The organism is Roseivivax sp. GX 12232, assembly GCF_021272185.1.
GTDB lineage: Bacteria > Pseudomonadota > Alphaproteobacteria > Rhodobacterales > Rhodobacteraceae > Roseivivax.
On the sequence record NZ_JAJSEC010000010.1, the window covers coordinates 1 to 107,902 of the forward strand.

Below are 107,902 nucleotides of genomic sequence, written 5' to 3' on the forward strand. Positions count from 1 at the left end.
CGACGGGGTCTTCCCGGGGCTGACAGGCCCCGGGACCTCTCAGGGCCGCGCGACCTCTGTCGGGTGGCCCGCCAGGAATTGGGCACTCAGCCGAGAGGCCCCGGGCAGGATCCGGGGCGCATCGGCCGGAGGCCAGACGCGGTTCGACGAGGGGGCAGGGTGGTCCTGCCTCCTCCTCTCAACTCTCACTAGCCGATGAAGGCGAGATGAAAATGCAAAGCCAGAACATTCGCATTCGGCTGAAGGCGTTCGATTACCGCGTGCTGGACGCCAGCACGCAGGAGATCGTGAACACCGCCAAGCGGACGGGCGCCGACGTGCGCGGCCCGATCCCGCTGCCGAACAAGATCGAGCGCTTCACCGTTCTGCGTGGCCCCCACGTGAACAAGAAGTCCCGCGACCAGTTCGAGATCCGCACCCACAAGCGGCTTCTCGACATCGTCGATCCCACCCCGCAGACCGTGGACGCGCTGATGAAGCTCGACCTCGCCGCGGGCGTGGACGTCGAGATCAAGGTTTAAGGAGGGCACGTAGCATGTTGCGCTCTGGAGTGATCGCAAAGAAGGTCGGCATGACCCGGCTCTTCCTCGAAGATGGCAAGCAGGTGCCCGTCACCGTTCTGCAGCTGGACAAGCTGCAGGTCGTGGCGCAGCGCACCCAGGATCAGCACGGCTACACCGCCGTTCAGCTGGGCTGCGGCACCGTGCGGGCCAAGAATGTCACCAAGCCGATGCGCGGCCATTTCGCCGCCGCCAAGGTGGAACCGAAGCGCAAGGTCGCCGAGTTCCGCGTGGCGCCCGAGAACATGATCGACGTGGGCGAGGAGATCACCGCTGACCACTATTTCGCGGGTCAGTTCGTGGACATCTCCGGCACCTCGATCGGTAAGGGCTTCGCCGGTGCCATGAAGCGGCACAACTTCGGCGGTCTGCGCGCCTCGCACGGCGTGTCGATCAGCCACCGCTCGCATGGTTCGACCGGTCAGTGTCAGGACCCCGGCAAGGTGTTCAAGGGCAAGAAGATGGCCGGCCACATGGGCGCCGTGCGCGTCACCACGCAGAACCTGCAGATCGTCAAGACCGATGCAGAGCGTGGCCTGATCATGGTCAAGGGTGCCGTCCCCGGCGCCAAGGGCGGCTGGGTCACCGTGAAGGACGCGGTGAAGAAGGCACAGCCCGAAGGCATCATCCTGCCCGCCGCGCTGAAGTCGGCTGCCGACGAAGCCAAGCGTCAGGCCGAGGAAGCCGCCAAGCAGGCCGAGGAAGAGGCACGGGCCGCCGAAGAGGCACGCCTGGCCGAAGAGGCCGCGCAGCAGGAAGAGGCTCTCAAGGAAGCCGAGGCCGAGATCGCTGCCGATGAAGACGGCGCCGCGGGCTCGGACGACGAGAAGAAGGAAGGCGAGGAATGAAACTCGACGTGATCAAACTGGACGGCGCCAGCGCCGGATCGGTCGAGCTCGGCGACGAGATCTTCAATCTCGAGCCGCGCGCCGACCTCCTGCACCGCGTCGTGCGCTGGCAGCGCAACAAGGCCATGCAGGGCACCCATGCCACGCTCGGCCGTTCCGATGTCAGCTACTCGACCAAGAAGATCTACCGTCAGAAGGGCACCGGCGGCGCACGCCACGGCTCCCGCAAGGCGCCGATCTTCCGCAAGGGCGGCATCTACAAGGGCCCGACCCCGCGCAGCCACGCCCACGACCTTCCCAAGAAGGTCCGCAAGCTTGGCCTGATGCACGCGCTGTCGGCCAAGGCCCGCGAGGGCCAGCTGGTCGTCATCGACACCGCAGAGTGCGACGGCAAGACCGGCACCCTGGCCAAGCAGGTCCGGGATCTGGGCTGGAAGCGCGCGCTGGTGATCGACGGGACCGAGGTCAACGACGGCTTCGCCCGCGCGGCGGCCAACATCGACGGTCTCGACGTGCTGCCCTCGGTCGGCGCAAACGTCTATGACATCCTCAAGCGCGACACGCTCGTGCTGACCAAGGCGGGTGTCGAAGCACTGGAGGCTCGACTGAAATGAGCGCGAAAGAGACACATTACGACGTGATCCGGAAGCCAGTGATCACCGAGAAGTCCACCATGGCCTCCGAACAGAACGCCGTGGTCTTCGAGGTGGCTCTCGAGGCGAACAAGCCGCAGATCAAGGAAGCGGTCGAGGCGCTCTTCGGCGTCAAGGTGAAGGCGGTCAACACCACCATCACCAAAGGCAAGACCAAGCGCTTCCGCGGCCGCCCCGGTCGCCGGTCGGACTTCAAGAAGGCCTATGTGACCCTCGAAGAGGGAAACACCATCGACGTGACCACCGGTCTCTGATAACAGGCCGCGAATCCTTCGTCGTGGCCCCGGCAGGTCCGGGGCCACGTCGTTTTTCACCGGGCGGGGTGCCTAGCGCGCGCCACCCGGATCCCGCGATAGGGCCTTCGGCCTGACGCGATACCACCGGGCACCTACGGGGGCCTACATCCGAGGGACGGGCAACCGTCCCGCAACATAGGCAGGGCCAGGACAGAGGGTCCGATCCCTGCCGTCTGACATACGGAAGACAGAAAGCATGGCACTCAAGTCGTACAAGCCGACGACGCCGGGCCAGCGCGGGCTGGTGCTGATCGACCGTTCGGAGCTGTATAAGGGACGCCCCGTCAAGGCCCTCACCGAGGGTCTGACCAAGTCGGGCGGTCGCAACAACACCGGACGGATCACGGCACGTCGCCGCGGCGGCGGGGCGAAACGCCTCTACCGGATCGTCGATTTCAAGCGTGGCAAGGCCGATGTGACCGCCACCGTCGTTCGCATCGAATACGACCCGAACCGCACCGCATTCATCGCGCTCCTGCAGTACGATGACGGCGAGCAGGCCTACATCCTCGCGCCCCAGCGCCTCGCCATCGGCGACCGCGTGGTCTCGAGCGCGAAGGCCGACATCAAGCCGGGCAACGCGATGCCCTTCTCGGGCATGCCGATCGGCACGATCGTCCACAACATCGAGCTGAAGCCGGGCAAGGGCGGCCAGATCGCACGCGCCGCGGGCACCTACGCCCAGTTCGTCGGCCGTGACGGCGGCTACGCGCAGATCCGCCTGTCCTCGGGCGAGCTTCGCATGGTCCGCCAGGAATGCTACGCCACCGTCGGCGCGGTTTCCAACCCGGACAACTCGAACCAGAACATCGGCAAGGCCGGCCGCACCCGCCACATGGGCAAGCGTCCGTCCGTCCGCGGTGTCGTGATGAACCCGATCGACCACCCGCACGGCGGTGGTGAGGGTCGCACCTCCGGTGGCCGCCACCCGGTCACGCCCTGGGGCAAGCCCACCAAGGGGGCCCGGACCCGCAACACCAACAAGGCGTCGCAGAAGCTCATCCTTCGCTCGCGCCACGCACGGAAGAAGAGGCGCTAAGATATGGCACGTTCTGTTTGGAAAGGCCCCTTCGTGGACGCCTACGTCCTGAAGAAGGCCGAGGCCGCCCGCGAATCCGGGCGCAACGAAGTCATCAAGATCTGGTCGCGCCGTTCGACGATCCTGCCCCAGTTCGTGGGCCTGACGTTCGGCGTCTACAACGGCCACAAGCACGTTCCGGTGAACGTGTCCGAAGACATGATCGGCCAGAAGTTCGGTGAATACTCGCCGACCCGTACCTACTACGGGCATGCTGCCGACAAGAAAGCGAAGCGGAAGTAAGTCATGGGCCAGGAAAAGAACCCCCGCCGCGTGGCTGACAACGAGGCAATGGCGAAGCTGCGCATGCTTCGCACCAGCCCGCAGAAGCTGAACCTCGTCGCAGCGATGATCCGCGGCAAGAAGGTCGAGAAGGCGCTGACCGATCTCACCTTCTCCAAGAAGCGCGTGGCTCTCGACGTGAAGAAATGCCTTCAGTCGGCGATCGCCAACGCCGAGAACAACCACGGTCTCGACGTCGACGAACTGGTCGTCGCCGAAGCCTGGGTCGGCAAGAACCTCGTGATGAAGCGCGGCCGTCCGCGGGCGCGTGGCCGGTTCGGCCGCATCATGAAGCCGTTCTCGGAAATCACCATCAAGGTGCGTCAGGTCGAGGAGCAAGCCTAATGGGTAACAAGACCAATCCGATCGGCATGCGGCTCCAGGTCAACCGCACCTGGGACAGCCGCTGGTATGCCGACACCAAGGACTACGGCGACCTGCTGCTCGAGGATATCGCGATCCGCGAGTTCATCCACGACGAGTGCAAGCAGGCCGGTGTCGCCCGCATCATCATCGAGCGTCCGCACAAGAAGTGCCGCGTGACCATTCACGCCGCGCGTCCCGGTGTCATCATCGGCAAGAAGGGCGCGGACATCGAGGCGCTTCGCAAGAAGCTCTCGTCGATGACCGACAGCGAGCTGCACCTGAACATCGTCGAGGTGCGCAAGCCCGAGCTCGACGCCCGTCTGGTCGGCGAGTCGATCGCCCAGCAGCTCGAGCGTCGTGTGTCCTTCCGCCGCGCCATGAAGCGCTCGGTGCAGAACGCCATGCGCATGGGTGCCCTCGGCATCCGGGTCAACGTGTCGGGCCGCCTCGGCGGCGCCGAGATCGCCCGGACCGAATGGTACCGCGAAGGCCGGGTGCCGCTGCACACGCTGCGTGCCGACATCGACCACGCGTCGGTCGAGGCCGAGACGCCCTACGGCATCATCGGGATCAAGATCTGGATCTTCAAAGGCGAGATCATGGAGCACGATCCCCAGGCGCGTGACCGCAAGGCGCAGGAACTCCAGGACGGACCCGCCCCGCGCGGTCCCCGTCGCTGAGGAGGTTTGAGACATGCTTCAACCGAAACGTACGAAGTACCGCAAGCAGCAGAAGGGCCGGATCAAGGGCGTCGCCAAGGGCGGCTCTGACCTGAACTTCGGCACCTACGGCCTGAAGGCCCTGCAGCCCGAGCGCGTCACCGCGCGCCAGATCGAGGCGGCACGCCGCGCCATGACGCGTCACATGAAGCGTCAGGGCCGTGTCTGGATCCGCATCTTCCCCGACACCCCGGTCACCTCGAAGCCGACCGAGGTCCGCATGGGTAAGGGCAAGGGCTCGGTCGATTTCTGGGCCTGCAAGGTCAAGCCCGGCCGGGTGATGTTCGAGATCGACGGCGTGGGTGACGAGATCGCGCGCGAAGCGCTGCGTCTGGCCTCCATGAAGCTGCCGATCAAGACCCGCGTGGTGGTCCGCGAGGACTGGTAAGCCACGTCGCTTGCAGAGTGATCGAGGCCCCCGCCGGGAAACCGGCGGGGGTCTTTTGTTTTGGGGGATAGGGCAGGGGGCCCGTCTGGGATCGGGCTGCCCCATCGTCCGCTCTGACGCGAAGCTGGGTGGATCAACGCCGAACCGCCCATCTCCCGTGCCGCCCGCATGGCTAATCGCGTCCCTGCGCGCTGGGTCGCCAGCCGCCCCGCCTCCACCACCAGGCCAGGGCGCCCCACCGCTCCGCACCACCCCCCCCGGAAGAGAACTCCACGTGGAGTTCTCCCGCTGATTTCCACGTGGAAATCACCCCTCGCCAGCCCTGCCTGGCTGCGCTACACCGCCGCCATGACCGAGATCCGTTCGCTCTTCGCGACCCGCCTCTACCGCGCGCCCCTGGCGCCTGCCGACGAGATCGACCGGGCCGAGCTCGAGGCCTCCTGCTATTCCATCGCCGCCGACGACGAGGCCGGGCAGGAATGGTGCGAGGAAAACGGCTACCCGGGCTATACCTCCTACGCCTCGTTGACCGATCTCCCCTGGCGCTTCCCGATCTTCGCCGAGGTGGTCCGCGCGCTTGACGCCCATGTCACCGCCTTCGCCGCCGACCTCGAGTTCGACCTCGCCGAGCGCGCGCTGGTGCTCGAGGACATCTGGATCAACATCCTGCCCGAGGGCGGCAGCCACGGCAGCCACATCCACCCGCATTCGGTGATCTCGGGCACGACCTATGTCGCCATGCCCGGCGGCACTTCGGCGCTGAAGCTGGAGGACCCGCGCCTGCCGATGATGATGGCCGCGCCCACCCGCAAGCCCGACTGCCGCGAGGAGCTCAAGAGCTTCGTCTACGTCACGCCCGAGCCCGGCGAGGTGCTCCTCTGGGAGAGCTGGCTGCGCCACGAGGTGCCGATGAACATGGCCGAGGACGACCGCATCTCGGTGAGCTTCAACTACCGCTGGGAGTGAGCGGGGCGGGGCCGGCGGAGAGCCTGCCGGCTGCAGGTCCGGGCAATGCGCGATATGACCGCTGGGCTGCGTGCTAAAGGGCCGATCACAGGCCCCGATCCGGGCCCGCCAAGGCCCTTCAAAACAAAGCTTGCACCCTTGGCCTTTCCCTTCTATACGGCCCCCTCATCCACGGACTCCACCGGAATCAGGGTGACCCTGCGGGCTACGCGGGCAGGGGCCTTCCGGTGATGTTGAAAAGGAAAGGGCGCCATGAACGCCAGCGAACTCCGTGACAAGACCCCGGACGAACTCCGGGACCAGCTTGTCCAGCTCAAGAAAGAGGCCTTCAACCTGCGCTTCCAGCAGGCCACCGGCCAGATCGAGAACACCGCGCGCATGAAGCTCGTGCGCCGGGACGTCGCGCGGATCAAGACCGTGCTGAACGAGAAGGCCGCCGCAGCGGCCTCCGCGGAATAAGGGGAACGGACCATGCCCAAGCGTATCCTTCAAGGCACCGTGACCTCGACGGCGAACGCCCAGACCGTGACGGTCTCGGTCGAGCGCCGCTTCAAGCACCCCGTGCTGAAGAAGACCATCCGGAAATCGAAGAAGTACCGCGCCCACGACGAGGCCGGCTCGATCCAGGTGGGTGATTCCGTGCGCATCATCGAATGCGCGCCGAAGTCGAAGACCAAGCGCTGGGAGGTGATCGCCGAATAAGGCGCATCATCTTCCGGTTTTAGCGAAACCCTGGGGGCGACAACAGAACACCCCTCAAAGGTCGGGAGAAACCACATGATCCAGATGCAGACCAATCTGGATGTCGCTGACAACTCCGGCGCGCGCCGGGTGCAGTGCATCAAGGTCCTGGGTGGTTCCAAGCGCAAGTACGCTTCCGTGGGCGACATCATCGTCGTCTCGGTCAAGGAAGCCATCCCGCGCGGCCGCGTGAAGAAAGGTGACGTCCGCAAGGCCGTCGTCGTGCGCACCGCCAAGGAGGTCCGTCGCGAAGACGGCACCGCCATCCGCTTCGACCGCAACGCCGCCGTCATCCTGAACAACACGGGCGAGCCTGTCGGCACCCGTATCTTCGGGCCGGTCGTGCGCGAGCTGCGGGCGAAGAACTTCATGAAGATCATCTCGCTTGCTCCGGAGGTGCTCTAATGGCCGCGAAACTCCGCAAGGGCGACAAGGTCGTCGTGCTCACCGGCAAGGACAAGGGCAAAGAGGGTGAGATCACCTCTGTCGACCCCAAGGCCGGCAAGGCCGTCGTCGAGGGCGTGAACATGGCCGTGCGCCATCAGCGCCAGACCCAGACCAACCAGGGCGGCCGTCAGCCGAAGGCGCTGCCGATCGACCTGTCGAACCTCGCCATCGTCGACAAGAACGGCAAGGCCACCCGCGTCGGCTTCCGCGAGGAAGACGGCAAGAAGGTGCGTTACGCCAAGACCACGGGGGATGCGATCTGATGCTCGATACCCAGAACTACACCCCGCGTCTCAAGGCGCTCTACCGGGACGAGGTCCGGGCCAAGCTCCGCGAGGAGTTCGGCTACACCAACGACCTGCAGATCCCCTTCCTCGAGAAGATCACCCTGAACATCGGCTGCGGTGCCGAGGCGGTGCGTGACAGCAAGAAGGCGAAATCGGCTCAGGAAGACCTGACCAAGATCGCCGGTCAGCACGCGGTCGTCACGAAGGCGAAGAAGTCCATCGCGGGCTTCCGCGTCCGTGAGGAAATGCCGCTCGGCGCCAAGGTGACCCTGCGCCATGCCCGCATGTACGAGTTTCTCGATCGTCTGATCACCGTCGCGATGCCCCGGATCCGGGACTTCCGCGGTGTGAAGCCGTCCTTCGACGGCCGTGGCAACTTCGCCATGGGCATCAAGGAACACATCGTCTTCCCCGAGATCGACTTCGACAAGGTCGACGAGGTCTGGGGCATGGACATCAACATCACCACGACCGCGAAGACCGACGCGGAAGCCAAGGCGCTGTTGAAGCACTTCAACATGCCGTTCAACGCATAAGGGGATTCTGAACTATGGCGAAGAAATCCATGGTTGAGCGCGAGAAGAAGCGTCAGCGCCTCGTGGCCAAATACGCCGAGAAGCGTGCCGCGCTGAAGGAAATCGCGAACGACGAAGCGAAGCCGATGGAAGAGCGGTTCAAAGCACGGCTGAAGCTCGCAGAGCTGCCGCGCAACTCCTCGCCGACCCGGCTTCACAACCGCTGTCAGCTCACGGGGCGTCCGCACGCCTATTACCGCAAGCTGAAGATCAGCCGCATCATGCTCCGCAACCTCGGTTCGCAGGGCCTGCTGCCCGGCATGGTCAAGTCGAGCTGGTAAGGAGGTCCTGAGATGAACGATCCTATCGGCGATATGCTGACCCGCATCCGCAACGCGCAGCTGCGGGGCAAGTCCACCGTCTCGACGCCGGCGTCCAAGCTTCGCGCCTGGGTGCTCGATGTCCTGGCCGACGAAGGCTACATCCGCGGCTACGAGAAGGGCACCGACGAGCGCGGCCACCCGACGCTCCAGATCGCCCTCAAGTACTACGAGGGTGCGCCCGTCATCCGCGAGCTGACCCGCGTTTCCAAGCCGGGCCGCCGCGTCTACCTGGGCGTGACCGACATTCCGCAGGTCCGCCAGGGCCTGGGCGTGTCGATCGTCTCGACCCCCAAGGGCGTGATGTCGGATGCCAATGCACGCGCGGCCAATGTCGGCGGCGAAGTGCTCTGCACGGTATTCTAAGGAGGTCCTGAGCATGTCTCGTATTGGTAAGAAGCCGGTCGAACTGCCCTCGGGGGTCTCCGCCTCCGTGTCGGGTCAGACGATCGAAGTGAAGGGCCCCAAGGGCACGCAGAGCTTCACCGCCACCGACGACGTCACCATCGTCGTCGAAGGCGACACGGTCTCCGTGTCGCCGCGCGGCAAGTCGAAGCGCGCCCGCCAGCAGTGGGGGATGGCCCGCACCATGGTCGCGAACCTGGTGCATGGCGTCCAGGAGACCTTCAAGAAAGAGCTGGAGATCCAGGGCGTGGGTTACCGGGCGCAGGTTCAGGGCAATGTCCTGAAGCTGAACCTCGGCCTCAGCCACGACGTGGATTTCCCCATTCCGGACGGTGTGACTGTCACCGCGGCGAAGCCGACGGAGCTCGTGGTCGAAGGCCACGACGCCCAGCAGGTCGGCCAGGTCGCGGCGAACATCCGTGATTGGCGGCGTCCCGAGCCCTACAAGGGCAAGGGCATCCGCTACAAGGGTGAGTACATCTTCCAGAAGGAAGGCAAGAAGAAGTAAGGACGCAAGGACATGGCTAACAGCAAACGTGACCTGTTCCGCAAACGCCGCCTGCGCGTCCGGAACAAGCTTCGCAGCGCAAATTCGGGCCGTGCCCGCCTTTCGGTGCATCGCTCGAACAAGAACATCAGCGTTCAGCTGATCGACGACGTCAACGGCCGGACCCTGGCCGCGGCCTCCTCCATGGAGAAGGCGCTTGGCGTGGTCGGCAAGAACGACCTCGAAGCGGCCCAGAAGGTCGGCGCGGCGATTGCCGAGCGGGCCAAGAAGGCCGGTGTCGAGGAAGCCTATTTCGACCGTGGGGGCTTTCTGTTCCACGGCCGTGTGAAGGCGCTGGCAGATGCCGCTCGCGAGGGTGGCCTGAAGCTCTGATATGTGAGGGCCGGGGGTTCCCGGCCTTCGCGTCATGTCCCGGGCCGGATCCTCGCGATCGCGGCCCGGGGTGCATTCTCCCGCAGCCGGCCTGCCGGCACTTGGGAGACCGCAAGGGTAGGCGGGTCCGCCCGCCTCGATGATCGGGGCACCGGAGCGATCCGGGCACTTCGATTGGAACATCGCGCTGCGGCGCAGAGAAGAACAGGAATGCCAGATGGCAGAACGTGAGAACAGAGGGCGTGGCCGTCGCGATCGCGACGAAGCGCCGGAATTCGCAGATCGCCTTGTCGCGATCAACCGCGTGTCGAAGACCGTGAAGGGCGGCAAGCGCTTCGGCTTCGCAGCGCTCGTCGTGGTCGGCGATCAGAAGGGCCGCGTCGGCTTTGGCAAGGGCAAGGCCAAGGAGGTCCCCGAGGCCATCCGCAAGGCCACCGAGCAGGCCAAGCGTGGCATGATGCGCGTGCCGCTGCGCGAGGGCCGCACCCTGCACCACGACGTCGAGGGCCGCCACGGCGCGGGCCGGGTCGTGATGCGGACCGCCCCCCAGGGTACCGGGATCATCGCCGGTGGTCCGATGCGTGCCGTCTTCGAGATGCTGGGCGTTCAGGACGTGGTCGCCAAGTCGGTGGGCTCGCAGAACCCCTACAACATGATCCGCGCGACGCTGAACGGCCTGTCGCGTGAGGCCAGCCCCCGCCAGGTGGCGCAGCGTCGCGGCAAGAAGGTCGCCGACATCCTGCCCAAGCGGGACGAGGCCCCGGATCACGGTGATCCGCAGACCCACCTCGCCGAGGAGGCATGAGCACCATGGCAAAGACCATCGTCGTCAAGCAGATCGGCAGCCCGATCCGCCGCCCCGAGAAGCAGCGCCAGACGCTGATCGGCCTGGGGCTGAACAAGATGCACAAGACCCGCGAGCTCGAGGACACCCCCTCGGTGCGCGGCATGATCGCCAAGATCCCGCATCTGGTGGAGATCGTCGAAGAGCGCGGCTGAGCCCGCCCTTCGCATCTTGCGAATACGCTATGAAAGGCGCGCTCGGAGAGGGGCGCGCCTTTTGCGTTTTGGGCGTTGGGTGGGGAGGGCTGCGCTACCCGGGAGCAGGGAGCAGGGAGCAGGGGCTTGGGTCGGCGTGACTGTTGGCTCGACGGTCGATCAGGGCGTGTCTCCCCGAACGCCACAAGAACGAACGGTTACACCAACGTCCGCCGCTCCCCAGAATCCCCCTCGCCACCATCCCCCACAGAGGGCGCGCGCCGGACCGGGGGCCGGCGCTGCCGACCTCTGAGCTGCGCGCTTTATCCCAGCAAGGTCATTGCTCACTGTGAGCTAGGCACGCCACCCCAAGGAGCGCCGGCCCATCGGGCCGGTCCGGCGCGCGCCCGGCACCTTCGGTGCTATTCGGGCGCATGCTGGTCGCGGTTGAGCAGCGTGTGGAGAGAGGCCAGAGGGAAGGGGGCCGGCGCGCGTCGCTCTGAATGACCCGCATGGCTCCGGCCGACCCGATTGTCGCGCGACCACGTCGCACCAAGCGCCACCCGCGCCCAGCACCACCGCCCCAAACCCCGCGCCCGCACACCCCCGTCACCCCACCCCGCCACAACGTCACCGGGAATTCTGCCGCCCATCCCCGCGCCTGCCCTTGAACCGCCTGCCCACCCCGTCTATACGCCCCCGGTGATCTCTGAGGATCACACCGACCACATCTGAAAACGCCGCGTTTGGCCCATCCGTCGCTGGGGGCCACATCCGGCAAGGAGAAGCGACATGAAACTCAACGAACTGCGCGACAACGAAGGCGCCAACCGCCGCAAGAAGCGTATCGGCCGCGGCCCGGGCTCGGGCGTCGGCAAGATGGGCGGCCGCGGCATCAAGGGCCAGAAGTCTCGTTCGGGCGTGGCCATCAACGGCTACGAGGGCGGCCAGATGCCGCTCTACCAGCGCCTGCCGAAGCGCGGCTTCAACAAGCCCAACCGCAAGACCTTCGCCGTCGTGAACCTCGGCATCATCCAGAAGTTCATCGAGGCCGGCAAGCTCGACGCGGGCAAGCCGATCGACGAGGACGCTCTGGTCGCCTCCGGCGTCGTGCGCCGCAAGCTCGACGGCATCCGCGTGCTCGCCAAGGGCGACATCTCGTCCAAGGTCTCGCTGACCGTCACCGGCGCCTCGAAGTCGGCTGTCGCCGCGGTCGAGAAGGCCGGCGGTTCGATCACCACGGCTCAGGCGGCCGAATAAAGGTTGTGGGCGGCCCGCGCGCCGCTTACATCCGTTAGCAGTTTCCGACGCCGCCTCAGCCCCTCAAGGCTCGGGGCGGCGTTTGACCGAATAGAGAGACCGCTTCATGGCATCTGCTGTCGAACAAATGGCCGCGAATACGAGCTGGTCCGCGCTCGCATCGGCCACCGACCTTCGCAAACGCATCTTCTACACGCTGGCGCTGCTCTGCATCTTCCGCCTCGGCACCTTCATCCCGGTGCCCGGGATCGACGGGCAGGCGCTTCGGGAATTCATGGAAGGCGCGCAGTCGGGCATCGGCGGCATCCTGACCATGTTCACCGGCGGCGCGCTGGGACGCATGGGCATCTTCGCCCTGGGCATCATGCCCTATATCTCGGCCTCGATCATCGTGCAGCTCCTGGCCTCCATGGTGCCGGCGCTCGAGCAGCTCAAGAAAGAGGGCGAGCAGGGCCGCAAGAAGATCAACCAGTACACCCGCTACGGAACGGTGCTCCTGGCGACCTTCCAGGCCTATGGTCTGGCGGTCAGTCTGGAAGCGGGCGACCTGGTGACCGATCCCGGCTGGTATTTCCGCGCCGCGACCGTGATCACCCTGGTCGGCGGCACGATGTTCCTGATGTGGCTCGGTGAGCAGATCACCGCGCGCGGCGTCGGCAACGGCATCTCGCTGATCATCTTCGTCGGCATCATCGCCGAGGTTCCCGCCGCCCTGGCGCAGTTCTTCGCCTCGGGCCGTTCGGGCGCCATCAGCCCCGCCGTGATCATCGGCGTGATCCTCATGGTGGTGGCGGTGATCACCTTCGTGGTGTTCATGGAGCGGGCGCTCCGCAAGATCACCATCCAGTATCCGCGCCGCCAGGTCGGCATGAAGATGACCGAGGCGCAGAACAGCCACCTGCCGGTCAAGGTGAACCCCGCGGGCGTGATCCCGGCGATCTTCGCCTCCTCGCTCCTGCTGCTGCCGGTCACGGTCTCGACCTTCTCGGGCGAGGGCAGCACCGGTCCGGTGATGTCGACGCTCTTGGCCTATTTCGGCCCCGGGCAGCCGCTCTACCTGCTGTTCTTCGCGGCGATGATCGTCTTCTTCGCCTATTTCTATACCTTCAACGTCTCGTTCAAACCCGATGACGTGGCCGACAACCTGAAGAAGCAGAACGGCTTCGTGCCGGGCATCCGTCCGGGCAAGCGGACCTCGGAATACCTCGAATACGTGGTCAACCGCGTGCTGGTGCTGGGCTCGGCCTATCTGGCCTTCGTCTGCCTCCTGCCCGAGATCGTCCGCAGCCAGTTCGCGATCCCCTTCTACTTCGGCGGCACCTCGGTTCTCATCGTGGTGAGCGTGACGATGGACACCATTCAGCAGGTGCAGAGCCACCTCCTCGCGCATCAATACGAAGGTCTTATTCAGAAGTCGCAGCTCCGCGGTAAGGGTAAGACCCGCAAGAGAAAAGGACCGCAGCGCCGATGAACATCATTCTTCTCGGACCGCCGGGTGCCGGCAAAGGCACCCAGGCCCGCCACCTCGTCGATGGCCGTGGCATGACCCAGCTCTCGACCGGCGACATGCTGCGCGAAGCCAAGGACTCGGGCACCGAGATGGGCCAGGTCGTGGCCGATGTGATGGCCAAGGGCGAGCTGGTGACCGACGAGATCGTGATCGGCCTGATCCGCGAGAAGCTGCAGGGCGAGAAGACCGCGGGCTTCATCTTCGACGGCTTCCCGCGCACGCTCGCCCAGGCCGATGCGCTTGGCGCGCTCCTGGCCGAGCAGGGCGAGAGCCTCGATGCGGTGATCGAGATGCGCGTCGACGACGAGGCGCTGGTCGAGCGCATCACCGCGCGGTCGACCTGCGGCAACTGCGGCGAGGTCTACAACGACAAGACCAAGCCGATCCCGGCCGATGGCGTCTGCTCGAACTGCGGCGAGAAGGCCGAGTTCAAGCGCCGCGCCGACGACAACGCCGAGAGCCTCAAGCAGCGGCTGATGGAATACTACAAGAAGACCTCGCCGCTCCTGGGCTACTACTACGCCAAGGGCCAGCTCGAGCGGGTCGACGGTCTGGGCGACATCTCCGAGGTGCAATCGGCAATCGCCGGCGTGCTTGACGCCACGGCATCTTGAACAATTTCTGCGGATGCACAGTTATCGCCTTGGAATGAGCGACCGCGCATTCCCTTCGTAAGGCACAGCCAAAGACGGTTTCTGAAAGGCGTCCGGTCCCCCTCCCGGGCGCCTTTCTCGTAAGCGCCCGCGGGCGCACCGAAGCGCATCGCAGCGGGAGCGGGGCAGGGGCCTTGCCGGCGCAGGCACCGCGCCCCATATCCTTGGCCAAGGCCGCACCCCGCCCGCGATCTTCGCGGGTCGGCGGCGGGGCTCCGCCTGAGGGCTTGACCCCCCGGTCAAATCACACTACCCACCGGCATCTCCGAAAGGGGAATCGCCTTTTGCGGCGTGTTTTCCGACCGCCGCAAGACCACCTGATCGACAATTGGCCCGCGGGCGTCGCCGCCCAAGGGCCTTGTGTTGTGAAAAAAGGTTCTGGAGCTACGGAACCGCAACTAGAGGACATAGAGACTTGGCACGTATTGCCGGCGTCAACATCCCGACGAACAAACGGGTGCCCATCGCACTCACCTACATCCACGGCATCGGCCCGAACTCCGCCCAGGAGATCTGCCAGGCCGTCAACATCGACGCGACCCGTCGCGTGAACGAGCTGAGCGACGCCGAAGTCGTCGCCATGCGCGAGCACATCGACGCGAACTACACCGTCGAGGGCGACCTGCGCCGTGAGGTTCAGATCAACGTCAAGCGCCTGATGGACCTCGGCTGCTACCGCGGCCTGCGCCATCGTCGCAACCTCCCCGTGCGCGGTCAGCGCACCCACACCAATGCCCGCACCCGCAAGGGCCCGGCCAAGCCGATCGCTGGCAAGAAGAAGTAAGGGAGGCTCGCAACAATGGCACGTGATACCCGTCGCGGAGGCAAGAAGAAGGTCTCCAAGAACATTGCAGCTGGCGTCGCCCATGTGAATTCCAGCTTCAACAACACCAAGGTCCTGATCTCGGACGTGCAAGGCAACGCGATCTCCTGGTCGTCCGCCGGCACCATGGGCTTCAAGGGCTCGCGCAAGTCGACGCCCTATGCCGCGCAGCTCGCGGCCGAGGACGCCGGCAAGAAGGCGCAGGAGCACGGCGTCAAGACCCTCGAGGTCGAGGTGCAGGGCCCCGGTTCGGGCCGCGAATCCGCGCTGCGCGCGCTCGCCGCTGTCGGCTTCAACATCACGTCGATCCGCGACGTGACGCCGATCGCGCACAACGGCTGCCGCCCGCCCAAGCGTCGCCGCGTCTGATACGGACGTTTTCTTGTCCGGGGCCCGGCATTTGTCCGGGCCCCGGACCTCGCGTTTCTTAACCTCGGGCGTCTCGAGCCTTCCGGACATGGGGTCGAGACAGGAATGGAGGTCATACATGATCCACAAGAATTGGGCAGAGCTCATCAAGCCGACCCAGCTTGATGTTCGTCCCGGCAACGAACCGGCCAAATCCGCGACCCTGGTCGCCGAACCGCTCGAGCGCGGCTTCGGCCTGACGCTCGGCAACGCGCTGCGCCGGGTTCTCCTGTCGTCGCTGCAGGGCGCGGCGATCACCTCGGTGCAGATCGACAACGTGCTGCACGAGTTTTCCTCGGTCGACGGCGTCCGCGAGGATGTGACCGACATCGTCCTGAACCTCAAGGCCGTCTCGCTGAAGATGGAAGTTGAAGGGCCGAAGCGGCTGTCGATTTCGAAAAAGGGCCCCGGCGTCGTCACCGCCGGCGACATCTCGGAATCGAACGGCATCGAGGTCCTGAACAAGGACCACGTGATCTGCCACCTGGACGAGGGCGCCGAGCTCTACATGGAGCTCACCGTCAACCAGGGCAAAGGTTACGTCTCGGCCGACAAGAACAAGCCCGAGGATGCGCCCATCGGCCTGATGCCGATCGACGCGATCTATTCCCCGGTCAAGAAGGTCGCCTATGACGTGCAGCCCACCCGCGAGGGCCAGGTGCTGGACTACGACAAGCTGACCATGAAGATCGAGACCGACGGTTCCGTCAGCCCCGAGGACGCCATCGCCTTCGCGGCGCGCATCCTGCAGGACCAGCTGTCGATCTTCGTCAACTTCGACGAGCCGGAAAGCGCCCAGCGTCAGGACGACGACGACGGCCTCGAGTTCAACCCGCTTCTGCTGAAGAAGGTCGACGAGCTCGAACTGTCGGTGCGTTCGGCCAACTGCCTGAAGAACGACAACATCGTCTATATCGGCGACCTGATCCAGAAGACCGAAGCCGAGATGCTGCGCACTCCGAACTTCGGCCGCAAGTCGCTGAACGAGATCAAGGAAGTGCTCTCGGGCATGGGCCTGCATCTCGGCATGGACGTCGAGGACTGGCCGCCGGACAACATCGAGGATCTCTCGAAGAAGATGGAAGACCAGTTCTGAGACATGCCCGTCCGGGTGGCCCACCCGCCCGGACGCCGCATCGGGTCCCATGACCCCAAGGAGAGCGGCCTCACCACGCATGGGCCGCCGGACAAAGCAAAACGAACCTAGGAGACACGACAATGCGTCACGCAAAAGGCTACCGCCGCCTCAACCGCACCCATGAGCACCGCAAGGCGCTCTGGGCCAACATGGCCGGCTCGCTGATCGAGCACGAGCAGATCAAGACGACCCTGCCGAAGGCCAAGGAACTGCGCCCGATCGTCGAGAAGCTGATCACGCTCGGCAAGCGCGGCGATCTGCACGCCCGCCGCCAGGCCGCAGCCCAGCTCAAGCAGGATGCCCACGTCGAGAAGCTTTTCGAAGTGCTGGGCCCCCGGTACGCCGAGCGCCAGGGCGGCTACATCCGCGTCCTGAAGGCCGGCTTCCGCTATGGCGACATGGCGCCCATGGCCATCATCGAGCTCGTGGACCGCGATCCCGAGGCGAAAGGCGCGGGCGACAAGGCCCGTCTCGAGGCCGAAGAGGCCTTCGCCGACGAGGAGTGATCCCCGGGGCGCGCGTCCCGCGCCCGACCGATCTTCCTGGCCCCGCCGGTTCCGCCGGCGGGGCCTTTTCTTTTCCGGCCCTTTTCCGCGCCCCGCATGGCCCCTCGCGGGCCTCCGCACTGGCAGCGGCGCGCGGAATGCCTATCTGTCCCCGGCGAGGACGCAACGAAAGGACAGGCCCCCCGTGCAGCGCACGCACAGCATCGAGGATGTCTTCGACCGGATCGAGGCGGCCACCGGCGACGGGCGGCTGACCCTGGGCGAGGCGGTGGACGCGCTTGGCGGGCGCGGCTACGGGCCCTTCCTCTTCCTGCCCGCGCTCCTGGAGATCACGCCTTTCGGCGGCATCCCCGGCGTTCCGACGCTGCTGGCGCTGCTGATCAGCCTTTTCGCGGTGCAGGTCGCCCTTGGCCGCGACCGGATCTGGGCGCCCGCCGTGCTGCGCGCCCGCTCGGTCGAGGGGGAGCGCCTGCACCAGGCCATCGAGATGCTGCGCCCCGCCGGCCAACGCGTCGAGCGCTGGTTCCCCGGCCGCCTGCCGATGCTGGTGCGCGGCCCGGTGCGGCGGCTCGCGGCGCTGGTGGTGGTGACACTCTGCCTGACCGTGCCGGCACTGGAGCTGGTGCCCTTCGCCAGCACCGCGCCGATGGCGGCGATCGCGATGATCGGCCTGGCGCTGACCCTGCGCGACGGGCTCCTCATGGCGCTGGGGTTCGCGCTCTCGGCGGGCGCGGTCGGGGTGATCGTCTGGGCGCTCCTGAGGCTGCCGATCTGAGCCACGCGCCGTGCCCCTTGCCCGCGCGCTTGCAAAGCCCGCGGGCGGGCGACATATCTCGGCCCATGACCTGTTTCCGGCCCTTGCCCAGCGCCGCCGCCGCCCCTCCGCGCCCCCGCGCCGCGCGAGAGGCGCGCCGCTGATGGGCGATCTCTTCGACAGCGACCCCGGGCCCGAGCGCCCCGGCACCGAGACCGCGCCGTCCCGCGCCGCGGGCCCCGACCGCGCGCCACGCCCGCTGGCCGACCGGCTCCGGCCGCAAAGTCTCGACGAGGTGATCGGCCAGGACCAGATCCTCGGGGACGACGGCCCCCTGCGGGTCATGCTCGACGGCGGCGCGCTCGGCTCGATCGTCTTCTGGGGCCCGCCCGGGGTCGGCAAGACCACCATCGCGCGGCTCCTGGCGCATGAGACCGACCTGGAGTTCGTGCAGATCAGCGCGATCTTTTCCGGCGTCGCCGAGCTGCGCAAGGTCTTCGACGCCGCCCGCCAGCGCCGCCGGGCGGGGCAGGGCACGCTGCTTTTCGTCGACGAGATCCACCGCTTCAACAAGGCCCAGCAGGACAGCTTCCTGCCGCATATGGAAGACGGCACCATCCTGCTCGTCGGCGCCACCACCGAGAACCCGAGCTTCGAGCTGAACGCGGCGCTTCTGTCGCGCGCCCAGGTCATGGTGTTGACCCGCCTCGAGGAGCGTGACCTCGCCGACCTCCTGGCGCGCGCCGAGGCGGAACTGGGCGCGCCCCTGCCGCTCGACGAGGGCGCGCGCCGGGCGCTTCTGGAGATGGCCGACGGCGACGGTCGGGCGCTTCTGAACCTGGTCGAACAGATCGCCGCCTGGAGCACCGAGGCGCCGCTTGGCCGCGAGGCGCTGTCGAAGCGGCTGATGCGACGCGCGGCGCAATACGACAAGTCCGGCGACGGGCATTACAACCTGATCTCGGCGCTGCACAAATCGGTGCGCGGCTCGGATCCCGATGCCGCGCTCTACTGGTTCGCGCGGATGCTCGAGGCCGGCGAGGACCCGCGCTACCTGGCGCGGCGGCTGACCCGGATGGCGGTCGAGGACATCTGCCTGGCCGATCCCGAGGCGCAGCGGGTCTGCCTCGAGGCCTGGCAAAGCTACGAACGCCTGGGCTCGCCCGAGGGCGAACTGGCGCTGGCCAACGCGGTGATCTACCTCGCCCTCGCGCCGAAATCCAACGCCGCCTACAGCGCCTACAAGGCCGCCCGCGAGGCGGCGCGGAAGTCCGGCTCGGCGCCGCCGCCGAAACACATCCTGAACGCGCCGACCAAGCTCATGTCGGAACAGGGCTACGGCGCGGGATACGCCTATGACCACGACCAGGACGAGGCCTTCTCGGGCCAGAACTACTTCCCCGAAGGCATGGCGCGCCCGGAGTTCTACCGCCCCGTGGAGCGCGGCTTCGAACGCGAGCTGAAGAAACGCCAGGACTACTTCGCCCGTCTCCGCCGCGAGCGCGGCACCTGACCGCGCGCCGCGCCGCCGCCCACAGCCAGAAACACCCGCCCAACAAAAAGCGCGCCCCGCAAAGCGCGCCTTCCACAGTCACCACCCGCAGCCCACCCGCCGGGCCCAAAGCGCGCCGCCCCCCTGCCTTCAGCATGGCGAAAATACCTCGGGAGCGCGAGGGCAGAGCCCTCGCCGCCCGGGCACCGGGCGCCATCACGCCCGGACACCCGGCCCCAAACCGAAGCCTACTTCCCGATCATCTCCGCCTGCCGCACGATCACCTCGGCCTGCTTGATCGAGGCGATGTCGACCAGCCGCCCCTTGTAGACCGTCGCGCCTTCGCCGCGGGCCTTGGCGGCCTCCATGGCCTCGAGGATCTCGCGGGCCTCGCCGATGGCCTCGGCGGTCGGGGTGAAGACCTCGTTGGACAGCGCCACCTGCTTGGGGTGGATCGCCCATTTCCCGACCATGCCCAGGGTGGCCGAGCGGCGCGCCTGGGCGCGGAAGCCTTCCTCGTCGGAGAAATCGCCGAAGGGCCCGTCGACCGGCAGCACGCCGTGGGTGCGGCAGGCGGCGACGATATTGGCCTGGGCCCAGTGCCAGGGATCGGCCCAGTAGTTCTGCCCCTCGCGGCGCATGTAGTAGCCTTCCTGGGTGCCGCCGATGCCGGTGGTGGCCATGCCCATGGAGGCCGCGAAATCCGCCGCGCCGAGGCTCATGGCCTGCAGACGGGGCGAGCCCGCGGCGATCTCCTCGACATGGGCGATGCCGGCGGCCGATTCGATGATCACCTCGAAGCCGAGCCGCCGCCCGCGTCCCGCGGCGGCCTCGGCGGCGGTCACCAGCGCGTCGACGGCGTAGAGATCGCCGGCCGTGCCGACCTTGGGGATCATGATCAGGTCGAGCCGGTCGGGCGCCTCCTCGACCAGGGCCAGCACGTCGCGATACCAATAGGGCGTGTCGAGCCCGTTGATCCGCACGGAAAGGGTCTTCTCGCCCCAGTCGATGTCGCCGATCGCCTGCACGACGTTCTTCCGGGCCTCGGTCTTGTCGTCGGGGGCGACGGAATCCTCGAGGTCGAGGTTGATGACATCGGCTTCCGAGGCCGCCATCTTCTCGAAGATCGCGGGCCGCGAGCCGGGGCCGAAGAGCTGGCAGCGGTTGAGCCGGGCGACGGGCGCGGGTTGGATGCGGAACGACATGGGGCCTCCACCGTGGTAAGGAAATTACATATGCGTCAGTATTTGCGATATTATCTTGCGAGCACTTCTGCAACCGGATTTTGCAGGCGCAGAAACCGCGCGGCGTCACGCAAGATCGTCCCGGCATCTCTGGACAAGCCGGGACAATCCCCCGATCCCACCGGGGATTTCGCGCAGAATTCCGCAAGACATTCCGCGCCGCTCCGCTAGGTTTGGCGCTAAGAACAGGAGAGAGTGATGATCGAGACACCCTATCTGCTTTTCCTCGGCGATGCGCCCGATCCGCTGGCGGCCAAGGTCGCCCAGGGCATCAAGGACTGGCGGCCCGAGAATTGCGTCGGCCAGCTGCGCCTCGAGGGCTGCCAGGCGGATATGGGGCTCACCGACATGACGCTCGAGGAGGCCCGCGCCGCCGGCGCCAAGACGCTGGTGATCGGCGTGGCCAACCGCGGCGGGGTGATTTCCCAGGCCTGGAAAGAGGTGCTGCTGGCCGCGCTCGATGCTGGCTTCGACATCGCCAGCGGGCTGCACAACCTGCTGCACGACGAGGCGGACCTCGCGGCCCGCGCCGAAGAGCGCGGCCGCGCGCTGCACGACGTGCGGGTGCCCGAGGTGCAATACCCGATCGCCGACGGCAAGAAGCGCCAGGGCAAGCGGGTGCTGGCCGTGGGCACCGATTGCTCGATCGGCAAGATGTACACCGCGCTGGCGCTGGACGCCGAGATGAAGAAGCAGGGCATGAAGTCCTCCTTCCGGGCGACCGGCCAGACCGGCATCCTGATCACCGGCGAGGGCGTGCCGCTCGACGCGGTGGTGGCCGACTTCATGGCCGGGGCGGTGGAATGGCTGACGCCCGACAACGACCCGGACCACTGGGACGTGATCGAAGGGCAGGGCAGCCTCTACCACGTCTCCTACTCGGGCGTGACCATGGCGCTCATTCACGGTGGCCAGCCGGATGCGCTGATCCTCTGCCACGAGCCGACCCGCACCCATATGCGCGGGCTGCCCGACTACAGCCTGCCGAGCCTCGAGGAGCTGCGCGAGCTGTCCCTGACGCTGGCTCGGGTGGCGAACCCGGCCTGCCAGGTGGTGGGCATCTCGGTGAACACCAAGGCGCTCTCGGACGAGGAAGCCGACAGCTACCTGGCCGGCCTCGAAGAGCGGCTGGGCCTGCCGGCGGTCGATCCCTACCGCCACGGCGCGGGCAAGCTGGTCGCGGCGCTGGCCAAGGTCTGAGCCGCGCGCAGCCCGGGCGCCCTGCGCGGCGCCCGGATGCCGCATCGGACAAGGGTATTCAGCCAGGATCGAACAGGGGGTCGAGATGACCATCGAAGTGACGCGCGACGTCTTCCGCCTCGCCGAGGCCTTCACCATCAGCCGGGGCTCGCGCACCGAGGCCAAGGTGCTGACCGTCCGGGTCACCCGCGACGGCGTAACCGGGCAGGGCGAATGCGTGCCCTATGCGCGCTACGGCGAAACGCTCGACAGCGTGACATCCGAGATCGAGGGGCTCGACCCCAGGATCAGCCGCGCCGCGCTGCAGGAGGCGCTGCCCGCGGGTGCCGCGCGCAACGCGGTCGATTGCGCGCTCTGGGACCTCGAGGCCAAGGCTGCCGGCAAACGCGTCTGGGAGCTCGCGGCCCTCGCCGCCCCGGGCCCCGAGATCACCGCCTACACGCTGTCGCTCGACACGCCCGAGAAGATGGAGGCCTCGGCCCGCAAACACGGCCACCGCCCGCTTCTGAAGATCAAGCTCGGCACGCCCGACGACATGGCCCGGCTCGAGGCCGTGCGGCGCGGCGCCCCCGAGGCGCGGATCATCGTCGACGCCAACGAGGGCTGGACCGCCGAGGTCTATTCCGAACTGGCCCCGCATCTGGCCCGGCTGGGCGTCGCGCTGGTCGAACAGCCGCTGCCCGCGGGCGAGGACGAGGCGCTGATCGGGCTCGACCGCCCGGTGCCGCTCTGCGCCGACGAAAGCTGCCACGACCGCGCCTCGCTGCCCGAGCTAGAGGGCAAATACGACGTGGTGAACATCAAGCTCGATAAGACCGGCGGGCTGACCGAGGCCCTGGCCCTGCGCGAGGACGCCCGGGCGCGCGGCTACGGCGTGATGGTCGGCTGCATGGTCGGCTCGAGCCTCGCCATGGCGCCCGCGACGCTGGTCGCCCAGGGCGCGCAGGTGACCGATCTTGACGGCCCCCTGCTTCTGGCCGAAGACCGCGACACGCCGCTGCGCTTCGACGCCGCGGGCGTGCACCCGCCCGAGGCGGCGCTCTGGGGCTGAGCGCGGCCGCCGCATCGATCAAGGAGAGACCCGCATGACCCGCACCGTCTACGTGAACGGCGACTACCTGCCCGAGACCGAGGCCAAGGTCTCGATCTTCGACCGGGCCTTCCTGATGGCCGATGGCGTCTACGAGGTGACCAGCGTGCTCGACGGCAAGCTCATCGACTTCCCGGGCCACGCCAAGCGGCTGGAGCGGTCGCTCTCCGAGCTGGACATGCCGAACCCGGTGACCACCGAGGAGCTGCTGGAGATCCACCGCGAGCTGGTGGCCCGGAACGGCATCGAGGAGGGGCTGGTCTACCTGCAGATCACCCGCGGCGCGCCCGCCGATCGCGACTTCGCCTTCCCCGACCCCGAGACCACGCCGCCGACCATCGTGCTGTTTACCCAGAACAAGCCGGGGCTGGCCGCGAGCCCGGTGGCTGAAAAGGGCATCAAGGTCATCTCCATCGAGGACCAGCGCTGGGGCCGCCGCGACATCAAGACGGTGCAGCTTCTCTACCCCTCGATGGGCAAGATGATGGCCAAGAAGGCCGGGGCGGATGACGCCTGGATGGTCGAGGACGGCTTCGTCACCGAGGGCACCTCGAACAACGCCTATATCGTCAAGGGCAACACCATCGTGACCCGGGCGCTGTCGAACGACATCCTGCACGGGATCACCCGCGCCGCCGTGCTGCGCTTCGCCGAAGAGGCGCAGATGCAGGTCGAGGAGCGGAACTACTCCATCGAGGAGGCCAAGACCGCCGACGAGGCCTTCATCACCTCGGCCTCGACCTTCGTGATGCCGGTGGTCGAGATCGACGGCGCCCCGGTCGGCGCGGGCACGCCGGGCCCCAAGGCCCGCCGCCTGCGCGAGATCTACCTCGAGGAAAGCCGCAAGGCCGCGGTCTGATCTAGCCCGCCCCGAGGTCGACCTGCTGGTAAAGGCAGCCGGTCTCGGGGTCGAAGCTGCCGGCCCGGCCGCTCAGCCGCTCGGGCAGTTCGAACTCCGCGCAGAGCCGGTATTCGCCGGGGTTCAAGACCTCGTAGCGGTAGGGCGCCTCGGTGAAGGGATCGCTGCGGCGGATGTCGTAGTGGCAGCTCTCGCCGGGGGACAGGTCCTCGGGCAGGGTGTCGCCGCCGGTCGCTGCCTTGCAGGCCACCAGGCTCGTCAGCCCCAAAAGGTCCGAGAATCGCGCCTCGTCGCGGGCCTCGGCGCGGCCCTGGCCGGGGCCGCCGACCTGCCAGAAGGCCGAGGCCACCAGGAGCAGCGCCAGTCCACCTATGCCCGCGACCGCCAGCCGGTCCGGGGCCGGGCGGCGCGCCTCGGCCATGAGCCCGCGGATGTAGAGAAAGACCAGCCCCGCCGCGAGCGCCACCAGAAGCGCCTTGGCCAGGAAGCGCGGCGTCAGCTCCCCGGAAAGGAAGGCGTAAAGCACCGCCACCGCATCGCCGATCAGCGCCGCGGCGGCCAGAAGCAGCAGCACATGCCCGAGCCAGGCGCGGCTGCGCGAGCGCGCCCCCGCGGGATCGCCCTGCCGGTTGGTGACCATGCGCCGGTCGAGCAGCAGGAACAGCGGCACGAAGATCACCAGGTTGGCGATGGCCCACCGCATGGTGCCGCTGAAGCCGCCGTAGCGCGGCGCATCGGCGGGGTCGGGAAACCAGCGCCCGATCAGCGAAAAGCCCAGCGTGACGAGATAGCCGATGCTGACGCCCAGCGAGAGGAACATCAGCGCGTAAAGGAACGCCTCGCGCGCGCCGAGCGCCGGGCCCGGACGCGGCACGGGCTGGCCTTCGGGCCCCTCGGCCCAGGCCTCCAGCGCGGCGCGTGTCTCGGCCTCGGACCAGCCGGCGCCGGTCAGCGCGCGGGTGATCTCGGCCCGCGATGTGCCGCGGGCCAGCGCCTCGCGCACGTAGTCGTCGCGCCGGACCTCGGGGCGCATGGCCTAGCCCTTCTTGCCGACGTTCTGGTCGAAGGCGGTTTGGAAGGCCTCTTGTTTCCCGGGCGCGGCCTCGGTCTGGTAGTTGGCCTTCCACTCGGCCATGGTCATGCCGTAGAAAATCTCGCGCGCCTCGTCCTTCTGCATCTCGATGCCGCGTTCATTGGCGGCCTCCTGGTACCAGCGCGACAGGCAGTTCCGGCAGAAGCCCGCGAGGTTCATCATGTCGATGTTCTGGACGTCGGTGCGCTCTTCCATCAGGTGCTGGCGCAACCGGCGGAACGCGGCGGCTTCAAGCTCGGTGCGGGTTGTATCGTCCATCGCGGCCTCCTACTGACGCTTTGGTCATAGGTCGGATGTTTTGGGCATCGGCGCAAGGGGCGGGTCATGCCGCTGTCGCAGTGCCCTGCGAGAGGCAGGGCAGGGCCCCGCCGGGCTTGCATCCGGCGCCCGGCTTCGGTTGGAGTTGAGGCGCGAGACGAGATGCGTCATAAGCGCGGTGACTGATAGCGGTAACGGCGCGAAGCGCGGACAGGAGCAGGACGATATGAGACGGATGCGTAACGTGAAGATCGTGGCCACGCTGGGCCCGGCCTCTTCGACCTACGAGATGATCCGCGCGCTGCACGAGGCGGGGGCGGATGTCTTCCGGCTTAACATGAGCCACGGCACCCACGAGGAAATCGCCGAGCGGCACGCGATCATCCGCCAGGTCGAGGAAGACCTCGGCACCACCATCGGCATTCTGGCCGACCTGCAGGGCCCGAAGCTGCGCGTCGGCGCCTTCGCCAACGGCGAGGAGGAGCTCGAGGAAGGCCAGTCCTTCCGGCTCGACCTCGACAGCGCCAAGGGTGACGCTAAGCGCGTGACCCTGCCGCATCCCGAGATCTTCCAGGCGCTCGAGCCCGGCGCCTCGCTGCTGGTCAACGACGGCAAGATCCGCCTCAAGGTCGAGGCCTGCGGCAAGGATTTCGCCGATTGCACCGTGGTGGTCGGCGGGACCATCTCGAATCGCAAGGGCGTGAATGTGCCCGACGTGGTTCTGCCGCTCGCGGCGCTCTCCGAGAAGGACCGCACCGACCTGGAGTTCGTGGCCGACCTCGGCGTCGAATGGCTGGCGCTCTCCTTCGTGCAGCGCGCCGCCGACGTGGAAGAGGCGCGCCGGCTCGCCAAGGGCCGCGCCGCGATCCTGTCGAAGATCGAGAAGCCCGCGGCCGTGAAGGCCTTCGACGAGATCCTCTATGCCTCCGACGGCATCATGGTCGCGCGCGGCGACCTGGGCGTCGAACTGCCGGTGCAGAACGTGCCGCCGATCCAGAAGCGCCTGATCCGCAAGTGCCGCGCCGCGGCCAAGCCGGTGATCGTCGCGACGCAGATGCTCGAATCGATGATCGAGAGCCCGATGCCGACCCGCGCCGAGGTCTCGGACGTGGCCACCGCGATCTACGAGGGCTCGGACGCGATCATGCTCTCGGCGGAATCGGCGGCGGGCGACTACCCGATCGAAGCGGTGACGACGATGAACAACGTCGCCTGCGAGGTCGAGAGCGACCCGACCTACACCGAGATCATCGAGGCCTCGCGCCTCGCCGACAAGCGCAGCGTGGCCGATGGCATCGTCGCCGCCGCCCGCGAGATCGCGGAGAGCGCCAAGGTCAAGGCGATCTGCTGCTACACCCAGTCGGGCACCACGGCGCTCCTGGTGGCGCGCGAACGCCCGCGGGTGCCGATCCTGGCGCTGTCCTCCTCGAAGTCGACGGCGCGGCGGCTGGCGCTGACCTGGGGCACCAAATGCGTGACCATCGGCCCGCTCGACCGGTTCAAATCGGCGGTGGTCGATGCCGCCAAGGCGGCGCGCGAGCTGGAATATGCCACCACCGAGGATCTGATCGTGGTGACCGCCGGGGTGCCCTTCAACACCACCGGCACCACCAACATCCTGCGCGTGGCGCCCTGCGACGAACGTTTGATCTACGCCACCGACCCGGAATAACCTGTGTCCCGGTAAGCAGGACGGGGGCAGGGCGATGACGCCGGATATCGCGCTGGCGCTGGGGGTCTTTTTCCTGGCGCTGGCGATCACCTCGGGGCTGGCCGCCCTGAGCGAGGGGCGGCGTCCCTACGTGGCGCTCCTCCTGCTGATCGGCGCGGGGGCCGCGGGGGTGCACGCCTGGCAGGCGACCGAGGGCGGGCTGGTCCTGGCCGATGTGCCCATGGCCTTTTACCGCATCATCGCCAGCCTGCGCTGATCGCTCTCACCGAAGACTTGCAATCGCATCGGACCGCTTGTAAGGGGGCGGCTCTGACGTCGCGCGGCCGGCCAGGTGGCATTGCCGAGTTGCGTGGAACGACGCTCAAGCCAAGGAGATGGAAATGCCCAAGATGAAGACCAAGTCGAGCGCCAAGAAGCGCTTCAAGATCTCGGCCCGCGGCAAGGTGATCGCGGCTCAGGCCGGGAAACGCCACGGCATGATCAAACGCACGAACAAGTTCATCCGCGACGCGCGCGGCACGACGACCCTGTCGGAGCCCGACGCAAAGATCATCAAGGGCTATATGCCCTACGATCGCTGATCCCACGGATACGAGAAGGAGCTAGATCATGTCTCGAGTCAAAGGTGGGACCACGACCCACGCCCGTCACAAGAAGATCACCAAGGCAGCCAAGGGTTACTACGGCCGCCGCAAGAACACCTTCAAGGTCGCCACGCAGGCGGTCGACAAGGCGAACCAATACGCCACGCGCGACCGCAAGAACCGCAAGCGCAATTTCCGGGCGCTGTGGATCCAGCGGATCAACGCCGCGGTGCGTGCGCATGACGAATCGCTGACCTACTCGCGCTTCGTGAACGGCCTGTCGAAGGCCGGCATCGAGGTCGACCGCAAGGTGCTCGCCGATCTCGCCGTGCACGAGCCCGAAGCCTTCGGCGCGATCGTCGACAAGGCGAAGGGCGCGCTGGCCGCATAAGCGCCGGACGCTGATCGCAGATCATCGAAAGCCGCTCCCTCCGGGGGGCGGCTTTTTTCTTTGGGGGATGCCGGGCGGTGTCGGCCCGCCGGGCGGCCTCACCGCAGCGCCGGGTCGGCGGCGCGCAGAGCCTCGGCCAGATGCGCGGCGATCCGGGCGGAGCCCTGGGGCGAGGGGTGCAGCCGGTCCGGCGCGAATAGCTCGGCGCGCTCAGGCGGCATGACCGCGCCCATGTCGGCCAGGACCACGCCCGGATCGGCCTCCGCCATGGCGGTGAGCCGCTCGGCGAGAACGTCGTAGGGTCGGCGGCAGATCGTGCCGGCGTAGATCGGCGAGGTGTAATAATCCGCCCAGAGGACGCGCGCGCCCTTGGCCCTCTGCGCCGCGACCAGCTCGGCGATGGCGCCGGAGCGACCGTCGGGCGACAGGAGCCGGTCGAGCACCGCGCCGCAGTCGTTGCAGCCGCAGTCCCCGCGCAGGTCGTTGCCGCCGCCGTCGAGCACCACCCAGGTGGGCGAGACGCCGGTGAGCTGGTTGGGGATGCTGAGCGCCCCGCGCGCGCGGGTGACGCGGGCGAGCGGCAGGGAGACGTCGCCCACCGGCCGGCCGAGCCGGGCTTTGAGGCCATCGGCGACCGAGGCGCCCTCGATCCGGTTCCAGGCCATGATGGAATCGCCCGCGACGACGATCTCGGCGCCGGGCGGCACGCCGCGCCCGCAGGCGCTGGCCAGGCAGAGGAGGGCGGCGATCAGGAGCGGGCGCATGGCATCCTCCGGGAGGGGGCTCGGGTCGGGCTCTGCCTGAGGCACCTAGCGCGATTGCCCGCAAGGGCAGGGGCCGCGCCTCGCGCGTGACCCGGGATTGTCCGCTTGAAGCAGGCCAAGCGGCGCTGTAGCAGGGGCCGCGAGCATGTGAGGGGCCCCGCAATGGAAGATCTGCGTCAGAAATACATCGACCGCATCGCGCAGGCCGGCGACGAGGACAGCCTCGAGTCGCTGCGCGTCGAGGCGCTCGGCAAGAAGGGCGAAATCAGCCTGAAGATGCGCGAGCTGGGCAAGATGTCGCCCGAGGAGCGCAAGACCGCGGGCCCCGCGCTGAACGCGCTCAAGGACGAGATCAACAGCGCGCTGGCCGCCAAGAAGGAGGCCCTGGGCGATGCCGCGCTCGAGGCACGGCTGCAGGAGGAATGGCTCGACGTGACACTGCCGGGGCGCAGCCGGCGGGCGGGTTCGATCCACCCGATCAGCCAGGTCACCGAGGAGGTCACCGCGATTTTCGCCGACATGGGCTTCGCGGTCGCCGAGGGGCCCCAGATCGACACCGACTGGTATAATTTCGACGCGCTGAACATCCCCGGCCACCACCCCGCGCGGGCCGAGATGGACACCTTCTACATGCACCGCGACGAGGGCGACAATCGCCCGCCGCATGTGCTGCGCACCCATACCTCGCCGGTGCAGATCCGGCACATGGAGAAGCACGGCGCGCCCTGCCGGATCATCGCGCCGGGCCGGGTCTACCGCGCCGATTACGACCAGACCCATACGCCGATGTTCCACCAGGTCGAGGGGCTGGCCATCGACCGCGAGATCTCCATGGCCAACCTCAAGTGGGTGCTCGAGGAGTTCTTCGCCGCCTTCTTCGAGGTGAAGGGCATCAAGACCCGCTTCCGGGCCTCGCATTTCCCCTTCACCGAGCCCTCCGCCGAGGTCGACATCCAGTGCTCCTGGGAAGACGGCCAGCTGAAGATCGGCGAGGGCGACGGCTGGCTCGAGGTTCTGGGCTCGGGCATGGTGCACCCCAAGGTGCTGGAAGCCGCGGGCGTCGATCCCAAGGCCTGGCAGGGCTTTGCCTTCGGCATGGGCATCGACCGGATCGCCATGCTGAAATACGGCATCCCGGACCTGCGCGCCTTCTTCGACAGCGACCTGCGCTGGCTGCGCCACTACGGTTTCTCGGGGCTGCAGGTGCCGACGCTGCACGGCGGTCTGTCGCGCTGAGGGCGGGCGCGATCCGCGACGCGGATCGCGGGTCGGTTTTCGACGCGAAAACCCTCCGACCCGCCCCGCTTTCCCCGCGGGAAAGCGCCCCGCTCTTTCCGTGAAAGAGCGCAGCCCCCGCCCCCCGGGCCCGCCGGCCCCGGGCCTTCCACCCCGCTGCCCGATCCGCTAGGAGACCGGCAACACGGCAAGCAGAGAGCGCGCGAGACATGAAGTTCACCCTGTCCTGGCTGAAGCACCACCTCGAGACCGAGGCCTCGGTCGCCACGATCGCCGAGACGCTCACCGACCTCGGGCTCGAGGTCGAGGGCGTCGACGACCCCGCCGAGCGCCTCGGCGCCTTCACCCTGGGCCGCGTGATCGCCGCCGAGAAACACCCCGATGCCGACAAGCTGAAGGTCTGCCGGGTCGAGACCGACGCGGGCGAGACCCAGATCATCTGCGGCGCGCCCAATGCCCGCGAAGGCATCACCGTGGTGATCGCCAAGCCCGGCACCTATGTGCCCGGCATCGACACCACCATCCAGGTCGGCAAGATCCGCGGCGTCGAGAGCCACGGCATGATGTGCTCCGAACGCGAGATGGAGCTCTCGGAGGAACACTCCGGCATCATCGAGCTGCCCTCGGGCGAGGTCGGGCAGCGCTTCACCGACTGGCTGGCCCAGAACGACCCGGACAAGATCGACCCGGTCTTCGAGATCGCCATCACCCCCAACCGGCCCGACGCGCTGGGCGTGCGCGGCGTGGCCCGCGACCTCGCGGCGCGGGGGCTGGGCAGGCTCCTGCCGCGCGACACCGACCCGGTGCCGGGCCAGTTCGCAAGCCCGATTTCCGTCACCATCGACGAGGCGGCCCGCGAGGCCTGCCCGGTCTTCTACGGCCGGCTGATCCGCGGCGTGAAGAACGGCCCCAGCCCCGACTGGCTGCAGCGCCAGCTCAAGGCCATCGGCCTGCGCCCGATCTCCTTCCTCGTGGATGTGACCAACTTCTTCACCTACGACCGCAACCGCCCGCTGCATGTCTTCGACGCCGACAAGGTCTCGGGCGACCTGCGGGTGCATCTCTCCGAGGGCGGCGAGAGCTTCGCGGCCCTCGACGACAAGAGCTACAGGCTGGCCCCGGGCATGACGGTTATCTCGGACGACAGCGGCGTCGAGAGCCTCGGCGGCATCATGGGCGGGCTCGAGACCGGGGTGACCGAGGAGACGGTGAACGTCTTCCTCGAGGCGGCCTTCTTCGACCCGGTGCGCACCGCGCATACCGGTCGGGCGCTGAAGATCAATTCGGACGCGCGCTACCGCTTCGAGCGCGGCATCGACCCGGCCTGGACCCCGCATGGCATCGAACATGCGACCCGGATGATCCTCGATCACGCCGGGGGCGAGGCCTCCGAGGTGGTCATCGCCGGCGCGCTGCCGGATCATTCCCGCGCCTACAAGCTCGACACCGCGCGTTGCCAGAGCCTCGTCGGCATGGAGATCGCCCCCGAGGTGCAGCGCACCACGCTCGAGGCCCTGGGCTTCACGCTGGACGGCGACATGGCCCAGGTGCCCTCCTGGCGGCCCGATGTGCTGGGCGAGGCCGACCTCGTCGAGGAGGTGGCCCGCATGGCCTCGCTCACGCAGCTCGAGGGCAAGCCCCTGCCGCGCCGCGAGCCGGGCGTGCCGAAGCCGATCCTCTCGCCCATGCAGATCCGCGAGCGCACCGGGCGACGCAGCGCCGCGGCGCTCGGCTACAACGAATGCGTGACCTACAGCTTCATCGACAGCCGCGCGGCCGAGCTTTTCGGCGGCGGCGGCGATGCGACCATGCTGGCCAACCCGATCTCCTCGGAGATGAGCCACATGCGGCCCTCGCTTCTGCCGGGGCTCCTGCAGGCGGCGGCGCGCAACCAGGCGCGCGGCATGGCCGACCAGGCGCTCTTCGAGCTGGGCTATGCCTTCTCGGGCGGCGAGCCGGGCGAGGAGCACCAGCTTCTGACCGGCCTCCTGGTCGGGCGCACCGGGCCGAAGGACGTGCATGGCGCCTCGCGGCTGGTCGATCTTTACGACGCCAAGGCCGATGCCGAGGCGCTCCTGGCCGCCATGGGCGCGCCGCGCAAGATGCAGATCCAGCGCGGCGGCTCGGACTGGTGGCACCCCGGGCGCCACGGCGTCCTCTGCCTCGGCCCGAAGAAGGTGCTGGGCGTCTTCGGCGAGCTGCACCCCAAGGTGCTGCGCGCGCTCGACGTGAAGGGCCCGGCGGTGGGCTTCACCCTCTGGCCGGGCGAGATCCCGATGCCGAAGAACAGCGCCACCACCCGTCCGGCACTGGCGCAGAGCGACCTGCAGCCGGTCGAGCGCGACTTCGCCTTCGTGGTCGACACAGAGGTTCAGGCGCTGGACCTCGTGAACGCCGCGGCGGGCGCCGACAAGGCGCTGATCGAGGAGGTCCGGGTCTTCGACGAGTTCATCGGCGGCAGCCTCGGCGAGGGCAAGAAATCCCTCGCCATCACCGTCCGCCTGCAGCCGGTCGAGAAGACGCTGAAGGAAAAGGACATCGAGGCGGTGGCCGCCAAGATCGTCGAAAAGGTCACCCGCGCCACCGGCGGCAGCCTGCGCGGCTGAGCCGAGCCTCTGGGCCGCCCGCCCGGGCGGCCTAGCTCAAGCCCGAGAAGGGCGATCCCGAAGGAGGAAGCGACATGGGCCTGAACGTCTACCTGGCGGGCGAGATTCACACCGACTGGCGCGAGCAGATCATCGACGGCGCGCAGGGTCTGGACGTGACCTTCTCGGGCCCGGTCACCGATCACGCGGCCTCGGACGATTGCGGCGTGGCGATCCTCGGCGCCGAGGAGCAGAAGTTCTGGCACGACCGCAAGGGCGCGCTGGTGAACGGCATCCGCACCCGCAAGGCGCTCGAGGATGCCGATGTGGTGGTTGTGCGCTTCGGCGAGAAATACAAGCAGTGGAACGCTGCCTTCGACGCGGGCATCGCCGCGGCGCTCGGCAAGAGCCTGGTGGTCCTGCAGCCGCCCGAGCACGACCACGCCCTGAAAGAGGTCAATGCCGCCGCCGCCGCCGTGGCCCGCGCGCCCGGGGAAGTGGTGGAGATCCTGCGCTACGTGCTGACCGGGCAGTTGCCGGAATAACACGGAACGGGCCCCGCGGGGCCTGCCTGCCCGCCCCTGAGGCGGGGTCTTGAGGTTTCATCTCGCCCGGCAAGAGGCGAGGCGCTATGCACGTCCCCGCCCCGCGGGTTTTTCGCGGGGGGCCTCTGACACCATTCGGGACGTCGCTTCATGATCAGTGAATTCAAGGACTTCATCGCCAAGGGCAATGTCATGGACATGGCCGTCGGCATCATCGTCGGCGCGGCTTTCACCGCCATCGTGACCTCGCTTGTCGGCGATATCATCAACCCGATCATCGCGCTCTTCACCGGCGGGATCGATTTCTCCGGCTGGTTCTACACGCTCGACGGCTCGGACCAGCCCTCGCTCGAGGCCGCCCGCGAGGCCGGGGTGCCGGTCTTCGCCATCGGCTCCTTCCTCATGGCGGTGATCAACTTCCTGATCGTGGCCTTCGTGGTCTTCCTCTTGGTGAAGACGGTGAACCGGATCAAATCCGCCGCCGAGAAGCCCGACGAAGTGGCGCCCTCGGTGCCGACCGGGCCCTCGCAGGTGGACCTGCTGATCGAGATCCGGGACGCATTGAAGAAGTAGTTTTTTGGGGGCGTTTGGGGCTGGGGGCGCTTGCGGTTCCGGCTTTGGGCGCCTGTTGCGCGGGCGAGGGGGCTGTCTGCCCCCTCGCGCTCCCCCGAGAGGTATTTAAGGCCCGGTCATGCAGGCGAGGCGGGGCGCGGGGTGGTGAGCGTTGTGGGTTGGATTTGGGGGTGTGTGACGGCAGCATCGGAGGGCGGCGCTTTGGGCCTTGCGTGCGTGCGGCACCGAGGGCGGTTCCGCCAGCGTCGACGGTTGATCAGCGCCGAAGGTCGCTCATTTGGCGCTTTCTTGCGCCCGAATAGCATCGAAGATGCCGGGCGCGCGCCGGACCGGCCCCTTGGGCCGGCGCTCCTTGGGATGGCGCGCTTAGCTTACCTCTAGCCCTGACCTTGCCGGGATAAAGCGCGTAGCCCGGCGGTCAGCAGCGCCGGCCCCCGGCCCGGCGCGCGCCCTCTGTGGCACGTAGTGGGCCCGGGAGTAGCGCCAGCCCGGAGCGCCCTCCGCGGAAAGGGGTGGACCGGAGCGCAGCGCCAGCCCGGAGCGCCCTCTGTGGCGAGGGTATGGACCGGGGCGCAGCCTCGGCCCGGAGCACCCTTTGTGGCGAGGCGGTGGACCGGGGACGCAGCCTTGGGCCCCCACGCCCTCAGGCGGACTTCAGCACCAGCTGCGGCGAGGTCACGTCGATGCCGAGCGCCCGGCCGACCGCGAAATAGGTCAGCTTGCCGCCGTGCACGTTCAGCCCCTCGAGCAGGTGCGGATCGTCCAGCATCGCCTGCTTCCAGCCCTTGTCGGCCAGCGCCAGCATATGCGGCAGCGTCGCGTTGCCGAGCGCCAGCGTCGAGGTCCGCGCCACCGCGCCGGGCATGTTGGCCACGCAGTAATGCATGATGCCGTCGACCTCGTAGACCGGGTCCTGGTGGGTCGTGGGCTTCGAGGTCTCGAAGCAGCCGCCCTGGTCGATCGCCACGTCCACCAGCGCCGCGCCGGGCTTCATGTCGGAGAGATCCGCGCGGCTGATCAGCTTCGGCGCGGCGGCGCCGGGGATCAGCACCGCGCCGATCACCATGTCCGAGGCGCGGGCGACCTCGGCGGTGTTGGCCTGGGTCGCGTAGAGCGTCTTGAACTCGCCGCGGAACATGTCGTCGAGCTGCTTGAGCCGCGGCAGCGAGCGGTCGAGCACGGTCACATCCGCGCCCATGCCGGCGGCGATCCGCGCCGCATGGGTGCCGACCACGCCGCCTCCGATGACGGCGACGCGCGCCGGCGAGACGCCGGGCACCCCGCCCATCAGCACGCCGCGCCCGCCGTTGGCCTTCTGCAGGGTGCAGGCGCCCATCTGCGGGGCAAGCTTGCCCGCCACTTCGGACATCGGCGCCAGGAGCGGCAGCCCGCCGCGCGGATCGGTCACCGTCTCGTAGGCGATGCAGGTCGCGCCCGAGGCGATCAGGTCATGGGTCTGTTCGGGGTCGGGGGCGAGATGCAGATAGGTGAAGAGCACCTGGCCCTCGCGCAGCATCTTGCGCTCGGCCTTCTGCGGCTCCTTGACCTTCACCACCATGTCGGCCTCGGCGAAGATCTCCTCGGCGCTGTCGACGATCCGGGCGCCCTGGGCGCTGTAATCGCCGTCGGGGAAGCCCGCGCCCTCGCCGGCGCCGGACTGGATCAGCACCTCGTGGCCGTGCGCGATGGCCTCGGCGGCGGCGCCGGGGGTGAGACCGACGCGGAACTCCTGCGCCTTGATCTCCGTGGGACATCCGATCTTCATGGCTACCTCCCGTATCTCCTTCTCGCGAGCCTGCCAGAGGACGCGCGCAATGTGTGTGACAATTCGCTGGCACCTCGCGGTGATCTGCGCAAGAATCCAGCGGCAACGAGGCTCAACGTCGAAGGATCTTGCGGACCATGACGCTCGACACGATGGATCGTCGACTGCTGGGGCTCCTGCAGAAGCGCGGGCGGATCTCCAACGCCGACCTGGCCGAGGCCGCGGGGCTGTCCTCCTCGGCCTGTCACCGGCGCGTCGCCCGGCTCGAGGCCGAGGGCTACGTCTCGGGCTACGTGGCGCTTCTGGACGCCCGGCGGCTGAGGATGTCGGCCACGATCTTCGTCGAGATCACCCTGACGCATCAGTCCGACGAGACGCTCGACGCCTTCGAGACGGCGGTCCGGCGCATCCCCAACGTGCTGGAATGCCACCTCATGGCCGGCACCGCGGACTACCTGGTGAAGGTGGTCGCCGAGGACACCGAGGACTTCGCCCGCATCCATCGCCAATACCTCACAAGGCTGCCCGGGGTGGCGCAGATGCATTCCTCTTTTTCGCTGCGCGAAGTGCAGAAAACCACCGCGCTGCCGCTCTGAGACCCGCGCCCCGGGGCAAAAAAACCGGAACTCCGGGGCCGCAAGGGGGTTGAATGGCATCGACCCGGGCCCGTAGAGGGCGCGACGCAAGAACCACAAGCAACCACAGGGACCGCAGGCGCGCCCCCCGAGGTGCGGCGCTGCGTCAAGGATCTATGAATCATCACGACAAGATGAAGCAGGAGCCGCTCCTGTTTTTTCCCAGGGTCAACCGCACGGTCTTTTCCGTCTCGGCGATCCTGATCATCGGGTTCATCATCTTCGGTGCAACCTTCAACGACACCGCCAGCGCGCTCTTCTCCGGGATGCAGTCCTGGCTCGCCGGCAACCTTGGCTGGGCGATGATCATCCTGGTCAACGTGCTCCTGATCGCCGTGGTCTGGCTGGCCTTCGGCCGCTTTGGCGACATTCGGCTGGGCCGGATGACCGAGGAGCCCGCCTATGACCTCTTCTCCTGGACGGCGATGCTGTTCTCGGCGGGCATCGGCATCGGCCTGATCTACTGGGGCGTGGCCGAGCCGCTTTATCATTACTTCGCGCCGCCGATCGGCGACCCGGAGACCCAGGAGGCCGCGCAGCAGGCCATGGTGATCTCCTTCATGCACTGGGGTTTCCACGCCTGGGCGATCTACGCCATCGTGGCGCTGAGCCTGGCGTATTTCCACTTCCGCAAGGGGCTGCCGCTGACCATCCGCTCGGCGCTCTATCCCGTGCTCGGAGACCGGATCTACGGCTTCTGGGGCGACGTGGTGGACATCCTCGCGGTCTTCGGCACGATGTTCGGCATCGTCACCTCGCTCGGCCTTGGCGCCATGCAGATCAACTCGGGCCTGGGCCAGGTCCTGGGCATCGAGCAATCGGCGACCATGCAGATCCTGATCATCGCCGCGATCACCGCCATGGCGACGCTTTCGGTGGTGGCGGGTCTCGACGGCGGCATCAAGCGACTGTCGAACATCAACATCCTGCTGTCTCTCCTGTTCCTGGTGTTCATGGTGGTCGTCGGGCCGACGCTCTTCATCTTCGACACCTTCGTGCAGAGCTACGGCGCCTATGTGCGCGACCTCGTGCAATGGGGCACCTGGGCCGAGGCCTGGACCGATGGCGGCACCTGGCAGAACTCCTGGACCATCTTCTACTGGGCCTGGTGGGTGAGCTGGGCGCCCTTCGTCGGCGTCTTCGTCGCCCGCATCAGCCGCGGCCGGACCATCCGGCAGTTCCTGATCGGCGTCATGCTGATCCCGGCGACGATCATGTTCTTCTGGTTCGCGGCTTTCGGCGGCACGGCGCTGCAGATCTCGCTGGGCGGGGATCCGACCATCGTGAACGCAACCAAGGAGGCCTATGGCGACGCGATGTTCGCGCTCCTGGACTACTTCCCGGCCTCCGAGCTGATGTCCGGCTTCGCCATCGTGCTGATTGTCCTGTGGTTCGTGACCTCCTCGGACTCGGGCAGCTTCGTGATCGACATGCTGACCGCCGGGGGCGATCCGAACCCGCCGAAGGTGCAGCGCATCTTCTGGGCGGTCTCCGAGGGCGCCGTGGCCTCGGTCCTGCTCTTGGCGGGCGGTCTCTCGGCGCTGCAGGCGGCCGCGGTGGTCGCGGGCTTCCCCTTCGCGGTTGTGGTGCTGCTGATCCTCTTCGGGCTGATCCGGGCGCTGTCCTGGGATCCGCTGATGGTCTATCGCCACAACAAGCAGTACCGCGACGACGACGAGGCGGACCACGCCATGCCCTCGGAGCTGCCGGGCGAGCTTTACGGCTCCGACCCGACGCCGCCGCCGAAGGCGCAGCCGAGCCCCGCGGAGTGAGGCTCTACCGCTGAGCGCGGTGGGATGAGATTGGAGGCGCCCCGTGGCCGGAGAGGCTGCGGGGCGTTTTCGTGTGGGGGGGAGGGGGGTGGTGGGGTGCGGCAGGGCGTGGTGCGACGGCAGGCCCGGTGGCAGGGCGCGGGATCGCGCCGGCGGCCCCGGTTGCAGGGCGCGGGATCACTGCAACAGGCCCGTTGGCCGCTGCCGCCAGCCGGGGCACCGGCCTGCGCGCGGCGCAGGACGAACACGCGCGGTCCCCTTGCGCCACCAAGAACTGGCCACCCACCCAACAGCCCGCCCCCCTCACAACGCATCCCAACAGAGGGCGCGCACCGGACCGGGGGCCGGCGCTGCTGCCTTTTGAGCGAAGCGCTTTATCCCAACAAGGTCAGGGCTAGAGGTCAGCTACGCACGCCGCCCCAAGGAGCGCCGGCCCAAGGGGCCGGTCCGGCGCGCGCCCGGCACCTTCGGTGCTATTCGGGCGCAAGGAGGCGCGTGGGAAGGCTGAGGGCGGGCTTGGCACCTTCGGTGCTGATTGGGGCAAAGGGGGTGGAGCGCGCATCAGTAGGCGTGGGTGCGGCAGAGAGGTGGTGGCAGCGAAGGCGGGGCACCTTCGCTCATCGGGTAGCGCAGAGGCCCGGAGTGCGTGTGGGCGGTGCTAGACGGTGTTCCGCTCTCTGGTCCGTTCTCAACCGTTCACTCGGGACGATCATCCCCCATCCACGACCGCACGCGATCCTCTACAGCCTCCCCATCCACCACCGCACCCAATCCCCCCTTCCACTCCTCCACCCCATCAACCCACCCCCCACCCGCCCTTGCGCCCGCCGGGCGCTTCGGCAAGTGTCGGGCGCAAGAGGAGGACCGGCATGGCGGCAGAGCGGATCGAGGCGGATTACATCGTCGTGGGCGCGGGCAGCGCCGGCTGCGTCCTGGCGCGCAGGCTCTCGGACGCGGGCCACAGCGTGCTCCTGCTCGAGGCCGGCGGGCGCGACAACTACCATTGGGTGCACATCCCGATGGGCTACCTCTACTGCATCGGCAACCCGCGCACCGACTGGATGTTCAAGACCCGCCCCGAGCCGGGGCTGAACGGGCGCGAGCTGCTCTATCCGCGCGGGCGCATCCTCGGCGGCTCCTCGGCGATCAACGGCATGCTCTACCTGCGCGGCCAGGCGGCGGATTACGACGGCTGGCGGCAGATGGGCCTCACGGGCTGGGGCTGGGACGAGGTGCTGCCCTATTTCCGCAAGAGCCAGGACTACGTCGAGGGCGAGAGCCCGCACCACGGCGCCGGCGGCCCCTGGCGGATCGAGAACCAGCGGCTGAAGTGGCAGGTGCTCGACGACTGGATGGAGGCCGCCGCCGCCGAGGGCCTGCCCAAGGTCGGCGACTTCAACACCGGCGACAACGAGGGCGTGGGCTATTTCCGCGTCAGCCAGAAGCGCGGCTGGCGGGTCTCCATGGCGAGCGCCTTCCTCAAGGGCGCCGACAAAACCCGCCTGCGGATCGAGACCGGCGCCCAGGTCATGCGGCTCGTCACCGAAGAGGGCCGCGTGAGGGGGCTGATCTTCGACCAGCAGGGCACCCCCCGCGAGGCCCGCGCCCGGAGCGAGGTGATCCTCTCGGCGGGCGCCATCGGCTCGCCGCAGATCCTCATGCTCTCGGGCATCGGGCCGGGGGAGCATCTGGCCGAGCGGGGCATCGCGGTTGCGGCCGACAGGCCCGGGGTCGGCGGCAACCTGCAGGACCATCTGCAGCTGCGCTGCGCCTGGCGGCTGACCGGGGCCAAGACGCTGAACCAGCTGGCCAATTCCTGGATCGGCAAGGCGCGGATCGGGCTCGAATACGCGCTCTCACGCTCGGGGCCGATGTCCATGGCGCCCTCGCAGCTCGGCGCCTTCGCGCGCTCGCGGCCGGACCTGGCGACGCCGGACCTCGAATACCACGTGCAACCGCTGTCGCTGCCGGCCTTCGGCCAGCCGCTCGATCCCTTCCCGGCGGTGACCGCCAGCGTCTGCAACCTGCGCCCCGAGAGCCGGGGCACGGTGCGGCTCTCCGGGCCGGACTTCCGCGCCGCCCCGGAGATCGCGCCGAACTACCTCGCGACCGAGGGCGACCGCCGCGTCGCCGCCGATGCGATCCGGCTGACCCGCCGGATCATGGCGCAGGCCCCCATGGCGCGCTACGCCCCCGAGGAGCTGAAGCCCGGAGACGCGCTCCAGAGCGACGCCGAACTGGCCCGGGCGGCGGGCGACATCGGCACCACGATCTTCCACCCGGTGGGCACCGTGGCCATGGGCGCCGAGGAGTCGGCGCCGCTCGACGCAAGGCTGCGGCTGCGCGGGCTCTCGGGGCTGCGGGTGGTCGACGCCAGCGTGATGCCGCGGATCACCAGCGGCAACACCAACGCGCCGACGGTGATGATCGCCGAGAAGGCCTCGGACATGATCCTGGAGGACGCGCGGGGGTGAGCGGGGGCGGGTGCCGGGGCGGCTTGGGCCGTTTTATTTAAGCGGGAGCTGCTGGGACGCGGTGATCCGCGCCGGGTTCGGCACCTAGACGCTCAAGCGCCGGATGGCTCCGCACGGGTCATTCTGAAATCGGCGGGCGGCTCGAACACCGCCACAAGGGCAGAGCGCCCCGCGCATCGGGCGTATCGCCGCCCAGAAACGACAAACCCCCGCGGGCAGAACCAGCGGGGGCATCTATGACCGGGCCGAGGCCCGATCGTGTCCGAAAGGCTGCCTCAGAGCAGACCTTCGCGCTGCGCCTTCTTGCGCGCCAGCTTGCGCGCACGGCGGATCGCTTCGGCCTTCTCGCGGGCTTTCTTCTCGGAGGGTTTCTCGAAATGCTGCCGAAGCTTCATCTCGCGGAACACCCCTTCACGCTGGAGCTTTTTCTTCAGCGCACGAAGAGCCTGGTCGACGTTGTTGTCGCGAACACTCACCTGCATGTGGTTGTCACCACCTTTCTAGGTTGAAGTTACAAGGAATTGCAGGAGGTGGCCGTATAGCAAAGGGATGCTAGCTTGTCTAGGGTGCCGCTGACCCGGAAATTCCACCGGAAAGGATGCCTCTCATGAGTGACGAGACAAGCGAGAAGCTGATCGAGGCCGCGCTGATGCATGTGCCCTTCGACGGCTGGACCGAGACCACCTTCCGCGCCGCCCTGCGCGACGCCGAGGTCGACCGCACGGTGGCCGAGGCGCTGTTTCCGCGCGGCGCGGTGGACTTGGCGCTGGCCTTCCACCGCCGCGGCGACGCGCGCATGCGCGCCCGCATCGAGGAGACCGACCTGAGCGGCATGCGCTTCCGCGACAAGGTGGCCTTTGCCGTCCGCGCCCGGATCGAGGCCGCCGAGGACCGCGAGGCGGTGCGGCGGGGCACGACGCTCTTTTCCCTGCCGCCCTATGCGCCCGACGGGGCCCGGGCGATCTGGGGCACCGCGGATGCGATCTGGACGGCGCTGGGCGACACTTCGGACGACGTGAACTGGTACACCAAGCGCGCGACGCTCTCGGGGGTCTATTCGGCGACGCTGCTCTACTGGCTGGGCGACGATTCGATCGACCACCAGGCGACCTGGGAGTTCCTCGACCGCCGGATCGGCGACGTGATGAAGATCGAGGAGGCCAAGGCGCGGGTGAACCGCAACCCGGTGCTGTCGCGGATGCTCGCCGTGCCGACCCGGGTGATGGGCGGGATCAAGCCGCCGAAGCGCCGGGAGGATCTGCCGGGGCAGACGGGGATGTGAGAGGGGGTTGGGGGCTTGAGCGGTTAGAAGCCTCTCTAGGCCCCTGCCAACAGCGCTCCAAGCTGAGCAGCAGGGGTCTGTGCCCCTGCTGCCCGCGCTCCAAGAGAAGCTGTAGAGAAAGGTGGCCTCGAGCGTTCTGAACGCTCCGCCACAACCCGCGCTGCCTTGTCGGCCTGGAGGACCCAGAATGGGCCAGTCGCCATCACGAATGAAAACCACCGCACCCCATTCCGCGCCCCTCCTTGCGCCCGAATAGCACCGAAGGTGCCGGGCGCGCGCCGGACCGGCCCGATGGGCCGGCGCTCCTTGGGATGGCGTGCCTAGCTCTCAGTGAGCAATGACCTTGCTGCCATAAAGCGCATAGCTCGAAGCTCGGCAGCGCCGGCCCCCGGTCCGGCGCGCGCCCTCTGTTGAGACGTGTGGGCTGGGGCGGCGCGTCCCCCGGGAAAGAGGCGGACCGCACCACCTACCTGCGGTGAGAGACGTGCTCGATGCCGGGACAGGCTGGGCAGGGGGGCGTCCGTCTCCCGCGAACGACAAAACAGCCCCGCACTCCTTCCCATCCCCTCCGCCAACACCCACACCCCCTCAACCCCGCCCCCTCCCCGCAAACCGAGTTGCCACTCCCGCCGCGAGCAGCCAGTCTCCCGCCAACGTCACCAAGGGTCCAAGGCAAGGGAGACAGGACATGGCCGAGATGATGCGCGCGGTGGAGATATCCCAGAGCGGCGGGCCGGAGGTGCTCACCCCGATCACCCGCGCGCGGCCCGAGCCCGGCCACGGCCAGGTGCTGATCAAGGTCGCTTATGCCGGGGTGAACCGCCCCGACGCGCTGCAGCGGGCGGGCAATTACACCCCGCCGCCGGATGCCTCGGACCTGCCGGGCCTGGAAGCCTCGGGCGAGGTCGTGGCGCTTGGCCCCGGCGCCGAGGGCGTGGCGCTCGGCGACCAGGTCTGCGCGCTCCTGCCCGGGGGCGGCTATGCCGAGTATGTCGTCACCCCGGCGGCGCATTGCCTGCCGGTGCCCAAGGGCCTCTCGCTCAAGGAGGCCGCCTGCCTGCCCGAGACCTATTTCACCGTTTGGTCCAACGTCTTCATGCGCGGCGGGCTCACGGGCGGCGAGCGCATCCTGATCCACGGCGGCTCCTCGGGGATCGGCACCACCGCGATCCAGCTGGCGCGGAACGCCGGGGCCCGGGTCTTCGCCACCGCCGGCTCGGCGGAGAAATGTGCCGCCTGCGAGAAGCTCGGCGCCGAACGCGCGATCAACTACCGCGAGAAGGACTTCGTCGAGATCCTGCGCGCCGAGGGCGGCGCCGACTTGATCCTCGACATGGTGGGCGGCGATTACATCCCGCGCAACATCAAGGCGCTGGCCGACGACGGGCGGCTGGTGCAGATCGCCTTTCTCTCGAGCCCCAAGGTCGAGATGAACTTCGCCCCCCTCATGGTGCGGCGGCTGACCTTCACCGGCTCGACCCTGCGCCCGCAGTCGGTCGCCGCCAAGGCCCGCATCGCCGAGGAGCTGCGGACCCATGTCTGGCCGCTGCTCGACGCCGGCACCGTCGGGCCGATCATGGATTCGGAGTTCCCGCTCGAGGAGGCGCGGGCCGCCCACGAGCGCATGGAGGGCTCGACCCATATCGGCAAGATCGTCCTCAAGGTCGCAGACTGAGATGAGCGAGGAGGCGGGCCGGAAAAGCCCGCTCGACCATCTCTACGACTGGTCGGTGCGGGACAGTTTCGAGACCTTCCGCGAGGCGATGTCGGGGGCGATGCTCTTCCCCGACAAGCGCCAGATCCGCCGCTATTGCCTGGCCCGCGCGCTGGCGGGCCCCGCCGCGGCGGGGCTGATCGCCGAGTTCGGCGTCTGGCGCGGGCATGGCGTGAACCTTTTTGCAAAGGGGGCGCCCGACCGCGAGGTCTGGGGCTTCGACAGCTTCGAGGGGCTCGAGGAGGACTGGACCGGCCATGCCAAGGGCGGACAGGCCGGGCGCTTCTCGTTGCAGGGCGCGCTGCCCGAGGTCTCGGACAACGTGCATCTGGTGAAAGGCTGGGTGCAGGACACCCTGCCGGACTGGCTGGCCGCGCGGCCCGGGACGGCGCTGGCCTTCGCGCATATGGACCTCGACACCTACAGCCCCACCCGCTTCGTGCTGGAGGCGCTGGCGCCGCGGCTTGTGCCCGGCAGCGTCCTGCTGTTTGACGAGCTCTACGGCTACCCCGGCTGGCGCCACCACGAATGGCGCGCGCTCTCCGAGGTGCTGGCCCCGGAGCGCTACCGGTTCCTCGCATTCTCGACCGAGGCGGTGGGGATCGAGATCATTTCCGACACCCAAGGAGGAGCACCATGGCCAAGACCATGATCATCGAGGACCACGGCGGTCCGGAGGTCTTCAAATCCGTCGACCGCGAGGTCGGCGCGCCCGGCCCGGGCGAGATCCGCATCCGCCACGAGGCGGTGGGGCTGAACTTCATCGACGTCTACCAGCGGACGGGGCTCTACAAGATGGAGCTGCCGCATGCGCTGGGCATGGAGGCCGCCGGCGTGATCGAGGCCGTGGGCGAGGGCGTCACCCACCTCAAGGAGGGCGACCGCGCCGCCTATGCCGCCGCGCCGCCGGGCGCCTATGCCGAGGCCCGCGTCATGCCCGCCGCCCAGGTCTGCCCGCTGCCCGAGGGCATCTCCTTCGAGGAAGGCGCCGCGATGATGCTCAAGGGGCTGACGGTGCAGTATCTCTTCCACCGCACCACGCCGATTGCGAAGGGCGACACGGTGCTGTTCCACGCCGCCGCCGGCGGGGTCGGGCTGATCGCCTGCCAATGGGCGAAGTCCGAAGGCATCCGCCTGATCGGCACCGCCGGGTCGGACGAGAAATGCGCCCTGGCCGAGGAACATGGCGCCGAGCGCTGCCTGAACTACCGCGACGCGGATTGGCCCGAGCAGGTCCGTGCCCTGACCGAGGGCAAGGGCGTGCATGTGGTCATGGACGCCGTGGGCGCGGCCACCTTCGAGGGCTCGCTCTCGGTCCTGCGACCGCTGGGGATGATGATCTCCTTCGGCAATGCCTCGGGCCCGGTGCCGCCCTTCAGCATCGCCGACCTGGGCGCCAAGGGCTCGCTGAAGATCACCCGGCCGACGCTGTTTACCCATATCGCCGAGCACGAGACCTGCCAGGAGATGGCGGCGATGCTCTTCGAGAAGGTGCGCTCGGGCGCGGTGAAGATCCGCATCGACCAGCGCTTCGGCCTGGAGGAGGTCGCCGAGGCCCACCGGACGCTCGAGGCGCGGAAGACGACCGGCAGCACGGTGCTGGTGGTGTGAGGGGCTGAGGGGCAGGGGCTCGCCGGTGGATGGCTGGCCCCCGGCCTTTGGCGTTGTCGGGCCCTCTTTCTTGCGCCCGAACAGCACCGAAGGTGCCGGGCGCGCGCCGGACCGGCCCCTTGGGCCGGCGCTTGTTGGGGTGGCGCGCTTAGATCGCCGCTAGCCCTGACCTTGCGTGGATTAAGCGCTTCGCTCGGAGCTCAGCAGCGCCGCCCCCCGGTCCGGCACGCGCCCTCCGTTGCGCGGGGGTGAGGGGGCGTAAGGCGCGGCGTGGACGCTTGTGTGCCGCTCGCAATATGAGCGCGCATGGCAAACCGAACGCCCCTAGCTCCCCGACATCCCGAACAGCCCAGAGCCGCCTCTTGCGCCCGAATAGCACCGAAGGTGCCGGGCGCGCGCCGGACCGGCCCGATGGGCCGGCGCTCCGTGGGATGGCGCGCTTAGGTCGCCCCTAGCCCTGACCTTGCCAGGATAAAGCGCCTCGCTCGGAGTTCAGCAGCGCCGACCCCCGGTCCGGCGCGCGCCCAGCACCTTGCGCGCAGCACCTACCCCAGCGCGCGCCAGCCGATGTCGCGGCGGCAGAAGCCCTCGGGCCAGTCGACCGCGTCGACCAGCGCATAAGCCCGGTCGCGGGCCTCGCCGAGGCTCGCGCCCCGGGCGGTGGCGTTCAGAACCCGACCGCCGCTGGCCACCACCGCGCCCTCGCGGGTGGCGGTGCCGGCGTGGAAGGTCATGTGGAAGCTGTCCTCGGGTAGATCGCCCAGCCCGCGGATCACGCTGCCTTTCTCGTAGGCGCCGGGATAGCCCTCGGCGGCCATGACCACGGTCATCGCGTGGTCCTCGGCCCAGCTCACCCGGGCCTCGCCGAGCCGGCCTTCGGCGCAGGCGTGGATCAGGTCGAGCGCCTGGGCCCCGAGCCGCATCATCAGCGCCTGGCACTCGGGGTCGCCGAAGCGGACGTTGTATTCCACCAGCCGCGGCGCGCCGTCCTCGATCATCAGACCGGCGTAGAGCACCCCCTGGTAGGGCGTGCCGCGGCGGGCCATCTCGGCGATCGTGGGCTTCACGATCTCGTCGAGCGCGCGGGCCGTGACGGTCGCGTCCATGATCGGCGCGGGGCTATAGGCGCCCATGCCGCCGGTGTTGGGGCCGGTGTCGCCTTCGCCCACGCGCTTGTGGTCCTGGGCGGTGCCCACGGCCAGCACGTCCCTGCCGTCGCAGAGCACGAAGAAGGAGGCCTCCTCGCCGGTCATGAACTCCTCGATCACCACCTCGGCGCCGGCCGCGCCGAAGGCGCCGCCGAACATCTCCGCGATCGCGGCCTCGGCCTCCGCCAGGCTTTCGGCGATGATCACGCCCTTGCCCGCGGCCAGCCCGTCGGCCTTGATCACCACCGGGAAGGGGCCCTGGCGCACATGCGCGAGCGCCGCGGCCTCCTCGGTGAAATGCGCGTAAGCCGCGGTCGGCGCGCCCGAGGCGTCGCAGAGCTCCTTGGTGAAGGCCTTGGAGGCCTCGAGCCGGGCGGCCTCGCGGCTTGGGCCGAAGACCAGGATACCGGCGTCGCGCAGGGTGTCGGCCACGCCCGCGGCCAGCGGCGCCTCGGGACCGATGATCACCAGGTCGATGGCGTTCTCGCCGGCGAACTCGGCCACCGCGCCGCCGTCCTCGATGTCGAGCGCCGCGCAGGTGGCGATCTCGGCGATGCCGGCATTGCCCGGCGCCACGATCAGCTTGTCGCACTTGGGGTTCTGCATCGCCGCCCAGGCCAGGGCATGTTCGCGCCCGCCGCCGCCGAGGATGAGGATGTTCATGGCCCGCTCTCCGTCTCGCCCGTCCCTTGCTGGCCTGCCTCGTAGCCGCGTGGCCCCCGCCGCACAAGCCTTGGCCCGGCGAAAGCCCGCGCGGGCCCGGTTTTCCCCGCTGCGAAGCGGCGCTAGTGTCGGGCAAGCAAGACAAGCGGCAGGGCAGGCATGAGCGACCTCATCGACGACGGCGAAAGCGGCAACACCCCGGAGTTCACCGTCTCCGAGATTTCCGGCGCGGTGAAGCGCACCATCGAGGGCGAGTTCGGCCATGTCCGCATCAAGGGCGAGGTCGGCCGGGTCTCGCGGCCGCGTTCGGGCCATGTCTACCTGGACCTGAAGGACGACCGCGCGGTGATCTCGGGGGTGATGTGGAAAGGCGTCGCCGCGCGCCAGGACACCCAGCCCGAAGAGGGCATGGAGGTCGTCGCCACCGGCCGGCTGACCACCTTCCCGGGGCAGTCGAAATACCAGATCGTGATAGAGGACATCCGCCCCGCCGGCATGGGCGCGCTCATGGCGATGCTGGAGAAGCGCCGCAAGGCGCTGGCCGCCGAGGGGCTTTTCGACGAGGGCCGCAAGAAGCCGCGGCCTTTCCTGCCCGAGATCATCGGCGTGGTGACCTCGCCTTCGGGGGCGGTGATCCGCGACATCCTGCACCGGCTGCGCGAGCGTTTCCCCCGCAAGGTGCTGATCTGGCCGGTGGCGGTGCAGGGCCAGGCCTCGGCCCCCGAGGTCGCCCGCGCGATCCGCGGCTTCAACGCGTTGACCCCCGGCGGCGCGCTGCCCCGGCCCGACCTGCTGATCGTGGCGCGCGGCGGTGGCTCGATCGAGGATCTCTGGGGCTTCAACGAGGAGATCGTGGTGCGCGCGGCGGCCGAGTCGCAGATCCCGCTGATCTCGGCGGTGGGCCATGAGACCGACACCACGCTGATCGATTTCGCCGCCGACCTTCGCGCGCCGACGCCCACCGCCGCCGCCGAGCTGGCGGTGCCGGTCCGGCGCGACCTCCTGGCCTGGAGCGGCGAGATGCAGGCGCGCATGGGCCGGGCGGTCTCGCAGCGGCTCGAGCATCGCGGCCAGCGGCTGGGTGACCTGGCCCGCGCGCTGCCCCGGGCCGAGACGCTCCTGGAAAGCGCCCGCCAGCGGCTCGACACCAGCGGCGAGCGGCTGCCCGCGGCGCTGATCCGGGGGGTGCAGAGCCGCCGGGTGACGCTGTCCGAGACCGCCGGGAGCCTGCGCCCGGGCATGTTGCGCGCGCGCACCGCCGAGGGGCGCCGCGCGCTCGAGGTCTGGGGCGCGCGGCTCGCGCCGGCGCTCGGGCGGCTGACCGAGACCCGGGCCCAGGCCCTGGGCCGTGTCGGCGACCGCCTGAGCCTGCGCCCGATCCAGCGCGAGGTCTCCGAGCACCGCCGCAGCCTCGAGGCGCTGGCGCTGCGCCTCGACCAGGGCGCCGAGGCGCGGCTGCGCGCGGGCCGCGAGGGGCTCGCGGGTCTCGACCGGCTGCACGAGACACTGGGCTACAAGGCGACGCTCGAGCGCGGCTACGCGGTGGTGCGGGGCGCGGGCGGCGTGCTGACCACCCGCGCCGAGGCCGAGGCCGCGGGCGGGCTGGAGATCGAGTTCAAGGACGGCCGGTTGAAGATCGGCGGCGGTGCCGGGGCCGGTGGCGGCGGGGCCGGTGGGGCTGCGAAGAAGAGCGAGACGCGGAAGAAGAGCGCGCCGGAGCAGGGGTCGTTGTTCTGAAAGACGGGGTGGGCTTGGGTGGCTGGCGGCTTGTTAGTCCGTCAGGCGGTGCCGCTGGATTCGGAGTGGCGTGAGACGCGAGCGTTCAGGCTCTAGGCTGCCGAATGGTGATGCCGGGGGACGTGCAGCATTCGTGGCCGTCCGCGGGACATCAGACCGCTCATGGCAGCTTCCGACAGGTGAGCCGGGCGCGCGACGATCGATGGGCAAAGCTGGCGGTCGAATAGCAGCGCCGACCTGCGTGCGCTGCTTCTGACCGCCAAGCCGCGCTGCTGCCCGTCTGTCGGCGCCCCCTCACAACCCACACCCCTGACCAACATCGCAACAGGCACACCAGAGGGCGCGCGCCGGACCGGGGGCCGGCGCTGCTGACCGTCGTGCTAAGCGCTTTATCCCAGCAAGGTCAGGACGAGCTGCGAGCTAAACGCGCCGCCCCAAGGAGCGCCGGCCCAAGGGGCCGGTCCGGCGCGCGCCCGGCACCTTCGGTGCTATTCGGGCGCAAAAGGCGCGGGGTGGTGGCTGAGCGCGTCGGGGGGCAGGGCGGCTCTTTTCGGCTGGGTTTCATTGGCAGCGCTTCAGGTGTCTCAAACCCACCCCCAACGAAAAAGAGGAGCCCCAACCCGGGGCTCCCCTCCATTTCACCACAACCAGCGCCCCGCAGGGCCCCGCTTCCTCAGGCCGCCTCGTCCATCTTGCCGAACCGTCCGTAGAAGCTCTGGGTCTTCTCGGCCATCTCGCGCAGGAGCGTCGGGCAGGCGAAACGGGCGCCGTAGGCCGCCTCCAGGGCGTCGCAGCGCTCGGCGGCATAGGGCGCGCCGAGGATGTCGAGCCAGGACAGCGGACCGCCGGACCAAGGGGCGAAACCCCAGCCGAGGATCGCGCCGACGTCACCCTCGCGGATGTCCATCAGCACGCCTTCCTCGAGCGCGCGCACCGCTTCCAGCGCCTGGGCGAAGAGCAGGCGATGCTGCACGTCGGTCAGCTCGGGCTGCTCCTCGGCCACCGGGTAGCGGGCCGCGAGACCCTCCCAGAGACCCTGGCGCTTGCCCTTCTCGTCGTAGGCGTAAAAGCCGGCGTTGGCCTTGCGGCCGAGACGGCCCTCGCCCTCCATCCAGAAGATCACCTCGTCGACCGCCTCGTCGGGATACTCCGCGCCCATGGCGGCCTTGGTCGCCCGGGCGATCTTGGCACCGAGATCGATCGAGGTCTCGTCCACCAGCTGCAAGGGCCCGAGCGGCATGCCGACCATCTTCGCGGCATTCTCGATCAGCGTCGGGTTCACCCCCTCGGCGACCATGCGGATGCCTTCGTTGATGTAGGGGATGATGCAGCGGTTGGCGTAGAAGAAGCGCGCGTCGTTGACCACGATCGGCGTCTTGCGGATCTGCCGCACGTAGTCCAGCGCCTTGGCGGTCGCGCGGTCGCCGGTGGCGCCGCCCTTGATGATCTCGACCAGGGCCATCTTCTCGACCGGCGAGAAGAAGTGGATGCCGATGAACTGCTCGGGGCGCTTGGAGGCCTTGGCCAGCTCGGTGATCGGCAGGGTCGAGGTGTTGGTCGCGAAGATGCAATCCTCGCCGATGACCTCCTCGACCTTGGCGGTGACCTCGGCCTTGATCTTCGGATCCTCGAAGACCGCCTCGATGATCAGGTCGCAGCCGGCGAGCGCGGCGTAATCGGTGGTGGCGGTGATCTGCCCCAGGACGCGCTCCTTCTTGGCCTCGTCGACCTTCTTCTTCTTGATGCCCTGGTCGAGGTAGCCCTCGGTATAGGCCTTGCCCTTGTCGGCGGCCTCCTGCTTCTGGTCGAGCAGCACCACCTCGATCCCGGCCATGGCCGAGACCAGCGCGATGCCTGCGCCCATCATGCCCGCGCCCAGCACGCCGACCTTCTTGACCGACTGGTCATCGACGCCCTCGGGCCGCACGGCGCCCTTCTCGAGCGCGCCCTTGTTGATGAAGAGCGAGCGGATCATCGCCCCCGAGGAGGGGTTCATCAGCACATGGGTGAACCAGCGCGCCTCGATCTTCAGCGCGGTGTCGAAGGGCACCATGGCGCCTTCGTAGACCGCCGAGAGCAGCGCCTTGGCCGCCGGGTAGACGCCCTTGGTCTTGCCGTGAACCATGGCCGAGGCGCCGACGAAGGTCATGAAGCCCGCCGGGTGGTAGGGCGCGCCGCCGGGCATCTTGTAGCCCTTCTGGTCCCAGGGCTTTACGATGTCCTTGTCGGTGGCCTCGAGGACCCAAGCGCGCGCCGCCTCGAGCGGATCGGCCGCGACCTCGTCGACGAGCCCCGCCGCCTTGGCCTTCATCGGGTCCGAGAGCTTGCCCTCGAGCAGGAAGGGCGAGGCCGCCATGGCGCCCATCTTGCGCACGAGGCGCGTGGTGCCGCCGCCGCCGGGGAAAATGCCGACCATGATCTCGGGTAGGCCGATCTTGGCCTTGGGATCGGGGGTCACGAAGATCCGGTGCGTGGCCAGCGGCAACTCGAGCCCGATGCCGAGCGCGGTGCCGGGCAGGGCCGCGGCGATCGGCTTGCCACCCTTCTGGGTCTTGGGGTCCATGCCCGCGAGCTCGATCTTGCGCAGCACCCGGTGCAGGCCCATGACGCCCTCGAAGAGCCCCTCGGCGGGGTTCTCGCCGGCGGCGTCCTTCATGGCCGCGATGGCGTTGAGGTCCATGCCCGCGGCAAAGCTGTCCTTGCCGGAGGTGATGACCACGCCCTTCACCGCGTCATCGGCCAGCGCCTCGTCGATCAGGCTCTCGAGGTGTTGGCCGGCCTCCATCGACAGCACGTTCATGGACTTGCCGGGGCAGTCCCAGGTGATCACCGCGACGCCGTCGGCGCCCTTGTCCATCGTGAAATCGGTCATGTCAGTCTCCCCTTGGAGAAGGTTGTCATATCGGGCCCGCCGGTCGCGCGGCGGGCGGAAAATCTCAGTCGTCGGCGCCGGGGCCGGGGCGGTCCGGGGTCAGCGCCGCCGCGTGGCCCTTGTCGCGGGTCGCGGTGTAATGGCTCGCCTGCACCCGCCAGTCGCCATCCGCCCAGGCCAGGTCCGAGATCGCCTGGTAGGGGGCGATGACCGGGGTCTCGCCGGCAAAGAGATGGGTCTCATGCGTGGCGGCGATCCGGCCGGGCCCGGCAAAGCGCGCCTCGGTGACCACCCGGTCGATCCGGGTGACACCGAGGCTGCGGAACTGCTCCTGCATCTTCTGGAACAGCGCCTCGAGCTCGGAGAGCTGGTCGAGCCGGGTCTCGCCCTCGGCGGTGCTGTGCCGGTAGGGCAGGGTGAAACAGGGGGCCATCGCCGCGAAATCACCGGCTTCGAGCGCGGCGTCGGCGCGCGTCAGCAGCGTCTCGGCGATCTCGAGGGCGGTTCGGGTTTCCGGGGCGGTGGCCATGGATCAGACCCGCTCGATGATGGTGGCGGCACCCATGCCCGAGGCGACGCAGAGCGTGGCCAGGCCGGTCTCGCGGTCCGACCGCTCCAGCTCGTCCAGCAGCGTGCCGATGATGATCGCCCCCGAGGCGCCCAGCGGGTGGCCCATGGCGATGGCGCCGCCGTTGACGTTCAGCTTGCCGTGGTCGACGTCGAAGGCCTGCATGAAGCGCAGCACCACCGAGGAAAACGCCTCGTTGACCTCGAAAAGGTCGATGTCGCCGATCGCCATGCCGGAATCCTTCAGGATCTTCTCGGTCGCGGGCACCGGGCCGGTCAGCATGATCGTGGGATCGGTGCCGATCTTGGCGGTGGCGCGGATCCGGGCGCGCGGCTTGATGCCGTGCTTCTCGCCCCATTCCTTGGAGGCCACCAGCACGCCCGCCGCGCCGTCCACGATGCCCGAGGAGTTGCCGGCGTGGTGGATGTGGTTGATCCCCGCGAGATGCGGATATTTCAGCGTCGCCACCTTGTCGAAGCCGGGCATGGTTTCGCCCATCTCCTTGAAGGAGGCCTTCAGCGAGCCCAGCGACTGCATGTCGGTGCCCGGGCGCATGTATTCGTCGTGATCGAGGATCGGCAGGCCGTTCTGGTCGCGCACCGGCAGGATCGAGCGGGCGAAGCGGCCCTCTTCCCAGGCCTTGGCGGCGCGCTTCTGGCTTTCCACCGCGAAGGCGTCGGCGTCATCGCGGCTGATGCCGTATTCGGTGGCGATGATGTCCGCCGAGATGCCCTGGGGCACGAAGTAGCTGTCCATGGCGATGGAGGGATCGACCGCGATGGCCGCGCCGTCCGAGCCCATGGCCACGCGGCCCATCATCTCCACGCCGCCGGCGATATAGGCTTCGCCCGCGCCGCCGCGGACCTGGTTGGCGGCCAGGTTCACCGCTTCCATGCCCGAGGCGCAAAACCGGTTGATCGAGAGGCCGGGGATGCGTTCGTCGAGATCCGAGGCCAGGACCGCGGTGCGCGCCAGGCAGCCGCCCTGTTCGCCGACCTGGGTGGCATTGCCCCAGATCACGTCCTCGACCGCGTGCCCTTCAAGGTTGTTGCGCTCCTTCAGGCCGTTCAGCACATGCGCCGAGAGACGCGCGCTCGTGACCTCGTGCAGGGCGCCGTCCTTGCGGCCCTTGCCGCGCGGGGTGCGGATCGCGTCGTAGATATAGGCGTCGGTCATCCTTGGTCTCCTTTCACGCCCGGTCCGAAGGGTTGCCGGGCATCAGCTCATAGGGGTGTTTCCAGCCGGGCTGTTCCGAAAGCCGGGTCAGCCAGGCGTCGATATGGGGCCAGTCCTTGCGGTCGAAGCCGAAGGGCTCGGGGTAATAGAGGTAGCCGCAGCACGAGAGGTCGGCGTTGGTGAGGCCCTGGCCGACGATCCAGTCGCGGCCCGCGAGATGGGCGTCGAGCACCTGGTAGGCGGCGTTCAGACGGCCCTGCAGGAAGCCGATCGCCTCGGTCGGGCGCTTGTCCTCGGGCGGGAAGTTCAAAAGGAACCGCGTCACCCCGGCCTGCGAGGAGAGCTTGTGGTTGTCCCAGAACACCCAGCGCATGACCTCGCGCTGCTCCTCGGGCGTGGTGCCGGCGAATTTGCCCGACTTCTCCGAGACATACATCTGGATCACGCCGGACTGGGTCAGCGTCACATCGCCGTCGACCATGACCGGGGCCTCGCCCATGGCGTTGAGGTCGCGGTATTCGGCGCTGCGGGTCGCGCCGTTGAAGAAGTCGACGAAGACCGGGCGCCAGTCGAGGCCGGACAGTTCCAGCGCCAGCGCCGCCTTGTAGGCGTTGCCGCTTTCTCCGAAGCAATGCAGATCGATGGTCATGCGCGGTCCTTTCCCAAATGCCTGCGCCCGGGGCGCGTCCCCCTGCGGGCCGGAAGACGGGACAGGGCAGGGCGGGCCCGGCCAAGCGCCGCCCGAAGGGCGGGGCCTGTCGCGATCGGTGCCTCTGCTGCCATTTGCCTCCTCCCAGGCCGTGGCGGTCCTCAGCGCTTGCGCGCCTCCAGCTCGGCGTTGAAGAGCCTGAGCCGGTGCGACAGCGCCTCGTTCTCGGTGACGCTGTCGAAGTTCTCGAAGAGGAAGCTCAATGCCTCGCCTTCGTCGAGCCCGGCCTCGGCGGCGAAGCGCCGGAGCCTGCGGTAGCCGTCCTCGGTCATGGCGACGGGGAAACGGCGGGTCAGACGGAAGCGTTTGGGCATGGGGCCTCCTCGGGACGGGTGGGCGTCTCCGCCCACCCTTGGCCTCAGAAGTTGGCCGCGTCCAGTTCCATGACCGTCTCGGCGCCGGACTCGATGCGCTTGAGGTGCATCGCCGTGGCCGGCAGCTGGCGCGCCATGTAGTAGCGCCCGGTGGCGAGCTTGGCGGCGTAGAAGTCGTCGCTGGCGCCGCCCTCGATCGCCGCCTTGGCCGCGAGGCCCATCTTCGCCCACATCAGGCCCAGGCAGACATGCCCGAAGAGGTGCATGAAGTCATAGGAGCCCGAAAGCGCGTTGTTGGGGTTCTTCATGCCGTTCTGCATGAAGTACATGCCCGCCTGCTGCAGGTCCTTGGAGGCCAGCTTCAGCGGATCGAGGAAGTCGCGGTCGAAGGCTTCGTCCTGGCCCTTGGTCTCCTTGATGAAGTCCTTGACCATGTCGAAGAAGGCCATGACGTGCTTGCCGCCGTCCTGGCCGAGCTTGCGGCCCACGAGGTCGAGCGACTGGATGCCGTTGGTGCCCTCGTAGATCATGGTGATCCGGGCGTCGCGGACGAACTGCTCGAGGCCCCATTCGCGGGTGAAGCCCGAGCCGCCCAGGGTCTGCTGCGCGAGGACCGCGGTGTCGAAACCCTTGTCGGTCAGGAAGCCCTTGATCACCGGCGTCAGCAGCGAGATCAGCCCCTCGGCGGCGGCATCCTCGTTGCGATGCGCGCGGTCGATCATCGAGGCGCCCCAGAAGGTGAAGGCGCGGGCGCCTTCGACAAAGCTCTTCTGGTGCATCAGGTTCCGGCGCACGTCGGGGTGCACGATGATCGGATCGGCGGGGCCCTCGGGGTTCTTCACGCCGGTCACGTCGCGGCCCTGCAGACGGTCCCGGGCGAAGCCGAGCGCGTTCTGATAGGCGACCTCGCCCTGGGCATAGCCCTGCAGGCCGACGCCGAGACGGGCCTCGTTCATCATGGTGAACATGGCGCGCATGCCCTTGTGCATCTCGCCGATCAGGAAGCCCTTGGCGCCGTCGTAGTTCATCACGCAGGTGGCGTTGCCGTGGATGCCCATCTTCTCTTCGAGGCCGCCGCAGGAGAGGGCGTTGCGCTCGCCGAGGCTGCCGTCCTCGTTCACCAGGAACTTCGGCACGATGAAGAGCGAGATGCCCTTGATGCCGTCGGGGCCGCCGGGGATCTTGGCCAGCACCAGGTGGATGATGTTGTCGCACATGTCGTGCTCACCGGCCGAGATCCAGATCTTGTTGCCGGTGATCTTGTAGCTGCCGTCGTCCTGGGGTTCGGCCTTGGTGCGGATCAGGCCCAGGTCGGTGCCGCAATGCGGCTCGGTGAGGTTCATGGTCCCGCCCCACTCGCAGGTGACCATCTTCGGCAGATAGGTCGCCTTCTGCTCGGCCGATCCATGGGCGTGGATGGCGTTATAGGCGCCATGGGTCAGGCCCGGATACATGTTGAAGGCCATGTTCGCCGAGGAGAACATCTCGCCCACCGCGGTCGAGACGAGGTAGGGCAGGCCCTGGCCGCCATACTCGGGATCGCAGTCGAGCGCGGTCCAGCCGCCGTCGCGCATCTGGTCGAAGGCCTCGCGGAAGCCCTCGGGGGTGCGGACCACGCCGTTCTCCAGGCTGCAGCCCTGCTCGTCGCCGACCTTGTTCAGCGGCGCCAGCACGTTCTCGGCCAGCTTGCCGGCCTCGTCGAGGATGGCCTGCAGGGTTTCACGGTCGAGGTCCTCGTATCCCTCGATGCCGGCCTCGGCGGTCTTCAGCACCTCGTCGAGAACGAAGAGCATGTCCTTGGTGGGGGCGTGGTAGACGGGCATGGTGTCCTCCCTTGGGAAATACCGGTGTTATTCTGCGGCCTTGTCGCCGTGCGACATGGAGCCGAGGATCTTCTCGCCCCAGCGCATCTGGTCCTCGAGGTCGGCGATGGCCTCGTTGAGCTCGTCGCGCTGGGCGATCATCGCCTCCAGCCGCTCCTGGGCGACCTCGTAGGTGCGGGCGAGCTGGGTGCGCTGCTGGTCGCCCATGTCGTAGAGGTCGAGCAGCTGGCGGATCTCCTCGAGGCTGAAGCCGAAGCGCTTGCCGCGCAGGATCAGCTTGAGCCGCGCCCGGTCGCGCCGGGTGAAGAGCCGTCGCTGGCCCTCGCGGATCGGGAAGATCAGCTCCTTGGATTCATAGAAGCGCAGGGTCCGCGGCGTGACGTCATAGGCGTCGCACATCTCGCGGATGGTCATGATGCGGTCGTCGGAGGTCGGGGTCATGGGTCTCGCAAGCCGATGTGTTCAAGCCAGAGGTAATGCGCTCGACCCCGCTGATACAACACGGGGTGACGTTTACGTAACTCATACGTCACGTCACTTTTTCTCTGACGGGGGGTCACGGCGCGGCGGGGCATTGGGGCGGTTTGGCGCGGTGGGTTTGGCGGCGTAGAGGGGTGAGTAGTGGCTTGTAATTTAGAGCGATTACAGTGCCTTGAGGCGAAGGCTGTTTCGCGTGGCTTCCAGCGTCCGGCGCGGACCACGTCCGGCCCGTCTGGGTTGTGTCGTTACGTCATGGATCGCGTTACTCTCGGCGGAAGCCCCGCCGAACCCCGCCGAAACAAGGGCCGCCGACCGGCGGCACACCGCCCATCCAACGCCGAGATCCGGGGTTGAGCCGACAGGCCGCCGTCCATCAAGCGCCAAGTTCCGGGGTTTGAACCGACAGGCCGCCGCCGGAAACCCCGCGCCTCAGCCGTCGAGCGACTTGGCGGTCTCGTCGCGCAGGGTCTTCAGCTCGTCCATCGCCTGGTCGAGCTGGCGGCGCTGCTCCTCCAGCTCGCCCAACTGGCGGTCGGCCATGGTCACCCAGGTCCGCATCTGCGCCTCGGTGCCTTCCTTCTCGTAGATCAGCAGCCACTGGCGGATGTCCTCGAGCTGGAAGCCGAACTTCCGCCCGCGCAGGATCAGGGTCATGCGCGCGACCTCCCGCGGCCCGTAGAACCGCGAGCGGCCCTCGCGTTCGGGCTGCAGAAGTTCGATGTATTCGTAGTAGCGCAGCGTCCGCGGCGTCACATCGAACTTGGCACACATGTCCTTGAAGCTGAGGCGGGTCTCGTCTGCCATCCGGGTCTCCTCGGGTTTCCGGGCGCCTGCGTGCGCCCGAAATAATGCGATATGCGCGGCATGGGCAAGGGGCAGGGCGCCCCGGCGCGCAAGGGGGCTTGTTCCCCGCCCTCTGAGCAGGGATAACCCCAAGGACATATGAAGCCGCAGGGAAGGCAGACAAGTGGTTGCGGACAAGGCCAGAATCGCCCGGCAGTTCATCGCGAGCATCCCCCATTCGCGGACCCTCGGCATGGAGATCGAGGAGCTCGGCGACGGCTACGCGCGGATCACCATGCCCTATCACGACCGCATCGTCGGCGACGCCAAGACCGGGGTGATCCACGGCGGCGCGGTCTCGGCGCTGATGGACACCTGCGGCGGCGCTGCGGTGATGAGCCACCCCTCGGCGCCCGGCGGCACGGCGACCATCGACCTGCGCATCGACTACCGCCGCGGTGCCAAGCCCGGCGACACGATCACCGCAGAGGCGCGCTGCACCCATATCACCCGCAACGTCGCCTTCGTCAGCGCCACCGCGACCGACAGCGACGCCGAGAACCCCGTGGCCACCGCCACCGGCGCCTTCACCGTGGAGGGCGCGTGATGGCGGCCCGGCGTCCCCCCGATCCCGTCCAGGTGGTCAAGCAGCGGCGCGACGCGGCGCTGGCGGCGCTTGCGGGCGGCGTGCCCTACATCCAGACGCTGGGCATCCAGTTCGACCGCAAGGGCGACGAGCTGACCGCCGTCCTGCCCTTCAAGGACGACCTTATCGGCAACCCCTTCCTGCCGGCGATCCACGGCGGGGTGACGGCGGCCTTCCTCGAGATCACGGCGCTGATCACGCTCTGCTACCAGTGGCTCTGGGAAGACGTGGAATCGGGCGAGCTGCAGGTCGAGGCGCTGGAGGCGGGCGAGCTGCCGCGGCTGCCGAAGACCATCGACTTCACCGTCGACTACCTGCGCTCGGGCCTGCCGCGCGACGCCTATGCCCGCGCCCGCGTCACCCGCTCGGGCCGGCGCTACGCCAGCGTCATGGCTGAGGCCTGGCAGGACAACCACGCCCGGCCCTTCGCCATGGCCACCTCGCATTTCCTGATGCCGCGCAGCGATGGCTGAGACCGATACCGGGGTCGCCGCGCCGCGGGACGTCACCCATGGCCGCGTCCTGAAGATCGCCCTGCCGATCGTGCTGTCCAACGCGACGGTGCCGATCCTGGGGGCGGTCGACACCGGCGTGGTAGGCCAGCTCGGCCAGGCCGCCCCGATCGGGGCGGTGGGCATCGGCGCGGTGATGATCACCGCCTTCTACTGGGTCTTCGGCTTCCTGCGGATGGGCACCACCGGCCTTGCCGCCCAGGCCGAGGGCCAGGGCAACCGCGCCGAGGTCGCCGCGATCCTGACCCGGGTGCTGATGATCGGCCTGGCCGGCGGCACCGCGCTGATCCTGCTGCAGCCCGCGCTTTTCTGGGGCGCCTTCCGCATCTCTCCGGCGAGCGAGGAGGTCGAGGGGCTGGCGCGCTCCTACATGGCGATCCGCATCTGGTCGGCGCCCGCGGCCATCGCGATCTACGGGGTGATCGGCTGGCTCATCGCCCGCGAACGCACCCGCGCGGTCCTGGTGCTGCAGCTCTGGATGAACGGGGTGAACATCCTGCTCGACCTCTGGTTCGTCCTGGGGCTCGGCTGGGGCGTCGACGGGGTGGCGGTGGCCACCTTCATCGCCGAATGGTCCGGGCTGGCGCTGGGCCTCTGGCTCTGCCGTGGTGCCTTCCGGGTGCCCGATTGGCGCGACTGGGCGCGGGTCTTCGACCGCGAGAAGCTGGCGCGCATGGCGCGGGTCAACAGCGACATCCTGATCCGCTCGCTGTTGCTGCAGTCGATCTTCCTGTCCTTCCTGCTGTTCGCCTCGGACTTCGGCGATGTGACGCTGGCCTCGACCCAGGTGCTGGTGCAGTTCCTGCAGATCACCGCGCATGGGCTCGACGGCTTCGCCTTTGCCGCCGAGGCCATGGTCGGCCAGGCGCTGGGCGCGCGGGCGCGGGCGACGCTCCGGCGCGCCTCGGTGATCTCGAGCCTCTGGGGCGGGGTCGGGGCGGTGCTTCTGGCGGCGGCCTTCTGGGTCGCGGGCCCGTCGATCATCGACCTCATGGCCGATGTGCCGAGCGTGCGCGCCGAGGCGCGGGACTACCTGCCCTGGATGGTCGCCGCGCCGATCCTGGGGCTGGCCTCCTGGATGCTAGACGGGATCTTCATCGGCGCCACGCGCACCGCCGACATGCGCAACATGATGGTGCTCGCGACCCTGGGCTATTTCGCCGCCGTGGCCGCGCTGATGCCGGTCTTCGGGATGCACGGGCTCTGGGCCGCGATGTCGCTGAGCTTTGTCTTCCGGGCGCTGACGCTCGGCTGGCGCTACCCCGCGTTGGAGCGCGCCGCCAGCGCCTGAGCGAAGATCGCCGGGTCGACATTGCCGCCCGAGATGGTGACCACCACCGCGTCGCCCTCCAGCTCCTCGCCGTGGTAAAGCGCCGCCGCCAGCGCCACCGCGCCGCCCGGTTCGGCCACGAGCTTCAGCCGCAGGAAAGCCTCGGCCATGGCGGAAAGCGCCTCCTCCTCGCGGACCACGAGGCCCGGCCCGCAGAGCCGCTGCATGATCGGGAAGGTCAGCTTGCCCGGCGCGGGCGTGATGATCGCATCGCAGAGCCCGCCCGAGAGCCGGGCGTTGGGCGTCACCTCGCCGGTCGCCAGCGCGCGGGCGGTGTCGTCGAAGCCCTCGGGCTCGACAGGGCGGACGCGCAGGCCCGGGGCCTCGGCCTCGCAGGCCAGCGCGATGCCCGAGGTCAGCCCGCCGCCGCCGCAGCAGACCAGCACGTCGGCGCGGGTGATGCCGAGCGCCATCATGTCCTCGGCGATCTCGAGCCCGGTGGTGCCCTGGCCGGCGATCACCTCGGGCTCGTCGAAGGGTTTCACCAGGGTCAGCCCGCGCTCTTCGGCAAGCCGCGCGCCGATCTCGTCGCGGTCCTCGCGGCCGCGGTCGTAAAGCACCACCTCGGCGCCGAGCGCGCGGGTGTTCTCGATCTTCAGCCGGGGCGCGTCCGAGGGCATGACGATCACCGCGCTCGTGCCATGCCCGCGCGCCGCCAGCGCGACGCCCTGGGCGTGGTTGCCCGAGGAAAAGGCGATCACCCCGCGCGCCCGGCGCTCGGGCTCCAGCGCCGAAAGCGCCGACCAGGCGCCGCGGAACTTGAAGCTGCCGGTGTGCTGCAGGCATTCGGGCTTCACCAGCACCCGCCGCCCGGCGAGCTCGTCGAGGAAGGGCGAGGACAGCAGCGGCGTGCGCCGCGCCTGGCCGTTCAGCCGCGCACGGGCGGCCCGGATCCGGTCGATGTCCATCAGGCGAGCCTTTCGAGCCAGCGGGCGAGCGCGTCGCGGGCGGGCGGCTCGTCGAGGAAGGGGATATGCCCGCGGTCGGGCACTTCGGTCGCGATCATGTCGGGGCGACGGCGCTGCATCTCGGCGAAGGTGTCGGGCGTCAGCAGGTCCGAATTGGCCCCCCGGATGGCGCAGATCGGCAGGCCCTCCAGCGCGTCGAAAAGCGGCCAGAGGTCGGGCGCGGGCTGCGCGCCGTCGCCGAGGACCGCCTCGCGCAGCTTCGGGTCGTAGGGGATCTCGAGCCCGTCCGGCCCCTCGCGGAAGAGCCGCCGCACCTCGGTGTCCCAGCGCCCCTGCGGGACATTGGCGAAGCCCGCCATGCGGGCGCCGATCACCTCGGCGGCTTCCTCGTAAGTCTTCCAGACCGGGTTGCGGCCGAGGTAGTCCTTGATGACCTCGAGGCCCGCGGGCGCGATCTCGGGGCCGATGTCGTTCAGCGCCACGCCCGTCAGCCGGTCCTTCGCGTTGGCCGCCAGCATCATCGCGATGAGCCCGCCGCGCGAGGTGCCGAGGACCGCGGCGCGTTCGATGCCCAGGTGGTCGAGCAGCTCCAGCGCGTCGCGCCCCTCGGTCGGGATGGTGTAGCTCGCCGGATCGCCCCAGTCCGAGGCGCCGCGCCCGCGGTAGTCGAGCCGGATCAGCCGGACGCCCGCCAGATGCGGCGCGACATAGTCGAAATCCCCGCCGTCGCGGGTCAGCCCCGCGAGGCAAAGGAGCGGCAGGCCGGCGCCTTCGTCGGTGAAATGCAGCGAGAGCCCGTCGGAGGTCGTGAAGCGCGGCATCAGCGGGCGAGGTCCGGCAGGCTGTCGAGGGATTCCAGCACGTGCTGGGGCCGGGCGGGCAGCCGGTCCACCGGCTCGCCCTTGCGGTTGACCCAGAAGGTCTCGAAGCCGTAACCCGCCGCGCCCGCGGCGTCCCAGCCGTTCGAGGAGACGAACATCACCTCTTCGGGGCGGGTGCCGAAATGCGCGCCGACCATGTCGTAGACCTTGGCGGAGGGTTTGAAGATCCCGACCTCCTCGACCGAGAGCACCGCGTCGAGGTATTCGCCGATGCCCGCGCTGTCGACCGCCCCGTCGAGCATGTCCTTGTTGCCGTTCGACAGGATCGCGCAGGTCTTGCCGGCGGCCTTGAGCTTGGCCAGCATCATCGGCACCTCGCGGAAGGGCGTGAGCTCCCAGTAAAGCGCCAAGAGGCGCTCGCGCAGCTCGGGGTCGTCGTGCAGGCCCTGGCGCTCCAGCGCCCAGTCGAGCCCGTCCTTGGTGACCTCCCAGAAGGGCGTGTAATCGCCGGTGATCGCCCGGAGCCAGGTGTATTGCAGCTGCTTCTGCCGCCAGTCCTCGGCGATCTCGGTCCAGACGGCCTTCAGGCGCTCGCGGCCCGGCTCCTCGGCGGCGGTGCGCGCGGCCGAGGCCACGTCGAAGAGCGTGCCGTAGGCGTCGAAGATGCAGGTGGTGATGGGCATGGGCTCCTCCTTGTTGCGGGCAAACTGACACGCGGGCGCGGCAAGGGAAAGGCCGGGCGGTTCCCTTCGCCGCGGCGAGGCCGTAAAGGCGGAGAGAGGACCGCTGACCGCACCGCTGACCCTGAGGAGAGATGGATGTCCGACGAAGTGCTCGCCACGATGAAGGCCGCGCCCGGCCGCCGCTGGTTCGGCCTGATCCTGCTGGTGGCGCTGGGCCTCCTGGTGCTTTACGTCGCCGCCGCGCGGCCGCCCGCGCTGGGCTGGCAGGCGCTCCTGGTGGCGGTGGGGCTCGGGTCCTTCTGGATGGCGCGGGCAATGCACCGCGCCACCGGGCTGACGCTGACCCTGACCCGCGAGGCGCTCAGTGACAGCGAGGGCCGGGTGGTGGCCCGGATCGAGGACGTGGCCGCCGTCGACCGGGGGATGTTCGCGATGAAGCCCTCGAACGGCTTCGTGCTGAAGATGCGCAACGCCCAGCCCCGGGCCTGGCGCCCCGGGGTCTACTGGTCGCTCGGCCGCCGGGTCGCCGTGGGCGGGGTGATGCCCGCCTCGCAGAGCAAGCCCATGGCGGATTCCATCGCCATCATGGTGGCCACGCGCGGGCAGGGCGACGACGGCTGAGGCGGGGTCGCCCTGGGCTGGGGTGGCGAGCGGTGAGGCTTGTGCGCCCGGCGTGCGGCGGTGATCGGTGAGATATGGGCGTCCGCCACAAGGCGGTGATCGGTGAAGTCTAGGCGCCTGGTTATGGGCGGCGCTTCGCGAGACGTGGCCACCCCTTGACGGGCTGCACGCTGCGAGGCTCGTCGGCCCGACGAGGGGTTCTTCGGCCTCAAAACGACACGCGGCGGCCCAAAGCAGAGCCGCCGCGCGCCCATTGTCAGCCGGGCTCACGCCCGGCCCCGCGTCACACGTCGAAGAACACCGTCTCTTCCGCCCCCTGCAGGTGGATGTCGAAGCGGTAGGCGCCGGGGCTCTCTTCGCGGGCGATCAGGGTCGGCACGCGCGCGCGGTGCTCGATCCGGGCCAGCACCGGGTCGGCGGCATTGGCCTCGGCCTCGTCGGGGAAATACATCCGCGTGTGCAGGCCGAGGTTGATCCCCCGCGCCACGATCCAGAGCGTCAGATGCGGCGCCTGTTGCGCCCCGCCCGGGCCGGGCACCGAGCCCGGCTTCACCGTCTCGATCCGCCACTGGCCGCTCTCGCCGTCAGAGGCGACCCGGCCGAAGCCGGTGACCGAAGGGTCGGCCTCGGGGTCATGGCCCGGATGGCGCCCGGCGGCATCGGCCTGCCAGACCTCGATCATGGCGTCGCGCAGCACCGTGCCGGTGCCGTCGAAGATTGCGCCGGTGACGGTGATCCGCGTGCCCTGCGCCTCCGGCCCGGCGATCACCCGGCCCAGGTCCTCGGGGTAGACGCCGGTGATCTCGGCGAAATTCGGCGTGCAGCCGATGTGCACGTAGGGCCCGGCGGTCTGGCTCGGGCTTTCCTTCAGCTCGCGCTCGCGGTGCATCACAGGCCCTCCTTGCGGTTCTCGAACAGGGTCTGGCGGCGGCCCCGCAGCACGATGTCGAAGCGGTAGGCGCGAGAATCCATCGGCACCGTGTTGCGCATGTCGAGCGTCGCGGTCAGCGCCGCGATGCCCGCCGGGTCCGGCACGGTCTGCACGATCGGGCAGAGGTCGATCATCGGGTCGCCCTCGAAATACATCTGGGTGATGAGCCGCTGCGCGAAGCCATGGCCGAAGACCGAGAAATGGATATGCGCCGGGCGCCAGTCGTTGCCGCCGTTGGGCCAGGGGTAGGGGCCGGGCTGCACGGTGCGGAAGGCATAGCCGCCGCTCTCGTCGGTGATGCAGCGCCCGCAGCCGCCGAAGTTGGGATCGAGCGGTGCGAGGTAGCCCTCTTTCTTGTGGCGGTAGCGCCCGCCGGCATTGGCCTGCCAGACCTCCAGAAGCGCGCCGGGCACGCCGCGCCCGGTCTCGTCGACGACCCGGCCCTGGACGATGATCCGGGGCCCGATCGCCGAATGCCCCGAGGCCGCGTAGTTGTGGATCAGGTCGTGATCGAGCGGGCCGAGGATGTCATGCCCGAAGACCGGCCCGGTCGTCTCCGACGGGGTCTGCGGGAAGGAGATCGGCGCCCGCGACGGCGAGCGCACCACCGAGGTCCGGTAGGGCGGGGTCAGCGCCGGCGGATGCCAGCTCCGGTCCCGGGCGAAGAAGGCGCCGTCACTCATGGTCGGTCTCCATCTCTGCAAAGGTCTGTTTGGCGAGCTTCAGCGCGTGATTGGCGCGCGGCACCCCAGCGTAGATCGCGACGTGCTGGAAGACCTCGATCACGTCCTCGCGGCTGGCGCCGGTGCGGGCGGTGGCGCGGATATGCATGGGGATCTCCTCGAAGTTGCCGGTCGCCGCGAGCAGCGCCAGCGTCAGCATCGAGCGTTCGCGCCGGCTGATCGCCTCCGAGGCCCAGACGGTGCCCCAGGCGGCTTCGGTGATCAGCGCCTGGAAAGGCGCATCGAGCGGCGTCGCGGCGGCCTCGGCGCGGTCGACATGGGCATCGCCCAGGACCGCGCGGCGCACCGCCATGCCGCGGGCGTGTTTGTCTGACATGGGGCCTCCTTCCCTCGGGCCATCATACAGAACCGAGGTGCGAAGAAAATTGAGAAAAGCGGTGGGATAGATTACCTGTCGGTTATGATTATCGACTCTCGCCTGCGGCTGCGCCATGTCTCGGCCTTTCTTGCCATCGCCCGGCGCGGCTCTGTCGCGGCGGCGGCCGAGGAGCTGCATGTCACCCAGCCGGCGGTCTCCAAGACCCTGCGCGAGCTCGAGGAGATCCTCGGGCTGCCGCTCTTCGACCGGGTCGGGCGGCGGGTGGTGCTGAACCCCGCGGGCGCGGCCTTCCAGCGGCTCGCGGCGGCGGGGCTCAGCGATCTGTCCCGCGCCGTCGAGGGCGCGCGCGAGGCCCATCGCGGCGGCAACCGGCTGCGGATCGGCGCGCTGCCCACGGCTGCGACGCGGCTTCTGCCGGATGCCGCCCTGCGTTTCCGCGCCGCGCGGCCCGACTGCCGGTTGCGGATCTCGACCGGGCCGAACTGGCTGCTGCTGTCGCAGCTGCGCGAGGGCAGCCTCGACCTGGTCGTCGGGCGGCTGGCCGATCCCGCCCGGATGGAGGGCCTGAGCTTCCGCCAGCTGCACGCCGAGGCCATCGTCGCGGTGACCGGCCCCGACCATCCGCTGCGCCGCCCCGCCGAGGCGGCGGATTTCCTCGCCTATCCGCTGGTCCTGCCGCCGCCCGGCGCGGTGATCCACCAGCCGGTCAGCGCCTATCTGACGAGCCTCGGCATCGACATCCCCTTCCCGGTGGTCGAGACCGTCTCGCTGGCCTTCGCGCGGCGGCTGTTGCAGCGCTCCGAGGCGATCTGGTTCATCTCCGAGGGCGTGGTGGAGGAGGAGCTGGCGCGTGGCCAGCTGCGCGCCCTGCGCCTGACCGCGCCGCTGACGGCGGGGCCGGTCGGCATCAGCCTGCGCGCCGGAGCCGATGCGACGCCCGAGGTCGCGGGCATGATCGCCGCGCTTGAGGCCGCGCGGGAGGCGGCGGGGTAGGGGGCTTGGGTGTGGTGTTGGGCAGTGGGTTGGGTTTTTGCGGTGGCTGGGGTGTTTGGGCTCTGCCGGACGTTGAAGGCAGCGCGCCGGGCTGTGGAATGAATGCCGGGGTCTGAGGCGGGCAGCGCGTCCACTTCTTAGCAAAGGCGTGCGGCGCTCAATCCGCTGAGACCCCCTCCGAGTTTCGCTGGCCCAGTACGCTCCGCCCTCGGATCCTTGCACCTCAGGCGCAGCACGCCCAGCCCCTCGGACCTTTGCCCCCCCCACCGGCACACCCTCGCCCCACCACCCCCCTTGCCAGCGCCTCGCGCCGGGCCACCCTCTCCTTCCAAGGAGGAGCCGCCATGTCGCCACCCCGCAAGGATGCCTCCGTCGAGGAGGACCAGACCGACGCCGCCGCCCGCCGGGCCAAGGGCGAGTTCGTCCGCGGCCAGAGCGGCATTCGCGGCTTGCTCGGCAGCGCGGAGTTCCCCGCCGAGCCGGGGCGCTATCACCTCTTCGTGGCGCTTAATTGCCCCTGGTGCCACCGCGTCACCTTGGCGCGCAGCGTCCTCGGCCTCGAGCAGGCGATCAGCCTCGACGTGGCCTTCCCCAACCGCACCGGCGAGGACGACCCCGCGGGCCCCGGCCTCTGGGAGTTCGCGCCCGAGCGCCGCGCCTCGCTCACGGGCGAAGTGCTGCCCGAATGCACGCGCGAGACCGGCACCGGGCGGGGGCTGCGGCTCGCGAAGGAGCTCTACCGCGCCGAGGGCTCCGAGGAGCAATCCCTGCCGGTGCTCTACGACCGCCGCGCCGGGCGCATCGTGAACAACGAAAGCGCCGAGATCCTGCGCATGCTGGGCCAATGCGCCGAGGCGCTGGGCAGCCGTCTGCCGCGCGCCGAGCGCCCCGACCTGTTTCCCGACGACCCCGCGCTGGCCGAGGAGATCGAGGCGCTGAACGCCTGGATCTACACCGACATCAACAACGGCGCCTACAAGGCGGGGTTCTCCTCGGACCAGGCGGTCTATGCCAAGGCTTTCGCTGCTTATTTCGACGCGCTTGGGCGCCTCGAGGCGCTTTTGTCGGACGGGCGCGATTTCCTGACCGGGCGGCGCTTCACCGAGGCCGACCTGCGGCTTTTCCCGACGCTCTTCCGGCACGACCCGGTGTATTACCTGCGGATGAAGCTGAACGGCGCGCGGATCCTGGACTACCCGCACCTCTGGCGCTGGCTCTGCCGGGTCCACGCGCTGCCCGGCGTGGGTGAGGCGGGCTCGCTGGTGCACTGCCGCCAGGGCTATTTCGGGCGGTCCTGGAACGGGGTGGTGCCGCTCGGGCCGGTGAAGCCGATGGGCTACCCGGAGGCCTATGGGCATCCGGAGCTGGCGGGGTAGGGGGGGGTGGGTGCCGCTGCTGGTCATTGATACGCCCAACCCTCCGCCCGACGCGCCTCCTTCTTGCGCCCGAATAGCATCGAAGATGCCGGGCGCGCGCCGGACCGGCCCGATGGGCCGGCGCTCCTTGGGATGGCGTGCCTAGATCATCGCTAGTCCTGACCTTGCTGGGATAAAGCGCTTCGCTCGGAGGTCAGCAGCGCCGACCCCCGGTCCGGCGCGCGCCCTCTGGTGTGAGGGGTTCGACGTGGGAGGGTTGCGGCGTGAGGGCGAGTGCGGCCTTGGGCGGGGCTTGTTGTGAGGGGGGCGGGGGAGGCTGCTGCGTGCGGCTCTTGGGACCAGCGGTTGCGGTCGCCGGACGGTTACGACGGCGCGGCCCTCGACCCGAGCGCCCAGGCGCCTCGCCCCCCCCAAAAACCCAAAAACCCCCGGGCCGCCCTCTCCAGGCGCCCCGGGGGCTGTCCTGCCCGTCACTCCCGCGGAGCGATCAGCTGTCGCGGCGGCGCTTGGAGCGGCCGTTGCCCTGGTTCTCGCGGCCGTCGGCGTTGTCCTGGCACTCGTTGGCGCTGGCGCCCTCGTCGGCGTTCTCGGCGTTGTTGTTGCAGAGCGATCCCCCCGGCGCGTCCTGGTCGCCGTTGCCCCAGCCGTTGTTGGCGTTGTAGGTCCGGCCCTCGAAATGCACCTGCGGCGCGAAGCGCGGGCGGGTGAAGGAGTAGATCGCGATCTCGAAGGCGTTCAGCCCGGCCTCGAGCGCGGGAGTGTAATCCTCCCAGCTCTCGACCAGGATCAGCTGGTCCTTGTTGGCCATGATCGGCAGCCGGTGCCGGAAAAGCTCGGCGTCATCGGGGCCGTGGGCGGCGTATTCGCCGCGCGCCTCGGACCAGAGCACCCGGTACTGGTCGGGCCCGGCGTTGTATTGCACCACCGAGATCCGCAGGTCGAAGGTGTCGTTGTCGGCCTTGGCCATGTGCTTCATCAGCTCGTAGGAGCTGTCGATATAGGTCTGGGTGATCGGATCGGTCTCGCGCGAGAGCGCGTCGGCGACAGTGAAATTGGCTTTCTGGTTGACCGCGTGCTGGCGCGAGACGTCGAACCAGACCCAGGTGACCCCGAAAAGCCAAAGCAGCACCGGCAGGACGATGATCGCCTCGACGGTGACGGACCCCTCGGTGTCGCTGCGGAACCGGGTGAGGCGGGACTTGATACTGGTAAACATCGCGGACCTCAGCTCGGTTCGTGCACGAAGGCGGCGGTTGAGACGATCGCGGAATAGCCGTTGGCATCCTTGACCAGCGCCTCGGAGAAGCTCGAGGTCGGCGCGATCGGATCGAAGAGGTAGCAGGCGCGCAGATACATCAGCTGGTTGTCGCGCCCGTATTCGAAGGAGACCACCGGCTGGGCCGTGCCCGAGGTGTCGACGCAGGCCACCTCGGAGGGCGGATCGGTCCAGTCGCGCATGTCCAGCTCGACCATCTCGAGCTGCAGCTTGCCCTCGCAGTCGGGCAGGATCGTCGCCCGGTCGCAGATCGACTGCTTGAGCGAGTCGTGGGTGTAGAGCGTGCCGGTGCCCAGCCGCACGTCGCGCACCGTCTGGTCGAGCGCCTGCTCGAGCGAGGTGTGCCGCGCGGTCAGCACCGCCAGTTCCACGCCCGAGAGGATCACGCTGACGAACAGCGGGGTCCAGAGGGCGAAGGGCACCACCGCGGTGCCGTCTTCACGCTGCCAGAAGGCGCGGGCGGAGGAGAGGAGATCACGCATCATTGGGTCAGCCTCAGCTGGTTGATCGCCCGGGCGATGGCATAAAAGGCTTCCTCGATCTCGATGCCCTCGACGTCGAAGTAATGGGCCGGCGAGGAGGCGCAGTTCTGCATGACCGAGGCGCCGTGATCGGTGACCTCGAAGCCGACCGACCAGATGACGATGTCGCGGGCCTTGGCGGCGTCGCAGATGTCGTCGAGCAGGGCGTCGCCCAGGTCGGCGTTGTACTTCTGGTAGTAGAAGGCGCTCCAGTTGCTGCGGCTCACGTTGCGCTGCAGGTAATACCAGAGGTTGTAGCGCGCCCAGTGGGTGGCGTCGGAGTCGCTGTCATAGGCCCAGTTCGACACCCGGTAGGAGCGGTCGTGCTGGCCGTCGGTCATCAGCACCACGGTCTTCAGCGTGTCGTCGCGGCCGTAGTCGGCGGGCCGGCCGGTGAAGGCGTTGTTGCCCTGGCCTGCGGCGATCACCGCGTCGTTCAGGAACCGGGTCGAGGGATCCAGCAGCGCCGTGCCCCATTTCATCCCGAGGAAGATCGAGGTGCCCGCCCGCGGCTCGAGCCGGCTGATCTGGTTCTTCAGCCGCGTCTCGTTGTTGCTGAAGGGCTGGATGCGCTCGTAGTTGTACTGCGGGCAGATCGTGTCGACGATCTCGTTGTAGCCGTAGTAGTTCCACTGCACGTGCTGCATCTGCTGGTAGCGGTGCCCGGTATCGAGCGCCGTCGAGCCGAAATGCGCGTTCGGGAACTCCAGGCAGTGCGAATAGCCGTGCAGCCAGTCGACGTTGAGCTGGCCGGTCAGAAGCGGCCCGGCGTTGACGTGTTCGGAGTAGGGCACGATCGAGAGCGACACGAGGCCCTCGTTGTCGGCCGCCAGCACGGTCTCGATGAAGGTGTCGGCGGCGTTGCGCAGGTTGGCCATCTTCGAGCCCTGCGCCATCGACCCCGAGATATCGAGCACCAGCGAGATCTCGACGTTCTGGATGTATTCCTCGGCGGTGGCGACGCCATTGGCGTGGAAGCCCTCCATCCCGAGGATCGAGGTGAAATTGGCGGCCAGCGTCTCGCGGGCGGTGCCGTTCACCCGGCGGAAGTTCAGCCCTTCCTCGACGGTGACCGAGGTCAGCGCGTCGGGCATGTTCATCTTGTCGAAGTAGTCGCGCACGACCGACTCGGGATCGAGATCCTGGTCCAGGTCCGCGGCCGCCAGAACCGCCCGGTCGAGCGTGTTCTGCACCTTGTTGCGCTTCATTTCGGCCTGCATCAGGTCGATCCCGACACCGCCGATGGCGATGAGCGAGAAGGCCCCGAAGATGGCGAGGATCGACATGTTGCCGTCTTCGGCACGCAGAAACCCGGAGAGGGCTGTCGACGCCTTGTCCCGCATGCGCCGCACACTCGCGCGGGCACGGGTCTCCCCGGTCACATTTACATCACACATTCCGCACCTTTCCACCCGATCACGGGTCCTCGCGGCCTTGTTCGCCGTTCTGGCAATCGAGCGCACACACATGCTCCAGAAAGAATGTTTGCCCCAGGAAGTGGGCCGAAATATGGCCGGCAAGGCAAGTAAATCGGGCAAATCGCCTGCAACCGGAGACAATGCCGCCGTCAACGTGCGGTTGTCCCGAAAAGCGCCCATAACGGCCATAATCTTGCCGCATTTCCGCGGGGCTTTCAGTTGGACCTCCGGGGCGCACTGAGCGACAGTTTACCCCGAGTCGCCGGGTCTACCGGCGCGCCGCGCGCCCCTTGGCGGCGCGGAAACGGAGAGGAGGGAGACCCCAGATGTCCAGCACCGCCACCCATCATTCCGAGCCGTCGTTCCGCGAAAGCGTGGACATAATGTACAACCGCGCGGCCGATCTGATGGATCTGAGCCCCGGCCTGCGCGAGAAGATCCGGGTCTGCAACTCGACCTATACCGTGCGCTTCGGGGTCCGCCTGCGCGGCGAGATCCGCACCTTCGTCGGCTACCGCTCGGTGCATTCCGAACACATGGAGCCGGTCAAGGGCGGCATCCGCTTCGACACCACGGTCAGCCAGGACGAGGTCGAGGCGCTGGCGGCGCTGATGACCTACAAATGCGCGCTGGTCGAGGCGCCCTTCGGCGGCTCCAAGGGCGGGCTCTGCGTCGATCCGCGCGAATACGACGAGCGCGAGATGGAGATGATCACCCGCCGCTTCGCCTACGAGCTGATCAAGCGCGACCTGATCAACCCCTCCCAGAACGTGCCGGCGCCGGACATGGGCACCTCCGAGCGCGAGATGGCCTGGATGGCCGACCAATACGCCCGGATGGCGACCACCGACATCAACGCCCGCGCCTGCGTCACCGGCAAGCCCCTGAACGCCGGCGGCATCCAGGGCCGGATCGAGGCCACGGGCCGCGGCGTGCAATACGCGCTGCGCGAGTTCTTCCGCCACGCCGAGGACAAACGCCGGGCGGGGCTCTCGGGCGACCTCGACTGCAAGCGGGTGGTGGTCCAGGGCCTCGGCAACGTGGGCTATCACGCGGCGAAATTCGTGGCCCAGGAGGACGGCGCGCGGATCGTCGGCATCGTCGAGCGCGACGGCGGGCTCTGGAACGAGAACGGCATCGCGGTCGACCACGTGCGCGAATACATGAACGAGACCGGCGGCGTGAAAGGCTTCCCCGAGGCCGAATACGTCGAGGACGGCGGCAAGCTCCTCGAGTCCGACTGCGACATCCTGATCCCCGCGGCGCTCGAAGGCGTGATCCACACCGGCAACGTCGACAACATCAAGGCGCCGCTGATCATCGAGGCCGCCAACGGCCCGATCACCGCGGGCGCCGACCAGAAGCTGCGCGAGCGCGGCATCGTGGTGATCCCCGACCTCTACGCCAACGCGGGCGGTGTGACGGTCTCCTACTTCGAGTGGGTGAAGAACCTCAGCCACATCCGCTTCGGCCGGATGCAGCGGCGCCTCGAGGAAGGCCAGCACGCGCTCGTGGTCAGCGAGCTGGAGCGGCTTTCCGAGGCGCTCGACGGCAAATGGGCGCTCTCCGAGGACTTCAAGAAGGTCTACATGCAGGGCGCCAGCGAGCTGGAGCTGGTGCGCTCGGGCCTCGATGACACCATGCGCGTCGCCTACCAGTCGATGCGCGAGCCCTGGATCGAGCGCGGCGATGTGACCGACCTGCGGACCTCGGCCTATATGGTCGCCATCGACCGCGTCTCGCAGGCCTACCGCGCCAAGGGTCTCTGAGAGGGCGGGGGCCCCGCGCGCCCGCGCCGGGGCCCCGAAATCGGCATCATCCCGCTTGCCCCGGGTGACAGCCGGGGGTGGCGGGCCTAGCTCTTCTCTCAATCGTTTGCCGGTATGGAGTTTGTCCGATGAGAACAGCACTTCTTTCCGCGGCCTGCCTCATGGCCGTGACCCCCGCCGCCTTCGCACAGGAGGCGGATGCCGAATGCGACCTGCAGGCCGAGATCGTCATGCAGGTGGTCGAGGCGCGCCAGTCGGGCAGTGCCCGCGACAGCGCCCAGGCGGGCATCGCCAGCGACCTCTCGGGTGACGCGCAGAAATACGCCGCGGTGGTCCCGGCCATCGCGGAATGGGTCTATTCCCTGCCCGAGGACCAGCTGGGCGCCGATGTCGGCGAAAGCTGGATCGCCCAGTGCCAGTCGATGTGACGGCCCCTGGCCCGAGATAAGCAACGCGCGGGGCGGCCGCCGCCCCGCGCCATCCGCTGGACTCGCGCGCGCGAAGCCCCGATATTCGGGGCATGAGTCTGCCCCCCGGTTTCCTGGATGAACTGCGTGACCGCACGACCCTCTCGCAGGTCGTCGGGCGCAAGGTCATGTGGGACAAGCACAAGTCGAACCAGGCCAAGGGCGACTTCTGGGCGCCGTGCCCCTTCCACCACGAGAAGACCGCCTCGTTCCACGTCGACGACCGCAAGGGGTTCTTCTACTGCTTCGGCTGCCACGCCAAGGGCGACGCTATCTCATTCGTCCGCGAAAGCGAGAACGTGGGCTTCATGGAAGCGATCGAGATTCTCGCCGGCGAGGTGGGCATGCAGGTGCCCGCCCAGGACCCCAAGGCGCAGGAGAAGGCCGACCGCCGCACCGAGCTCGCACGCGTCATGGAGGACGCGCTGAAGTTCTACCGGATGTCGCTCAACACCGGTGCGGCGGGGCCGGCGCGCGACTACCTGGCCGGGCGCGGGCTCGATGCCGCGGCGCTGGAGCGCTTCGAGATCGGCTTCGCGCCGGACGGCTGGCAGGCGCTCTGGGACCATCTGACCGCCAAGGGCGTGCAGGCCGATCTGATCATGGCGGCGGGGCTCGCCAAACCCTCGTCGCGCGGGGGCAAGCCCTACGACGTCTTCCGCAACCGCATCCTCTTTCCGATCCGCGACGCGCGCGGGCGGGCCATCGCCTTCGGCGGCCGCGCCATGGATCCCGAGGACAAGGCGAAATACCTCAACTCCCCCGAGACCGAGCTCTTCGACAAGGGGCGCAACCTCTACAACCTCGGCCCCGCGCGGGAAGCGGCGGGCAAGGGCCAGCGGCTGATCGTGGCCGAGGGCTACATGGATGTGATCGCCCTGTCGCGCGCGGGCTTCGAGGCCTCGGTGGCGCCGCTCGGCACCGCGGTGACCGAGGCGCAGCTGCAGGCGCTCTGGCGGGTGGCCGACGAGCCGATCGTGGCGCTCGACGGCGACCGGGCGGGGGTGCGCGCGGCCTACCGGGTGATCGACCTGGCGCTGCCGCTGCTCGAGGCCGGCAAGTCGCTGCGCTTCGCGCTCATGCCCGAGGGCCAGGACCCCGACGACCTGATCCGCGCCGAGGGGCAGGAGGGCATCACCAAGGTGCTCGACGCCGCCATGCCCATGGTGCAGCTCCTCTGGCAGCGCGAGACCGAGGGCAAGGTCTTCGACAGCCCCGAGCGCAAGGCGGCGCTCGACCGGGCGCTGCGCGAGAAGATCCAGGCGATTCGCGACCCCTCGCTGCGGCACCACTACGGCCAGGAGATCAAGGAGCTGCGCTGGCAGCTCTTCCGCCCGCAGCGCCCGGCGAAACAGGGCGGCGGGCGCGGGCCCTGGCGGCCGCGCGACGCCGCCCCGCAGCCGACCCAGGAGGCCAAGGCCTCGCTCTTGGTCGCCGCCGGGGAGGCGGGCGAGCGGCGCCTGCGCGAGGCGGTGATCCTGGCCGCACTCCTGCATGCGCCGGGGCTGGTCGAGGAGTTCGAGACCGCGCTCGAGGACATGGACTGCGCCGAGCCCGATCACGCCGCCCTGCGCGCCGCGCTTCTGCGCGACCGCCCGGCCAGCCGCGAGGCCGCGATGGAGGGCGGCGCGGCGGCAATCGGTCCCGAGGCCCTTGAATCGCTGCTCTCGGCACGCCATGTCGCGATCACTCCGTGCCTGCGCCACCCCGACGACCTGGCGCTGGTGCGGCTGACGATCGCCGAGGAGCTGGCAAAGCTCGGGACGGCGCATGGGCTCGAGGCCGAGATCGCCGAGGCCATGGAGGATTTCGACGAGGGCGCGGACGAGGCGCTGACCTGGCGTCTCGGGCAGGCCGCGGAGGCCCGCGCAAAGGCCGAACGGGCGCTGCGGGAGGACGATACGGAATACGACACCGGCGCCAACGGGGCGCTGATCGACAGGTCGGAACGGGAGAGCTTCGCCGCTCTTCTCGATACCATCTCATTCGCGAAGGACCGGAAACGCGGCTGAGAGGCAGAAAGACGGGAAAGAATCCGGTGTGACGGGTGTGCGAATCAGATACGCACGCTATTGATTCGGACCAGCGAATCGCCTGTCCGTGGGTTAGCCCGCTGTAAGGAGCACTGAATGGCCGCCAAAGACAACGACGATGCCAAGCCAGAGACCCAGGAGGAGGACGTCTCCTTCGACATGAGCCAGGCCGCGGTCAAACGCATGATCGCGGAGGCCAAGGAACGCGGCTACATCACCTACGACCAGCTCAACGAGGTGCTGCCGCAGGACCAGGTCTCCTCGGACCAGATCGAGGACGTCATGTCGATGCTCTCGGAGATGGGCATCCAGGTCACCGAACACGACGAGGAAGCCGAGGAAGAGGAAGAGCGCAAGAGCGGCTCGACCGAGGTCGTCGACGCCTCGAAGGGGCGGGACGTCGCGGTGTCTTCCGGCGGGCAGGAAAAGCTCGACCGCACCGACGACCCGGTGCGCATGTATCTGCGCGAGATGGGCTCGGTCGAGCTGCTGTCCCGCGAAGGCGAGATCGCCATCGCCAAGCGCATCGAGGCCGGCCGCAACACGATGATCGCGGGCCTCTGCGAAAGCCCGCTGACCTTCCAGGCGATCACCATCTGGCGCGAGGAACTTCTGAACGAAGACATTCTTCTGCGCGACGTGATCGACCTCGAGACCACCTTCTCGGGCCAGATGGGCGAGGAGAGCGAGGAACTGGTCGAGGCCGTGGCCGAGACCGAGATCGCCGCCGCCAAGAACGTGAAGCAGGAGAAGCCCGAGAAGAAGGCCGAACCCGAGCTCGACGCCGACGGCAACCCGATCCGCAACAACGACGACGACGATGAAGAGGACGAGCAGGCGAACATGTCGCTTGCCGCGATGGAGACCGCGCTGAAGCCGCGCGTCCTCGAGACCCTCGACCGCATCGCCCAGGATTACGAAGACCTCTCGGCCATGCAGGACCGCCGGATCTCGGCGACCCTGAACGAGGACGGCTCCTTCACCAAGGCCGACGAGGCGACCTACCAGAAGCTGCGCTCCGAGATCGTGAAACTGGTCAACGAGCTGCACCTGCACAACAACCGCATCGAGGCGCTGGTCGACCAGCTCTACGGCATCAACCGCCGGATCATGTCGATCGACAGCGCCATGGTGAAGCTCGCCGACCACGCCCGCATCAACCGCCGCGAGTTCATCGAGGCATACCGCGGCCGCGAGCTTGATCCGAACTGGATGGAGCGCATGGCCGAGAAGCCGGGCCGCGGCTGGCAGAGCTTCATCGAGAAGAGCGCCGACAAGGTCGAGGGCCTGCGCGCCGACATGGCGCAGGTCGGCCAATACGTCGGCCTCGACATCTCGGAGTTCCGCCGCATCGTCCAGCAGGTCCAGAAGGGCGAAAAAGAGGCCCGCCAGGCCAAGAAGGAAATGGTCGAGGCGAACCTGCGGTTGGTGATCTCCATCGCCAAGAAATACACGAACCGCGGTCTGCAATTCCTTGATCTCATTCAGGAAGGCAACATCGGCCTGATGAAGGCCGTGGACAAGTTCGAGTATCGCCGCGGCTACAAGTTCTCGACCTATGCGACCTGGTGGATCCGCCAGGCGATCACCCGCTCGATCGCCGACCAGGCGCGCACCATCCGCATCCCGGTGCATATGATCGAGACGATCAACAAGCTGGTGCGCACCGGCCGCCAGATGCTGCACGAGATCGGCCGCGAGCCGACGCCCGAAGAGCTGGCCGAAAAGCTGCAGATGCCGCTCGAGAAGGTCCGCAAGGTGATGAAGATCGCCAAGGAGCCGATCAGCCTCGAGACGCCCATCGGCGACGAGGAAGACAGCCAACTCGGCGACTTCATCGAGGACAAGAACGCGGTCCTGCCGCTCGACAGCGCGATCCAGGAGAACCTGAAGGAGACCACCACGCGCGTGCTCTCCTCGCTCACCCCGCGCGAGGAACGGGTCCTGCGGATGCGCTTCGGCATCGGCATGAACACCGACCACACGCTCGAGGAAGTGGGCCAGCAGTTCAGCGTGACCCGCGAGCGGATCCGCCAGATCGAGGCCAAGGCGCTGCGGAAGCTCAAGCATCCCTCGCGCTCGCGCAAGCTGCGCTCGTTCCTCGATCAGTAAGCTCTCGAAAGGCGCCCCGCGGGGCGCCTTTTTCGTGCTGCCCTTGCCGGAGGCCCGCGCGGTCCATGCGCCTACTCTGCCTGTCCCTCTGCCTCGCGTTTCTCGCCGCCCCCGCGGCGGCCGGCTGTTTTGGCGCCGGGCAGGGGCTCATGCGCTGCACGGTCAAGGAAGGCGCGCGCCAGCTCGACCTCTGCCTGCAGGGCGGGGTGCTGATCTACCGCTACGGCCCGCCCGAGGGCCCCGCCGAGATGCTGCTGGCCCGCCCCGTCACCGAGGTCGAGATGCTGCCCTGGCCGGGCATCGGGCGATATTTCTGGGAGGTGCTGACGCTCTACAACGGGCCGGTCGCTTATGAGCTTTACGTCAGCGCCGACCGGCTCGACCTCGAGGCCCCGGCGGAGGGCGGCGTCACGGTGATCGAGGATGGCGAGGCGTTGGCGCAGCTCACCTGCGATCCGGGCACGCTGACCGAGATGGACCTCTACCCGGTCTTCGAGGCGAAAGAGGCCGCGGGCCAGCGCTATTGCCCCGAAAGCCAGGCCTGGGACGGCGCCTGCTAGGCCCTCGCTTCACGGTCCATCGCAAAGCCCGCACGCCTTCGTGTCTGCACATCACCTCTGCGTGGTCGCGCGTTGCCGCACAGGCTAAGCGTGCCGATCTTCAGACCAGGCGTGAAACAAAGGAGATGTGCATGATACGTATGATGACGCTTCTCGCAGCGCTCGGGTTCGCCCTGCCCGCAGAGGCGGCCCTCATGGACGCGGAGCCGGCGGAGTTCTTCACCGCGGGCGATCCGGCGCCCTACAACCCGGCAGAGCTCGACCGGCCGCAGGACCTGCCGCCGCCGATCTGCTGATCTCAGCGAACGGGGCCACACCGGCCCCGTCCGCCTAATGCCTGACATGAGGTCCGGGCCTCAATTGTTTGGCATCACGAAGATTTCCTGAACATTCGCCCGCTTGTCGGCGTTCAGCGCGAAGACCACGCTGTCGGCGATGTCCTGCGGCTTGAGCTTGTCGGGCTTGGCCTCGTCGAAGAAGGGCGTGTCGACCATGCCCGGGGCCACGACGGTGCAGCGGCCGCCGAACTCGCGCATCTCCTCGGCGAGGTTGCCGCCGTAGCCATGCACGAACCACTTCGAGGCGCCGTAGACCGAGCCCTTGATGTGGACCCGCCCGGCGGCCGAGCCGGTCAGCACCAGGTGGCCCTTGCTGGCCTTCAGATGCGGCATGGCGGATTTGGTGGTCCAGAGCACGCCGAGGATGTTGATCTCGACCATCTTGCGCCATTCCTCAGGGTCGCCCGCCTCGGTGCCCGCGGCGCTGAGGCCGGTGCCGGCATTGGCGAAGGCCGCGTCGACCGAACCGAAGGTCTTGGCCAGCTTGTCGAGCGCGGCCTCCTGGTCCTCGAGCTTGGTCGCATCGCCGGGCAGGGCCAGCGCCTTGTCGCCCAGCTCCTTGGCGAGATCGGCGATCTTGTCCTCGGAGCGGGCGAAGAGGCCCACGTTCCAGCCTGCGGCGACCGCGGCGCGGGCGGTCTCGGCCCCGATCCCCGAAGAGGCCCCGGTGATGAACAGCGTCTTGGCGGCCATGGAAGTTCTCCTTGTTCTGTTTTGTCAGTTCGGCCCCCAACGCAGCCCGGGGCGCGGGGGTTGCAGCGCCCGGGACCGCGCCTTCGCCTTCACACCGAAACGTGACGTTAACCCGCGGCATGAAACCCTTTCGGCGGTCTCGGCGTTTTTCAGCCAATGCCAAAGGGAAAAGACATGAAACGCATTGCTCTGACTGCCACCGCCCTGATCTGCGCCTCTGCCGCAGCCCTCGCGGCCAGCGAGGTGATGACCGGCCCCGACCCCGAGGTGATCGAGATCGAGGTGCTCTCCTCCGAACTGGCCGACTGCCGCGAGACGCTGGCCCAGGTCGCCTCGATGCCCGCCGTGCACGACAACGGCACGCCGATCCTCTTCGACTGGGGCCAGAACGACATGCCCTCGGTCCGCTGCGTCGCCACCGATGTGTGAAGGGCTGGCCCGGAAGGGGCTGGCGCTCGCGCCCAGCCCGGCTAGGCTACGGGCCATGATCACGCAGTTCACCATCCAGACCCGGGGGCAGGGGCTCTACGAGTTCACCCCCGAGGTCGCCGCCTGGGTCCAGGGCACGGGGCTTCTGACGCTCTTTTTGCGCCACACCTCGGCGAGCCTTCTGATCCAGGAAAACGCCGACCCCGAGGTGCAGGACGACCTCCTCGCCTATCTCTCGCGGCTGGTGCCGCCGAGTAGCGATCCGGCCATGTCCTATCTCACCCATACCTACGAGGGCCCGGACGACATGCCGGGGCACATCAAGGCGGCACTTCTGCCCGGCAGCCTGTCAATTCCTGTCGAAAACGGGCGGATGTTGCTTGGAACCTGGCAAGGAATTTACCTTTTCGAACATCGCGACGCGCCGCATCAGCGCAAGGTGGCGGCCCATATGGCGCTGGATCAACCCACGATCTAGGGGGCGAAAATCCCCTCTACCCAAATTATGCCCAAACCCCTATAGTGGCTGTGGATAAACGGGGGCCAACCCCTTTTTGAGGCAGACAAAGACCAGGGGGGACGGCCGATGCGCTGCCCGTTTTGCGGAAATATCGACACCCAGGTGAAGGATTCCCGTCCGGCCGAGGATCACGTCTCGATCCGGCGGCGGCGGTTCTGCCCGGCCTGCGGCGGGCGCTTCACCACCTACGAGCGGGTGCAGCTGCGCGACCTCGTGGTCATCAAGACCAATGGCCGGCGCGAGGATTTCGACCGCGACAAGCTGGAGCGCTCGATCCGCATCGCCATGCAGAAGCGCCCGGTGGAGCCTGAACGCATCGACCAGATGATCTCGGGTATCGTGCGGCGGCTCGAGAGCATGGGCGAGACGGACATCCCCTCGAAGCAGATCGGCGAGATCGTGATGGAGGCCTTGGCCCGGATCGACACCGTCGCATACGTGCGCTTTGCCAGCGTTTACAAGAACTTCCAGGCTGCGGATGATTTCGACAAATTCGTCAGCGAGCTGAGACCCCCGGCCGCGACCGAGAAGTGAGCTTGGCAGATCAACGCCACATGGCCCATGCGCTGAGCCTGGGCCGGCGGGGCATGGGCCAGACCTGGCCCAACCCGGCGGTCGGCTGCGTGATCGTCCAGGGCGCCCGGGTCGTCGGGCGCGGCTGGACCCAGCCGGGCGGCCGCCCCCATGCCGAGACCGAGGCCCTGGCCCAGGCCGGGGAGGCCGCGCGCGGCGCCACGGCTTATGTCACGCTGGAGCCCTGCGCCCATCACGGCGCGACCCCGCCCTGCGCCGAGGCGCTGATCGAAGCGGGCGTGGCGCGGGTGGTGGCGCCGTTTTCCGACAGTGACCCTCGGGTCTCGGGCCGCGGCTTCGAGATGCTGCGCGCCGCGGGCATCGCGGTCACCACCGGCGTCGGCGCCGAACTGGCCGAGCGCGACCACGCGGGATTCCTGCACCGGCTGCAGACCGGGCGGCCGCAGGTGACGCTGAAGCTCGCGACCTCGTTTGACGGGCGCATCGCCACGGCCACCGGCGAGAGCCAGTGGATCACCGGGCCCGCCGCCCGGGCCTGGGTGCATGCGGCGCGCGGCCGCTCGGATGCGGTCATGGTCGGCGCGGGCACCGCGCGGGCCGACGACCCGGCGCTGACCGTGCGCGGGCTCGGCGCGCGGCGCCAGCCGGTGCGGGTGGTGATCTCGCGGCTTCTGGACCTGCCGCTCATGGGGCAACTGGCGCGCACCGCGCGCGAGGTGCCGGTCTGGGTCTGCCACGGGCCCGACGCCCCCGCCGAGACCCGCGCCGCCTGGGAAGGCCTGGGCGCGAAGCTTCTGCCCTGCAGGCTGGCGGGGCGGCAGCTCGATCCGGTCTCGGTGATCGAGGCGCTGGGCGCCGAAGGGCTGACGCGGGTCTTCTGCGAGGGCGGCGGCGCGCTGGCCGCGACGCTGCTCGGCGCGGGGCTGGTCGACGAGCTGGTGGGCTTCACCGCCGGGCTGACGCTGGGTGCCGAGGGCCGCCCCGGACTCGGCGCGCTGGGCGTGGATGCGCTCTCCGAGGCGCCCCGGTTCGAGCTGGTGGAAACGCGGCCCGTCGGGCCGGACGTGCTGCACATCTGGCGGAAGGGCTGAGGCGCAGGTCCACAAGGTGCAGCCGGCAGGGGGCTGCCCGGCCTGCTGGCTGAACGGTCTCCCTGATCGCAAGTGGTAGGTCCGCGTTGCCGTCAGAGATGCACCCGTGCCGCCGCATGCCGTTAGACAAACGCCCGGCCTAGCGGCGCGCGCGGCCCCTCACCGCCAGAGCGACGCCCGGCTCGCCAGCAGCCCCTGCAGCTTCGACAGGCTCCGGTTGAAGGCCCCGGGGCGCGGCAGCGCGCCGGAGGCCAGCCGTTCGGCCACGACCTCGACCGGGCAGGGGCGGCCCGTCACCGGGTCGCGGTAGCGCGGGTAGGCGATCAGCGCGGCATGCACCAAGCCCTCGAGCGTCACCCCGTGCACCCCCTGCCGCCGCGCGGGCACCCGGCCGAGGTCGCGGGTCAGCCCCCAGCCGGCGTAGAAGGGCGTGCCGAGCGTCGTGACCTTCACCCCGCGCAGAAGCGCCTCGAAGCCGGTGAGCGAGGTGATCGTCCAGAGCGCCTCGACCGCTCCGAGCGCGGCGGCGATGTCGGTGCCTTCGAGCGTGGCATCGGCATACGCCAGCGGCTCACGCACCGCACCGAGGCGCAGCCCCGCGGTGACATCGGGATGCGGCTTCCAGAGGATGCGCGCCCCGGGGTTCTCGGCCCGGACCCGCGCCAGAAGCGCGGCATTGCTGCGGATCTCGCCCGCGCCCTTGAGGATCGAGGCGTCGTCCTCGACCTGGCCGGGCACCAGGATGCGATGGCCCTCGGGCAGCGGCGGCAGGGCGCCCGCGAGGTTGTATTTGCTGAGGCCCCGCGCGGTCAGGAAGGTGATCAGCCGGCCCGCGCGCTCCAGCTCGGCGGCGGAGAGGCGCGGGCTTTCGGCGATCAGCCGTTCGAGCCGCGAGGGCCGGGTCGGGTCGTAATAGATGCCGAGGTCGTCGAGCGCGAGCGACAGGGGCGGGACCAGCTCGGCCCCCAGCCCGCGCGAGCGCAGGAAACCGTCCTCGACCCTGACGGCGGGCTCGTCCTCGCGCGCCTTGCCGGCCCAGACCATGACCCGGCGCTGGTCCTTTTCGGCGCGGGCCTCGGCCTCGCCCTCGGCGAAGACCATGCGGCGGTGGCTGCCGAAGAAGCCCTGCAGCGCCCCGCGCTTCCAGAGCCGCATGCCGCGCCCGACCCAGCCCGCGCGGTCCTCGCGCCAGGCGCGGGCCTCGGCCTCGAACGCGTCGATGGCATCCGAGAGCCGCCCGCGCCGGTCGCGGTAGGGATCGAACCAGACCGGGTAGAGCATCATCGCCCCGGCGAAGAGCTGCGCGCGGGTCAGCCGGCGCTGGCGGCGGTCGATGGGAAAGGCGTCCTCGGTCAGGCCCCAGCCGGCGTAGAAGGGCTGGCCGAAGACCTGCGGGCGGTGGCCCGCGAGGATCGCCTCGAAGCCCAGCTGCGACGAGACGGTGTAGACCGCGACCGCACCCTCGAGAAGCTGCCAGGGCGAGACGGGGTCGTCGTGGAAGCGGATGTTGGGGGCGAGGTCGCCGGCCTCGAAATGGCCCGGGCGGTGGCCCTGCGCCGTCTCGGGGTGGCTGCGGATCAGGATGCGCTGCCCGGGATGCGCCTCGCGGGCATGGGTCAGCATCTCGAGAAACCGCAGCCGGTCCGCGCCCGAGGCCGTCACCGAGGCATCGCCGCGGGTCTGGTCGACGACCAGCACGTAGCCCGGCTCGGGCAGGGGCAGATCGGTGCGGGTCGCGGCGTATTTGGTCAGATGCGCGCGCTGCAGCCGGGCCATCTGCGCCCGGGCCTCGGTCAGAAGGCCCGCGTCGTCGAGCGGGTCATGGGCCAGGATCTCTTCGAGGTCCGACGGCCGGGCGGGGTCGAAATGCGCGCCCCGGCTGTCGATCAGAAGGCCCAGCGGCGGCTCTCCGGCGCGGCCCGGGAACAGCGAGCGCAGGAAGGCATCCTCGATCCGCAGGAGCGGCGCGTCATGGGCGCGGGCCATGCGCTCGCCGCGATGCGCCAGCGGCGAGGCCCCCCAGACGCCGACGTGGTCGCCCGGGTCGGGCCGCCCGGTGGCCACCTGCCAGCCCGCGAGCGCCAGGATCCGGGTGATCCGAGGATCGAAGCGCAGCTTGCGGGTATAGACGAAAAGACGCCGGGGCGGCGGGGCCCCGGCGTCCTGATCCGGCCTTGCGCCGGGCATGGATCAGCCGCCCGGCAGTTCTGCGACCGAGGTGGTCAGGTCCTGGATCGCGGTGACCGAGCCCAGCGAGCCGGTCAGCGCCGCGATGGTCTTGTCCCACTGCACGAAGGGCGCCTCGGTCACGTAGAGCGTGTCATCGTCGCGCACCACGAAGTCGCGCGCGGTGAACATGCCGTTGGGCTGCGTCAGGTCGAGCACATAGACCACGCGCTGCGCGCCGACGAGGTCGGTCCGGCCGAGCACCTGGTTGGCGATCTCGGCGGGCTCGTTGCGGAAGATGAAGACGCCGGTCGGATCCGAGGCCGTGGGCACCAGCCCGCCGACGGTGGCCAGGGCCTCCACCGCGGAAAGCGTCTGGCTCTCGAAGGGCACGCGGGCCTGGGTGCCGGTGGCACCAAGCGCGGTGAAGGCGCGGGTGTCCTCGGAGATCAGGATCTTGTCGCCGCCGCGCAGGGCGATGTCCATCTGCGGGTTCTCGTAGAGGTCCTGGAACCAGATCTTGCCGGTATGGCCGCCGCGCTGGACGGTGATCTGGGCGATCTCGGGGGGCACGGCGACGCCGCCAGCCTGGGCCAGCATGGCCGAGAGCGTGCGGGTCGGGCGCTCGATGGCAAAGACGCCCGAGGCGCCGCCCTCGCTGATGACGGTCACGGTGGAGCCGTCGCCGGCCATGCGGCGCACCTGCACCTGCGGGTCGGGGGTCTGGTCCGAGAGCCGGTCGGTGATAATCCGGCGCACGGCCTCGGGGGTGTTGCCCGCGGCGCGGATGCGGCCGGCGTAGGGCACGAAGATGAAGCCCGCGCCGTCGACCTGCACTTCCTCGAGCGCGGTGGCGTTCACGCCTTCGCCCGCCAGAAGCCCGTCGTCCACGTTCTCCCAGATCGTCAGCCCGAGGATGTCCCCGGGCGAGATCACGTCGGAGCCGACGACGCCGGCGTTCTGGAAATTCTCGGAAAAGCCGAAAGAGGGCACCACGGCGGTCGCCCGGGTGACGCGGTCGTTGACCGCGATGACGAAGGCATCGCCTTCGCGCTGCACCGATCCGGCATAGATTTCGCGTTTGTTCGGGCCCACGCGCGGAAGGCCGCAGGACGCCAGGATCGACGTCGCGACAAGAAGGGCGACACCCCGCGCCCACCGGGATTGAACGGCTGCCACTGCTCGGTCTCCTCGACCTGTTCTGTTCTGCCTCGGTCTTATTTTTTTCCGCAGGCTACCGAGAAGACAGCACAAATGGAAGCTCGGAGGCCCGGCGGGCTCAGGTCACCGCGCGCAACTGTTGCCGCGGCGCCGCGGTGCCGCGCGAGAGCGCGTCATAGGGATCGTCCGGTGCCAGCATCATGTCGACCACCTGGCGCAGGAGCTGCCGGCGCCCGCGCGCGGAGTAGAAGCCGCCCGGAAGCTGGCTCGTCTCGAGCAGGTAGCGGCGGTAATCCTTGTAGGCGCGGTTGTCCGGCCGGGTCGGCTGCTGGAAGAACTCCGGCAAGGGCTGGGTCGAGACGAACTCGGGCTTGGCATAGACCGCATCGCCAAAGACCTTCAGCGGGATGCCCCGCCAGAGGACCTGCTGGGCGGCGGTGGAATTGACCGTCACCGCGCTCCGGGCGTCGTTCAGAAGCTGCGCGAGCTTGCCGCCGCGCACGTAATGCACCCGGTCGGCGATGCCATGCGCCCGGGTCAGCGCCCGGATCGTGCGGCGCACCGGCACCCGGCCGTCTTCCAGCGGATGGGCCTTGAAGACCAGGTGATGATGCCCCGGCGCGCCCTCGGCGAAGCCCTCGATCACCAGCTTGAGGAACTCGGGCATGGTGGCGAAAGGCGAATGCTGCTGGAAGCTCGAGTCGTGTTCGAGCTGCAGCAGCACCAGGTGATAGGGGAAGCCGCCGTAGCGGATGCGCGCCGTCTCGAAGAGCCGCTCCAGCGCGGTGAAGGGCATCAGCATCAGCCGCCGCAGATAAAGCCGGAACTCCTTGGTCACCGGCAGCGCCCGGTGCGGGCGGAAGTTCCGGTAGGCGCCGTTCCTGAGCATCACCATGCCGTGGTAGAGCGCGCCGTAGAAGATGTGGTGGCGCATGTCGCCCCAATGCGCGGGCGGCAGAGGGGCCTCCATGTCGGACAGCGCCAGCGCCGCCTGCATGTCCTCGACCGACATCCGCATGAGCCGCGAATGGCCGTTCGAGCCGCCGCGCTCGTAGGTGACCCAATAGGGGCGCATGTAGCCTTCCTCGAAGACATGCACGGTCAGGCCGCGGGCGCGGGCCTCGGCGACCGCCTCGGCGTGGATGCGGCGCACGTCGCCGTAGAGCACGATGTCGGTCACGCGCTTCTCCGACAGGATCGCGGCGAAGGTCTCGGGCCAGTCCTCGGCGCTGCCCTGGTAGGGCAGGTAGCTGCCGGGGTGGACCCAGAAGGCGCGGTCGCCGGCGTTGAAGCCGACCCGCCAGACCTCGGCCCCGGTCTTGCGCAGCATGGTGCCGAGCCGGTGGAAGAACGGTCCGTGCGGCCCCTGCAGGAACAGGAAGACGCGTCTGTCTCCGGTTGCGTAACCCATGGTGTCGGTCTATTTCCCCGATTGACTAGAACGAGAGCCTAGACGGGGTGCTAGGCGAAAATAAGGCCCGAGATGGCCCGAACCGCCCCGTCTGCGGCAAAGACACGACCCAAGGGAAAGCCCGATGTTCACCGGACTGATCACCGATATCGGCGAGCTGCGCGCGCTCGAGCAGCGCGGCGACCTGCGCGCCCGCATTGCCACCGGCTACGACACCCAGACCATCGAGATCGGCGCCTCGATCGCCTGCGACGGGGTCTGCCTGACCGCCGTGGCGGTGGGGGCCGACTGGTTCGACGTGGAGATCAGCGCCGAAAGCGTCTCCAAGACCAATATCGGCGCATGGTCGGTGGGCTACCGGGTGAACCTTGAACGGGCGCTGCGCATGGGCGACGAGATGGGCGGGCATATCGTCTCGGGCCATGTCGACGGCGTGGCCGAGATCACCCGCATGGAGGACGACGGCGACAGCACCAAGGTGACCTTCCGGGCCCCCGATCACCTGGCGAAGTTCATCGCGCCCAAGGGCTCGGTGGCGCTGAACGGCACCTCGCTGACGGTCAATGACGTCGAGGGCTCGGAGTTCTGGGTGAACTTCATCCCGCACACCAAGGAGGCCACCACCTGGGGGGCCGCCGAGGTGGGCGAGCGCATCAACCTCGAGATCGACATGCTGGCGCGCTACGTGGCGCGGCTCTCCGAGGCGGGCTGACGGGCGCGGCGGCGCGCCATGACGGCGTGCACGCCGAAGCCCGCGAGATAGCAGAAGATCAGCGCCCCAAGCGCGGCCTGTGGGCCGCCGATCCCCAAGAGCGCCAGCACCACCGGCGTGCCGGTCAGATTCCCGAGGTTGCCCATCTGCGCGATGGCGCCATTGGCCATGGCGCGGTCGGCCGGCCGCCGGGCGAGCTGCGGCACCGCCGCGAAGCCCGCCGCTTGCACCAGCCCCAGCGTCAGGAACAGCGCGATGACCGCCGTGGTGGTCCCGGGGCTGAAAAGCGCCCAGAGCGTGCAGCCCGCCGCCAGGGCGAAACCCAGCATCGAGATGGAGACCGCGCTCAGCCGCGACAGGAGCGCCACGCCCAGCGTCAGCGAGGTCAGGATCGCCGCGAGCGGCAGCACGGTCGCCAGCCAGACCGGCGCGCCGGGGGCGATCTGCGGCAGCAGGACCAGCACCGCGACGAAGGTGAAGGTGTAGAACAGCCACCCCCAGCCCGGCGCCGAGAGCCAGGCGTCGGAGTAAAGCGCCAGGTGCTGGCGCAGGATGCCCGCGCGGCGCGCGACCTCGGGCTCGCCCGGGGTGGCCCGCGGCAGGACCGGCGCCAAGAGCCCGGCCATGGCCAGCAGGTAGACCGCATGGGCGAGCAGCAGCCCGTCGAGCCCATAGGCCGCGATCACCGCGGGCCCGGCCCAGGCGGCGGCGGCGAAGGCGACCGAGAAGAAGGTGCTCCAGAGCGTCATCGCCGCGGGCCGCAGCCGGTCGGGCGCGGTCTCGGCGATCAGCGTCGGGGCGGCGACCACGATGGCCAGATGCGAGAGCCCCTCGATCGTGCGCGCGGCCAGGAACAACGGCAGCGCCGGCAGGGTCGCCTCGAGCGCCGACATGGCCGCGCCCAGGATAAGCCCGCCGATCAGCGCGCGCTTGGCCCCGAAGCGCGCCACCAGCCGCCCGGCGGACAGGCCGAAGACCAGGCCCAGGAGGCTCAGGAGCGAGACCGCGAAGCCAAGCGCCGCCCCGGCGTCGGTATAGACTTCCGACAGCGCGTCGAAGCCGACCGCCAGCTTGGCGTATTGCGCCGCGGCGCCGAGGCCCGCGACCCAGATCGCGAGGATGAGAAGGATGGGGCGCATGGGAACCTCGAAGGCGGCGGGGACGCCGGAGGTGTGGCAGAGCCGCGGCGGGAAAGGAAGCCCCGCCGGGGTCCGGGGGTGTGGGGCCGGGGCGCCTTTGGGCCGCCCGTCGTGCCCGGGGCCGGCCCGCCTGTCAGGCCGGCGCCCGCTGTGTCAGTGCCGGACGCTTATTCGGGGATGAGACCCGACGCGCCCCGCCTGTCGCGCTCAGGCCTCCGCCGTGGCGCTTTCGGCGCAGAACAGCCCGTGCACGCATTCCAGCAGCACCTTGGGCTTCTCGTCGGCGAGGCTGTAGAAGATGCCCTTGCCTTCGCGGCGGCTGACCACCAGCCCTTCCGAGCGCAGCCGCGCGAGCTGCTGGCTGACCGCCGCCTGGCGCACCTGGAGCAGGGTTTCGAGCTCGGTCACGCTCTTCTCGCCGCTGACGAGATGGCAGAGGATCATCAGCCGGCCCTCGTGGCTGATCGCTTTGAGAAACTGGGCCGCATCGCCGGCATTGCGGCGTAGGGCCTCGGCCTGCTGTGGGGTTTCGATGTCGATGGGAAGAGAAATTGTCATTTGAAATTATCCTCGTAGGCCGGATCGGCAGGCTGCCAAGTCGCAGGACGCCTCAACCCTTGCGGGATAATCGAAAGCGCCGTTCGAGCCAAGGCGGTTGTCCGCTCATGGGGCTGGACACGCTGGGCGCGAGGGGGTGACGCGCACGTCATGGCCTTGCCATGACGCGATAAGCGCGAATGACGCCTACGACGAAAGTCGTATGTCAGATATTAAGCTTCCGCAAGGTAACGCTAACGGGTTTGACCCCCACAATCGCTAAAGGCGAGTCGCCGCGGCGCGGCGTGGTGAGGCGGCGGGGCAGGGTGCCTTCGGGGAAGGTGGCGTTGGGTTGGTGCGGACTTGGCGGGGTGGCCCCGGGTCGCGCGCTGGTGCGGGCGGGCAGGAGCGGGGCCGATCATTGAGAGGAGCGCAGGTCGGTGAGGCGCATCTGTTTTGTGGCCAACCGCGAGCCCTAGTTGCCATCGCGCGCCGGGGCACCCGTGGCCGCCGCAAGCCCGGCCCCGTCCCTCAGACCGGGCTGATGCCCTTCAGCGCGCCGAGAAGCCCCGGGATCCGGTCCTTGAACTTGAAGAACCCCTTGGTCGCATGCGGCCAGGCGCGGGCGTCATAGCCCCGGAGCGGGCGGCGGAGCGGCAGCCCTTCGATCCCGCGCAGGATGTCGGCGCTGGGCCCGACGGGGGCGTAACTGGTCACGATCTCCTCGGCGCCCGCCTCCCGGGCCCAGGCGGTGATCTCCTCGGCGCTGGTCAGCCCGCGCGTCACCGGGCCAAGCGCCGCGCCATGGCGGGCGAGGGCATCCTCCATCGCGGCGGCCTTGAAGGCGGGCACATGCGGCGCGGGCGCGAGGTGGCTGAGCCGCCCCGTGGCATCCAGCACCCCGGTCGCAAGCGGCGCGAAGCTAGCCTCGAGGAGCCAGCCGGGCGAGAGGTCGTCCTCGTGCAGAAGCAGCACCGCGCGGCGTCCGGGGGCGAGAGGGTCGCTGTCGGGCGCGGCCATGGGCGGCGGGTTCTCGGGGCCCGGCACCGGCAGCGCCTCGGCGGCGAGCTGGTGCTTGGGGTGGAAGCGCTCGTTGGTGAACTTGCGGATGTTGCGCGCGGTGGCGAGATAGGTCTTGCCCGGCGTCTGCAGCCCCGCGACCCAGCGCCAACCCAGGGTGTTCGAGGCCGGATCGCCGTCGAGCAGGTGGCGCAGGAAGAAATCCGCGCCGAGCGCCCAGGGCAGCCGCAGGGTGAAGATCCAGATCGAGGCGAACCACATCCGCGCGTGGTTGTGCAGGTAGCCGGTCGCGGCGAGCTCCCGCGCCCAGGCGTCGAAACAGTCGATCCCGGTCTCGCCGAGGCAGGCCTCCTCCCAGGCGCGACGCAGGCCCGATTGCGTCTGCACCTGGTCCCAGGCGGCGTCGCGGGTCGCCAGGTAGCCCTGCCAGACGCTGGGGCGCATCTCGAGCCAGCCCTTGAAGTAGCTGCGCCAGAAGACCTCCTGGATGAACTTCTCGGCGGCCTTGGGGGCGTGCCGGGCGAGGGTTGCACTCAGCACCTCCTCCTCGGTCAGGAGCCGGTGGCGCAGGTAGGGCGAGAGCTTTGAGACCGCCGAGGGCGCCTCGGGCCCCGGGTCGGTGTTGCGCCCCTCGGCATAGGCGCGCCCGGCGCCGGGCAGGAAGGCCTCGAGCCGCGCCAGCCCCTCCGCGCGGGTCGGCGGGCTCCGGTCGAGCGGGTCTCGGGCGGGGGTCTTGGTGCTGTCCTCGGGCATGAGGAGGGCAGATAGGCGCGGGCGCGGGGGCGGCAATGCGAGGTGGTGGCGGCCGGGGGAGGGCGCATTGACGCGGGGGGCGGGCGGCGCGGTTCGGCGCGTGCGGGTTGTGCCTAGGACGCGGGCGACGGTGCCTGGGGAGCGGGGCGAGCGGTTCCCTAGGACGCGTCGGGCGGTGCCTGGGTAGCTGGGCCGACAGTTCCTGGGACGCGGGGTGCAGTGCCCGGTGCGTGTGTGGCGCGGGATTGAGCGCGCGCCAGGCGGGACGACGTCGGGAGCTCGCCGATCAGACCGCTGGCCCTGCGCGCTCCGGTTCACCCCCGCGCCCCCTTGCGCCCGAACAGCACCGAAGGTGCCGGGCGCGCGCCGGACCGGCCCGATGGGCCGGCGCTCCTTGGGGTGGCGTGCACAGCCTATCGCTAGCCCTGACCTTGCTGCCATAAAGCGCATAGCCCAGAGGTCGGAAGCGCCGGCCCCCGGCCCGGCGCGTGCCCTCTGTTTCGCAGGATGTTGAGCGGGCTCGGGCTACGTGGAAAGGTTGGGCGGCTGCGCAGGCGGTCTGCCCGTTTCTTAGCAGTCGCCCTCGTCGGCCAGGTGAAGCTCAGCTGCGTCGAGTTCTCTCCCCGATCTGGGAGAGTTTCGCGCCTCTTGCGCCCGAACAGCATCGAAGATGCCGGGCGCGCGCCGGACCGGCCCGATGGGCCGGCGCTCTTGGGAGTGGCGTGCATAGATCATCGCTAGCCCTGACCTTTTTGGGATTAAGCGCGCAGCTCGAAGGGCAGCAGCGCCGGCCCTCGGTCCGGCGCGCGCCCTCTGGTGGTGTGTGTTGAGAGGGCGGCGGGGTGTGGGTGTTGAGGTATGGGCTGTTTTTCCTGCGGGCTGCATCGGGTTGGGGACAGCATCGGGGAGTGCTCAGACGGCAGCATCGGAGCCGGTCTGGCGGCAGCGCCGGGATGCGCCTCATCCAGAGATCGGCGCGCGCCGGGGCCAACTGCGGCCTCTTGTCCTCCGGCCACCTTTTGTTGCCCAGCATCACCCGACACCCGACACCCGACACCCGCATCCCCACACACCCCAGCGCCACCTGCAAACGCCCGCCGTCACTCCCCCATCACATCACCCCAACCGCCCACACCCCCGCACCCACCCCCAACCCCACCCAAATTCGCGCCGGGATGACGCGGGATTCGCGGGGGTGGGCCTCTTGCAGGGCCCCGGGGGGACCACTAAGACTCTCCCGACGCGGCATCCGCGACGGATTTCCCAGAAGCGACCGAGGCAGGCCCGATGACCGATCCTTTCGAGACATACATGAACACGCTCGTGCCCATGGTGGTCGAGCAGACCAGCCGCGGCGAGCGGGCCTATGACATCTTCTCGCGCCTCCTGAAGGAGCGCATCGTCTTCCTCAACGGGCCGGTGCACGACGGCATGTCGAGCCTGATCGTGGCGCAGCTCCTGCACCTCGAGGCCGAGAACCCGAACAAGGAAATCTCGATGTACATCAACTCGCCCGGCGGCGTGGTGACATCGGGCCTGTCGATCTACGACACCATGCAGTACATCAAGCCGGCGGTCTCCACGCTGGTGATCGGGCAGGCGGCCTCGATGGGCTCGCTGCTGCTGGCGGGCGGCGCCAAGGACATGCGCTTCTCGCTGCCCAACAGCCGGATCATGGTCCACCAGCCCTCGGGCGGCTACCAGGGCCAGGCGACCGACATCATGATCCACGCCGAAGAGACGCTGAAGCTGAAGCGGCGGCTGAACGAGATCTACGTCCACCACACCGGGCAGGACTACGACACCGTCGAATCCGCGCTCGAGCGCGACAACTTCATGTCGCCCGAGGCGGCCCGCGACTGGGGGCTGATCGACGATATCGTGACCAGCCGTGCCGCGGGAGACGAGGCCAAGTCCTGAGGGCGCGCGCCGCGGCGCAGGCGCGACCCTGCGCCGCCCGCGACATATTTGTGATTGTAGGGCTGCCATGGCTGCCCTAAGATTCTGGGACTTGGCGAGACCGGAATAAGAGCGGGATGCCCGCGCCATGTCCGATTGAAGCGGGCCGAGAAAGGGTGACGATGGCGACGAATAACGGCGGCGACAGCAAGAACACGCTGTATTGCAGTTTCTGCGGAAAAAGCCAGCACGAGGTGCGCAAGCTCATCGCCGGTCCCACGGTGTTCATCTGCGACGAATGCGTCGAACTCTGCATGGACATCATCCGGGAAGAGACGAAGGGCACCGGGCTCAAATCCACCGACGGCGTGCCGACCCCGCACGAGATCTGCCAGGTGCTGGACGATTACGTGATCGGCCAGGCCAAGGCCAAACGCGTGCTCTCGGTGGCGGTGCACAACCACTACAAGCGTCTGAACCATTCGGCGAAAAGCTCCGACATCGAGCTGAACAAGTCGAACATCCTGCTGATCGGCCCGACGGGCTGCGGCAAGACGCTCCTGGCGCAGACGCTGGCGCGCATCCTCGATGTGCCCTTCACCATGGCGGATGCGACCACGCTGACCGAGGCGGGCTATGTCGGCGAGGATGTCGAGAACATCATCCTCAAGCTCCTGCAGGCCTCGGAATACAACGTCGAGCGGGCGCAGCGCGGCATCGTCTACATCGACGAGGTGGACAAGATCACCCGCAAGTCCGAGAACCCCTCGATCACCCGGGACGTCTCGGGCGAGGGCGTGCAGCAGGCGCTTCTGAAGCTGATGGAAGGCACGGTGGCGAGCGTGCCGCCCCAGGGCGGGCGCAAGCATCCCCAGCAGGAGTTCCTGCAGGTCGACACCACCAACATCCTGTTCATCTGCGGCGGCGCCTTCGCGGGGCTCGACAAGATCATCGCGCAGCGCGGCAAAGGCTCGGCCATGGGCTTCGGCGCCGATGTGCGCGGGGTCGACGACCGCAACGTCGGCGAGATCTTCCAGGACCTCGAGCCCGAGGACCTGCTGAAGTTCGGCCTGATCCCCGAATTCGTCGGCCGCCTGCCGGTCCTGGCGACGCTCGAGGACCTCGACGACGAGGCGCTGGTCACCATCCTGACCCAGCCGAAGAACGCGCTGGTCAAGCAGTACCAGCGGCTCTTCGAGATCGAGGACACGGTGCTGACCTTCACCGACGATGCGCTCAAGGCCATCGCGCAGCGCGCCATCGCCCGGAAGACCGGCGCCCGCGGCCTGCGGTCGATCCTCGAGGACATCCTGCTCGACACGATGTTCGAGCTGCCCGGGATGGACGAGGTCAACGAGGTCGTGGTGAACGAGGAAGCGGTGAGCGCCGAGGCGAAACCGCTGATGATCTACGCCGACCAGAAGAAGGAAGGCACCTCGGCGAGCTGAGGGGGCCTTTCGGGTCGAGATTTGCGGAAGGCGGCGCGCCGGGGGGCGGGCCGCCTTTTGCGTTTGGGGGGATCAGTGGGGGGATCAGTCGCGGGCGCTGGCCGCCCGGTAGACCGCACCGCGGTCGCGCTTTCCGACGGCCACGACAAGCACGACCACATCGCTCTCCCGCACCTCGTAGACCAGCCGATACCCCGAGGCGCGCAGCTTGATCTTGTAGCGGTTCCGCGTGCCGCGCAGCCGCGCCGCGGGCACATGCGGGGCCTCGAGCCGCTCCGCGAGCTTGCGTTTCAGCTGCCGCTGTACTGCGGCGTCGAGCGCGTCCCACTCCTTCTTCGCGACTTTCAGGAAGCGAAGCTCATAGCTCATCGAGCGAGACCGAGACCTCTTCTCCACCGGCGCGCGCGTCGGCCAGGGCATTGAGTTCGGCGTCTTCCAGGCGGTCCATGATCTCGTCGAAGAGATCGGCGGGCACGGCGTAGAAGGCCGGGGCGTTGTGATTAAGAACCGCCAGCGGCTCCTCTCCGATCAGCGCCATGGGGTTGCGCTTGAACTCGGTGATGCTGGCGGTGGGGCCGGATTGGATATGCGCGGGCATGGATGTGGCTCCTTTTGTGGGGCTAAATATGGAGCTGATTTTGGGGCTTGGCAAGGTGTGAGTTCGGTGGATCAGATGGGGCTATCGAGGCGCTAGATCCGTTTGGGCGTGTGATTTCCCAACCTCGTGCACGATGCGTTGTCCTTTCTTGCGCCCGAATAGCACCGAAGGTGCCGGGCGCGCGCCGGACCGGCCCCTTGGGCCGGCGCTCCTTTGGATGGCGTGATTAAGCTCGCCTCTCGTCCTGACCTTGTTGGGATAAAGCGCGCAGCTCAGAGGTCAGTAGCGCCGGCCCCCGGTCCGGCGCGCGCCCTCTGGTGGGATGTGTTGAGAGGTGCAGGGCGTGGCGGTTGTTCAGATTGCGCTTTGGCACTTGGGTCGCACGCGTTTGACGTTGGGGGGGACCATCCCGCTGTCGTCGAACCGCTTGCCGCATCTGGGTTTTTGCGGGACCCGGCTCTCAGCTCTCAGCTCTCAGCTCTCAGCTCTCAGCTCTCAGCTCTCAGCTCTCAGCCCTCAGCCCTCAGCCCTCAGCCCTCAGCCCTCAGCCCTCAGCCCTCAGCCCTCAGCCCTCAGCCCTCAGCCCTCAGCCCTCAGCCCTCAGCCCTCAGCCCTCAGCCCTCAGCCCAAGCCGCGCACACAAACCCCTCACTCCACCCGCGCCTCCGCCCTCCGGCGGGGCTCGTATTTGTCCCCGATCACCCGGCGCACATCCGACCAGCGTAGCCGCTCCCAGGCGGGGCCGTCGGAGATGAAGCCCTGCGCGACCAGCGCCTGGCGCAGCTCTTCCATGTGGATCACTCCGAGGTCGTGGCGCTTTTTGAAGCCGCCCTTCTTCTTCAGGATGCGCTGCAGACGGGCGATCTCGATCAGCTCGATCCCGCAGAAACTCCGCAGGTGCCGGGCGATCATCTCGGTGGCGCCGGATTGGCGGCGCAGGATCATGCCGACGCGCTGGTCGGGGCGGCCGACGAAGCCGAAGAGATGCAGCGCCGAGCCCTCGGCGGCGAGCACCTGGCGGGCGGCCTTGTAGCGCGCCACCTGGGTCGGCAGGTCGTGGTCCTGGGGGTGGAAGATCTCGTAGCCCTCGGCTTCCAGGTGCGCTTCGAGCCGGCTCTCGCCGATCAGCCCGCCCTTGGAGAGCCCGAGCTTCGAGCGCGAGATGTAGAGCCGCTCGGGGCCTTCCGCGGGCACGTCGCGGCCGAACTCCGCCATGAAGGCGCGGAAGGCGGGCGTGCCCGAGACGATCTCGCCCAGACCGAAACCCTGGCCGGGCACGACCAGCTCCTCGACCTCGGTCGGGCTTGTGGCCACATGCACCGGCAGATCGCAGCCCGCGAGCTGCCAGAAGGCGCGCTGCCAGCCGGCGACTTCCTGGCCGCGGGCGGGCCGCTTGGGGATGTAGAGGATGCCGTCGAAGGGGCCCTGGCCGGCGTCCAGCCCCCAGAGCCGCCCGGTGCTTTCGACCAGGAAATGGCCGAAATGCACCCAGAGGACGCCGCCCCAGAGCCAGCGGCCGGGCAGCACCTCGGGCGGCGCGTCGGGTGGTCCGGCGGGGGCCTCGGGCGCCAGCGTCAGCGCCCGGTGATTGCGCCAGAAGGCGCCGGTCTCGCAATGGCTGCCGTCGGCGCGCAAGACGCCTGCGGCCTGGCGGAAGGCGCTTTCCGCGGGCGGCATGACCAGCGCGCCGCGCAAGCTCTCGATCTCCTGCGACCAGCCGCCCTCGGGCAGGGGGCGGTCCGAGGCGTCCCCGGGCACGGCCATCTCAGCCCTCCCGGATCGCGGTCCAGACCAGCCGGGTCGAGACCTCCTCGTGTTTGGCAAAGCCCGCGCGGGTCAGGATGCGCTTGCATTCGCGCATGCCCTCGCGGCCGTAGACGCCGGGGTGGAACTCGATCACCAGGGCGCGCAGGCCGGTCAGATCGGCGGCGCGCAGGAAATCGAGCTCGCCCCCCTCGATGTCGCAGAGAAGCACCGTCGGCGCCTCGGCTTCGCGCAGCGCCGCCCAGCTTTGTGTCGGCACCTCGACCGGGCGCGAGCGCCGCGCCTCGGGGGCGATCAGCGAAGAGCCGAGGTAAGAGGCATGGATGTGGAAGGTCCGGGTCTCGGGGCGGTCGGGGCCCGCGTCGACCACCGCCTGGCGCAGCTCGAGCCGATGCTCGAGCCCGTTCAGCGCATAGAGCCCGCGGATATGTTCCTGCAGCTCGGGGTTCGGCTCGAAGGCCAGGATGCGCGCGGGCGCGCGGTTGAGCGCGGTCACCGCCCCGACAAGCCCCAGCCCCGCGCCCAGTTCGATCACCCGGTCGCCGGGGCGCACGACGGCAAGCGCGCCGCGGATCTCGTCGCCCTCGTAGCGGGCGGCGGCGATCCGCTGGATGCGCGTCTCGGTCAGGAAGGGCGACTGCGGCACCTGCACCCCGTGGCAGGTGGCGGCGATGGCGATGTCTTTCATGGCGCTGCTCGGCGGCCTCCTTGTCGGGGGCGAGCCTAGCAGAGCCTGCCCCCCGCGCCCAAGTTGGCACGAAGGAGGTTAAGGCGGAATTTTTCCCCGGTGGGGAGGTTTTGCCGCGCCCCGGGCCGCCTGCGGCACCGGGGTCTCTGGACGCCGCGCGGGCAATGGTGCATACCCGGGCGCGACAGCATCCGGAGGTTCCTCGATGGGGATTCTGCAAACCCTTCTGCGGGCCGTGACGTGGTGGAACGGTCAGACCCTCAACACCCAGTTCTGGACCTGGCGCCACGGCCAGAAGGTGGGCGAGGACCAGCAGGGCAACGTCTTCTACCAGACCCGCGACGGCAAGCGCCGCTGGGTCATCTTCAACGGCGAGGCCGAGGCGACCCGCGTCGACCCCGACTGGCACGGCTGGCTGCACCACACCTTCAAGGAGCCGCCGACCGAACGCCCGCTGCCCCACAAGTCCTGGGAAAAGCCGCATATCGAGAACCTGACGGGCACGGCCCTGGCCTATGCGCCCAAGGGCTCGATCCGCCAGGCCGATCCGGCGGAACGCTCGGACTACGAGGCCTGGAGCCCCGAGTGAGCCGGGCGCTCAGGTCCGCCGTCCTGGCGCTGGCGCTGGGCGCCGCGGCGCTGCCCGGGCTGGCGCAGGACACCACGATCATCACCCCGCAGCCGCGCCCCGAGGGGGCGGAGGAGGGGCTCGAGGGTGCCGATACCGATGCCACGCCGCGCCCGCTGCCCGAGGTCGATGCCGGCCCCGCCGTGGTCAGCGGCAGCGGCGCGGTGCTGCGCACGCTCGACAAGCTGAACGGCACCACCGAGGATCTGAGCGTGCCGAGCCGCCAGGCCATGCGCACCGGCCGGATCGAGGTTGCGGTGGCCGAATGCCGCTATCCCGCCGGAGATCCCGCGCGCGACGCCTATGCCTATGTGATCGTGCGCGAGGTCGACGAGGAGCAGCCGGTCTTCGCCGGCTGGATGATCGCCTCGGCGCCCACGATCAACCCGATGGACCACGCCCGCTACGACGTCTGGGTGCTGCGCTGCGCGACGTCCTGAGGGGGTGGGCTTGGGGTGCGGGCCCTAGAGCTCTCTGTAGATGCGGGTCGAGAGGGAGGCAGGCGGGGCCTCGGCGCCAGGGCATCCATACAGACAGTTCCGCAAGCGCATTCCGTTCAAGCCATCGCTTCTTGCGCCCGAATAGCACCGAAGGTGCCGGGCGCGCGCCGGACCGGCCCCTTGGGCCGGCGCTCCTTGGGGTGGCGTGCCTAGTTCGCAGTTCGTCCTGACCTTGCCTGGATTAAGCGCCTCGCTCGGAGGTCAGAAGCGCCGGCCCCCGGTCCGGCGCGCGCCCTTTGTCGGGGCGGGTTGAGGGGGTGGTGGGCGTAGACACAGTGCGAGGTCCGCTGGACAGCTGTCCGCACCGGCGAGCTCGGCTCCGGCCAGATTGCTCCTGTCCGCTTTCGTGCGATCGTGGTGGTCGCACGGTGGGCGTCCCCCCCCCCGACCTACCCCCGCCCCGTCAGCCGCGCGACCACCTCGCGGCCCGACCCCGCGAGCGGGGTCTCGGAGAACCGGCCCTCCTCCTTCAGCGCCGCCTTCAGCCGGGCCTGGTAGGCCGTGCGGCTGATCTCCTCGGCCCCGAGCGAGGCAAGGTGATGGGTCAGGAACTGGGTGTCGAAAAGCCGGTAGCCCGCCCGCGTCAGGTGATCCACCAGCCAGGCCAGCGCCACCTTGGAGGCGTCGCGGCGGCGCGAGAACATGCTCTCGCCGCAGAAGGCCGCGCCGACGGAGACGCCGTAGACCCCGCCGACCAGCGCGCCCTCCTCCCAGACCTCGAGGCTATGCGCCTCACCGGCGGCATTCAGCGCCGAGTAGACGCGCAGGATCTCGTCGTTGATCCAGGTCTCCTCGCGGTCTGCGCAGCCGCGCATCACGCCCGCGAAATCGCGGTTCAGGCTGACCTGGAAGCGGTCCTGCCGGAGCGTCCGGGCGAGGCTCCGCGAGACATGGAAGCCATCGAGCGGGATCACCCCGCGGAACTTCGGGTCGACCCAGAAGATCTCCGGGTCGTCCCGGCTTTCGGCCATCGGGAAGACGCCGACCCGATAGGCCTGCAGGATCAGCTCGGGCGAGACGCTCACTTGTCTCCGAAGGTGGCCTCGAGCCAGTGCTCCAGCCAGTGGATGTTGTAATCCCCGCTCCGCACGTCCTCGTTCTCGAGCAGCATCCGGAACAGCGGGATGGTCGAATCGACGCCATCCACGATCAGCTCGCCCAGGGCCCGGTCGAGCCGGGCAAGCGCCTCGGCACGGTCGCGGCCGTGCACGATCAGCTTGCCGATCAGGCTGTCGTAATAGGGCGGGATCTTGTAGCCCTGATAAAGCGCGCTATCCATCCGCACGCCAAGGCCGCCCGGGGCGTGATACTGGGTGATCTTGCCCGGCGAGGGGGCGAAGTTCGGCAGTTTCTCGGCGTTGATCCGGGCCTCGATGGCATGGCCGTTGATCGTCAGGTCGTCCTGGCCGAAGGACAGCGGCATCCCGGCGGCGACGCGGATCTGTTCGCGCACCAGATCGACGCCGAAGATCGCCTCGGTCACCGGGTGTTCGACCTGCAGGCGGGTGTTCATCTCGATGAAGTAGAACTCGCCGTTTTCGTAGAGGAACTCGATGGTGCCGGCGCCGGCGTAGTTGATCTTGGCGACCGCATCGGCGCAGACCTTGCCGATCCGCGCGCGCTCTTCCTCGGAGATGATCGGGCCGGGGGCCTCTTCGAGCACCTTCTGGTGGCGGCGCTGCAGCGAGCAGTCGCGCTCGCCGAGGTGCACCGCCTGGCCCTTGCCGTCGCCAAAGACCTGGATCTCGATATGGCGCGGCGTGGTGAGGTATTTCTCGATGTAGACCTCGTCGTTGCCGAAGGCGGCCTTGCCCTCGGAGCGCGCGGTCTGGAAGGCGCGTTCCATCTCGGCGGCGGAATTGGCCACCTTCATGCCGCGGCCGCCGCCGCCGGCGGTGGCCTTGATGATCACCGGGTAGCCGATCTCCTCGCCGATCTTGCGGGCGGTCTCGAGGTCGGGCACACCACCCTCGGAGCCGGGCACGCAGGGCACGCCGAGCTCCTTCATGGTGTCCTTGGCGGTGATCTTGTCGCCCATGATGCGGATGTGCTCGGCGCGCGGACCGATGAAGGTCAGCCCGTGGTCCTCGACGATCTGCACGAAGCGGGCGTTCTCGGAGAGAAAGCCGTAGCCCGGGTGGATCGCCTGGGCGCCGGTCACCTCGCAGGCCGAGATGATCGCCGGGAAGGAGAGGTAGCTGTCGGTCGAGGAGGCCGGGCCGATGCAGATGGTCTCATCGGCCATGCGCACATGCATGGCGTCGGCATCGGCGGTGGAATGCACCGCGACCGAGGCGATGCCCATCTCGCGGCAGGCGCGCACCACGCGGAGCGCGATCTCCCCGCGGTTGGCGATCAGGATCTTGTCGAACATGCGCGGCCTCACTCGACGATGACGAGCGGGGCGCCGTATTCCACGGGCGCGCCATCCTCGACGAGGATGCGCTTGACGGTGCCCGAGGCCGGGGCGGGGATGTGGTTCATCGTCTTCATCGCCTCGACGATGATCAGCGTGTCGCCCTCGTTGACCTGGCTGCCGACCTTGATGAAGGCAGGGGAGCCGGGTTCGGGCTGCAGGTAGACCGTGCCGACCATGGGCGAGAGCACCGCGCCGGGATGGGCGGCGGGATCCTCGGGCATCTCGGGGGCCGGGGCCGGGGCGCTTTGGCCCTGCGCCGGGGCCGCGGGGGCGGCCTGGGGTGCGGCGGGCACCTGGACCTGTGCCGGCGCGGCCTGCGGCTGGGCGCGGCTCACGCGGACATTGAGACTGTCATTGTCGGCATATTCGCGCTTGACCTGCAGTTCGGTCAGATCGTTCTCGCGCAGCAGTTCCGCCAGTGCCTGGATGAAGGCAACGTCGGACTCATGGGTGTTCTTGCTCATACCGTCCTCAACGAATGCGCCTGCCGCCTGCGGCAGTCTGTCCTGTTACGTCGGGTCGCTTATAGGCCAAGCGCGGGCGAGTGAAAAGCGACGCGGCATACCTAATGGGCCCGGGCTCGATTGCTGGGCGCAGTTAGAACGCGCGGGCGGCGGGGGCAAGCGGGAAGGCGGGGGTGATCACGGGGGCGCGGGCTGTGTTTGGCCGCTCAGAGCGGCGGGGCCGCGTAGGGATCGGCGGCGCGCACCGGTTGCGAGAGGAGCTGGACCAACGAGGCATCTTGCTCGGTGGTGGGTTTCGGGGTGCTTGGGTCTTGGCGCGCAGGCGTCTCGGCGGGCCGTGCCGTCTTCTCCGGGGCCGGGGCCGCCTGCGCCTCGGCGGTCCGCGCCTTGTCCTCCTCCGCCTTGTCGGATTGCGCGCTCTCGGTCTGCGCGTTCAGCAGCGCCGCGATCCGCAGCTGCAGGATCGAGGGCGGCGCCACGTTGTCGTCGGGGTTCAGCATGAGGTCGACCGGATCGGGTTGCCCCGCGCTGAGAGGCACCGGCGCCTGCCGCCGCGTGTCCCCGCCGCCCCGTGTCTCGGTCTCGGCGCTGGCGGTTGGTCTTTCGGGCGAGCGCAGCGGTTCGACCGGCGCCTGCGCCGGTGCGAGCGGCGCCGGGGCGAAACCTGCAAAATAGGACAGCCGTGCCAGAACCATCATGACCAAGCCTCCGGATGGATACGCGCTACACAGGCCTTGCACAGGGACAGAAGCCCGAAGGTCTAACGGTTAGATTGGGGTGCGAGGTTAAATTCGAGTTAATGAATGCGTCGAAAATGTGGCGGGCGCGGGGAGGGGATGCCGGGTTTTGGCGGTGGGTTTTGGGGTGAAGAAGAGGCAGCTTTGTCTCTCTTTGGCGCCTCATCGCTGCCCTTCCGAACTCCACCCCAGCCTCTTTACCCCGCGCACCTCCTTGCGCCCGAATAGCAACGAAGGTGCCGGGCGCGCGCCGGACCGGCCCCTTGGGCCGGCGCTCCTTTGGGTGGCGCGCTTAGCTATCCCCTAGCCCTGACCTTGTCGGGATAAAGCGCATTGCCCAGAGGTCAGCAGCGCCGACCCCCGGTCCGGCGCGCGCCCTCTGTTCGGCGGGTTGATGGCGGTTGATGGCGTTGGGGGTGGGGTCACCCTCATTGGGAGATGGGAGATGGGAGATGGGAGATGGGAGATGGGAGATGGGAGATGGGAGATGGGAGATGGGAGATGGGAGATGGGAGATGGGAGATGGGAGATGGGAGATGGGAGATGGGAGATGGGAGATGGGTGATGGGTGATGGGTGATGGGTGATGGGTGATGGGTGGCGAGCGCCGGTTTGTCCCTTGCCCGGGCGGGTTCGCACCATCTCGATGGCACAGGGCACAGGGCACAGGGCACAGGGCACAGGGCACAGGGCACAGGGCACAGGGCACAGGGCACAGGGCACAGGGCACAGGGCACAGGGCACAGGGCACAGGGCACAGGGCACAGGGCACAGGGCACGCGGCTAACCGCAGCGCACTCCATCCTTAGTCGACCACGCCCGTCGTGCGGCGCACTCGACCTTTCACGCTCCGCACCACCCCCCCCTACAAAAAACACCCGGCCCAAAAGGCCGGGTGCCGCACACACCACACAGAAGCGCAGGGGGCCGCAGCCCCCCCGCCGTCACCGGTTCATCCGGTTCTCGATCAGGTCGTCCACCACCTCGGGCTCGGCCAGCGTCGAGGTGTCACCCAGCGCGCCGTAGTCGTTCTCGGCGATCTTGCGCAGGATCCGGCGCATGATCTTGCCCGAGCGGGTCTTCGGCAGGCCCGGGGCCCATTGGATCAGGTCCGGCGAGGCGATCGGGCCGATCTCCTGGCGCACCCAGTTGCGCAGCTCCTTGCGCAGATCCTCCGAGGGCGCCTCGCCCTTCATCAGGGTCACGTAGCAATAGATGCCCTGGCCCTTCACGTCGTGGGGATAGCCCACCACAGCGGCCTCGGCGACCTTGTCATGGGCCACCAGCGCCGATTCGACCTCGGCGGTGCCCATGCGGTGGCCCGAGACATTGATCACGTCGTCCACCCGGCCGGTGATCCAGTAGTCGCCGTCGGCGTCGCGGCGGCAGCCGTCACCCGAGAAGTAATACCCTTTGTACTGCTGGAAGTAGGTGTTCTCGAAGCGCTCGTGATCGCCCCAGACGGTGCGCATCTGGCCGGGCCAGCTGTCGGCGATGGCCAGGACGCCCTCGGCGGGGTTGCCCTCGACCTCCTTGCCCGATTCGGGCTCGAGCACCACCGGGCGGATGCCGAAGAAGGGCTTCATCGCCGCGCCGGGCTTGGTGGCATGGGCGCCGGGCAGGGGGGTCATCAGGTGGCCGCCGGTCTCGGTCTGCCACCAGGTGTCGACGATCGGGCAGCGGCCGCCGCCGACGACGCGGTGATACCAGTCCCAGGCCTCGGGGTTGATCGGCTCGCCCACGGTGCCGAGGATCCGCACCGAGGAAAGATCGCATTTCGTCACGAAGTCCTCGCCCTGGCCCATCAGCGCCCGGATCGCGGTCGGCGCGGTGTAGAACTGCGCGACCTGGTGCTTCTCGCAGACCTGCCAGAAGCGCGAGGCGTCGGGATAGGTCGGCACGCCCTCGAACATCAGCGTGGTCGCGCCGTTCGCGAGCGGCCCATAGATGATGTAGCTGTGGCCGGTCACCCAGCCCACGTCGGCGGTGCACCAATAGACCTCGCCGTCGTGGTAATCGAAGGTGATCTCATGCGTCAGAGCGGCGAAGGTGAGATAGCCGCCCGAGGTATGCACCACGCCCTTGGGCTGCCCGGTGGAGCCCGAGGTATAGAGGATGAAGAGCGGATCCTCGGCGTTCATCGTCTCGGGCGGGCAATCGGCCGAGGCCGCCTGCATCGCTGCGCTGGCATCCACGTCGCGGGCCTCGTCCCAGGCCACATCGCCCTTGGTGCGGCGCACCACGAGGCATTTCACGCTGGCGTCGCATTGCGCCAGGGCCTTGTCGGCATTGGCCTTGAGCGGGGTCTTCTTGCCACCGCGCGGGCCCTCGTCGGCGGTGATCACCGCCTTGGCCTGGCAGCCGTTCACGCGCTGACCCAGCGCATCGGGCGAGAAGCCGGCGAAGACCACCGAATGGATCGCGCCGATCCGCGCGCAGGCGAGCATCGCATAGGCCGCCTCGGGGATCATCGGCAGGTAGATCACCACCCGGTCGCCGCGGCCGATGCCCTGGTCCTTGAGGACATTGGCCATCCGGCAGGTCTGTTCGTGCAGCTCGCGGTAGGTGATGTGCTGGGCGTCCTCGCCCGGCTCGTCCGGCTCCCAGATGATCGCGGTCTGGTCGGCGCGGGTCTCAAGGTGACGGTCGATGCAGTTGTAGGCGACGTTCAGCTCGCCGTCCTCGAACCATTTGATCGAGACCGCGCCGTGCTGGAAGTTCACGTTCTTGATCTTGGTCGGCGTGGTGACCCAGTCGAGGCGCCGGGCCTCCTCGGCCCAGAAGGCCTCGGGCTCGGCGACGGAGCGGGCATACATCTCCTCGTAGCGCTCCGCGTCGACATGCGCCTTGGCCACCAGTTCCTCCTGCGGGGGATAGGTCTTGGCGTCGGTCATCTGTGGTCTCCTCCTCGTCTTGCTGCACCCGGGCGGCGGGTCGGACCCCGGCCCTGCGGCCCCCGGGTGCGTGATAGGAAAAAGGCCGGGGGCCAGCAGCCCCGACCTTCGTTCACGCTGTGCCGCGACCCGAGTGGGGCTCAGATCGCGAGATATTCGTGCCGGAGCTCCTCGTTCTCGAGCACCTCCGCGGCGGTACCGTCGTAGACGACGGAGCCGGTGTCGAGGATGATTGCGCGATCCGCAAGCTGCAGAGCGCGCACGGCGTTCTGTTCCACCAGGATCGTCGTCATGCCCTGGTCCTTGACGTGGCGCAGGGTCTTCTCGATCTCGTCGACGATCACCGGGGCGAGGCCCTCGTAGGGCTCGTCGAGCAGAAGCACCTTGATGTCGCGCGCCAAGGCCCGCGCGATCGAGAGCATCTGCTGTTCCCCGCCCGAGAGGGTCACGCCCTCCTGGCGGCGGCGCTCGCCGAGGCGGGGGAAGAGCTCGTAGAGCCGGTCGAGCGACCAGCCGATCGGCGGCTGGATCTGCGCCAGCTGCAGGTTCTCCTCAACGGTGAGGCCGGGGATGATGCGGCGGTCCTCGGGGACAAGGCCCAGACCGCACTGGCTGGCCTCATGGGCGCGCATCTTGTGCAGCGGCTGGTGGTCGAGCCAGATCTCGCCGCGGTGCACCTGCGGGTTGTCGAGCCGCGCGATCGAGCGCAGCGTGGTGGTCTTGCCGGCGCCGTTGCGGCCCAGGAGGGCCAGGATCTCGCCTTCGTGCACGTTGAAGGAAATCCCCTGCACGATGTAGCTCTCGCCGTAATAGGCATGCATGTCCCAGACCGAGAGGAAGGCGGGAGAGGTTTCGGCCCGGTTGGCGTTGCGGGAAAAATCGGGACGCTCGTTCATCGCTGTATCCTTTGCTCAATGCGCCGGCGCTGAGGTCTGCGCGGGGCGCGGGCCCATCAGGCCGCTTCGCCCAGGTAGGCTTCCTTCACCTTCGGATGGCCCTTGATCCGCTCGGGCGTGTCCTCGACCAGGGGCGTGCCCTGGGCCAGCACGGTGATCCGGTCGGCCAGAGAGAAGACCACATGCATGTCGTGCTCGATGATGCACATGGTGATGTCCCGCTTCTCCTTGATCTCCTTCAGCAGGGCGATGGTGTTGTTGGTGTCGGCCCGCGCCATGCCCGCCGTCGGCTCGTCCAGCAGCAGGAGCTTCGGCCGCTGGATCAGGCACATGGCCATCTCCAGCCGGCGCTTGTCGCCGCGCGACATGGAGGCCGCATGCATGTGCCGCTTGTCGAGCATCTTGACCTCGTCGAGCATCTGCTCGGCCTCGGCCAGAAGCTCGCCCTCGTCCTGGACGTTCTCGATCGCGCGCAGCTTGAAGGCGCCGTCGCGCTTGGCCAGGACCGGGATCATCATGTTCTCGAGGACCGAGAGGTCGCCGAAGATCTCGGGCGTCTGGAACACCCGGCTGATGCCCATCTGGTTGATCTCATAGGGCTTGCGGCCGAGGACCGACTGGCCCGCGAACATCACCGAGCCGGTGTCGGGGATGAGCTTGCCGACGAGGCAGTTGAGCAGTGTCGACTTGCCCGCGCCGTTCGGCCCGATGATCGCATGCACCGTGTTCTCGGCCACCGAGAGGTTCACGTCACCCAGCGCCTGGAGCCCGCCGAAGCGCTTGTTCACATCCTTGACTTCGAGGATACCCATGGATCGCGCTCCTTATTCCGCGGGGGTTTCTTGCTTGGCGCTCTCGTCCCCGGCGCCGGACTTCTTGCCGCGCCGGAAGATCGAGGCGATCCGCTGGCCGCCCTCGACGAGGCCGCCGGGCAGGAAGATCACCACCGCCATGAACATCAGGCCCAGCGTCAGGTGCCAGCCCTTGCCCACGAAGGGGTAGAAGATGGTCACGAGGAAATCCTCCATCCCGTCGGGCAGGAAGGCGAACCATTCGTGCAGGACGGTCGAATTGATCTTCGAGACGATGTTTTCCATGTACTTGATGAAGCCCGCGCCGAGCACCGGGCCGATCAGCGTGCCGGCGCCGCCGAGGATGGTCATCAGCACCACCTCGCCCGAGGCGGTCCAGAACATCCGCTCGGGGCCGACCTGGGTGTCCATGGCGACCATCAGGCCACCGGCGAGCCCTGCATACATGCCCGAGATCACGAAGGCCGCCAGGGTGTAGGGGCGCGAGTTGAGGCCGGTGTAGTTCATCCGCTGCTGGTTCGACTTCACCGCCCGCAGCATCATGCCGAAAGGCGAGCGGAAGATGCGGATCGCCAGGTAGAAGGCCACCAGCATCACCAGCGCGCAGACGTAGTAGCCGACGTTCATGGTGAACTCCCAGCCGCCGGCGCGCAGGATCGCGCTATCGCCCATCTCGAGCCCGAAGAGGTTGGCCCGGCCGATCTCGCCCTCGGCGAGGTTGGACAGGAGCGGGTCGTCGCCCGGCTTGATCTGCAGCCCGGTCTCGCCGCCGGTGATCGGGGTCAGCACCGAATAGGCCAGCGCGTAGGACATCTGCGCGAAGGCCAGCGTCAGGATCGAGAAGTAGATGCCCGAGCGGCGCAGCGAGATGTAGCCCACCACCACCGAGAAGAGCGCAGCGAAGATGATCGCCATGATGATGCCCGGGATGATGTTCAGCGACACCAGCTTCATCATCCAGATCGCCGCGTAGGAGCCGACGCCCAGGAAGGCCGCATGGCCGAAGGACAGGTAGCCCGTGAGCCCGAAGAGGATGTTGAAGCCGATCGCGAAGATCCCGAAGATCACGAAGCGCTGCATCAGGTCGGGGTAGCCCGCGTTGAACTGCGCCATAGCGCTGTCGACCGGAAAGGGGTTCAGCAGGAAGGGCGCCAGCAGGGCCAGCATCGCCACGAGCAGGAAGACCGACAGGTCCTTACCTTTGATACCGAGCATGGACTTACTCCTCCATCACGCCCTTGCGGCCCATGAGGCCACGCGGACGGGTCAGCAGAATGATGATCGCGACGAGGTAGATGACGATCTGGTTGATGCCGGGCAGCAGGTCGACCACGGCGGGCATGGAGGCGAAGCTCTCGAGGATGCCCAGCAGGAACCCCGCGAAGACCGCCCCGGGCAGCGAGCCCATGCCGCCGACCACCACCACGACGAAGCTCAGGACCAGGAAGTCCATGCCCATGTGGTAGTTCGGCGCGACAATGGGCGCATACATCACCCCCGCGAGCCCCGCCACGCAGGCGGCCATGGCGAACATCAGCGTGAAGCGCTTGTCGATGTCGATGCCCAGCAGGCCGACGGTCTCGCGGTCGGCCATGCCGGCGCGGACCACCATGCCGAAGGTGGTGAACTGCAGGAAGGCGAAGACCGCGCCGATGACCACGGCGGCGAAGAAGAAATACACCAGCCGCCAGTAGGGATACATGATGGTCAGCGGGTCGTAGCCCAGCCAGACGCCGAAATCGAAGCTGCCGGTGAAGGCCTCGGGGGCGGGGGTCTGGATCGGGTTGGCGCCGAAGAAGGCCTTGATGATCTCCTGCAGGACGATGGCGAGGCCGAAGGTCACCAGGATCTGGTCGGCATGCGGGCGCTTGTAGAAATGTTTGATCAGGCCGCGCTCCATGGCGAAACCGACGCCGATCATGACCGGGATCGAGAAGAGGATCGCCAGCGGCACCGCCCAGTCGATGATCGAGGCGCCGAGCTCGGGGCCGAAGATGTCGTGCATATAGGGCACGTCGACGGTCATCGGATTGCCGAGGAAGTCGGTCCGCGTCTCGTCCACGATCTCGTGGCTCAGGCTGATCAGCCGCGAGAAGATCACCGCGCAGAAGGCGCCCAGCATGAAAAGCGCCCCATGGGCGAAATTCACCACGCCGAGCGTGCCGAAGATCAGGGTCAGCCCGAGCGCGATCAGCGCATAGGCCGATCCCTTGTCGAGCCCGTTGAGGACTTGGACGATGAACTGATCCATGGCTGGAAGGCCCCCCGTATGGATTCTCTGAGGTCGGAAGCGACCGCGCCCCTGCGGTCGGATGGCCGGGGGCGGCCGCACCGCCCCCGGGCTCTGGGTCTCACGCGCTGGGCGTCAGGACCCGGCGATCACGCGCCGTTGTTGCAGGACCCGAGGGCACCGCCCGAGAACTGCGGGTGGTCGGGCGCATAGGTGACCTGCTCGGTCGGGGTGACCTCGACGATCTCCACCAGGTCGAACTCGTTCTCCGGGTTCTCCTTGCCGCGCACCACGACGACGTCCTTGAAGCACTGGTGGTCCTCGGCGCGGTAGAGCGTCGGGCCGTTGCCCAGGCCGTCGAACTCGAAGCCTTCCAGCGCCTCGACCACGGCGCAGGGCTCGAACGAGCCCGCGCGGGTGACCGCATCGG

At 68.7% G+C, this 107,902-nt stretch carries 115 protein-coding genes (1 of these 115 cut by a window edge); 70 read left to right on the forward strand and 45 right to left on the reverse strand.

Annotated features, from left to right (window positions below):
- The first annotated feature begins 212 nt into the window (after positions 1-212).
- The 30 genes from rpsJ (at position 213) to LR948_RS15590 (ending at position 19,354) form a co-directional block, all read left to right on the forward strand.
- The gene (gene rpsJ / locus LR948_RS15445; protein ID WP_076450108.1) at positions 213-521 is read left to right on the forward strand and encodes a 30S ribosomal protein S10; all 309 of its coding nucleotides are present in this window, start codon (positions 213-215) and stop codon (positions 519-521) included.
- Between the two features lie 14 nt (positions 522-535).
- Positions 536-1,408 carry a 50S ribosomal protein L3 gene (rplC, locus tag LR948_RS15450; RefSeq protein WP_232754984.1) on the forward strand — a complete coding sequence of 291 codons (873 nt, stop codon included), beginning with the start codon at positions 536-538 and terminating at the stop codon, positions 1,406-1,408.
- Positions 1,405-2,022 carry a 50S ribosomal protein L4 gene (gene rplD, locus LR948_RS15455; RefSeq protein ID WP_232754985.1) on the forward strand — a complete coding sequence of 206 codons (618 nt, stop codon included), beginning with the start codon at positions 1,405-1,407 and terminating at the stop codon, positions 2,020-2,022. The genes rplC and rplD overlap by 4 nt, the downstream gene beginning before the upstream one ends.
- Positions 2,019-2,315 (forward strand): 50S ribosomal protein L23, encoded by a 297-nt coding sequence (locus tag LR948_RS15460; RefSeq protein ID WP_232754986.1) that lies wholly within the window; start codon positions 2,019-2,021, stop codon positions 2,313-2,315. Before rplD ends, LR948_RS15460 begins: the two co-directional genes overlap by 4 nt.
- A gap of 238 nt (positions 2,316-2,553) precedes the next feature.
- A complete protein-coding gene (gene rplB, locus LR948_RS15465; protein ID WP_232754987.1) occupies positions 2,554-3,396 on the forward strand; it encodes a 50S ribosomal protein L2 in 843 nt (280 codons plus the stop codon).
- A gap of 3 nt (positions 3,397-3,399) precedes the next feature.
- Positions 3,400-3,678, forward strand: coding sequence for a 30S ribosomal protein S19 (gene rpsS, locus LR948_RS15470; protein ID WP_216336671.1), 279 nt, complete (start codon positions 3,400-3,402; stop codon positions 3,676-3,678).
- A 3-nt stretch (positions 3,679-3,681) separates the two neighbouring features.
- The gene (rplV, locus tag LR948_RS15475) at positions 3,682-4,062 is read left to right on the forward strand and encodes a 50S ribosomal protein L22 (RefSeq protein WP_232754988.1); all 381 of its coding nucleotides are present in this window, start codon (positions 3,682-3,684) and stop codon (positions 4,060-4,062) included.
- Positions 4,062-4,763, forward strand: a complete 702-nt coding sequence (gene rpsC / locus LR948_RS15480) for a 30S ribosomal protein S3 (RefSeq protein WP_232754989.1) — start codon at positions 4,062-4,064, stop codon at positions 4,761-4,763. Before rplV ends, rpsC begins: the two co-directional genes overlap by 1 nt.
- Positions 4,764-4,776: 13 nt before the next feature.
- Positions 4,777-5,190, forward strand: a complete 414-nt coding sequence (gene rplP, locus LR948_RS15485) for a 50S ribosomal protein L16 (protein ID WP_232754990.1) — start codon at positions 4,777-4,779, stop codon at positions 5,188-5,190.
- Positions 5,191-5,538: 348 nt separating this feature from the next.
- Positions 5,539-6,156 (forward strand): 2OG-Fe(II) oxygenase family protein, encoded by a 618-nt coding sequence (locus LR948_RS15490; protein ID WP_232754991.1) that lies wholly within the window; start codon positions 5,539-5,541, stop codon positions 6,154-6,156.
- Positions 6,157-6,408: 252 nt separating this feature from the next.
- Entirely contained in the window at positions 6,409-6,615 is a 207-nt protein-coding gene (gene rpmC / locus LR948_RS15495) for a 50S ribosomal protein L29 (protein ID WP_232754992.1), read from the forward strand.
- Between the two features lie 12 nt (positions 6,616-6,627).
- Positions 6,628-6,858, forward strand: a complete 231-nt coding sequence (gene rpsQ / locus LR948_RS15500; protein ID WP_232754993.1) for a 30S ribosomal protein S17 — start codon at positions 6,628-6,630, stop codon at positions 6,856-6,858.
- Between the two features lie 75 nt (positions 6,859-6,933).
- Entirely contained in the window at positions 6,934-7,302 is a 369-nt protein-coding gene (rplN, locus tag LR948_RS15505) for a 50S ribosomal protein L14 (RefSeq protein WP_232754994.1), read from the forward strand.
- Positions 7,302-7,607 carry a 50S ribosomal protein L24 gene (gene rplX, locus LR948_RS15510; protein WP_232754995.1) on the forward strand — a complete coding sequence of 102 codons (306 nt, stop codon included), beginning with the start codon at positions 7,302-7,304 and terminating at the stop codon, positions 7,605-7,607. Before rplN ends, rplX begins: the two co-directional genes overlap by 1 nt.
- Positions 7,607-8,167 carry a 50S ribosomal protein L5 gene (gene rplE / locus LR948_RS15515; RefSeq protein ID WP_232754996.1) on the forward strand — a complete coding sequence of 187 codons (561 nt, stop codon included), beginning with the start codon at positions 7,607-7,609 and terminating at the stop codon, positions 8,165-8,167. The genes rplX and rplE overlap by 1 nt, the downstream gene beginning before the upstream one ends.
- Before the next feature lie 14 nt (positions 8,168-8,181).
- A complete protein-coding gene (gene rpsN / locus LR948_RS15520; protein WP_232754997.1) occupies positions 8,182-8,487 on the forward strand; it encodes a 30S ribosomal protein S14 in 306 nt (101 codons plus the stop codon).
- A 12-nt stretch (positions 8,488-8,499) separates the two neighbouring features.
- Positions 8,500-8,892 carry a 30S ribosomal protein S8 gene (gene rpsH, locus LR948_RS15525; RefSeq protein WP_232754998.1) on the forward strand — a complete coding sequence of 131 codons (393 nt, stop codon included), beginning with the start codon at positions 8,500-8,502 and terminating at the stop codon, positions 8,890-8,892.
- A gap of 13 nt (positions 8,893-8,905) precedes the next feature.
- A complete protein-coding gene (gene rplF / locus LR948_RS15530; protein WP_232754999.1) occupies positions 8,906-9,439 on the forward strand; it encodes a 50S ribosomal protein L6 in 534 nt (177 codons plus the stop codon).
- Positions 9,440-9,451: 12 nt separating this feature from the next.
- Positions 9,452-9,811 carry a 50S ribosomal protein L18 gene (gene rplR / locus LR948_RS15535; RefSeq protein WP_232755000.1) on the forward strand — a complete coding sequence of 120 codons (360 nt, stop codon included), beginning with the start codon at positions 9,452-9,454 and terminating at the stop codon, positions 9,809-9,811.
- 217 nt (positions 9,812-10,028) lie between these two features.
- Positions 10,029-10,616, forward strand: a complete 588-nt coding sequence (gene rpsE / locus LR948_RS15540) for a 30S ribosomal protein S5 (RefSeq protein ID WP_232755001.1) — start codon at positions 10,029-10,031, stop codon at positions 10,614-10,616.
- Between the two features lie 5 nt (positions 10,617-10,621).
- A complete protein-coding gene (gene rpmD / locus LR948_RS15545) occupies positions 10,622-10,810 on the forward strand; it encodes a 50S ribosomal protein L30 (protein WP_232755128.1) in 189 nt (62 codons plus the stop codon).
- Between the two features lie 771 nt (positions 10,811-11,581).
- Positions 11,582-12,049 carry a 50S ribosomal protein L15 gene (gene rplO, locus LR948_RS15550; protein ID WP_232755002.1) on the forward strand — a complete coding sequence of 156 codons (468 nt, stop codon included), beginning with the start codon at positions 11,582-11,584 and terminating at the stop codon, positions 12,047-12,049.
- 106 nt (positions 12,050-12,155) lie between these two features.
- Positions 12,156-13,520, forward strand: coding sequence for a preprotein translocase subunit SecY (gene secY, locus LR948_RS15555; RefSeq protein ID WP_232755003.1), 1,365 nt, complete (start codon positions 12,156-12,158; stop codon positions 13,518-13,520).
- Positions 13,517-14,173 (forward strand): adenylate kinase, encoded by a 657-nt coding sequence (locus LR948_RS15560; RefSeq protein WP_232755004.1) that lies wholly within the window; start codon positions 13,517-13,519, stop codon positions 14,171-14,173. Before secY ends, LR948_RS15560 begins: the two co-directional genes overlap by 4 nt.
- A 454-nt stretch (positions 14,174-14,627) precedes the next feature.
- A complete protein-coding gene (gene rpsM / locus LR948_RS15565; RefSeq protein WP_232755005.1) occupies positions 14,628-14,996 on the forward strand; it encodes a 30S ribosomal protein S13 in 369 nt (122 codons plus the stop codon).
- 15 nt (positions 14,997-15,011) lie between these two features.
- Positions 15,012-15,404 (forward strand): 30S ribosomal protein S11, encoded by a 393-nt coding sequence (gene rpsK / locus LR948_RS15570; RefSeq protein ID WP_232755006.1) that lies wholly within the window; start codon positions 15,012-15,014, stop codon positions 15,402-15,404.
- Between the two features lie 118 nt (positions 15,405-15,522).
- The gene (locus tag LR948_RS15575) at positions 15,523-16,539 is read left to right on the forward strand and encodes a DNA-directed RNA polymerase subunit alpha (protein WP_232755007.1); all 1,017 of its coding nucleotides are present in this window, start codon (positions 15,523-15,525) and stop codon (positions 16,537-16,539) included.
- A gap of 122 nt (positions 16,540-16,661) precedes the next feature.
- On the forward strand, positions 16,662-17,087 hold the full coding sequence (rplQ, locus tag LR948_RS15580) for a 50S ribosomal protein L17 (RefSeq protein ID WP_232755008.1): 426 nt from the start codon (positions 16,662-16,664) through the stop codon (positions 17,085-17,087).
- A 184-nt stretch (positions 17,088-17,271) separates the two neighbouring features.
- Complete coding sequence (locus tag LR948_RS15585; protein ID WP_232755009.1) at positions 17,272-17,862, forward strand: exopolysaccharide biosynthesis protein; 591 nt, start codon at positions 17,272-17,274, stop codon at positions 17,860-17,862.
- A gap of 142 nt (positions 17,863-18,004) precedes the next feature.
- On the forward strand, positions 18,005-19,354 hold the full coding sequence (locus LR948_RS15590) for a replication-associated recombination protein A (protein WP_232755010.1): 1,350 nt from the start codon (positions 18,005-18,007) through the stop codon (positions 19,352-19,354).
- Positions 19,355-19,581: 227 nt separating this feature from the next.
- Here the strand turns inward: LR948_RS15590 and LR948_RS15595 are convergent, their stop codons facing one another.
- Entirely contained in the window at positions 19,582-20,538 is a 957-nt protein-coding gene (locus LR948_RS15595) for an L-malyl-CoA/beta-methylmalyl-CoA lyase (RefSeq protein WP_232755011.1), read from the reverse strand.
- Positions 20,539-20,775: 237 nt separating this feature from the next.
- On the opposite strand from LR948_RS15595, the gene dgcN reads away from it, so the two are divergent.
- The 3 genes from dgcN (at position 20,776) to LR948_RS15610 (ending at position 23,726) form a co-directional block, all read left to right on the forward strand.
- Complete coding sequence (gene dgcN, locus LR948_RS15600; protein WP_232755012.1) at positions 20,776-21,777, forward strand: N-acetyltransferase DgcN; 1,002 nt, start codon at positions 20,776-20,778, stop codon at positions 21,775-21,777.
- 85 nt (positions 21,778-21,862) lie between these two features.
- The gene (gene dgcA, locus LR948_RS15605; protein ID WP_232755013.1) at positions 21,863-22,828 is read left to right on the forward strand and encodes an N-acetyl-D-Glu racemase DgcA; all 966 of its coding nucleotides are present in this window, start codon (positions 21,863-21,865) and stop codon (positions 22,826-22,828) included.
- Between the two features lie 34 nt (positions 22,829-22,862).
- Positions 22,863-23,726, forward strand: a complete 864-nt coding sequence (locus tag LR948_RS15610; protein ID WP_232755014.1) for a D-amino-acid transaminase — start codon at positions 22,863-22,865, stop codon at positions 23,724-23,726.
- 1 nt (position 23,727) lies between these two features.
- On the opposite strand, the gene LR948_RS15615 is transcribed toward LR948_RS15610, so the two are convergent.
- Positions 23,728-24,759 carry a DUF5671 domain-containing protein gene (locus tag LR948_RS15615; protein WP_232755015.1) on the reverse strand — a complete coding sequence of 344 codons (1,032 nt, stop codon included), beginning with the start codon at positions 24,757-24,759 and terminating at the stop codon, positions 23,728-23,730.
- Between the two features lie 3 nt (positions 24,760-24,762).
- The gene (locus LR948_RS15620) at positions 24,763-25,077 is read right to left on the reverse strand and encodes a DUF1244 domain-containing protein (RefSeq protein ID WP_232755016.1); all 315 of its coding nucleotides are present in this window, start codon (positions 25,075-25,077) and stop codon (positions 24,763-24,765) included.
- A gap of 226 nt (positions 25,078-25,303) precedes the next feature.
- On the opposite strand from LR948_RS15620, the gene pyk reads away from it, so the two are divergent.
- From pyk to rplT, 4 genes are all read left to right on the forward strand, one after another.
- The gene (gene pyk / locus LR948_RS15625) at positions 25,304-26,749 is read left to right on the forward strand and encodes a pyruvate kinase (protein WP_232755017.1); all 1,446 of its coding nucleotides are present in this window, start codon (positions 25,304-25,306) and stop codon (positions 26,747-26,749) included.
- 34 nt (positions 26,750-26,783) lie between these two features.
- Positions 26,784-27,005 carry a hypothetical protein gene (locus LR948_RS15630; protein WP_232755018.1) on the forward strand — a complete coding sequence of 74 codons (222 nt, stop codon included), beginning with the start codon at positions 26,784-26,786 and terminating at the stop codon, positions 27,003-27,005.
- Between the two features lie 124 nt (positions 27,006-27,129).
- The gene (rpmI, locus tag LR948_RS15635) at positions 27,130-27,330 is read left to right on the forward strand and encodes a 50S ribosomal protein L35 (protein ID WP_232755019.1); all 201 of its coding nucleotides are present in this window, start codon (positions 27,130-27,132) and stop codon (positions 27,328-27,330) included.
- Positions 27,331-27,358: 28 nt separating this feature from the next.
- Positions 27,359-27,724, forward strand: a complete 366-nt coding sequence (gene rplT, locus LR948_RS15640; protein ID WP_232755020.1) for a 50S ribosomal protein L20 — start codon at positions 27,359-27,361, stop codon at positions 27,722-27,724.
- Between the two features lie 98 nt (positions 27,725-27,822).
- Here the strand turns inward: rplT and LR948_RS15645 are convergent, their stop codons facing one another.
- Positions 27,823-28,488 (reverse strand): SGNH/GDSL hydrolase family protein, encoded by a 666-nt coding sequence (locus LR948_RS15645; protein ID WP_232755021.1) that lies wholly within the window; start codon positions 28,486-28,488, stop codon positions 27,823-27,825.
- A 162-nt stretch (positions 28,489-28,650) separates the two neighbouring features.
- Here LR948_RS15645 and pheS point away from each other — a divergent pair, with 162 nt between their 5' ends.
- The 4 genes from pheS (at position 28,651) to mscL (ending at position 33,427) form a co-directional block, all read left to right on the forward strand.
- Positions 28,651-29,724: a phenylalanine--tRNA ligase subunit alpha gene (gene pheS, locus LR948_RS15650; RefSeq protein WP_232755022.1), complete on the forward strand. Its 1,074-nt coding sequence runs from the start codon at positions 28,651-28,653 to the stop codon at positions 29,722-29,724.
- 209 nt (positions 29,725-29,933) lie between these two features.
- The gene (gene pheT, locus LR948_RS15655; RefSeq protein ID WP_232755023.1) at positions 29,934-32,330 is read left to right on the forward strand and encodes a phenylalanine--tRNA ligase subunit beta; all 2,397 of its coding nucleotides are present in this window, start codon (positions 29,934-29,936) and stop codon (positions 32,328-32,330) included.
- A 74-nt stretch (positions 32,331-32,404) separates the two neighbouring features.
- Entirely contained in the window at positions 32,405-32,854 is a 450-nt protein-coding gene (locus LR948_RS15660; protein ID WP_232755024.1) for a YtoQ family protein, read from the forward strand.
- Between the two features lie 150 nt (positions 32,855-33,004).
- A complete protein-coding gene (gene mscL, locus LR948_RS15665; protein WP_232755025.1) occupies positions 33,005-33,427 on the forward strand; it encodes a large conductance mechanosensitive channel protein MscL in 423 nt (140 codons plus the stop codon).
- A gap of 643 nt (positions 33,428-34,070) precedes the next feature.
- Here mscL and ald read toward each other — a convergent pair.
- Positions 34,071-35,192 (reverse strand): alanine dehydrogenase, encoded by a 1,122-nt coding sequence (gene ald, locus LR948_RS15670; RefSeq protein WP_232755026.1) that lies wholly within the window; start codon positions 35,190-35,192, stop codon positions 34,071-34,073.
- A gap of 137 nt (positions 35,193-35,329) precedes the next feature.
- Here ald and LR948_RS15675 point away from each other — a divergent pair, with 137 nt between their 5' ends.
- The 3 genes from LR948_RS15675 to LR948_RS15685 all read left to right on the forward strand — a co-directional run bounded on the left by LR948_RS15675 (position 35,330) and on the right by LR948_RS15685 (position 40,073).
- Entirely contained in the window at positions 35,330-35,788 is a 459-nt protein-coding gene (locus LR948_RS15675) for an Lrp/AsnC family transcriptional regulator (protein ID WP_232755027.1), read from the forward strand.
- 155 nt (positions 35,789-35,943) lie between these two features.
- A complete protein-coding gene (locus tag LR948_RS15680; RefSeq protein ID WP_232755028.1) occupies positions 35,944-37,599 on the forward strand; it encodes a BCCT family transporter in 1,656 nt (551 codons plus the stop codon).
- A gap of 869 nt (positions 37,600-38,468) precedes the next feature.
- On the forward strand, positions 38,469-40,073 hold the full coding sequence (locus LR948_RS15685) for a GMC family oxidoreductase (RefSeq protein ID WP_232755029.1): 1,605 nt from the start codon (positions 38,469-38,471) through the stop codon (positions 40,071-40,073).
- Between the two features lie 275 nt (positions 40,074-40,348).
- Here the strand turns inward: LR948_RS15685 and rpsU are convergent, their stop codons facing one another.
- Positions 40,349-40,555 (reverse strand): 30S ribosomal protein S21, encoded by a 207-nt coding sequence (gene rpsU / locus LR948_RS15690; protein ID WP_007818122.1) that lies wholly within the window; start codon positions 40,553-40,555, stop codon positions 40,349-40,351.
- A gap of 116 nt (positions 40,556-40,671) precedes the next feature.
- Between rpsU and LR948_RS15695 the strand changes: the two genes are divergently transcribed.
- From LR948_RS15695 to LR948_RS15710, 4 genes are all read left to right on the forward strand, one after another.
- Positions 40,672-41,355 carry a COQ9 family protein gene (locus LR948_RS15695; RefSeq protein WP_370634983.1) on the forward strand — a complete coding sequence of 228 codons (684 nt, stop codon included), beginning with the start codon at positions 40,672-40,674 and terminating at the stop codon, positions 41,353-41,355.
- 688 nt (positions 41,356-42,043) lie between these two features.
- Entirely contained in the window at positions 42,044-43,030 is a 987-nt protein-coding gene (locus LR948_RS15700) for an NAD(P)H-quinone oxidoreductase (RefSeq protein WP_232755031.1), read from the forward strand.
- A gap of 1 nt (position 43,031) precedes the next feature.
- On the forward strand, positions 43,032-43,721 hold the full coding sequence (locus tag LR948_RS15705; RefSeq protein ID WP_232755032.1) for a TylF/MycF/NovP-related O-methyltransferase: 690 nt from the start codon (positions 43,032-43,034) through the stop codon (positions 43,719-43,721).
- Positions 43,706-44,680, forward strand: a complete 975-nt coding sequence (locus tag LR948_RS15710) for a quinone oxidoreductase (protein ID WP_232755033.1) — start codon at positions 43,706-43,708, stop codon at positions 44,678-44,680. The genes LR948_RS15705 and LR948_RS15710 overlap by 16 nt, the downstream gene beginning before the upstream one ends.
- A gap of 545 nt (positions 44,681-45,225) precedes the next feature.
- On the opposite strand, the gene purD is transcribed toward LR948_RS15710, so the two are convergent.
- Positions 45,226-46,491, reverse strand: a complete 1,266-nt coding sequence (gene purD, locus LR948_RS15715) for a phosphoribosylamine--glycine ligase (protein ID WP_232755034.1) — start codon at positions 46,489-46,491, stop codon at positions 45,226-45,228.
- Between the two features lie 159 nt (positions 46,492-46,650).
- On the opposite strand from purD, the gene xseA reads away from it, so the two are divergent.
- Positions 46,651-48,228 (forward strand): exodeoxyribonuclease VII large subunit, encoded by a 1,578-nt coding sequence (gene xseA, locus LR948_RS15720; RefSeq protein WP_232755035.1) that lies wholly within the window; start codon positions 46,651-46,653, stop codon positions 48,226-48,228.
- 673 nt (positions 48,229-48,901) lie between these two features.
- Here the strand turns inward: xseA and LR948_RS15725 are convergent.
- From LR948_RS15725 to LR948_RS15760, 8 genes are all read right to left on the reverse strand, one after another.
- Entirely contained in the window at positions 48,902-51,100 is a 2,199-nt protein-coding gene (locus LR948_RS15725; protein WP_232755036.1) for a 3-hydroxyacyl-CoA dehydrogenase NAD-binding domain-containing protein, read from the reverse strand.
- 64 nt (positions 51,101-51,164) lie between these two features.
- Positions 51,165-51,629, reverse strand: coding sequence for a hypothetical protein (locus LR948_RS15730; RefSeq protein WP_232755037.1), 465 nt, complete (start codon positions 51,627-51,629; stop codon positions 51,165-51,167).
- A 3-nt stretch (positions 51,630-51,632) separates the two neighbouring features.
- Positions 51,633-52,844, reverse strand: a complete 1,212-nt coding sequence (locus LR948_RS15735; protein WP_232755038.1) for an acetyl-CoA C-acetyltransferase — start codon at positions 52,842-52,844, stop codon at positions 51,633-51,635.
- Between the two features lie 13 nt (positions 52,845-52,857).
- Complete coding sequence (locus LR948_RS15740) at positions 52,858-53,493, reverse strand: glutathione S-transferase family protein (RefSeq protein WP_232755039.1); 636 nt, start codon at positions 53,491-53,493, stop codon at positions 52,858-52,860.
- Positions 53,494-53,654: 161 nt separating this feature from the next.
- Positions 53,655-53,867, reverse strand: a complete 213-nt coding sequence (locus LR948_RS15745) for a hypothetical protein (protein ID WP_232755040.1) — start codon at positions 53,865-53,867, stop codon at positions 53,655-53,657.
- A gap of 44 nt (positions 53,868-53,911) precedes the next feature.
- Positions 53,912-55,690, reverse strand: a complete 1,779-nt coding sequence (locus LR948_RS15750; RefSeq protein ID WP_232755041.1) for an acyl-CoA dehydrogenase C-terminal domain-containing protein — start codon at positions 55,688-55,690, stop codon at positions 53,912-53,914.
- A gap of 27 nt (positions 55,691-55,717) precedes the next feature.
- A complete protein-coding gene (locus LR948_RS15755) occupies positions 55,718-56,131 on the reverse strand; it encodes a MerR family DNA-binding transcriptional regulator (RefSeq protein WP_232755042.1) in 414 nt (137 codons plus the stop codon).
- A 468-nt stretch (positions 56,132-56,599) separates the two neighbouring features.
- Entirely contained in the window at positions 56,600-56,974 is a 375-nt protein-coding gene (locus LR948_RS15760; protein ID WP_232755043.1) for a MerR family DNA-binding transcriptional regulator, read from the reverse strand.
- A 163-nt stretch (positions 56,975-57,137) separates the two neighbouring features.
- On the opposite strand from LR948_RS15760, the gene LR948_RS15765 reads away from it, so the two are divergent.
- Genes LR948_RS15765 through LR948_RS15775 form a run of 3 tightly spaced genes read left to right on the forward strand, consistent with a single transcriptional unit; the run spans position 57,138 to position 59,402 of the window.
- Positions 57,138-57,560, forward strand: a complete 423-nt coding sequence (locus LR948_RS15765; protein ID WP_232755044.1) for a PaaI family thioesterase — start codon at positions 57,138-57,140, stop codon at positions 57,558-57,560.
- Positions 57,560-58,072 (forward strand): PaaI family thioesterase, encoded by a 513-nt coding sequence (locus tag LR948_RS15770; RefSeq protein WP_232755045.1) that lies wholly within the window; start codon positions 57,560-57,562, stop codon positions 58,070-58,072. The genes LR948_RS15765 and LR948_RS15770 overlap by 1 nt, the downstream gene beginning before the upstream one ends.
- Positions 58,065-59,402 carry an MATE family efflux transporter gene (locus tag LR948_RS15775; protein ID WP_232755046.1) on the forward strand — a complete coding sequence of 446 codons (1,338 nt, stop codon included), beginning with the start codon at positions 58,065-58,067 and terminating at the stop codon, positions 59,400-59,402. The genes LR948_RS15770 and LR948_RS15775 overlap by 8 nt, the downstream gene beginning before the upstream one ends.
- Here the strand turns inward: LR948_RS15775 and LR948_RS15780 are convergent.
- The 3 genes from LR948_RS15780 to LR948_RS15790 are packed head-to-tail and all read right to left on the reverse strand — an operon-like array spanning position 59,369 to position 61,853.
- Entirely contained in the window at positions 59,369-60,352 is a 984-nt protein-coding gene (locus tag LR948_RS15780; RefSeq protein ID WP_232755129.1) for a threonine/serine dehydratase, read from the reverse strand. The two genes, LR948_RS15775 and LR948_RS15780, sit on opposite strands and share 34 nt — an antisense overlap.
- Positions 60,349-61,170, reverse strand: coding sequence for an alpha/beta fold hydrolase (locus LR948_RS15785; RefSeq protein ID WP_232755047.1), 822 nt, complete (start codon positions 61,168-61,170; stop codon positions 60,349-60,351). Before LR948_RS15785 ends, LR948_RS15780 begins: the two co-directional genes overlap by 4 nt.
- Complete coding sequence (locus tag LR948_RS15790) at positions 61,170-61,853, reverse strand: haloacid dehalogenase type II (protein ID WP_232755048.1); 684 nt, start codon at positions 61,851-61,853, stop codon at positions 61,170-61,172. Before LR948_RS15790 ends, LR948_RS15785 begins: the two co-directional genes overlap by 1 nt.
- A 135-nt stretch (positions 61,854-61,988) precedes the next feature.
- Here LR948_RS15790 and LR948_RS15795 point away from each other — a divergent pair, with 135 nt between their 5' ends.
- Entirely contained in the window at positions 61,989-62,474 is a 486-nt protein-coding gene (locus LR948_RS15795; protein WP_232755049.1) for a hypothetical protein, read from the forward strand.
- A gap of 283 nt (positions 62,475-62,757) precedes the next feature.
- Here the strand turns inward: LR948_RS15795 and pcaG are convergent, their stop codons facing one another.
- Genes pcaG through pcaC form a run of 3 tightly spaced genes read right to left on the reverse strand, consistent with a single transcriptional unit; the run spans position 62,758 to position 64,464 of the window.
- Positions 62,758-63,363 (reverse strand): protocatechuate 3,4-dioxygenase subunit alpha, encoded by a 606-nt coding sequence (pcaG, locus tag LR948_RS15800; protein ID WP_232755050.1) that lies wholly within the window; start codon positions 63,361-63,363, stop codon positions 62,758-62,760.
- The gene (pcaH, locus tag LR948_RS15805; protein ID WP_232755051.1) at positions 63,363-64,088 is read right to left on the reverse strand and encodes a protocatechuate 3,4-dioxygenase subunit beta; all 726 of its coding nucleotides are present in this window, start codon (positions 64,086-64,088) and stop codon (positions 63,363-63,365) included. Before pcaH ends, pcaG begins: the two co-directional genes overlap by 1 nt.
- Positions 64,081-64,464 (reverse strand): 4-carboxymuconolactone decarboxylase, encoded by a 384-nt coding sequence (gene pcaC, locus LR948_RS15810; RefSeq protein WP_232755052.1) that lies wholly within the window; start codon positions 64,462-64,464, stop codon positions 64,081-64,083. The genes pcaH and pcaC overlap by 8 nt, the downstream gene beginning before the upstream one ends.
- Positions 64,465-64,548: 84 nt before the next feature.
- Here pcaC and LR948_RS15815 point away from each other — a divergent pair, with 84 nt between their 5' ends.
- Both LR948_RS15815 and LR948_RS15820 read left to right on the forward strand, forming a co-directional pair.
- The gene (locus LR948_RS15815) at positions 64,549-65,460 is read left to right on the forward strand and encodes a LysR substrate-binding domain-containing protein (protein WP_232755053.1); all 912 of its coding nucleotides are present in this window, start codon (positions 64,549-64,551) and stop codon (positions 65,458-65,460) included.
- A gap of 344 nt (positions 65,461-65,804) precedes the next feature.
- Entirely contained in the window at positions 65,805-66,836 is a 1,032-nt protein-coding gene (locus LR948_RS15820; protein WP_232755054.1) for a glutathione S-transferase C-terminal domain-containing protein, read from the forward strand.
- 487 nt (positions 66,837-67,323) lie between these two features.
- On the opposite strand, the gene LR948_RS15825 is transcribed toward LR948_RS15820, so the two are convergent.
- From LR948_RS15825 to LR948_RS15835, 3 genes are read right to left on the reverse strand one after another with little or no spacing between them, the layout of a single operon-like run.
- Positions 67,324-68,052: a TadE/TadG family type IV pilus assembly protein gene (locus LR948_RS15825; RefSeq protein ID WP_232755055.1), complete on the reverse strand. Its 729-nt coding sequence runs from the start codon at positions 68,050-68,052 to the stop codon at positions 67,324-67,326.
- An 8-nt stretch (positions 68,053-68,060) separates the two neighbouring features.
- A complete protein-coding gene (locus tag LR948_RS15830; protein ID WP_232755056.1) occupies positions 68,061-68,597 on the reverse strand; it encodes a TadE/TadG family type IV pilus assembly protein in 537 nt (178 codons plus the stop codon).
- On the reverse strand, positions 68,594-69,919 hold the full coding sequence (locus LR948_RS15835) for a pilus assembly protein TadG-related protein (RefSeq protein WP_232755057.1): 1,326 nt from the start codon (positions 69,917-69,919) through the stop codon (positions 68,594-68,596). The genes LR948_RS15830 and LR948_RS15835 overlap by 4 nt, the downstream gene beginning before the upstream one ends.
- A 458-nt stretch (positions 69,920-70,377) precedes the next feature.
- Between LR948_RS15835 and LR948_RS15840 the strand changes: the two genes are divergently transcribed.
- The 6 genes from LR948_RS15840 (at position 70,378) to LR948_RS15865 (ending at position 77,288) form a co-directional block, all read left to right on the forward strand.
- Positions 70,378-71,820: a Glu/Leu/Phe/Val dehydrogenase gene (locus LR948_RS15840; protein ID WP_232755058.1), complete on the forward strand. Its 1,443-nt coding sequence runs from the start codon at positions 70,378-70,380 to the stop codon at positions 71,818-71,820.
- 128 nt (positions 71,821-71,948) lie between these two features.
- On the forward strand, positions 71,949-72,248 hold the full coding sequence (locus LR948_RS15845) for a hypothetical protein (RefSeq protein WP_232755059.1): 300 nt from the start codon (positions 71,949-71,951) through the stop codon (positions 72,246-72,248).
- A gap of 92 nt (positions 72,249-72,340) precedes the next feature.
- Positions 72,341-74,299 carry a DNA primase gene (gene dnaG / locus LR948_RS15850; protein ID WP_232755060.1) on the forward strand — a complete coding sequence of 653 codons (1,959 nt, stop codon included), beginning with the start codon at positions 72,341-72,343 and terminating at the stop codon, positions 74,297-74,299.
- Positions 74,300-74,416: 117 nt separating this feature from the next.
- On the forward strand, positions 74,417-76,432 hold the full coding sequence (gene rpoD / locus LR948_RS15855; protein ID WP_232755061.1) for an RNA polymerase sigma factor RpoD: 2,016 nt from the start codon (positions 74,417-74,419) through the stop codon (positions 76,430-76,432).
- Between the two features lie 65 nt (positions 76,433-76,497).
- On the forward strand, positions 76,498-76,992 hold the full coding sequence (locus LR948_RS15860) for a hypothetical protein (protein WP_232755062.1): 495 nt from the start codon (positions 76,498-76,500) through the stop codon (positions 76,990-76,992).
- Positions 76,993-77,123: 131 nt separating this feature from the next.
- Entirely contained in the window at positions 77,124-77,288 is a 165-nt protein-coding gene (locus LR948_RS15865) for a hypothetical protein (protein ID WP_232755063.1), read from the forward strand.
- 60 nt (positions 77,289-77,348) lie between these two features.
- On the opposite strand, the gene LR948_RS15870 is transcribed toward LR948_RS15865, so the two are convergent.
- Positions 77,349-78,023, reverse strand: coding sequence for an SDR family oxidoreductase (locus LR948_RS15870; RefSeq protein WP_232755064.1), 675 nt, complete (start codon positions 78,021-78,023; stop codon positions 77,349-77,351).
- A 174-nt stretch (positions 78,024-78,197) separates the two neighbouring features.
- Between LR948_RS15870 and LR948_RS15875 the strand changes: the two genes are divergently transcribed.
- The 4 genes from LR948_RS15875 to ribD all read left to right on the forward strand — a co-directional run bounded on the left by LR948_RS15875 (position 78,198) and on the right by ribD (position 80,597).
- A complete protein-coding gene (locus LR948_RS15875) occupies positions 78,198-78,452 on the forward strand; it encodes a hypothetical protein (protein ID WP_232755065.1) in 255 nt (84 codons plus the stop codon).
- Between the two features lie 55 nt (positions 78,453-78,507).
- A complete protein-coding gene (locus tag LR948_RS15880) occupies positions 78,508-78,930 on the forward strand; it encodes a secondary thiamine-phosphate synthase enzyme YjbQ (protein ID WP_232755066.1) in 423 nt (140 codons plus the stop codon).
- A gap of 108 nt (positions 78,931-79,038) precedes the next feature.
- Entirely contained in the window at positions 79,039-79,506 is a 468-nt protein-coding gene (nrdR, locus tag LR948_RS15885; RefSeq protein WP_232755067.1) for a transcriptional regulator NrdR, read from the forward strand.
- 20 nt (positions 79,507-79,526) lie between these two features.
- Positions 79,527-80,597, forward strand: coding sequence for a bifunctional diaminohydroxyphosphoribosylaminopyrimidine deaminase/5-amino-6-(5-phosphoribosylamino)uracil reductase RibD (gene ribD / locus LR948_RS15890; protein ID WP_232755130.1), 1,071 nt, complete (start codon positions 79,527-79,529; stop codon positions 80,595-80,597).
- Between the two features lie 159 nt (positions 80,598-80,756).
- Here the strand turns inward: ribD and LR948_RS15895 are convergent, their stop codons facing one another.
- From LR948_RS15895 to LR948_RS15905, 3 genes are all read right to left on the reverse strand, one after another.
- On the reverse strand, positions 80,757-82,784 hold the full coding sequence (locus LR948_RS15895) for a capsular polysaccharide biosynthesis protein (protein WP_232755068.1): 2,028 nt from the start codon (positions 82,782-82,784) through the stop codon (positions 80,757-80,759).
- A 3-nt stretch (positions 82,785-82,787) separates the two neighbouring features.
- Complete coding sequence (locus LR948_RS15900) at positions 82,788-83,942, reverse strand: polysaccharide biosynthesis/export family protein (protein ID WP_232755069.1); 1,155 nt, start codon at positions 83,940-83,942, stop codon at positions 82,788-82,790.
- A gap of 100 nt (positions 83,943-84,042) precedes the next feature.
- Positions 84,043-85,335 carry a capsule biosynthesis protein gene (locus LR948_RS15905; RefSeq protein ID WP_232755070.1) on the reverse strand — a complete coding sequence of 431 codons (1,293 nt, stop codon included), beginning with the start codon at positions 85,333-85,335 and terminating at the stop codon, positions 84,043-84,045.
- 124 nt (positions 85,336-85,459) lie between these two features.
- Here LR948_RS15905 and LR948_RS15910 point away from each other — a divergent pair, with 124 nt between their 5' ends.
- Entirely contained in the window at positions 85,460-86,047 is a 588-nt protein-coding gene (locus LR948_RS15910) for a riboflavin synthase (RefSeq protein ID WP_232755071.1), read from the forward strand.
- On the opposite strand, the gene LR948_RS15915 is transcribed toward LR948_RS15910, so the two are convergent.
- The 3 genes from LR948_RS15915 to LR948_RS15925 all read right to left on the reverse strand — a co-directional run bounded on the left by LR948_RS15915 (position 86,017) and on the right by LR948_RS15925 (position 89,496).
- Entirely contained in the window at positions 86,017-87,186 is a 1,170-nt protein-coding gene (locus LR948_RS15915; protein WP_232755072.1) for an MFS transporter, read from the reverse strand. The genes LR948_RS15910 and LR948_RS15915 overlap by 31 nt on opposite strands.
- A 207-nt stretch (positions 87,187-87,393) precedes the next feature.
- Positions 87,394-87,744, reverse strand: a complete 351-nt coding sequence (locus LR948_RS15920; protein WP_232755073.1) for a helix-turn-helix transcriptional regulator — start codon at positions 87,742-87,744, stop codon at positions 87,394-87,396.
- A 510-nt stretch (positions 87,745-88,254) separates the two neighbouring features.
- Positions 88,255-89,496, reverse strand: a complete 1,242-nt coding sequence (locus LR948_RS15925; protein WP_232755074.1) for an FAD-binding domain-containing protein — start codon at positions 89,494-89,496, stop codon at positions 88,255-88,257.
- Between the two features lie 1,287 nt (positions 89,497-90,783).
- Here LR948_RS15925 and LR948_RS15930 point away from each other — a divergent pair.
- Complete coding sequence (locus LR948_RS15930; RefSeq protein ID WP_232755075.1) at positions 90,784-91,416, forward strand: ATP-dependent Clp protease proteolytic subunit; 633 nt, start codon at positions 90,784-90,786, stop codon at positions 91,414-91,416.
- A 161-nt stretch (positions 91,417-91,577) separates the two neighbouring features.
- The gene (clpX, locus tag LR948_RS15935) at positions 91,578-92,843 is read left to right on the forward strand and encodes an ATP-dependent Clp protease ATP-binding subunit ClpX (protein ID WP_232755076.1); all 1,266 of its coding nucleotides are present in this window, start codon (positions 91,578-91,580) and stop codon (positions 92,841-92,843) included.
- Between the two features lie 84 nt (positions 92,844-92,927).
- On the opposite strand, the gene LR948_RS15940 is transcribed toward clpX, so the two are convergent.
- The 4 genes from LR948_RS15940 to LR948_RS15955 form a co-directional block, all read right to left on the reverse strand.
- The gene (locus tag LR948_RS15940; RefSeq protein ID WP_232755077.1) at positions 92,928-93,212 is read right to left on the reverse strand and encodes a type II toxin-antitoxin system RelE/ParE family toxin; all 285 of its coding nucleotides are present in this window, start codon (positions 93,210-93,212) and stop codon (positions 92,928-92,930) included.
- The gene (locus tag LR948_RS15945) at positions 93,202-93,441 is read right to left on the reverse strand and encodes a type II toxin-antitoxin system Phd/YefM family antitoxin (RefSeq protein WP_232755078.1); all 240 of its coding nucleotides are present in this window, start codon (positions 93,439-93,441) and stop codon (positions 93,202-93,204) included. The genes LR948_RS15940 and LR948_RS15945 overlap by 11 nt, the downstream gene beginning before the upstream one ends.
- Before the next feature lie 648 nt (positions 93,442-94,089).
- Positions 94,090-95,205: a glycosyltransferase 61 family protein gene (locus LR948_RS15950; protein ID WP_232755079.1), complete on the reverse strand. Its 1,116-nt coding sequence runs from the start codon at positions 95,203-95,205 to the stop codon at positions 94,090-94,092.
- A gap of 1 nt (position 95,206) precedes the next feature.
- Positions 95,207-95,893 (reverse strand): FkbM family methyltransferase, encoded by a 687-nt coding sequence (locus LR948_RS15955; protein ID WP_232755080.1) that lies wholly within the window; start codon positions 95,891-95,893, stop codon positions 95,207-95,209.
- Positions 95,894-96,098: 205 nt separating this feature from the next.
- Here LR948_RS15955 and LR948_RS15960 point away from each other — a divergent pair, with 205 nt between their 5' ends.
- Both LR948_RS15960 and LR948_RS19035 read left to right on the forward strand, forming a co-directional pair.
- Positions 96,099-96,482 carry an NADH:ubiquinone oxidoreductase subunit NDUFA12 gene (locus LR948_RS15960; RefSeq protein WP_232755081.1) on the forward strand — a complete coding sequence of 128 codons (384 nt, stop codon included), beginning with the start codon at positions 96,099-96,101 and terminating at the stop codon, positions 96,480-96,482.
- Positions 96,479-96,961, forward strand: coding sequence for a DUF2155 domain-containing protein (locus LR948_RS19035; RefSeq protein ID WP_232755082.1), 483 nt, complete (start codon positions 96,479-96,481; stop codon positions 96,959-96,961). The genes LR948_RS15960 and LR948_RS19035 overlap by 4 nt, the downstream gene beginning before the upstream one ends.
- A 449-nt stretch (positions 96,962-97,410) precedes the next feature.
- Here LR948_RS19035 and aat read toward each other — a convergent pair whose 3' ends face one another.
- The 10 genes from aat to LR948_RS16015 form a co-directional block, all read right to left on the reverse strand.
- Positions 97,411-98,046 carry a leucyl/phenylalanyl-tRNA--protein transferase gene (gene aat, locus LR948_RS15970; RefSeq protein ID WP_232755083.1) on the reverse strand — a complete coding sequence of 212 codons (636 nt, stop codon included), beginning with the start codon at positions 98,044-98,046 and terminating at the stop codon, positions 97,411-97,413.
- Positions 98,043-99,395: an acetyl-CoA carboxylase biotin carboxylase subunit gene (gene accC / locus LR948_RS15975; RefSeq protein WP_232755084.1), complete on the reverse strand. Its 1,353-nt coding sequence runs from the start codon at positions 99,393-99,395 to the stop codon at positions 98,043-98,045. The genes aat and accC overlap by 4 nt, the downstream gene beginning before the upstream one ends.
- A gap of 8 nt (positions 99,396-99,403) precedes the next feature.
- Complete coding sequence (accB, locus tag LR948_RS15980) at positions 99,404-99,904, reverse strand: acetyl-CoA carboxylase biotin carboxyl carrier protein (RefSeq protein WP_232755085.1); 501 nt, start codon at positions 99,902-99,904, stop codon at positions 99,404-99,406.
- Positions 99,905-100,110: 206 nt separating this feature from the next.
- Positions 100,111-100,602, reverse strand: a complete 492-nt coding sequence (locus LR948_RS15985; RefSeq protein ID WP_232755086.1) for a hypothetical protein — start codon at positions 100,600-100,602, stop codon at positions 100,111-100,113.
- Positions 100,603-101,584: 982 nt separating this feature from the next.
- Positions 101,585-103,534 carry an acetate--CoA ligase gene (gene acs / locus LR948_RS15990; RefSeq protein ID WP_232755087.1) on the reverse strand — a complete coding sequence of 650 codons (1,950 nt, stop codon included), beginning with the start codon at positions 103,532-103,534 and terminating at the stop codon, positions 101,585-101,587.
- Between the two features lie 140 nt (positions 103,535-103,674).
- Complete coding sequence (locus tag LR948_RS15995) at positions 103,675-104,430, reverse strand: ABC transporter ATP-binding protein (RefSeq protein WP_232755088.1); 756 nt, start codon at positions 104,428-104,430, stop codon at positions 103,675-103,677.
- 56 nt (positions 104,431-104,486) lie between these two features.
- On the reverse strand, positions 104,487-105,242 hold the full coding sequence (locus LR948_RS16000) for an ABC transporter ATP-binding protein (protein WP_232755089.1): 756 nt from the start codon (positions 105,240-105,242) through the stop codon (positions 104,487-104,489).
- A 12-nt stretch (positions 105,243-105,254) separates the two neighbouring features.
- Positions 105,255-106,457, reverse strand: coding sequence for a branched-chain amino acid ABC transporter permease (locus tag LR948_RS16005; RefSeq protein ID WP_232755090.1), 1,203 nt, complete (start codon positions 106,455-106,457; stop codon positions 105,255-105,257).
- Between the two features lie 4 nt (positions 106,458-106,461).
- The gene (locus tag LR948_RS16010) at positions 106,462-107,493 is read right to left on the reverse strand and encodes a branched-chain amino acid ABC transporter permease (protein WP_232755091.1); all 1,032 of its coding nucleotides are present in this window, start codon (positions 107,491-107,493) and stop codon (positions 106,462-106,464) included.
- 128 nt (positions 107,494-107,621) lie between these two features.
- Positions 107,622-107,902, reverse strand: the final stretch of a protein-coding gene (locus tag LR948_RS16015) for a substrate-binding protein (protein WP_232755092.1). 1,084 nt of this gene lie beyond the right edge of the window; only the last 281 of its 1,365 coding nucleotides appear in the window; its start codon lies beyond the right edge, outside the window; the stop codon is at positions 107,622-107,624.

What these genes read in the sequence shown, in the direction of transcription:
- ribD (WP_232755130.1), top strand. Translation starts at nt 79,527, where the DNA reads ATGGCCCATGCGCTGAGCCTGGGCCGGCGGGGCATGGGCCAGACCTGG.
- rpsJ (WP_076450108.1), top strand. Translation starts at nt 213, where the DNA reads ATGCAAAGCCAGAACATTCGCATTCGGCTGAAGGCGTTCGATTACCGC.
- LR948_RS15815 (WP_232755053.1), top strand. Translation starts at nt 64,549, where the DNA reads ATGATTATCGACTCTCGCCTGCGGCTGCGCCATGTCTCGGCCTTTCTT.
- dnaG (WP_232755060.1), top strand. Translation starts at nt 72,341, where the DNA reads ATGAGTCTGCCCCCCGGTTTCCTGGATGAACTGCGTGACCGCACGACC.
- LR948_RS15960 (WP_232755081.1), top strand. Translation starts at nt 96,099, where the DNA reads ATGGGGATTCTGCAAACCCTTCTGCGGGCCGTGACGTGGTGGAACGGT.
- LR948_RS15840 (WP_232755058.1), top strand. Translation starts at nt 70,378, where the DNA reads ATGTCCAGCACCGCCACCCATCATTCCGAGCCGTCGTTCCGCGAAAGC.
- pcaG (WP_232755050.1), bottom strand. Translation starts at nt 63,363, where the DNA reads ATGCACCGCGAGCGCGAGCTGAAGGAAAGCCCGAGCCAGACCGCCGGG.
- LR948_RS15795 (WP_232755049.1), top strand. Translation starts at nt 61,989, where the DNA reads ATGTCCGACGAAGTGCTCGCCACGATGAAGGCCGCGCCCGGCCGCCGC.
- pcaH (WP_232755051.1), bottom strand. Translation starts at nt 64,088, where the DNA reads ATGAGTGACGGCGCCTTCTTCGCCCGGGACCGGAGCTGGCATCCGCCG.
- LR948_RS15835 (WP_232755057.1), bottom strand. Translation starts at nt 69,919, where the DNA reads ATGTCGATCCTCGCCATCTTCGGGGCCTTCTCGCTCATCGCCATCGGC.
- rpmD (WP_232755128.1), top strand. Translation starts at nt 10,622, where the DNA reads ATGGCAAAGACCATCGTCGTCAAGCAGATCGGCAGCCCGATCCGCCGC.
- accB (WP_232755085.1), bottom strand. Translation starts at nt 99,904, where the DNA reads ATGAGCAAGAACACCCATGAGTCCGACGTTGCCTTCATCCAGGCACTG.
- LR948_RS15590 (WP_232755010.1), top strand. Translation starts at nt 18,005, where the DNA reads ATGGGCGATCTCTTCGACAGCGACCCCGGGCCCGAGCGCCCCGGCACC.
- LR948_RS15490 (WP_232754991.1), top strand. Translation starts at nt 5,539, where the DNA reads ATGACCGAGATCCGTTCGCTCTTCGCGACCCGCCTCTACCGCGCGCCC.
- LR948_RS15660 (WP_232755024.1), top strand. Translation starts at nt 32,405, where the DNA reads ATGGGCCTGAACGTCTACCTGGCGGGCGAGATTCACACCGACTGGCGC.
- LR948_RS16010 (WP_232755091.1), bottom strand. Translation starts at nt 107,493, where the DNA reads ATGGATCAGTTCATCGTCCAAGTCCTCAACGGGCTCGACAAGGGATCG.
- LR948_RS15950 (WP_232755079.1), bottom strand. Translation starts at nt 95,205, where the DNA reads ATGGCCGTGCCCGGGGACGCCTCGGACCGCCCCCTGCCCGAGGGCGGC.
- LR948_RS15865 (WP_232755063.1), top strand. Translation starts at nt 77,124, where the DNA reads ATGATACGTATGATGACGCTTCTCGCAGCGCTCGGGTTCGCCCTGCCC.
- LR948_RS15925 (WP_232755074.1), bottom strand. Translation starts at nt 89,496, where the DNA reads ATGCCCGAGGACAGCACCAAGACCCCCGCCCGAGACCCGCTCGACCGG.
- LR948_RS15830 (WP_232755056.1), bottom strand. Translation starts at nt 68,597, where the DNA reads ATGATGCGTGATCTCCTCTCCTCCGCCCGCGCCTTCTGGCAGCGTGAA.
- rplD (WP_232754985.1), top strand. Translation starts at nt 1,405, where the DNA reads ATGAAACTCGACGTGATCAAACTGGACGGCGCCAGCGCCGGATCGGTC.
- LR948_RS15575 (WP_232755007.1), top strand. Translation starts at nt 15,523, where the DNA reads ATGATCCACAAGAATTGGGCAGAGCTCATCAAGCCGACCCAGCTTGAT.
- rpsN (WP_232754997.1), top strand. Translation starts at nt 8,182, where the DNA reads ATGGCGAAGAAATCCATGGTTGAGCGCGAGAAGAAGCGTCAGCGCCTC.
- LR948_RS15630 (WP_232755018.1), top strand. Translation starts at nt 26,784, where the DNA reads ATGACGCCGGATATCGCGCTGGCGCTGGGGGTCTTTTTCCTGGCGCTG.
- LR948_RS15785 (WP_232755047.1), bottom strand. Translation starts at nt 61,170, where the DNA reads ATGCCGCGCTTCACGACCTCCGACGGGCTCTCGCTGCATTTCACCGAC.
- LR948_RS15710 (WP_232755033.1), top strand. Translation starts at nt 43,706, where the DNA reads ATGGCCAAGACCATGATCATCGAGGACCACGGCGGTCCGGAGGTCTTC.
- LR948_RS15730 (WP_232755037.1), bottom strand. Translation starts at nt 51,629, where the DNA reads ATGGCCACCGCCCCGGAAACCCGAACCGCCCTCGAGATCGCCGAGACG.
- LR948_RS15740 (WP_232755039.1), bottom strand. Translation starts at nt 53,493, where the DNA reads ATGACCATCGATCTGCATTGCTTCGGAGAAAGCGGCAACGCCTACAAG.
- LR948_RS15685 (WP_232755029.1), top strand. Translation starts at nt 38,469, where the DNA reads ATGGCGGCAGAGCGGATCGAGGCGGATTACATCGTCGTGGGCGCGGGC.
- rplV (WP_232754988.1), top strand. Translation starts at nt 3,682, where the DNA reads ATGGGCCAGGAAAAGAACCCCCGCCGCGTGGCTGACAACGAGGCAATG.
- LR948_RS15995 (WP_232755088.1), bottom strand. Translation starts at nt 104,430, where the DNA reads ATGAACGAGCGTCCCGATTTTTCCCGCAACGCCAACCGGGCCGAAACC.
- LR948_RS16000 (WP_232755089.1), bottom strand. Translation starts at nt 105,242, where the DNA reads ATGGGTATCCTCGAAGTCAAGGATGTGAACAAGCGCTTCGGCGGGCTC.
- LR948_RS15845 (WP_232755059.1), top strand. Translation starts at nt 71,949, where the DNA reads ATGAGAACAGCACTTCTTTCCGCGGCCTGCCTCATGGCCGTGACCCCC.
- pyk (WP_232755017.1), top strand. Translation starts at nt 25,304, where the DNA reads ATGAGACGGATGCGTAACGTGAAGATCGTGGCCACGCTGGGCCCGGCC.
- LR948_RS15695 (WP_370634983.1), top strand. Translation starts at nt 40,672, where the DNA reads ATGCCTCTCATGAGTGACGAGACAAGCGAGAAGCTGATCGAGGCCGCG.
- accC (WP_232755084.1), bottom strand. Translation starts at nt 99,395, where the DNA reads ATGTTCGACAAGATCCTGATCGCCAACCGCGGGGAGATCGCGCTCCGC.
- LR948_RS15820 (WP_232755054.1), top strand. Translation starts at nt 65,805, where the DNA reads ATGTCGCCACCCCGCAAGGATGCCTCCGTCGAGGAGGACCAGACCGAC.
- LR948_RS15875 (WP_232755065.1), top strand. Translation starts at nt 78,198, where the DNA reads ATGAAACGCATTGCTCTGACTGCCACCGCCCTGATCTGCGCCTCTGCC.
- LR948_RS15760 (WP_232755043.1), bottom strand. Translation starts at nt 56,974, where the DNA reads ATGGCAGACGAGACCCGCCTCAGCTTCAAGGACATGTGTGCCAAGTTC.
- rpsH (WP_232754998.1), top strand. Translation starts at nt 8,500, where the DNA reads ATGAACGATCCTATCGGCGATATGCTGACCCGCATCCGCAACGCGCAG.
- LR948_RS15675 (WP_232755027.1), top strand. Translation starts at nt 35,330, where the DNA reads ATGACGCTCGACACGATGGATCGTCGACTGCTGGGGCTCCTGCAGAAG.
- LR948_RS15920 (WP_232755073.1), bottom strand. Translation starts at nt 87,744, where the DNA reads ATGACAATTTCTCTTCCCATCGACATCGAAACCCCACAGCAGGCCGAG.
- rpmI (WP_232755019.1), top strand. Translation starts at nt 27,130, where the DNA reads ATGCCCAAGATGAAGACCAAGTCGAGCGCCAAGAAGCGCTTCAAGATC.
- rplR (WP_232755000.1), top strand. Translation starts at nt 9,452, where the DNA reads ATGGCTAACAGCAAACGTGACCTGTTCCGCAAACGCCGCCTGCGCGTC.
- dgcA (WP_232755013.1), top strand. Translation starts at nt 21,863, where the DNA reads ATGACCATCGAAGTGACGCGCGACGTCTTCCGCCTCGCCGAGGCCTTC.
- LR948_RS15615 (WP_232755015.1), bottom strand. Translation starts at nt 24,759, where the DNA reads ATGCGCCCCGAGGTCCGGCGCGACGACTACGTGCGCGAGGCGCTGGCC.
- LR948_RS15910 (WP_232755071.1), top strand. Translation starts at nt 85,460, where the DNA reads ATGTTCACCGGACTGATCACCGATATCGGCGAGCTGCGCGCGCTCGAG.
- secY (WP_232755003.1), top strand. Translation starts at nt 12,156, where the DNA reads ATGGCATCTGCTGTCGAACAAATGGCCGCGAATACGAGCTGGTCCGCG.
- ald (WP_232755026.1), bottom strand. Translation starts at nt 35,192, where the DNA reads ATGAAGATCGGATGTCCCACGGAGATCAAGGCGCAGGAGTTCCGCGTC.
- LR948_RS15610 (WP_232755014.1), top strand. Translation starts at nt 22,863, where the DNA reads ATGACCCGCACCGTCTACGTGAACGGCGACTACCTGCCCGAGACCGAG.
- rpoD (WP_232755061.1), top strand. Translation starts at nt 74,417, where the DNA reads ATGGCCGCCAAAGACAACGACGATGCCAAGCCAGAGACCCAGGAGGAG.
- LR948_RS15790 (WP_232755048.1), bottom strand. Translation starts at nt 61,853, where the DNA reads ATGCCCATCACCACCTGCATCTTCGACGCCTACGGCACGCTCTTCGAC.
- pheS (WP_232755022.1), top strand. Translation starts at nt 28,651, where the DNA reads ATGGAAGATCTGCGTCAGAAATACATCGACCGCATCGCGCAGGCCGGC.
- LR948_RS15645 (WP_232755021.1), bottom strand. Translation starts at nt 28,488, where the DNA reads ATGCGCCCGCTCCTGATCGCCGCCCTCCTCTGCCTGGCCAGCGCCTGC.
- LR948_RS15560 (WP_232755004.1), top strand. Translation starts at nt 13,517, where the DNA reads ATGAACATCATTCTTCTCGGACCGCCGGGTGCCGGCAAAGGCACCCAG.
- clpX (WP_232755076.1), top strand. Translation starts at nt 91,578, where the DNA reads ATGGCGACGAATAACGGCGGCGACAGCAAGAACACGCTGTATTGCAGT.
- acs (WP_232755087.1), bottom strand. Translation starts at nt 103,534, where the DNA reads ATGACCGACGCCAAGACCTATCCCCCGCAGGAGGAACTGGTGGCCAAG.
- LR948_RS15725 (WP_232755036.1), bottom strand. Translation starts at nt 51,100, where the DNA reads ATGACCGATTTCACGATGGACAAGGGCGCCGACGGCGTCGCGGTGATC.
- LR948_RS15945 (WP_232755078.1), bottom strand. Translation starts at nt 93,441, where the DNA reads ATGCCCGCGCATATCCAATCCGGCCCCACCGCCAGCATCACCGAGTTC.
- LR948_RS15940 (WP_232755077.1), bottom strand. Translation starts at nt 93,212, where the DNA reads ATGAGCTATGAGCTTCGCTTCCTGAAAGTCGCGAAGAAGGAGTGGGAC.
- rpsC (WP_232754989.1), top strand. Translation starts at nt 4,062, where the DNA reads ATGGGTAACAAGACCAATCCGATCGGCATGCGGCTCCAGGTCAACCGC.
- LR948_RS15915 (WP_232755072.1), bottom strand. Translation starts at nt 87,186, where the DNA reads ATGCGCCCCATCCTTCTCATCCTCGCGATCTGGGTCGCGGGCCTCGGC.
- LR948_RS15770 (WP_232755045.1), top strand. Translation starts at nt 57,560, where the DNA reads ATGGCGGCCCGGCGTCCCCCCGATCCCGTCCAGGTGGTCAAGCAGCGG.
- rplX (WP_232754995.1), top strand. Translation starts at nt 7,302, where the DNA reads ATGGCCGCGAAACTCCGCAAGGGCGACAAGGTCGTCGTGCTCACCGGC.
- LR948_RS15745 (WP_232755040.1), bottom strand. Translation starts at nt 53,867, where the DNA reads ATGCCCAAACGCTTCCGTCTGACCCGCCGTTTCCCCGTCGCCATGACC.
- LR948_RS15930 (WP_232755075.1), top strand. Translation starts at nt 90,784, where the DNA reads ATGACCGATCCTTTCGAGACATACATGAACACGCTCGTGCCCATGGTG.
- LR948_RS15775 (WP_232755046.1), top strand. Translation starts at nt 58,065, where the DNA reads ATGGCTGAGACCGATACCGGGGTCGCCGCGCCGCGGGACGTCACCCAT.
- LR948_RS15870 (WP_232755064.1), bottom strand. Translation starts at nt 78,023, where the DNA reads ATGGCCGCCAAGACGCTGTTCATCACCGGGGCCTCTTCGGGGATCGGG.
- rplP (WP_232754990.1), top strand. Translation starts at nt 4,777, where the DNA reads ATGCTTCAACCGAAACGTACGAAGTACCGCAAGCAGCAGAAGGGCCGG.
- dgcN (WP_232755012.1), top strand. Translation starts at nt 20,776, where the DNA reads ATGATCGAGACACCCTATCTGCTTTTCCTCGGCGATGCGCCCGATCCG.
- LR948_RS15620 (WP_232755016.1), bottom strand. Translation starts at nt 25,077, where the DNA reads ATGGACGATACAACCCGCACCGAGCTTGAAGCCGCCGCGTTCCGCCGG.
- rpsS (WP_216336671.1), top strand. Translation starts at nt 3,400, where the DNA reads ATGGCACGTTCTGTTTGGAAAGGCCCCTTCGTGGACGCCTACGTCCTG.
- rplF (WP_232754999.1), top strand. Translation starts at nt 8,906, where the DNA reads ATGTCTCGTATTGGTAAGAAGCCGGTCGAACTGCCCTCGGGGGTCTCC.
- rplT (WP_232755020.1), top strand. Translation starts at nt 27,359, where the DNA reads ATGTCTCGAGTCAAAGGTGGGACCACGACCCACGCCCGTCACAAGAAG.
- LR948_RS15705 (WP_232755032.1), top strand. Translation starts at nt 43,032, where the DNA reads ATGAGCGAGGAGGCGGGCCGGAAAAGCCCGCTCGACCATCTCTACGAC.
- LR948_RS15700 (WP_232755031.1), top strand. Translation starts at nt 42,044, where the DNA reads ATGGCCGAGATGATGCGCGCGGTGGAGATATCCCAGAGCGGCGGGCCG.
- nrdR (WP_232755067.1), top strand. Translation starts at nt 79,039, where the DNA reads ATGCGCTGCCCGTTTTGCGGAAATATCGACACCCAGGTGAAGGATTCC.
- LR948_RS15460 (WP_232754986.1), top strand. Translation starts at nt 2,019, where the DNA reads ATGAGCGCGAAAGAGACACATTACGACGTGATCCGGAAGCCAGTGATC.
- LR948_RS15680 (WP_232755028.1), top strand. Translation starts at nt 35,944, where the DNA reads ATGAATCATCACGACAAGATGAAGCAGGAGCCGCTCCTGTTTTTTCCC.
- xseA (WP_232755035.1), top strand. Translation starts at nt 46,651, where the DNA reads ATGAGCGACCTCATCGACGACGGCGAAAGCGGCAACACCCCGGAGTTC.
- rpsE (WP_232755001.1), top strand. Translation starts at nt 10,029, where the DNA reads ATGGCAGAACGTGAGAACAGAGGGCGTGGCCGTCGCGATCGCGACGAA.
- LR948_RS15905 (WP_232755070.1), bottom strand. Translation starts at nt 85,335, where the DNA reads ATGGGTTACGCAACCGGAGACAGACGCGTCTTCCTGTTCCTGCAGGGG.
- pcaC (WP_232755052.1), bottom strand. Translation starts at nt 64,464, where the DNA reads ATGTCAGACAAACACGCCCGCGGCATGGCGGTGCGCCGCGCGGTCCTG.
- LR948_RS15985 (WP_232755086.1), bottom strand. Translation starts at nt 100,602, where the DNA reads ATGATGGTTCTGGCACGGCTGTCCTATTTTGCAGGTTTCGCCCCGGCG.
- purD (WP_232755034.1), bottom strand. Translation starts at nt 46,491, where the DNA reads ATGAACATCCTCATCCTCGGCGGCGGCGGGCGCGAACATGCCCTGGCC.
- rplO (WP_232755002.1), top strand. Translation starts at nt 11,582, where the DNA reads ATGAAACTCAACGAACTGCGCGACAACGAAGGCGCCAACCGCCGCAAG.
- rpsQ (WP_232754993.1), top strand. Translation starts at nt 6,628, where the DNA reads ATGCCCAAGCGTATCCTTCAAGGCACCGTGACCTCGACGGCGAACGCC.
- rpmC (WP_232754992.1), top strand. Translation starts at nt 6,409, where the DNA reads ATGAACGCCAGCGAACTCCGTGACAAGACCCCGGACGAACTCCGGGAC.
- LR948_RS15755 (WP_232755042.1), bottom strand. Translation starts at nt 56,131, where the DNA reads ATGACCCCGACCTCCGACGACCGCATCATGACCATCCGCGAGATGTGC.
- rplB (WP_232754987.1), top strand. Translation starts at nt 2,554, where the DNA reads ATGGCACTCAAGTCGTACAAGCCGACGACGCCGGGCCAGCGCGGGCTG.
- LR948_RS15955 (WP_232755080.1), bottom strand. Translation starts at nt 95,893, where the DNA reads ATGAAAGACATCGCCATCGCCGCCACCTGCCACGGGGTGCAGGTGCCG.
- LR948_RS15880 (WP_232755066.1), top strand. Translation starts at nt 78,508, where the DNA reads ATGATCACGCAGTTCACCATCCAGACCCGGGGGCAGGGGCTCTACGAG.
- LR948_RS15750 (WP_232755041.1), bottom strand. Translation starts at nt 55,690, where the DNA reads ATGCCCGTCTACCACGCCCCCACCAAGGACATGCTCTTCGTTCTCGAC.
- LR948_RS15860 (WP_232755062.1), top strand. Translation starts at nt 76,498, where the DNA reads ATGCGCCTACTCTGCCTGTCCCTCTGCCTCGCGTTTCTCGCCGCCCCC.
- rplQ (WP_232755008.1), top strand. Translation starts at nt 16,662, where the DNA reads ATGCGTCACGCAAAAGGCTACCGCCGCCTCAACCGCACCCATGAGCAC.
- LR948_RS15735 (WP_232755038.1), bottom strand. Translation starts at nt 52,844, where the DNA reads ATGACCGACGCCTATATCTACGACGCGATCCGCACCCCGCGCGGCAAG.
- LR948_RS15895 (WP_232755068.1), bottom strand. Translation starts at nt 82,784, where the DNA reads ATGCCCGGCGCAAGGCCGGATCAGGACGCCGGGGCCCCGCCGCCCCGG.
- LR948_RS15595 (WP_232755011.1), bottom strand. Translation starts at nt 20,538, where the DNA reads ATGTCGTTCCGCATCCAACCCGCGCCCGTCGCCCGGCTCAACCGCTGC.
- rpsK (WP_232755006.1), top strand. Translation starts at nt 15,012, where the DNA reads ATGGCACGTGATACCCGTCGCGGAGGCAAGAAGAAGGTCTCCAAGAAC.
- LR948_RS15825 (WP_232755055.1), bottom strand. Translation starts at nt 68,052, where the DNA reads ATGTTTACCAGTATCAAGTCCCGCCTCACCCGGTTCCGCAGCGACACC.
- pheT (WP_232755023.1), top strand. Translation starts at nt 29,934, where the DNA reads ATGAAGTTCACCCTGTCCTGGCTGAAGCACCACCTCGAGACCGAGGCC.
- mscL (WP_232755025.1), top strand. Translation starts at nt 33,005, where the DNA reads ATGATCAGTGAATTCAAGGACTTCATCGCCAAGGGCAATGTCATGGAC.
- rplE (WP_232754996.1), top strand. Translation starts at nt 7,607, where the DNA reads ATGCTCGATACCCAGAACTACACCCCGCGTCTCAAGGCGCTCTACCGG.
- rplC (WP_232754984.1), top strand. Translation starts at nt 536, where the DNA reads ATGTTGCGCTCTGGAGTGATCGCAAAGAAGGTCGGCATGACCCGGCTC.
- rpsU (WP_007818122.1), bottom strand. Translation starts at nt 40,555, where the DNA reads ATGCAGGTGAGTGTTCGCGACAACAACGTCGACCAGGCTCTTCGTGCG.
- LR948_RS16005 (WP_232755090.1), bottom strand. Translation starts at nt 106,457, where the DNA reads ATGCTCGGTATCAAAGGTAAGGACCTGTCGGTCTTCCTGCTCGTGGCG.
- rplN (WP_232754994.1), top strand. Translation starts at nt 6,934, where the DNA reads ATGATCCAGATGCAGACCAATCTGGATGTCGCTGACAACTCCGGCGCG.